The sequence below is a fragment of the Micromonospora sp. HM5-17 genome (assembly GCF_003762835.1).
Taxonomy (GTDB): Bacteria; Actinomycetota; Actinomycetes; order Mycobacteriales; family Micromonosporaceae; genus Plantactinospora.
Map to the genome: position 1 here is coordinate 1 of NZ_RJWA01000007.1, position 114,894 is coordinate 114,894.

The following is a 114,894-nucleotide window of genomic DNA, read 5'->3' on the forward strand; positions in this document are numbered from 1 at the left end:
CGCTCTCGTTCCGGCAGGTCACGCAGGTGCGGGATCGGCGAGGGCAGCAACCAGAGGACCCCGGCCAGGGCGCCGACGGTGGCGATCCACAGTGTCGGGCGTACGCCGAGCGCGCTGCCGAGCGTGCCGCCGAGGAGCGCACCCACCGGTCGGATGCCGTAGTTGATGGTGCGTTTGACCCCGGTCACCCGGGCCAGCAGCGGCTCCGGGATCACCGCGGTCTGCACCGCCCCGCTGGTGATGTCGAGCAGCATGACTCCGAGACCGGCGAGGAACTCCGCGGCCACGAGTGCGGCCAGCACCGCCCAGGTCGGGCCACCCGCGAGCGGCACCAGGAGCAGGGGCGCCGGGAAGAGGACGAAGCCCAGCACGACTGCCCGCCCGACGCCGAGGCGTCGGGCCAGTCGGCCGGTGACCGTTGCGCCGAGGAGCGCGCCGAGCGCGCCGGCTCCGATCGCGAGGCCGAGCAGGCTGGGCGACAGGTTCAGTTCGGTGCTGGCGTAGAGCACGAACAGCGCGTGGAACATGTAGTTGAACAGGTTCAGCGTCGTGGTGCCGAGCAGCGTCGCGCGGAGGATCCGGGACCGTACGACGAAGCCGAGTCCCGCGCGGAGGCCGCGGCTCCCGCCTCCGGGATCGGCCGGTGCTGGCTCCGTGGGCCGGATCCGGGCCAGGAACAGGGCGGAGAGCAGGTACGACAGGACGTCCACCAGCAGCGCGATCGGCGCGGTCAGGACCTGGACGAGCAGGCCGCCGAGGCTGGGGCCGGCGACGAACGACAGCGCGCGGCTGCTGCCGATCAGCGAGTTGGCATCGACGTAGTGCCTCCGGGCGACGAGCGACACGAAGAGCGTGCTGTGCGCCACCTCGAAGAGCACGGCGAGGGTGCCGGTCAGGAAGGCCACGACGTAGAGCTGCTCCAGGGCGAGGACGTCGCACAGGTACGCCACGGGCACCACCGCCAGCAGCACGGCCCGGCCGAGGTCGGCGAGGACCATGATCCGGCGCTTGCGTGGGTACCGGTCCAGCCAGGCCCCGACGACCAGGGGGAAGAGCAGGTTGGGCAGCATTGTCGCGGCGGTGAGGTAGCCCATCTCGGCGGGGCCGGCCCTGGTACCGAGGACGGCGACCAGCGGCAGGGCGAGCGTCAAGACCTGGTCGCCGAAGAGCGACACGGTCTGGGCCAACCAGTACCGCCGGAACTGCGGCTGTCGCAGCAGCGCGGGGGCCAGCGGCGGGGCCGGGAGGCCGAGAGGTCTGTCGCGGCCGGGGCGGGGGTGTCCGTGGTGTCGACCTCGACCGCCCCTGGTCCGCTGTTCATCGCGTCGATCCCCGGTCCGCCGACGCGGCGGGATCCGCCGAGGCGGCCGGCGTCGCGGCGGGCGCGCCGGGATCCGCGGGCTTCGGTGATGACGTCGCGGTTGCGGGCTCGGGCGACACCGCCGTACCCGGCGACGCGGCCGGGTCTGCCGGCACGGGCGACGGCGAGCCTGACGGCGGCGCCGGGTCTGCCGGTAGCACGAGCCGGATGAGGCTGATCGGTCGCGCTCCGTCGGGCCGCGCCGAGGGGTCGATCAGCCGGTCGTCGTACGCGGCCAGCAGCGCCTCGATCCGGCGGGTCAGCTCGGCCAGCTCCTCCGCCGTCAGGTACAGGAGGGCGTCGCTGAAGCCGGTCACCGCCCGCCACTCGGCCGGCTCGGCGGTCCGTCGGGCCAGGTGCTGGCGGGCCCGCTCCAGGTAGCGGTCGAGGATCACGCCGTTGAGCTGGTCGGTCGCCGCCCGGCCGGCCGGGTCGTCGGAGCCGTCGTCCCAGGAGGTGACCAGCGCCGTCGCCCGCCAGGGCCGTTCCCGCGCGTCGCCGCCGGGGACGCGCTCCGCGAGGCCGTACTTCGCGAGCTGCCGGAGATGGTACGAGCAGCTGGGCACGCTCTCCCCGAGCCGGTCGGCGGCCTGGGTGGCGGTCATCGGGCCCTCGCGGCGGAGCAGACCGACCAGGGCCATCCGCAGCGGGTGCGCGTACCCCCGTAGGGCGCGGGGATCGGTCAGCCGGATGCTGGGTAGCGCCATACCCTAAAGCTATCTTTAGAAAGAAAGCTTTAGCAAATGACATACCCGGCCGCCGAGGCACGTCGGCTGCCCAAAACCCGGCGGGCGGGTAGATTACGTCTCCAGCCACAGCGGGAGGGTGGAGCGTGCACGAAACGCGGGTGGCGGCCGACGGGCCGCCGGCGGGTGAGCCGGCGGTGCCCGAAGCGCCCCGAACCGAACCACCCCAGCGCGGACCGGTCGGCACCGGAACGGCGGACCCGGACCGGATCCCGGTCGAGTCCTCGGGACCGGCCCCCTTGTCCGAGGACGGGCCGGCACGGTCGGACACCACGCTGGTCGTGGTGACCGGGGTCTCCGGCGGTGGTCGCAGCACCGTCGCCCGGGCGCTCGAGAACGTCGGCTTCTACGTCGTGGACAACCTGCCGCAGGCGCTCATGCTCGACATGGCCGAGCTGGCGTTCCGCGCCGGCGGCGCCGCCCGGCGTACGGCGATGGTGCTGGACGTGCGCAGTCGGGCCTTCTCCACCGACCTTGCCGGGGCGATCCGCGCCCTGAAGGACCGAGGCTTCCAACCCCGGGTCGTCTTCGTGGACGCCGACGACGAGGTGCTGATCCGCCGGTTCGAGAACGTCCGCCGCTCGCATCCGCTGCAGGGCGATGGCCGGCTCGCCGACGGGATCGCGATCGAACGCGGCCTGCTCGAGGAGGCCCGCGACCAGGCCGACGTGATCATCGACACCAGTCACCTGAACGTGAACCAGCTCCGCCGCCGGGTGGAGGAGCTCTTCGGCGCCGAGGACGCCCGGCGGCTACGGGTCACCGTGCTCTCCTTCGGCTTCAAGTACGGCCTGCCGCCGGACGCCGACTTCGTGCTCGACACCCGCTTCCTGCCCAACCCCTACTGGGTGCCGGAGCTGCGTGAGCACACCGGCCGGGAGGAGGCGGTCAGCCGGTACGTTCTCGGCCAGGAGGGCGCCACCACCTTCGTCGAGACGTACACCCGGTTGATCAACGCGACCGCGCCCGGGTTCGAGCGCGAGGGGAAGCGCTACCTGACCGTGGCGGTCGGCTGCACCGGCGGCAAGCACCGTAGCGTGGCGATCGCCGAGGAGCTCGCCACCCGGCTGCGCCAGACCCGGCTCGCGGCCAGCGCCCAGCACCGTGATCTGGGGCGCGAGTGAAACTCAAGGTCGTCGCATTCGGTGGCGGACACGGGCTGGCCGCGTCGTTGCGGGCGCTGCGACACTGCGCGCCCGAGCTGGAGCTGGAGATCACCGCAGTGGTGACGGTCGGTGACGACGGCGGCTCCAGCGGCCGGCTTCGGGCCGAGCGTGGCGCGCTGCCCCCGGGTGACCTGCGACAGGCGCTCGCCGCGCTGGCCGCGGACGAGGCGGACAGCCGGACCAGCGCCGCCCTGTTCCAGCACCGGTTCGCCACCGGCGGACCGGGGCGGGACCCGCTCGCCGGGCACACCGTCGGCAATCTGGTCCTCGTCGGGCTGATGGAACTGCTCGGTGACCCGGTGGCCGCGCTCGACCACGCGGGCCGGATGGTGGGCGCCGTCGGTCGGGTGCTGCCGATGTCCTGCGAACCGGTGGGGATCGAGGCCCGGGTCCGGGGCGCCGACCCGCGTCGACCCCACGCCGTGCAGACCGTACGTGGACAGCACGCGGTCGCGGTGACCGACGGCCGCGTCGAGCTGGTACGGCTCACCCCGGCCGGGCCCCGGGCCTGTCCGGAGGCGTTGGCGGCGGTTCGTGACGCCGACTGGCTGCTCTTCGGCCCGGGCAGCTGGTACACCAGCGTGATCCCGCACCTGTTGGTTCCGGAGCTGGCCGCCGCGATCGTCGCCAGCCCCGCCCGCCGGCTGGTCACACTCAACCTGGCCACCGAGGCGGAGACGCTCGGGCTCTCGCTCGCCGACCATCTGGCGGCGCTCACCTGGTATCTGCCGGAGCTCACCATCGACGTGGTAATCGCGGACGGGAAGGCGGTGGGTGACCCTGAACCTGTGCACCGTGCGGCAGAATCTCTGGGTGCGCGGCTCGTCCTCGCCCCGGTCGCCGTACCGGACGGTGGCCCTCGGCACGATCCCGCGGCGTTGGGCGCCGCGCTGGTGCCTCTCCTGGGCGCCGATCGTTAAGCACGTACGAATCACCGGCATCCGCCGGAACCGGCCCACGAGGTGACGAGAAGATGGCGATGACCGCTGCGGTCAAGGACGAACTGAGCCGGGTCGACGTGCCCAAGCCCTGTTGCCGCCGGGCGGAGATGGCGGCGCTGCTGCGCTTCGCCGGCGGCCTACACATCGTAGCCGGGCGGGTGGTGGTCGAGGCGGAACTCGACACCGGCGCGGTGGCCCGCCGGCTTCGTCGCGAGATTGCCGAGGTGTACGGCTACCCGAGCGAGATTCACGTTCTCGCCTCCGGCGGACTGCGCAAGGGCAGCCACTACATCGTTCGGGTGGTCAAGGACGGCGAGGCCCTGGCCCGGCAGACCGGGCTGCTGGACGTCCGTGGGCGTCCGGTGCGCGGGCTGCCCCCGCACGTCGTGGCGTCCGGTGTCTGCTGTGCGGTCTCGGCCTGGCGCGGGGCGTTCATGGCCCACGGCTCGTTGACCGAGCCGGGCCGCTCCTGCGCGCTGGAGATCACCTGCCCGGGGCCGGAGTCGGCGCTCGCCCTGGTCGGCGCCGCCCGGCGGATCGGCATCACCGCCAAGGCCCGTGAGGTGCGGGGCGTCGACCGCGTGGTGGTCAAGGACGGTGACGCGATCGCCGCGCTGCTCACCCGGCTCGGCGCGCACGCCAGCGTGCTCACCTGGGAGGAGCGGCGGGTACGCCGCGAGGTACGGGCGACCGCCAACCGCCTGGCGAACTTCGACGACGCGAACCTCCGTCGCTCGGCCCGGGCCGCGGTGGCCGCCGCCGCCCGGGTGACCCGGGCGTTGGAGATCCTCGCCGACGACGCCCCCGACCACCTCACCTCCGCCGGGCGGCTGCGTCTGGAGCACCGGCAGGCGTCGCTGGAGGAACTCGGGGCGCTGGCCGACCCGCCGCTGACCAAGGACGCCATCGCCGGCCGGATCCGCCGGCTCCTGGCGCTGGCGGACAAGCGTGCCCGTGACCTCGGCATCCCGGACACCGAGGCGGCGGTCACTCCCGACATGCTCGCGGTGTGAGACCAGCGGCGGTGTGATCCGACCGGTTCGGATTATCCCCCGACGCCGCGCGACGTTCCGCACTCGGATAGGGTCGCAGCGTACGGCGACGGGGCCGGAACCGGCTGACCGCCGTGCGCTTCCGCCGCGGCGGGCCGGGATGACCTAGCAGTGCCCGACTGCAGCGGTCGGCGCACCCATCTTCGCCGCCGGCTGGCTGACGGCGGCGAACCGAAACACGAGGAGATGGAGTCAGTGACCATCCGGGTTGGCATCAACGGCTTCGGCCGGATCGGCCGAAACTTCTTCCGCGCGGTGCTCGCGTCCGGCGCTGACGTCGAGGTGGTCGGCGCCAACGACCTCACCGACAACGCCACGCTGGCGCACCTGGTCAAGTACGACAGCATCCTCGGCCGGCTGCCGCAGGAGGTCAAGGCGACGGCGGACGAGATCACCGTCGGCGGCCACACCGTGAAGGTCTTCTCCGAGAAGGACCCGAGCAAGCTGCCCTGGGGCGACCTCGGCGTCGACGTCGTGGTCGAGTCGACCGGCTTCTTCACCGACGCCACCAAGGCCCGGGCGCACATCGACGGCGGGGCCAAGAAGGTCATCATCTCGGCGCCGGCCAAGAACGAGGACGTCACGGTCGTGATGGGGGTCAACCACGACAGCTACGACCCGGCCAAGCACACCATCATCTCCAACGCCTCCTGCACCACCAACTGCCTGGCCCCGATGGCCAAGGTGCTGCAGGACACGGTCGGCATCGAGCGCGGTCTGATGACCACCATCCACGCGTACACCCAGGACCAGAACCTCCAGGACGGTCCGCACAAGGACCTCCGGCGGGCCCGGGCCGCCGCGCTGAACATCGTCCCGACCTCGACCGGCGCCGCCAAGGCGATCGGCCTGGTGCTGCCCGAGCTGAAGGGCAAGCTCGACGGGTACGCGCTGCGGGTGCCGATCCCGACCGGCTCGACGACCGACCTCACCGTCACCGCGAGCCGGGAGACCTCGGTGGAGGAGGTCAACGCCGCGATGAAGGCCGCAGCCGAGGGCGCGCTCAAGGGCATCCTCACCTACACCGAGGACCAGATCGTCTCCTCCGACATCGTCACCGACCCGGCCTCCTGCATCTTCGACGCCGGCCTCACGAAGGTGATCGGCAACCAGGTCAAGGTCGTCGGCTGGTACGACAACGAGTGGGGCTACTCCAACCGGCTCGTGGACCTGGTCAAGCTGGTGGGTGCCTCGCTGTGATCGCGCGGAGGAGGCTCGCGAACGGAGGACCGGTCCGGTGAGCATCCGAAACCTCGACGACCTGCTTGCCGAGGGAGTGTCAGGTCGGCGCGTCCTGGTGCGCGCCGACCTGAACGTGCCCCTCGACAAGGAGACCGGCGCGATCACCGACGACGGCCGGATCCGCGCGGTGCTGCCGACGCTGACCGCGCTGCGGGACGCCGGGGCCGCGGTCATCGTCTGTTCCCACCTCGGCCGCCCCAAGGGCGCGCCCGACCCGAAGTACAGCCTGGCCCCGGTCGCCACCCGGCTCGGTGAGCTGCTCGGCACGCCGGTCGCGTTCGCCACGGACACCGTCGGGGAGTCCGCCCGGGCGACCGTCGAGGGGCTGTCCGGCGGCCAGGTCGCCCTGCTGGAGAACCTGCGGTTCAACCCGGGCGAGACCAGCAAGGACGAGGCCGAGCGGGGCGCCTTCGCCGACCAGCTCGCAGGGTTCGCCGAGTCGTACGTCGACGACGCGTTCGGCGCCGTGCACCGCAAGCACGCCAGTGTGTACGACGTACCGGCCCGGCTGCCGCACGTGGCGGGCCGGCTGGTGCTGCGCGAGGTCGAGGTGCTGGCGAAGCTGCGCCACGAGCCCGACCGGCCGTACGTCGTGGTGCTCGGCGGCTCGAAGGTCTCGGACAAGCTGGGCGTGATCGAGGCGCTGCTGCCCACCGTCGACAAGCTGCTGATCGGTGGCGGCATGTGCTTCACGTTCCTGCGCGCGCAGGGGCACGAGATCGGCAAGTCGCTCCTCGAGGAGGAGATGGTCGACACCTGCCGGCGGCTGCTGGAGCAGAACGCCGGCAAGATCCTGCTCCCGGTCGACGTCGTGGCGGCGACGGAGTTCAGCGCGGACGCCGAGCACGCGGCGGTGCCGGTCACCGAGATCCCGGCCGACCGGCTGGGGCTGGACATCGGCCCGCGGACCGTCGCCGCGTTCGCCGACGCGATCGGGACCGCCCGGATGGTCTTCTGGAACGGGCCGATGGGCGTCTTCGAGCTGGCGCCGTTCGCCGCCGGCACGCGTGGGGTCGCCGAGTCGATCACCTCGGTGAAGGGCTTCACCGTCGTCGGTGGCGGGGACTCCGCCGCGGCGGTCCGGGCGCTCGGCCTCGACGAGTCGGCGTTCGGGCACATCTCCACCGGCGGGGGCGCCTCGCTGGAGTACCTGGAGGGCAAGGCCCTCCCCGGCATCGTCGCTCTGGAGAAGTAGTGGCCAGCACCCCCGCGCCCGCCCGCCGGCCGCTGATGGCGGGCAACTGGAAGATGAACCTCAACCACCGGGAAGCCAACCTGCTGATCCAGAAGCTGGCGGCCAGCCTCACGGAGCAGCAGTTGACCGACGTCGAGACGGTGGTGTTGCCTCCCTTCACCGACCTGCGCACCGTGCAGAGCGTGGTCGAGGGCGACAAACTGCTGATCGGCTACGGAGCGCAGGACCTGTCGCCGCACCAGTCCGGGGCGTACACCGGAGAGGTCTCCGGCGCGATGCTGGCCGCGCTCGGCTGCCAGTACGTCGTGGTCGGGCACTCCGAGCGGCGGACGTACCACCACGAGGACGACGCGCTGGTGAACGCCAAGGTCAAGGCGGCACTCGCGAACGAGCTGACCCCGATCCTCTGCGTCGGGGAGGGCCTGGACATCCGCGAGCGGGGCGAGCACGTGGCGTACGTGCGCGACCAGCTCGACGCCGCGCTGGCCGGGCTGGACGCCGCGCAGGTCCGGAAGGTGGTCGTCGCGTACGAGCCGGTCTGGGCGATTGGCACCGGCAAGACCGCCACCCCGGAGAACGCCCAGGAGGTCTGTGGCGCGATCCGGGCCCGCCTCGCCGAGCGGTACGACCGGGAGACCGCCGACCAGGTTCGGATCCTCTACGGCGGGTCGGTGAAGGCGGCCAATATCGCCGGTATCATGGCGCAGCCCGACGTGGACGGCGCGCTGGTCGGCGGGGCGAGCCTGGACGCCGAGGAATTCGCGCAGATCTGCCGGTTCCCGGAGCACATCGCCCGCTGACGGTCGCTATCCTTGACGGGCCCCGCGTAGCTGAGAGGACTGACCCCTGCCATGCCAACCTGGTTCGCATACACGTTGATCGTGTTGCTGGTCATCACGAGCGTGCTGCTCACCTTGCTGATCCTGCTGCACCGGGGCAAGGGCGGCGGAATGTCGAGCATGTTCGGCGGGGGGGTCAGCTCCAGCCTGGCCGGCTCGTCGGTTGCCGAGAAGAACCTCGACCGGTACACCGTTCTGGTGGGTCTCGTCTGGTTCGCCTGCATCGTCGGGCTGGGCCTCTGGCTGCGGCTGGCCCAGACCACCTGACCCACCCAGGGCACACGAGCTGCGCGCGGTCCGCTACTGTGGGCCGCGCGCAGTCGTCTGCGCTTGCACCGCGTCATGCCGTTGCCCCACCGACGGACCCCTCTGACGAACGGAGCGAGCAGTCGTGCCCAGTGGCAGCGCCATTCGTGGCAGCCGAGTCGGCGCCGGGCCAGCCCGGCCGCCAGAACGATGTGAACCCGCCCCCCGCCGATCGGTCACCTACTGGTGTGCCAACGGGCACACCGTGACGATCCGGCTGGCGCTCGAGGCGGAAACCCCGGAACTCTGGGACTGCCCGCACTGCGGGCTGCCGGCCGGACAGGATCCGCACAACCCGCCAGGACGGCGGCGGACGGAGCCGTACAAGACGCACCTGGCGTACGTGAAGGAGCGGCGCAGCGAGGCGGACGCCGAGGCGCTGCTCGCCGAGGCACTGGCCGCGTTGCGCCAGCGCCGCGGCGAGCAGTCGTCGAACACGCCCGGCGGATAGGCCGGGAGGCCGGCGACTCGGCCGCCGGCCCGGGCGGTCGCACCCGGCCTGGCTGATCGCCGCCGGCCCGGGGGCGCCGTCGTCCCGGGCGGTCAGGAAACCGGCCGGACCTCGGCCGCCGCGGCCCGGTCCAGCAGCCACCGGGTGGCGCGGACGCCGTGCACCCCGGCGGCCGGTACCGAAGCCGCTCCGCCGGCGCCGAGCGCCGTCCGTACCGCCGCCGCCTTGTCGGCGCCGGCGGCGACCAGCCACACCTCCTGCGCGGTGTTGATCGTCGCCAGGGTCAGGGTGAGCCGGGTCGGCGGCGGTTTCGGGCTGTTCCGGACCGCCGCCACCGAACCGGCCGCCCCGCCGACCGGATGTCCCGGAAAGACCGAGGCGACGTGGCCGTCCTCGCCGACGCCCAACATCAGCACGTCGAAGCGTGGCAGCTCGGCCGCCCCGGCGGCCGCCGCCAGCTCGGCCGCGTACCGAGCAGCGGCGGCCTCCGGGTCGGCGCCGTCCGGACCGTCCGACGCCGGCATCGGGTGGACCCGCTCCGGCGCCAACGGCAGGACGTCGAGCAGCGCCGCCCGGGCCTGGGTCTCGTTGCGGTCCGGGTGACCGGTGGGGAGGAACCGCTCGTCCCCCCACCAGACGTCGACCCGGGACCAGTCAACCGCGTCCCGGGCCGGCAGGTCACGGACGGCCCGATAGACCGCGGCGGCGATCCGCCCCCCGGTCAGCACGATGCTTGCCGTGCCCCGCTCCGCCTGCGCGTCGACCATGGCCACCAGCAGCCGGGCGGCGACCGTCTGGGCCAGGAGGTCGGGGCCGGCGTGCACCACCAGACTGGTCTCGCTCACGCCGCTCCCTGCTGCGCCGGATCCTTCCAGACGTGCACCCGCTGGTGCGGCCGGGAGTCGAGCCCGGAGACCCCGGCGATCGCGGCCAGCGCGTCGGCGTAGATCTGGTCCGGGTCGAGCCGGCGCAGCTCCTCGGCGAGTTCGTCACCGAGCGGACGACGGACCAGCGGCAGCCGCCGGTCGGGCTGCCCGGACCGGCGGAAGATCGCGGTGCTGTCCTCCCGGGTCAGCACCATCTCGTCGCCGTTGGCACAGCGCAACGCGACCTCCCGCATCCGGGGGAACTCCGTGGTGTGCTGCCACTCGGGCTCCAGCCCCAGCCGGGACTTCAGCCAGCCGACCATCAGGGCCGCCGTCGGGTCGCCGGACGGTGCGACGACCCGGGCCGCCGTGACCTGGTTGCCCTCGGTGGTGTCGAAGGCGCCGGCGACGAGGGTGCGCCACGGGGTGATCCGAGCCCAGGCCAGGTCGGTGTCGCCGGGGGCGTAGTCCCGGGCCCGCTGCCGCAGCGCCGCGATCGGGTCGGCCGCCTGGGCGGAGTCGGTGATCCGGCGGTCGGCGACCACACCGAGGAAGTCGGTGGCGATCTCCTCCGGCGGCTCGCCGTGCCACCACGTCACCACCGGTACGTCCGGCACCAGCAGCGGCATCACCACCGACTCGGCGTGCAGGGCGAGCCGCCCGTACATCCGGGCCACCACCGCCTCGCCCGGCCCGAGTCGGCCACCGACGACGATCTCCGCGTCGAGCCGGCTCCGGTCTCGTTCGACGTCGGAGCGGACCACCACGATCATCCGGCACGGGTGGGCGGCCGAGGCGATGGTCACCGCCGCCTCCGCCTCCCGGACCCGGGGCTCGTCGACGACCACGATCAGGGTGAGCGCCATCCCGCTGGCGACCCCGCCCGCGCTGCGTCGTTCCGCGGCCAGCGCCTTGACCACCTCGTTACCGGTGGTGTCCCACAGGCCGATCAACGCTGCCTCCTGGGTGCGTGTTGTGGTTGCGATCCTCGGCGTGTCACGCCCGCCGCCATGACCGACCGTCCCGGGCGAGCAGCTCGTCCGCCGCCCGGGGACCCCACTCGCCGGCCCGGTACGGCTCCGGCCGGGTCCCCGCCCAGGCGGCCTCCAGCGGGTCGATCACCTGCCAGCTCTGCTCGACCTCGGCCGCGTCCGGGAAGAGGGTACGGTCGCCGAGCAGCACGTCGAGCACGAGCCGCTCGTACGCCTCCGGGCTGGACTCGGTGAACGCCTCGCCGTACTGGAAGTCCATGGCGATGTCCCGGACCTCCATGGTGGTGCCGGGCACCTTGGAGCCGAACTTCAGCACCACGCCCTCGTCCGGCTGAACCCGGATGACGAGCTGGTTGTTGCCGAGCATCTCCATGTCGGCGGGGTTGAACGGCAGGTGCGGCGCCTTCTTGAAGATGATGGCGACCTCGGTCACCCGGCGCGGCAGCCGCTTGCCGGCGCGGATGTAGAACGGCACCCCGGCCCAGCGCCGGTTCTGGATGCCGAGGCGGACCGCGACGTACGTCTCGGTGGTGGAGTCCGGCGGCACCCCCTCCTCCTCGAGGTAGCCGACCGCCCGCTTCCCGGCCACCCAGCCCGGCAGGTACTGGCCCCGGACCGTGCCGGTGGCGATGTCCTCCGGCAGGGTGATCGCCCGCAGCACCTTCAGCTTCTCGGTCCGGATCTCGTCGGCGTCGAAGCTGGTCGGCTCCTCCATCGCCACCAGGGCCAGGAGTTGCAGCAGGTGGTTCTGCAGCACGTCACGGGCGGTGCCGGTGGCGTCGTAGAAGGCGGCCCGGGAGCCGATCCCGACGTCCTCGGCCATGGTGATCTGCACCGAGTCGACGTACTGGGCGTTCCACAGTGGTTCGAAGAGGCTGTTGGCGAACCGGAGGGCGAGGATGTTCTGGACGGTCTCCTTGCCCAGGTAGTGGTCGATCCGGAAGACGTCCTCCCGGGTGAAGACGTCGTCGACCAGCTCGTTGAGCGCCCGCGCCGACGCCAGGTCGTGCCCGAACGGCTTCTCCACCACGACCCGGCGCCAGCCGCCGCACTTCTCGTTGTCGGCCATGCCGGTTCGGGCGAGCTGCTTGAGCACGGTGGGGAACGTGGCCGGGGGGATGGAGAAGTAGAACGCGGCGTTGCCACCGATGCCGTGGCTCTCCCGTAGCTCGTTGAGGGTGACGGCGAGCTGGTCGAAGGCAGCGTCGTCGTCGAACGAGCCGCCGACGAACTTGATGTTGCCGGCGAGCCGCGCCCACACCTCGTCGCGCCACGGGGTACGGGCGTGTTCCCGGGCCGCCTCCCGGGCCAACGACTCGAAATCGCCGTCGCCCCAGTCCCGGCGGGCGAAGCCGAGCACCACGAAGTTCGGTGGCAGCAATCCTCGGTTGGCCAGGTCGTAGATTGCGGGCAGCAGCTTCTTGCGTGCCAGGTCCCCGGTCGCCCCGAAGATCACCAGCGCACACGGCTCCGGGATGCGCGGCAGCCGCCGGTCCTGCGGGTCGCGCAGCGGATTCATCACCCCTCCTTCATGTCACGCAGGACCCGCGCCGCCTCCAGCAGCCGGGACACTCCGGCGGCTCGGTCGGTCAGGTGCAGCCGCAGCACCGAGCGGCCCCGCTCGGCGAGCGCCTGCCGGTCGCCGGCGGCCTGCGCGGCCTGCAGCTGGCCAAAGGTGTACGGCTTGCCGGGTACCGGCAGGTCGTCGGTGACCGCGCCGGTGATCTGGAGGAACGAGCCGAGCTGCGGACCGCCCTTGTGGTACTGCCCGGTCGAGTGCAGGAACCGGGGACCCCAGCCGAAGGTGACCGGCCGACCGGAGGCGGCGGCCAGCTCGGGGCGGACCTGCCCGGCCTTGGCGTCGGCGAACCGGTCCAGGTACGCCATCACGGCGAGGTAGCCGGTGTCGCCGAGCCCGTCGAGCAGCAGCCGCAGCGCGCCGGCCAGGTCGCCGGGCACGGGGGCGTCCCGCTGCGCCTCGCCGGGCGACCAGTAGCCCTCGATCCCACCGTCGACGAAGGTCGGCGACTCGACGGGCAGGCCGGTGTCGAGCAGCCGCTTGGTGTTCTCCTTCGACTCGGTCACGTTCGGCTGGTTGAACGGGTCGATGCCGAGCACCACCCCGGCGATCGCGGTGGCGTACTCCCAGGTGAGGAACTGTGCGCCCAGCGGGCCGTTGACGGCGAGCTGGGGCCGGATCCCGCCCCCGGGGACCGCACCGGCGGGCAGCCCGCCGCCGTAGGTGACGGTGAGGACGTCCGGGCCGGTCGCGCCGGGACTGCTCGGATCCTCGACCACCACCGGCAGGATTCCGACGCCGCTCTTGCCGGTCGATTCGGCGAGGAGCTGTTCGATCCAGTCGCCGAGGCCGTCGATACCGGTGCCGTCCGACACCAGGGCGACCTTGTCCCGCCCGGTGGTGGCCGCCGCCCCGAGCGCGGCGCCGAGCGCGAGCCCGGGGTTGTCCCGGTCACCGGCGAGCGAGGCGGCCAGCGCCTCGGCCTGGTCGAGGAGTTCGGCCACCTCGACCCCGGCCAGCGCCGACGGGACCAGCCCGAACGCGGTCAGCGCCGAGTAGCGCCCGCCGACGTCGGGGTCGGCGACGACGAGGAAGGCGCCCATCTCCTCGGCCGTCTTCGCCAGCGGCGAGCCGGGATCGGTCACGATCACGAAGCGCCGACCGGCCTCCGCCTCGGTCAGCCCGGCGTCCAGGAACGCCTGCCAGTACGCCCGGCGGTGGCTGTCGGTCTCCACCGTCGAGCCGGACTTGCTGGCCACCACGACCACGGTCCGGTCGAGCCGGTCACGTAGCGCCGCCCGGACCTGCCCGGGATCGGTGGTGTCCAGCACCGTGAGCGGCTTGCCGAGCGTACGGGTGATCACCTCGGGGGCCAGCGACGAGCCGCCCATCCCGGCGAGGACCACGTGGTCGAGGTCGGCCAGCTCCGCCTTCAGCTCGGCGAGCTGGGGGAGGAGGTCCCGGCTGCGCCGGAAGGTGTCCACCCAGCCGAGCCGGATCGCCGCCTCGGCCTGCGCGTCCGGCCCCCACAGCGTCGGGTCCTTCCGGGCCAGCCGCGCCGGAACGTCGTTGGCCAGCAGCGCGTCCCGCGCCGACGCCGGCGCCGCCGCGACAACGCTCTCGGCGCCGTAGACGGCGAGGCCGGCCGCGCCCTCGCAGCCGCCGTCCAGCAGATCCTGCTCGGTGCTCACACCGCCCCCTCGCTGCGCTCGGTGCCGGCGTTCGCCGGGCTGCTGAGTCGCCTGGTTCGCTCGCTACGCTCGCTCACGCCGCCCCCTCGCTGCGCTCGGTGCCGGCGTTCGCCGGGCTGCTGGGTTGCCTGGTTCGGGCTCGTTCGCTCACGCGTTTCCTCCCGCCTGGGCGGCCGCCTCCGCGCTCTCCCGGGCGGCCTGGTTCGGCTGCCCCGAGCCCTGGGCCGCGGCCTCCAACGACTTGCGGACGCCGTCGAGCAGCTCCAGCCAGCTCGCCTCGAACTTCGCCACGCCCTCGCGCTCCAGGGTGTCGACCACGTCGTCGAAGTCGATGCCGACCGAGGCCAGCCCGTCGAAGACCTGCCGCGCGTCGGCGTACGCGTCGGTGACGGTGTCCCCGCGGACCTCGCCGTGGTCGGCGAAGGCCGTGATCACCGGCTCCGGCATGGTGTTGACGGTGCCCGGGGCGATCAGCTCCTCGACGTACACCACGTCACGGTAGTCCGGATTCTTGGTGGAGGTGGAGGCCCAGAGCGGCCGCTGCGGGTGGGCGCCGGCGTCGGCCAGCGCCTGCCAGCGCGCCGAGGAGAAGACCTCGCAGTAGCGCTCGTACGCCAGCCGGGCGTTGGCGATCGCCGCCTTGCCCTTCAGCGCGGCGATCTCCGGTGCGGCGCCGAGCTTGTCCAGCCGCTTGTCCACCTCCGTGTCGACCCGGGAGACGAAGAACGACGCCACCGAGGCGATCGTCGACAGGTCGTGCCCGTTCGCCTTCGCCTGCTCCAGGCCGGCGAGGAACGCCTCCATCACCTGCGAGTACCGCTCCAGCCCGAAGATCAGCGTGACGTTGACGCTGATCCCCTCGGCCAGGGCCGCGGTGATCGCCGGCAGGCCCGCCTCGGTCGCCGGGATCTTGATGAACAGGTTCGGCCGGTCAACCAGCCACCACAGCGCCTTCGCCTCGGCGACGGTCTGCTCCGTCTGGTACGCCAGCCGCGGATCCACCTCGATCGAGACCCGGCCGTCGATGCCGCCGCTGGCGTCGTACGCGGGGCGCATCACGTCGCAGGCCCACCGCACGTCGTACGTGGTGAGCATGCGGACCGCCTCGTCGACGGTCACCCCGCGGGTGGCGAGGTCGCGCAGCTGCCAGTTGTACTCACCGGCGTCGCTGAGTGCCTTGGCGAAGATGGTCGGGTTGGTGGTCACCCCGACCAGGTGCTTCTCCCGGCGCAGCTGGTCCAGGTTGCCCGAGGACAGCCGCACCCTCGAAAGATCGTCGAGCCAGACCGCCACACCCGCGGCGGTGAGCTCGCCCAACCGGTCCGTCATCTCGCCCTCTCCCTCAGTTGCCCGTGGTGGACCCGGTGATCTGCCCGACCCGGCTGAGCGAGGCGTGGGCGGCCGCCACGATCCGGTCGGGCGTGAATCCGAACTGCTCGAACAGCACCTTGTGCGGCGCGCTCGCGCCGTAGTGTTCCAGGCTGACCGCCTCGCCGTGGTCCCCGATCAGGTCGCGCCAGGACATCGCGACGCCGGCCTCGACGCTGACCCGGGCCCGGACGTCGCGGGGCAGCACCGACTCCCGGTACGCCGCGTCCTGGGCCCGGAACCACTCCTGGCACGGCATGGAGACGACCCGGGTCGGGGTCCCCTCCGCCTCCAGCCGCTCCCGGGCGGTGAGGCAGAGCTGCACCTCGGAACCGCTGCCGATGAGGATCACCTTCGGCTGCCCGTTGGAGGCCTCGGCGAGAACGTAGCCGCCCTTGAGCACACCCTCTGCGCTGGCCAGATTGGTGCGGTCGAGGATCGGCAGCGGCTGCCGGCTCAGCGCCAGCGCGGCGGGCCGGTCGGTGTGCTCCAGCGCCCCCCGCCAGGCCCAGGCGGTCTCGTTGGCGTCCGCCGGCCGGATCACGTCCAGGCCGGGAATGGCGCGCAGCGCGCTCAGGTGCTCGACCGGCTGGTGGGTCGGCCCGTCCTCGCCGAGCCCGATCGAGTCGTGGGTCCAGACGTAGATCACCGGCAGCTTCATCAGTGCGGCGAGCCGCACCGAGGGCCGCATGTAGTCGCTGAAGACCAGGAAGGTGCCGCCGTAGGGGCGGGTGCCGCCGTGTAGCGCGATCCCGTTGAGGATCGCGCCCATGGCGTGCTCACGGATCCCGAAGTGCAGGTTGCGGCCGTACTCGTGACCGGGGAACGCCTTGGTGGCGAACTCGGCGGGGATGAAGGACGGCTCGCCCTCCATGGTGGTGTTGTTGCTCTCGGCCAGGTCGGCGGAGCCGCCCCAGAGCTCGGGGAGGACCGGGGCGAGCGCCTGGAGCACCTTGCCGGAGGCGGCCCGGGTCGCGATTCCCTTGTCGTCCGCCGGCCACTGCGGCAGCACATCGGTCCAGCCGTTCGGCAGCGTACGGCTGGCGAGCCGGTCGTGCAGCGCCTTGCGCTCCGGGTTGGCCTGCGCCCAGGCCTGGTACGCGGTCTCCCACTCGGTGCGCGCCGCCCGGCCCCGCTCCATCACCTGGCGGGCGTGGGCCAGGACCTCGTCGTCGACCGCGAAGTGCTGCGCCGGGTCGAAGCCGAGCAGCTTCTTGGTCGCGGCGACCTCGTCGGCACCGAGCGCCGAGCCGTGGATCTTGCCGGTGTTCTGCTTGGTGGGGGCGGGCCAGCCGATGATGGTGCGCAGCGCGATGAAGGAGGGCCGGCCGGTCTCGGCCTTGGCGGCCAGCAGCGCGGCGTAGAGCGCCTCGATGTCCTCGTGGTACTCGTGGCCGGCGTCCGGGTCGCCGGTCCGCCAGTCGACGGTCTGGGTGTGCCAGCCGTACGCCGCGTACCGCGCGACGACGTCCTCACTCTTGGCGATCCGGGTGTCGTCCTCGATCGAGATCTCGTTGTCGTCGTAGATCACGATCAGGTTGCCGAGCTTCTGGTGCCCGGCGAGGGCGCTCGCCTCGTGGCTGATCCCCTCCTCGATGTCGCCGTCCGAGACGAGGCACCAGATGTGGTGGTCGAACGGGGAGGTGCCGGGCGCGGCGTCCGGGTCGAGCAGGCCCCGCTCCCGGCGGGCCGCCATCGCCATCCCGACGGCGTTGCCCAGGCCCTGGCCGAGCGGGCCGGTGGTGGTCTCGACGCCCCGGGTGTGGCCGTGCTCGGGGTGCCCGGGGGTCAGCGAGCCCCACTGACGCAGCGCCTTCAGGTCGCTCAGCCCCAGCCCGTAGCCGCTGAGGTAGAGCTGGATGTAGAGCGTGAGGCTGGTGTGGCCGGCGGACAGGACGAAACGGTCGCGTCCGGTCCAGTCCGGGTCGCTCGGGTCGTGCCGCAGGACGCGTTGGAACAGCAGGTAGGCAACGGGCGCGAGACTCATCGCCGTACCTGGATGGCCGTTGCCGGCCTTCTCCACCGCGTCCATGGCCAGCACGCGGGCGGTGTCGACGGCGCGCTGGTCGAGCTCGGACCAGGTGAGTGCGGACTGCGCGGGTCGGTTGTCAGCCACGATCGTGTGTGCTCCCTCGGCAGATGGGTGTAACCCTCACCTGTTGACCCTAGCGACCGGTTCCGAAACTGAAGCCCCGGATCAGGGCACGAGTGAGCGGCTTCGCCATCGATGTGATCGTCCGCACCGACCAAGGGTCGCCCGGGCAGCGGAAACGACGGCGCGTAGGCTGTCGGTCGGTGTGCCGACCCGAGCCGGTCGGCCCCTGGTTCGTGTCCGATACTGCTTTCTTCGCGCCGACGCCGGAAGGTGGCAATCCGTGAGCATGATCACCGAGCGCCCCGCGACCGGTGCTGTCGAGGGGGTAGCCGAGCCGAAGGCGTCGTGGCGCGGTGCCGTCGCCGCCCGGGTCCGGGCGTACGTCGCGCTGACCAAGCCGCGCATCGTGGAGCTGCTGCTCATCACCACGGTGCCGACGATGATGCTCGCGGCCGACGGGCTACCGCCGCTGTGGCTGGTCGCGGTCGTGCTGGTCGGCGGTTCGCTGGCGGCGGGGGCGGCGAACGCGCTCAACTGCTACATCGACCGCGACATCGACCAGGTGATGAAGCGGACCCGGCGGCGACCGCTGCCGACGCACACGGTGACGCCGCGTAGCGCGCTGATCTTCGGTCTCGTCCTGGCCGTGGTCTCGGTGGGTCTGATGGCCGCGTTCACCAACTGGCTCGCCACCGGGCTCACCCTCGGCGCCATCGCCTACTACGACCTCGTCTACACGCTGTGGCTGAAGCGGACCACCGCGCAGAACACGTTCTGGGGCGGCATCTGCGGGTCCGCACCGGTGCTGATCGGCTGGGCCGCGGTCACCGGGTCGCTGTCGGCGCTGGCCTGGGCGCTGTTCGCGGTGGTCTTCTTCTGGCAGCTGCCGCACTTCTACACCCTGGCGATCAAATTCAGGGACGACTACGCCCGGGCCGGCATCCCGATGCTGCCGGTGGTGGCGTCGCTGCGCCGGGTCAACCGGGAGATCGTTCTCTACACCTGGCTGACGGTCTTGGCCTCGGTGCTGGTCTGGCCGCTCTGGATGGGGCCGATCTACGGTGTGGTGGCGGTGGTCTCCGGCGCGTTCTTCCTGGTCGAGGCGCACCGGCTGTACCGGCGGACCGAGCGGGGCGAGGCGCCGAAGCCCATGCGACTGTTCCACTGGTCGGTCACGTACCTCACGATCCTCTTCGCCGCGGTCGCGGTTGACGCGCTCCTTTAGCTCCTTCCGCCCGATCTGTCCCTGTTTGTCCTTTTTTGCATGATTCAAACGTGAATTCACCGATTAATTTGCCTGGCTATAGTCCGAAAAATGGGTCCAACAGACCACGGCAAGGGGTGAAACCTCGCCGTAATTGGCATCACAAAAAATTGCCAGCCGCGCCGCGCGTCGGGCCGGTTCTGCTTAGGCTGCGCGTTATGGCAGATGGTTCCGATACGACGCGGACCGGTGATGTCGCGGGTCAGACCCCCAGCGGTCTGGTCGCCAGCATCAAGGCGTTCGCGGCCGGTCACGGCGGCGCGAAGGCGGTCATCGAGTACGTCGGGAAGCGCGGCGCCCGGATCGTCCTGGTCGGGGAGGACGGGGCGTGGGCCGATCAGTTCGCGCCCGGTACCGACGTCGCGCGCCAGGCCTGCGCCAAAGCGGGGGTGGCCGTGGAGAACGAATGGGAGCGGGAGCTGATGGACCAGATGCGGCCGAGCAACGATCTGTGGCGGTCCATGGCACGACGTAGTTTGGCCCGGTGACAACCTCGTTTGATATCCGCGCGACCCGGGGCTTTTCCCGGGTCGCTCTCGTTACCTGCGCCGACCTGCCCAACCTCGACCCGGACGACCGGCTGCTGCGGACGGCGCTCGCCGACCGCGGCGTCCCGGTCGACGCCGTGGTCTGGGACGACCCGACGGTGGACTGGGCGGGCTACCGGCTCGCGGTGCTCCGCTCGCCGTGGGACTACCCGCTGCGGCGGGCCGAGTTCGTCGCCTGGGCGGCCACGGTGCCCGGGCTGGCCAACCCGGCGGACCTCGTCCGGTGGAACACCGACAAGCGGTACCTGCGGGAACTCGCCGCCGCCGGGGTACCGACCGTGCCGACGGAGTGGCTCGACCCCGCGACCTCCTGGGAGCCACCCGCCACCGGCCAGTACGTCATCAAGCCCGTCGTCGGCGCCGGGAGCCGCGACGCCGGCCGGTACGACCTGGCCGACCCCGAACACCGGCGCCTCGCCGTCGCGCACGTCGCGCGACTCCAGGCGGCCGGCCGGGACGTCATGGTGCAGCCGTACCTGAGCGCGGTGGAGACGGCTGGGGAGACCGGCCTGGTCTTCTTCGCCGGGCCGGACGGTCCCGCGTTCAGCCACGCGATCCGCAAGGGTGCGATGCTCGACGGCCCGGACCACGGCACCGATGCCGGGCTCTTCCGGCCCGAGCGGATTTCGCCGCGCACCCCGTCCGAGTCGGAGCTGGCCGTCGCCGAGCGGGTGCTCGCCGCGCTGCCCGCCGGCCCGGAGTGTCCGCTCTACGCCCGGGTCGACCTGATTCCCGGTCCGGACGGGTCCCCGGTGCTCGTCGAGGTGGAGCTGACCGAGCCGTCGCTCTTCCTGGCTCAGGATCCCGGCGCCGCCGAGCGTCTCGCCACCGCGATCCTCGCCCGTCTCGCCTGACCCGTGGCCCGCCCGGCGTGCCTCGGAGGCCGATCCGGTCTCCGGGCACCCGACCGGGCCGCCGGCGGGGCCGTCCGGACCGCGGAGATCCGTGTACGGCCAAGGACTGCCGGGATCCGCGAACGGCAAACCCCGTGCGGCCGGTGGCGTCACCGTCGACCCGCGGGCCGGGGATGTGCGGGTCGCGAGGGCTCAGGGGGCCGCGGGGACCGGCCCGAGGGCGTCGGCCGGGTGCGGCGTGGCGGACGAGGTCGGGGCGGCGGCCGGCTGCCGCTCCCGGGTCGACCAGAACACCGCGAGGGCGGCCAGCCAGACCAGACAGGAGCCGACCATGTGGGCGCCGACCAGCGCCACCGGCAGTCCGGTGAAGTACTGGGCGAAACCGATCACGCCCTGGCCCAGCTCGGCCAGGACCAGCAGCCCGGCAGCGCGGATCGCGGGGGGCGGCGCGGCGACGGCGCGCAGCGCGAACCAGAGCGCGACGGAGAGGCCGAGCAGCAGGAAGACGGTGTCGGCGTGGACCTGCGAGATGGACTCCGGGTCCAGGCCGTTGCGGGCCGCGCCGGAGTCGCCGGAGTGGGGTCCGCTGCCGGTCACCCAGGTGCCGACCAGCAGCACCAGCCCGGTGACGCCGACGGTGAGGCCGGCCAGCGCCCGGAGGGGTCCGGGGACGGTCGGCCGGGTCGGTCCGTCCGGTTCCCGGGCCGCCCGCCAGAACGCGTACGCCGCCGCGATCACCGCCATCGAGGCGAGGAAGTGCAGCCCGACCACCCACGGGTTGAGGTTGGTGAGGACGGTGATGCCACCGATCACCGCCTGTGCCGGGATGCCGAACGCCGCGGCGACGGCGAGTGCCACCAGCGACCGGCGGCGGGGGCGCTGCTGCCAGGCGGCGATCACCCCGGCGATCACGATGGCGGCGAGGACGAAGGTGAGGAGCCGGTTGCCGAATTCGATCACCCCGTGGATCCCCATTTCCGGGGTGGTCGTGTACGACTCGTCGGTGCAGCGGGGCCAGGTGGGGCAGCCGAGGCCGGACTTGGTCAGCCGGACCGCCCCGCCGGTGCCGACGATAAGGACGTTCGCCACCACGGAGGCGAGCGCCAGTCGCGATAGGGCGGGTTTGCCGGGAAATTCGCCAAATCGGCTCACGTCAGACATCGTACGTGCAAATGTGATCATGGCGGACGTCGCGTCCGCCCTCCGGTGGCCGGGATCACCGGGACACCGGTTTGCGGACCATGGACGAAATACGTAACGTTGGCGTAGTGAAAAACCTGGCGGCGTACTCCGAGCGCAGGCGGGTGACCGGACGGGTCACCCGTTCAGCCGGTGTGTCCGCCAGGTCCGCCGGCCAGGACGCCCGCCCCACCCGGGACCGGGTGACCCAACTCCTGCTGGAGCGCGGCGCCGCCACCGCCGCCCAACTCGGCGCGGAGCTGGGGCTCAGCCCGGCGGCGATCCGGCGACACCTCGACGCGATGCTCGCCGACGGCGACGTGGTCGCCCGCGACCAGGTCGTCCGCGGGCACCGCGGCCGGGGACGACCCGCCCGGGTATTCCGGCTCACCGAGTCCGGTCGGCGGCGCTGCGGCACCCACACCTACGACGGGATGGCCACCGCCGCGCTGCGCTGGATCGCCCGGCACTGCGGCGAGGACGCGGTCGGGGCGTTCGCCGCCGAGCAGGTCGCCGCGCTCGAGGCCCGGTGCCGGGCCGCCATGGAGGGCGCCGGCGACGATCCGCTGGCCAGGGCCGAGGCACTCGCCGGGGCGCTGACCGCGGAAGGTTACGCTGCCAACGCGTCCACGATCGCCTCCGGCGGCCAGCTGTGCCAGCACCACTGTCCGGTGGCCGAGGTGGCCGCGGAGTTTCCCCAGCTGTGCGAGGCCGAGACGGCGGTCATCTCCCGCCTGGTCGGCACCCACGTGCAACGCCTGGCCACCATCGCCCACGGCGACGGGGTGTGCACCACGCACATCCCTGCCCAGCCGAACCCTTCCGTCAGCAGTGTGAGGACTGATACATGACCGAGCAGATCGTCCAGCCCATGACGCAGGAGGAGCAGCTCGCCGCCCTGGGCCGCTACGAGTACGGCTGGGCCGACCCGGACGCGGCCGGCGCGACCGCGCCACGCGGCCTCAGCGAGGCGGTGGTGCGGGACATCTCCGCCAAGAAGAACGAGCCCTCCTGGATGCTCGACCTGCGGCTCAAGGGGCTGCGGCTCTTCGAGCGCAAGCCGCTGCCGGCCTGGGGGGCCGACCTCAGCGGGATCGACTTCGACAACATCAAGTACTTCGTCCGCTCGACCGAGAAGCAGGCCACGAGCTGGGACGACCTGCCCCAGGACATCAGGAACACCTACGACCGGCTGGGCATCCCGGAGGCGGAGAAGCAGCGCCTGGTCGCCGGGGTCGCCGCCCAGTACGAGTCCGAGGTGGTCTACCACAAGATCCGCGAGGACCTGGAGGAGCAGGGCGTCATCTTCCTCGACACCGACACCGCGCTCAAGGAACACGAGGAGCTCTTCAAGGAGTACTTCGGCACGGTGATCCCGGTCGGCGACAACAAGTTCGCCGCGCTCAACACCTCCGTCTGGTCCGGCGGCTCGTTCATCTACGTGCCGAAGGGCGTGCACGTGGAGATCCCGCTGCAGGCGTACTTCCGGATCAACACGGAGAACATGGGCCAGTTCGAGCGGACGCTGATCATCGTCGACGAGGGCGCGTACGTGCACTACGTCGAGGGCTGCACCGCGCCGATCTACTCCTCCGACTCGCTGCACAGCGCGGTTGTCGAGATCATCGTCAAGAAGAACGCGCGCTGCCGCTACACGACCATCCAGAACTGGTCGAACAACGTCTACAACCTGGTCACCAAGCGGGCCGTCTGCCACGAGGGCGCGACCATGGAGTGGATCGACGGCAACATCGGCTCCAAGGTCACCATGAAGTACCCGGCGGTCTACATGACCGGCGAGCACGCCAAGGGCGAGGTGCTCTCGGTCGCGATGGCCGGCGAGGGCCAGCACCAGGACGCCGGCGCCAAGATGGTGCACGCCGCGCCGCACACCTCCTCCACGATCGTCTCCAAGTCGATCGCCCGCGGCGGTGGCCGGACGTCGTACCGGGGGCTGGTGCAGGTGCTGGAGGGCGCGCACCACAGCAAGTCCACCGTCAAGTGCGACGCGCTGCTGGTCGACACCATCTCCCGCTCCGACACCTACCCGTACGTCGACATCCGCGAGGACGACGTGGCGATGGGGCACGAGGCGACCGTCTCCAAGGTCAGCGAGGACCAGCTCTTCTACCTGATGAGCCGGGGGCTGAGCGAGGACGAGGCGATGGCGATGATCGTGCGCGGCTTCATCGAGCCGATCGCCAAGGAACTGCCGATGGAGTACGCGCTCGAGCTCAACCGGCTGATCGAGCTGCAGATGGAGGGCGCGGTCGGCTGATCCGCCCCCCGGCGAATCCGCCCGACCCCGAACCCGTCCCGGACCTCGCGAGACAAGACCAAGGAAGAGATGACTACCGAAGCATTCGCGCCCGCGACGCCGGCCGCGCCGCTGACCAAGGCGCAGGCGCTCCGCTCGTACGACGTCGCCGACTTCCCGGCCCTCACCGGGCAGGAGGAGGAGTGGCGGTTCACGCCCCTCAAGCGGCTGCGTCCGCTGCTCGACGCCGCCCCGACGCCGGTCGGGCAGGTCGTCACGCAGGTCTCGGCGCCCGACGGGGTCACCGCCGAGTGGGTGAAGAGGGACGATCCCCGGCTCGGTCAGGTCCTCGTGCCGTTCGACCGGCTCAGCGCCCAGGCGTGGGGCGGGTTCGACACGGCGCTGGTGGTCACCGTGCCCCGGGGGGCGACCCTGACCGACCTGGTCACGATCGAGGTACGCGGGCAGGGCGACGGCGTCGCGTACCAGCACGTCCTGCTGGACGTCCAGCCGCTCGCCGAGGCGACGGTGGTCCTCGACCAGGCCGGCAGTGCCACGCTCGCCGACAACGTGGAGGTTGCCGTCGCCGAGGGGGCACGGCTCACCCTGGTCACCGTCGCCGACTGGGCGCGGGACGCCATCCAGGCGCAGCACCTCAAGCTGCGGCTGGGCCGGGACGCCACGGTGACGCACGTGCAGGTCACCCTCGGCGGGGACCTGGTTCGGCAGTACACCAGCGTCGCGTACACCGACCGGGGCGGCGAGGCGGAGCTGTATGGCCTCTACTTCGCCGACGCGGGCCAGCACCTGGAGCACCGCCAGCTGGTCGACCACAGCGTGCCGGACTGCCGCAGCTACGTCGGATACCGGGGGGCGTTGCAGGGCACCGGCGCGCACACCGTCTGGGTGGGCGACGTGCTGATCCGGGCCGCGGCCACCGGCACCGACACGTACGAGATCAACCGCAACCTGGTCCTCACCGACGGCGCCCGGGCCGACTCCGTACCGAACCTGGAGATCGAGACCGGCGAGGTGGCCGGGGCCGGGCACGCCAGCGCGACCGGCCGCTTCGACGACGAGCAGCTCTTCTACCTGATGGCCCGGGGCATCCCGGAGGACGAGGCGCGCCGGCTGGTGGTCCGCGGATTCTTCGCCGAGCTGCTGAACAAGATCCCGGTCGAGGAGCTGCGCGACCGGCTCGGCGCGCAGATCGAGACCCGGTTGGCGAACACCGCGCTGGCGACCCCCGCCGGCGAGGACGTGGCAGCCAGGGCGGGCGCGCGATGATCCGGATCTGCTCCACCGAGGACGTCCCGAAGGGCACCGCGATCTCCGCCGAGGTCGAGGGGACCGAGATCGCGGTCGTGCACGCCGAGGACGGCAACTTCTACGCGATCCGCGACGAGTGTTCGCACGCCGCGGTCGCGCTCTCCGAGGGCGAGGTCGACGGCTGCACCCTGGAGTGCTGGCTGCACGGATCCCGCTTCGACCTGCGGACCGGCCAGCCGACCGGGCTGCCCGCCACCGAACCCGTACCCGTCTACCCCGTCGAGATCCGCGACGGCGACATCTACCTGAGTCTCACGCCGAGTAATGGAGTTACCGCACCATGAGCGTTCTGGAGATCCGTGACCTGCAGGTGTCGGTCAGGCTGCCCGAGGGCGAGCTGAAGCCGATCCTGGCCGGGGTCGACCTCACCGTGCGGGCGGGTGAGACCCACGCGATCATGGGACCCAACGGCTCGGGGAAGTCGACCCTGGCCTACTCGATCGCCGGCCACCCGAAGTACGAGATCACCGGCGGCTCGGTGACTCTGGACGGCGCCGACGTGCTCTCGATGTCGGTCGACGAGCGGGCCCGGGCCGGGCTCTTCCTCGCCATGCAGTACCCGGTCGAGGTCCCCGGGGTCTCGGTGGCGAACTTCCTGCGTACCGCCAAGACCGCCATCGACGGCGAGGCCCCGAAGCTGCGGACCTGGGCCGGTGAGCTGCGCGCCGCCATGGAGCGGCTGCAGATGGACCCGTCGTTCGCCCAGCGCAACGTCAACGAGGGCTTCTCGGGTGGTGAGAAGAAGCGGCACGAGATCGTCCAGCTCGAACTGCTCAGGCCGAAGGTGGCGATCCTCGACGAGACCGACTCCGGGCTCGACATCGACGCGCTGCGGGTGGTGAGCGAGGGCGTCAACCGGGTCCGGGAGACCGGGCGGACCGGCCTGCTGCTGATCACCCACTACACCCGGATCCTGCGCTACATCAAGCCCGACTTCGTGCACGTCTTCGTCGGCGGGCGGATCGTCGAGCAGGGCGGCCCGGAGCTGGCGGAGAAGCTCGAGGACGAGGGCTACGAGCGGTACGTCGCCGGCGCCGGCTCGGCCCGGGCCTGACCGGAACGGCCGAGAGAAGGGCAGCGCCGAGATGACCACGATCGCGATCCCGTCCGGGATGCCACAGTACGAGGATGTGCCGCGGTACGACGTGCAGGCGGTGCGCGCGGACTTCCCGATGCTGGAACGCGAGGTCAACGGCCACCCGATGGTCTACCTCGACAGCGCGAACACGTCGCAGAAGCCGCGGCAGGTGCTCGACGTGCTGCGGGAGCACTACGAGCGGCACAACGGCAACGTCGCGCGCTCCGTGCACACCGTCGGAACCGAGGCGACCGAGGCGTACGAGGGGGCCCGGGCGAAGGTGGCGACGTTCATCAACGCCCCGAGCCCGGACGAGGTGGTCTTCACCAAGAACTCGACCGAGGCGATCAACCTGGTCGCGTACGCCTTCCTGAGCGCCTCGGTCGGCGGCGCGGCCTCCGCCGGCCGCGGCGCACCGGACGAGCGGTTCCGGATCGGTCCCGGCGACGAGATCGTGATCTCCGAGATGGAGCACCACTCGAACATCGTGCCGTGGCAGCTGCTCTGCGAGCGGACCGGTGCCACGCTGCGGTGGTTCGGGATCACCGACGGCGGCCGGCTCGACGAGTCGAACCTCGAGGAGCTGGTCAACGAGCGGACCAAGCTGGTCTCGCTCGTGCACATGTCCAACATCCTCGGCACGGTCAACGCCACCGCACGCATCACCGAACGGGTCCGGCAGGTCGGCGCCCTGCTGCTGCTCGACTGCTCGCAGTCGGTGCCCCACCTGCCCGTCGACGTGGTCGACCTGGACGCGGACTTCATCGCGTTCACCGGGCACAAGATGTGCGGCCCGACCGGCATCGGAGTGCTCTGGGGCCGCAGCGAGCTGCTCGCCGCGATGCCCCCGTTCCTCGGCGGGGGCTCGATGATCGAGACGGTGGCGATGACGGGGAGCACCTTCGCGCCGCCACCGGCCCGGTTCGAGGCCGGTACCCCGCCGATCGCGGAGGCGGTGGCGCTCGGCGCGGCGGTGGACTACCTCTCCGGGATCGGCATGCGGGCGATCCAGTGGCACGAGAAGGAGCTGACCGCGTACGCCCTGGACGCCCTGGAGACCGTCCCCGGGCTGCGGATCTTCGGCCCCCGGGTGCCGGTCGGTCGGGGCGGCACGATCTCGTTCGCGATGGAGGGCGTCCACCCGCACGACGTCGGGCAGATCCTCGACGCCCAGGGCGTCGAGGTGCGGGTCGGCCACCACTGCGCGCGGCCGGTCTGCGTCCGGTTCGGCGTACCGGCGACCACGCGCGCGTCGTTCTACCTGTACACCACGACCAGCGAGGTCGACGCCCTGGTGCGCGGGCTGGAACAGGTACGGAAGGTGTTCGGGTGATGCAGGTCGACCAGCTCTACCAGGAGATCATCCTGGACCACTACAAGCACCCGCACGGGCGGGGACTGCGGGAGCCATACACGGCCGAGGCGCACCACGTCAACCCGACCTGCGGCGACGAGGTGACGATCCGGGTCGACCTGGAGGCCGGCGTGCTGAGGGACGTCTCGTACGACGGGATGGGCTGCTCGATCAGCCAGGCGTCGGCAAGCGTCCTGCACGAGCTGCTCACCGGCCGGGACACCGACGAGATCTCGGTGGTGCACGCCGCCTTCGTCGAGCTGATGTCGGGCCGGGGCCAGGTGACCCCGGACGAGGAACTGCTGGGTGACGCGGTGGCCTTCGCCGGCGTCGCCCGCTACCCGGCCCGGGTGAAGTGCGCGCTGCTGCCCTGGATGGCGTTCAAGGACGCCGCCGCCCGCGCCGGGGTGGTGGTCGAGGCCAACAGCGGGACCGAACGGAGCGAGGTGAAGACGGCGTGACGGACCAGCAGGAGTCGGCGGCCGCGCCGACCGGGTCGACCAGCAAGGCGGCGATCGCCGACATCGAGGAGGCGATGAAGGACGTCGTCGACCCGGAGCTGGGGATCAACGTGGTGGACCTGGGGCTGGTCTACGGCATCCACGTCGACGACAACAACGTGGCGACCCTGGACATGACGTTGACGTCGGCGGCCTGCCCGCTGACCGACGTCATCGAGGAGCAGGCACGGGCGGCGCTGACCGGCGGTCCGGGGGGCGGGATCGTCTCCGACTTCCGGATCAACTGGGTGTGGCTGCCGCCGTGGGGCCCGGACAAGATCACCGACGAGGGTCGTGAACAGCTCCGCGCCCTCGGCTTCAACGTCTGAGTGGTGCCGCGGGTCCGGCTCGGCCCGGCGATCGGGTGGCGCCGCGGGTCCGGCTCAGCCGGCGACCGGGGTGATCCGGGCCCGCAGCCCGTCCGGCACCAGCAGCGCGTACGGGGTCAGCGGTGCCGCGTCAAGGTTGACGACCTCGACCGTGTAGTCGCGGACCAGTGCGGAGACCGCCAGGACGAGCTGGAGCATGCCCAGGTGGTTGCCGAGGCAGATGCGCGGCCCGGCGCCGAAGGGCAGGTAGGCGTACCGGGCGTGCGGCAACTCCTTCGTCAGCCAGCGGTCCGGCCAGATCCGCTCCGGATCGGTCCACCACCGCCGGTCCCGGTGAATCAGGTAGACCGGCACCATCACCTGGTCACCCGGGCGCAGGTGCCAGTCGCCGAGCACGGTGTCGGTACGGACCTCCCGGCCGAGTAGCCAGGTCGGCGGGTACGCCCGGAGCAGTTCCTTGACGAACGCCTCCGTGTAGGGCAGGTCCGCGACGCTTCGGGCGGTGTCCAGCCCGGCCGCCTCGGCGCGGAGCCGTTCGGCGATCTCGGGGTGCCGGGCGAGTACGGCGATCGCCCAGGTGAGGGTGGCGCCCGGTACGCCGTGCGAGGCCCGCAGCAGCACGGTGAGCGCATCCACCACCACCGTGTCGCTGATCTCCGTCCCGGTCGGGTCCAGCAGGGTGTCGAGCAGGTCCTCCGGCGGGTCGGCCGCGCCGCGCCGTCGCCGTGCGCGGGTGTGGTGTAGCAGTATCTCCCGCAGGTCGCGCTCGGTGCGGAGCGCCCGGCGGACCCGGGGCACCGGCAGCCAACGCGGCAGCGACACCGTGCTGTTCATCAGGACCGCCGTCGCGGCGGCGGCGCGTTCCACGGCCCGGGCCGCGTCCTCGGCCGCCGGCCCGAGGCAGTAGTCGGTGACCGCCCGCACCGAGAACGCCTTCATCAGGGCCAGCACGTCGACCGGCGTGCCGGCGACCGGACGGAGCGCCTCGTGGAAGCGGCTCAGCAGCCGCTCGGCGTGGGCGCTCACCGCCGTACGGTTGATGCCCCGCCAGCCCTTGCGGCGGCCCGCCATCGCCACCGGTGTCACCGCGGCGCCGGCCTCCGGCGGTACGCCCCGGAAGATCGGCACCTCGGCTCCGAAGTCGGTGTTGGTGCGGGCGAACAGTTCGTGGACGAGCTCGGGGTCGAGCAGGACCATGGTGGTGCGGTTGAAGCTGAAGACGTCGCCGTAGCGCCGCTGGCAGTCGCGGAGGAACCCGATCCGGTCCCGCTCGTAGTCCCAGGTGTTGCCGAGCAGGAAGCGTCCGGGTGGGCCGGGCGGTCGGCGGTGTTCGCGGGACGCGTCGACGTGGTGTGGCACGGTGGCCTGCTTGTCTGACACCCGACCCCCTCACGCTCGGTTGACGCCGGTTGGTTCGGCGGGCGTACGGCTGGGCTGGCCGGCTGGTGCGCCGGTGCCGGCGGTGACGGTCGGGTGGCCCGTCCCGGTCACCGCCGGCGTACGGAGCTCGGGTCAGTGGCGCCACGGGTACCGGCCGGCCATGCGGTCGAGCCGGAGGAGCCGGGCGATGCCGATCTTGACGAGGGTCATTGCCACCACCTCCTGGTCAATCGAACGTGATCCACAGTGTCGTCTGAACAGCCCACATGACCTCAAGGGCTGCTCTGGACATTCGCGTCGATCGCTACTTCGGACGTTCCGGGAATGCTTACTGGTCGCCGGAATCACCGGCCGGTGGGTGAGATGGTTCTGCCGGGCGTCATCGTCCGTCGCGGCGTCGGGAGCAGGGGCGGAACGGGCGCGGGTAATTCGATGGCCCGGCCGGTGCGTCTGCGCCAGACTGTCGCTCGTGAATGCCTCGGAGCCGTGGACCCGCCCCGCCGCCGTCGCCACCCCGGCGCGGCGACAGCGCCGGTTTACCACGTCGGGTCCGGCCGCTGTGCCATTCCGGTGACCGAGGCGCTGGTCGCCGGCCTGCTCGCCGGTTACGGCGTGGCCGTGCCGGTCGGTGCCATCGCGATTCTCGTCCTCGGGCTGACCGCCCGAACCTCGATCCGGGTCGGTGCCGCCGCCGCGCTCGGGGTCGCCACCGCCGACGGGCTCTACGCGGCCGTCGCGGTCCTCGGTGGTGCCGCGCTCTCCGGCCTGATCGAGTCGGTCGCCGGACCGCTGCGCGTGATCGCCGTGGCCGTCCTGCTGCTCATCGCCGTCACCGGCGCGGTCGGCGCCATCCGGCACCGGCACGATCCCGGTCGCGCCGCCCGCACCGATCGCGGTCTCGACACCCCGGCCCGCGCCTACGCCGGCCTGCTGGCGCTGACCCTGCTCAACCCGATGACGATCCTCTACTTCGCCGCGCTGGTGCTTGGCCGGCGCACGGGCGCCGCGTGGCCGGCGACCGCGGAGGTGCTCTTCGTCCTCGCCGTCTTCGCCGCCTCGGCGAGCTGGCAGTTGCTGGTCGCGACCGGTGGTTCGCTGCTCGGTCGGATGCTGAGCGGGCCGCGGGGCAGACTCGTCACCGCGCTCGCGTCCAGCGCGCTGATCACGGCGCTCGCCGTCGGCATGCTGTTGAGCTGAGTCGGCGGTGCCGCGCCGGCACGGCGTACGCCGTGGTCCCGGGTGGGTTCGGGTGGCCGGCCACCGTGGCGACGGGAGGCACGGGGGCGGGGTGCCGCGCCCCACCGACCCGACCGTCATCGCCCGTGCCGCCGTCGCCGCTGTGCGGAAAATGTGCGGCGGCCGGGCCAAGCTGTCGTCGTCCCGCCGCCGTGGGGTGGCATGCCGTCGACCGCGCAGGAGCGCTCGTTGCCCTCACCCGCCCTGCCCACCCGCCCGTGGTGGCCGGGCCTGGCCACCCTCACCGCGCTGGGCCTGGTCCTGTCCTCCGCCACCCCGGCACACGCCGATGCCACCGCGGCACCCGCACCGCCCGGCTCCGCCGCTGTCTCCGCCGAGGTGACGGTCCCGGTCGAGGCCGACACCTACGTCGTGCGCGAGGCACCGCAGACGGCGTACGGCTCGGCGACGAAGCTCGCCGCCTCGAACTGGTCCACCCCGTGGCACTCGGAGATCTACCTCCGCTTTCCGACGCCGACGCCCCCGCCGGGCCAGCGGATCGCGGCGGCGCGGCTGGAGCTGACGTTCCAGAAGCTGACCCAGCAGCCGGCGGCGTTGGAACTGCGCGCGGTGGCCGGGTCGGGCTGGTCCGAGGCGATGACGTACGCGACCCGGCCCGGAACCGGCGCCGTGCTGGCCACCGCCGCGGTTCCCGCGCAGGGCACCCCCGCGGTCGCCTTCGATGTCACGTCGGCGCTCCCGGCCGGCGGCTCCGTGTCGTTCGCGGTGACCAACCCGACCGCGCAGTCCGCCGGCGTCTTCCACTCCCGCGAGTACGGCGTTGACGCGCCGCGGCTCGTGGTGTCGTACGCCCCAACCGGCGGCACCCGCTGCGGTGCCTCCTTCGCCCGGGAGAACGGCGAGACCTGGGCCGCCGCGCTCGCCCGCGAGGACAGCCTGTTCAACGGGCTGGACGCGGTGCGGTTCTTCCACGGCGGCCTGCCGCCGGCCTGGCCCGGCCCGCTCGACGTCGGGAACCGGCCGCTGGTGGTCTCCTTCAAGGGCAACGCCCGCGATTACGCGGCCGGCACGCACGACGCGCAGCTGCGGCAGTGGTTCGCCTCCGCACCGCGCGACCGGGACATCTACTGGGTCTACTACCACGAGCCGGAGGACAACATCCGCGACGGCGAGTTCACCGCCGCGGAGTACCGCGCGGCCTGGCGGCGGCTCGCGGGGCTGGCCGACGAGGCCGGGAACCCGCGGCTGCACGCCACGATGGTGCTGATGCAGTGGACCCTGGTCCCGGCCTCCGGCCGCAACTGGCGGGACTACTACCCGGGCGACGGTGTGCTCGACGTCCTCGCCTGGGATGTCTACAACTACGACAGCACCGCGGCCAAGGGGGAGTACCTGACCCCGGCGAGCCTGCTCGATCCGGTGGTTGCGGCCAACACGTCGGTCGGGCTGCCGTTCGGCGTGGCCGAGCTCGGCAGCCACATCGCCGCCGGCGACGACGGGACCCGCCGGGCCGCCTGGATCCGGGCGATGAACGACTACCTGGTGACCCACGGCTCACTGTGGAACCTCTGGTTCGACCACGCCTGGTCGACCGGTGACTACCGGCTCCGCGACCCCGCCGGGCTGGCCGCCTGGCGCGAGTTCTGCTCCTGAGACCTGCCCGTCGACGCCGTCCCCCCGGGCGTCGCCGCGCCCCTGACCGCCGCTGCTCGCCCCCTGTGCGCGGCGGTCAGGGGCGATCGGGCGGGCCTGTGACGGGGCTGAGCCGGCGGTGCCGTACCGTCACGGCGTGCGTAGTCGTCCCGCCGCCGGCGGCGGCCGGTGGGTGGAGGTGCCGCCGGCCCGCCTGGCCCGGTGGCTCGACACCTTCGCGACCCGGCACGGGGCGCCGGAGGTGCGCCCCGGAGCGGACGGGCTGCGGCTGACGGCGCCGGATGGTGCCGTCGCCCTCCTGTACCCGCCGCCGGGGGCGCCGGCCGCTCGCGACCTGCCCGGCTTCCTGGCCGCGGCCGAGCAGCCGCGCCGGCTCGGCCTGCTGCTGGCCCGCCGCGGCGCCGTCGCGGTCGGGATCGCCGACGGTGAGCGGCTCGTCGCCTCCAAGGTGGAGACGCGGTACGTGCAGAGCCGAACCGCCGCTGGCGGCTGGTCCCAGCAGCGGTTCGCCCGCCGCCGGGAGAACCAGGCGAAGGCCGCCGCGGGTGACGCGGCGGATCTGGTCGTCCGGCTGCTGCTGCCCGAGGCCGGTACGCTCGCCGCGCTGGTGACCGGTGGTGACCGGCGCACCCTGGAGGCGATCCTGGCCGATCGGCGGCTGGCACCGCTGGCGACGTTGCGGGCCGAGCGGGTGCTCGACGTCCCCGAGCCCCGGTACGCGGTCCTGGTCGACGCCGTCGCCGCCGCCCGGGCGGTCCCGGTCCTGGTCCGCGACCCGGCGCCACCCGGCCCCGAGTCCTGAGCCCGGCGCCGCCCCGCGTACCGGGCTGCTCCCCGAGCGGGCCGAGAGCGGAGTCGGCCCCGCCTCGCCACCGGCGCGCAGCAGCAGGTCCGGGCCGCCGCCGGGCCGACCTCGTCCTGGACGACGTGACGGTGTCGCGCCGGCGTGCGCTCCCCGTACACCCACCCGGGTGCGACCGGGAACGCTCAGCGATCTTGACCCGTATTCCGCGGGCGAGGGCATCACCCGACCCGGTACACTCGGCTTCGTGCTGCTCTGCGAAGGCTGACACGCCCCGAGCCGACGGAGCCTCCGGCCCGCCGGCTTGTTCGTGTGCCCTGAGTCAGCCTTCAATCCCGAGAGCGAGTTCGTCGAAATGATCACTGCCACCGGTCTGGAGCTTCGTGCCGGCGCCCGGATCCTGCTCTCCGACACCACGCTGCGGGTCCAGCCCGGCGACCGGATCGGCCTGGTCGGCCGCAACGGGGCCGGCAAGACCACCACCCTGAAGGTACTGGCCGGCGAGGCTCAGCCGTACGCCGGGCAGATCGACCGGCGTGGCCCGGTCGGCTACCTGCCGCAGGATCCCCGGACCGGCGACCTCGAGGTCACGGCCCGGGACCGGGTCCTCTCCGCCCGCGGCCTCGACGTGCTGATGGCGCAGATGAAGGAGCTCGAGCAGCGGCTCGCCGACGGCGCGACGGACGAGAAGCTGGTCCGCCGGTACGGCGCTCTCGAAGACCAGTTCGCCTCGCTCGGCGGGTACGCCGCCGAGGCCGAGGCGGCCCGGATCTGCGCCAACCTCGGCCTGCCGGACCGGGTCCTCGGGCAGCCCATCGGGACCCTCTCCGGCGGGCAGCGCCGCCGGGTCGAACTGGCCCGGATCCTGTTTCGGGACGCGGCGGCGAACGGCGGCGGAATCCTGCTGCTGGACGAGCCGACCAACCACCTCGACGCCGACTCGATCACCTGGCTGCGTGGCTTCCTCGCCGGGCACAAGGGCGGTCTGGTCGTGATCAGCCACGACGCCGGCCTGCTGGAGGCGGTGGTCAACAAGGTCTGGTTCCTGGACGCCACCCGATCGGTGGTGGACGTCTACAACGTCGGCTGGAAGACGTATCTGGAACAGCGGGAGACCGACGAGCGGCGCCGCCGCCGGGAGCGGGCCAATGCCGAGAGGAAGGCGGGGGCGCTGCTGGCCCAGGCGGACAAGATGCGGGCGAAGGCGACCAAGGCCGTCGCCGCGCAGAACATGGTCCGGCGGGCCGAGCGGCTCCTCGCCGGGCTGGAGGAGGAACGCGTCGCCGACAAGGTGGCCAAGGTCCGGTTCCCGAACCCGGCGCCGTGTGGCAAGACCCCACTGACCGCCACCGGGCTGTCGAAGTCGTACGGCTCGCTGGAGATCTTCACCGACGTCAACGTGGCGGTCGACCGCGGCTCCCGGGTGGCGATCCTCGGGCTGAACGGCGCCGGCAAGACGACGCTGCTGCGGATCCTCGCCGGCCTGCTCGAACCGGACACCGGGGAGGTCCGGCCGGGGCACGGACTGCGGCTGGGCTACTACGCCCAGGAGCACGAGACGCTGGACGTGGAGCGGAGCGTCCTCGACCACATGCGCAGCGCCGCTCCCGAGCAGTCCGACACCGACCTGCGCAAGATCCTCGGCGCGTTCCTCTTCTTCGGCGACGACGTGGACAAGCCGGCCGGGGTGCTCTCCGGCGGGGAGAAGACCCGGCTGGCGCTCGCCATGCTGGTCTGCTCCGGGGCGAACGTGCTGCTGCTGGACGAGCCGACCAACAACCTCGACCCGATGAGCCGGGAGCAGGTGCTCGACGCCATCGCTCGCTACCCCGGGGCGATCGTGCTGGTCACGCACGATCCGGGGGCGGTGACGGCGCTCAAGCCGGACCGGGCGATCCTGCTGCCCGACGGTGACGAGGACGCCTGGAGCGACGACCTGCTCGAACTCGTCGAGCTGGCCTGACCCCACCGCCATCGGGCCACCCCCGTCACGGCCGACCGGCCGGGCGGCCATGACGCTGGCGGCGACCGGCACGCCGATTCCGAGGCACCGACCGACGACGATCTGCCAGCCATGTGGACGCCCGACGCCGCGCGAGGAGACGAAGAGCACCGTCAGTACGTCAATGTCGTCGACGGGGGTGGCCGCGACGGTTGCCGGGGCGGCCGGCACGGTGGCGAGTTGATCCGCCACAGGCGTCGGCGTACGCGGTGCCACCATTCCGTGGTATCCACAGGTCTGAATCCGAGTGGCGGTGGGAAGGTGGCCGGCTAGGGCAAAAAGTTGCCAGTCGGCGGACGGAACTCGACAGTTGGTTACGCCGGCGCTCCGAACGGCGGAAGGATTCATGGCCGAGCGCGAGCCGAAAGGCGACTGACGGGCGGAAACACCGGACCGGTGGACGGCACGAACCCGGCCCGGACCGCGTCGTGGACCCGGCCGCGGGCGCAATCACTCAATCGGGAAACTGACACTGCTGTGCGTGTCGGTTGGCGAAGAGTTGATATCTAGCGCATGATCGTTCGAGGCGGTCTAATAGGTGGGACCGTATCGAACCGCACAGTCTGGGACGTGAGGAATCAACATGGCAGCCACTGGCACAGCCACCAGCACTGAGAAGGGTCGCCGGATCGTCGGGGCCGAGCGCCAGACGCTCGCCAAGGACCTGGTCAAGCGGTATACCTCCGGCGAAAGCATCCGCGCCCTGGCGGCCTCGACCGGCCGTTCCTACGGGTTCATCCACCGGGTGCTCACCGAGTCCGGTGTACAGCTCCGTCAGCGCGGCGGCGCGCGCCGTCGGAAGAAGGCGTGACCCGCGCAGCAGCCTGGTCCGGACCCATCCGGCGGTGGATTCATTCGTGACCGCTGGCGTACGACTGAATTGCGACGGGCCGGTCGCGACACTGACGTTGTGCCGGCCCGACGTACTCAACGCGCAGACGCCCGAGATGTGGCGGGCGATGCGAGAGTTCTCCCGTCAGCTGCCGGGAGACGTGCGGGTTGTCGTGGTGCGAGGCGAGGGCCGGGCCTTTTCCGCGGGGCTCGACCTCTCGGCGGTCACCGGCCCGGGCCGGGCGGGCGGAACCCAGCCCCCCGGCCTGCTGGCCGAGTTGGCCGCGCTCACCCCGGAGGAGTGCGCCGCACGCCTCGCGGAGTTCCAGGAAGGATTCACCTGGCTGCACCGGCCCGACCTGATCTCGATCGCGGCGGTGCAGGGTCACGCCGTCGGCGCCGGTTTCCAACTCGCGCTCGCCTGTGATCTGCGGGTGTTGGCCGACGACACGACGTTTTCCATGTCCGAGGTGACGCTCGGCCTGGTCCCCGACCTCGCTGGGACGCACCGGCTGGTGGAGCTCGTCGGGTACGCCCGCGCGCTGGAACTCTGCGTCACCGGCCGGCGGATCGACGCGGCCGAGGCAGAGCGGCTCGGCCTGGCAACCCTGGTCGTGCCCCGTACCGACCTCGACGCGGCCGTCCGGGACCTGACCGCGGCGATCCTCGCCAGCGACCGAAACGCGGTGGTGGAGATCAAGGCGCTGCTGGCCGGGGCGGCCGGACGTACCCCGGCCGCGCAGCAGCGGGCCGAGCGGGAGGCGCAGACCCGACGCATCCGTGATCTTGTCGGACTGGGTGAATAGGGTGGAGGCGGACGCCAGACGGCGTCCGTGCGACTCCGGTCTCGGCGGGCGGGGGCGGCTTCCGCCACGCGGGCGAACGTACGTTCGGGGAAGATCCCGACCGCCACTCCCGTTGTCGTAGTCGTCGGAGAGTGGGAGGTCGTGCGTGGTCAACCCGATGGGATCCGCCGGCAGCATGGGCGGGTGGAGCATGCTGCGCGCGTTGCGCCACCGCGACGAGGTCACCGCGCACCGGGTCAGCCGGCGCAGCGTGCGACGGGTCGTCGAGTTCGCCCGCCCGTACCGGCGGGACATCGTGGTGTTCCTGGTCACCGTCGTGCTGGGCGCGGTCATCGGCGTCGCCACGCCGGTGCTGGCCGGCGACGTCGTCAACGCCATCTCCCGGGGCGGCCCGGACGCGGGCCGGCTGGTCGTCCTGCTGGCCCTGGCGATCGCCGCCCTGGCCGTGCTGGACGCCCTGCTCTCACTCGCCCAGCGCTGGTACTCGGCCCGGATCGGCGAGGGGATCATCCTCGACCTCCGCACCCGGGTCTACGACCACGTCCAGCGGATGCCGCTGCAGTTCTTCAGCCGAACCCAGACCGGTGCCCTGGTGAGCCGGCTCAACAACGACGTGATCGGCGCGCAGCGCGCCTTCACCAGCACCCTCTCCGGAGTGGTCAGCAACATCATCCAGCTGATCCTGACCGCCGCGGTGATGTTCACGCTCTCCTGGCAGATCACCGTCCTGTCGCTGGTCCTGCTGCCGATCTTCGTCATCCCGGCCCGTCGGGTCGGGCGCCGGCTGGCGGAGATCACCCGGGAGTCGTACGACCTCGACGCGAAGATGAACGCCACCATGACGGAGCGGTTCGGGGTCGCCGGGGCGCTGCTGGTGAAGCTGTTCGGGCGGCCCGACGCCGAGGCGCGACGCTTCGCCGAACGGGCCGAGCGGGTGCGGGACATCGGCATCCAGTCGGCGATGTACTCGCGGACGTTCTTCGTCGCGATGCTGCTGGTCGCCTCGCTGGCCCAGGCCCTCACCTACGGGCTCGGCGGCTGGCTCGCGGTACGCGGCGCCGTCAGTGCCGGCACGGTCGTCACGCTGGCCCTGCTGCTCACCCGTCTCTACGGCCCGCTGACCGCGCTCTCCAACGTCCGGGTCGACGTGATGAGCGCGCTGGTCTCGTTCGACCGGGTCTTCGAGGTGCTCGACCTCACCCCGGCCATCGCTGAGAAGCCCGGTGCGGTGCCGGTGCCGCGCGGCGCCGGGCGGCTCGAGTTCCGGGACGTCTGGTTCCGGTACCCGACCGCCGCCGAGGTGTCGCTCGCCTCCCTGGAGGACGTCGCGGCCCTGGACCGGACGGTCTCGGAGCCGGTACTGCGGGGTGTCTCGTTCACGGTGGAACCGGGGCAGATGGTGGCCCTGGTCGGCCCCTCCGGGGCCGGCAAGTCCACGATCTCGATGCTGGTCTCCCGGATCTACGACGTGACGGCCGGTGAGGTCCGGGTCGGTGGGGTCGACGTCCGGGACGCCACGCTCGACTCGCTGCGCGACGCCATCGGGGTCGTCACCCAGGACTCGCACCTGTTCCACGAGACCATCGCGGAGAACCTCCGGTACGCCAAGCCGGACGCCACCGACGACGAGCTCTGGGCGGCGCTGCGCGGAGCCCAGATCGAGGAGCTGGTCCGCGGGCTGCCCGACGGGCTGGAGACGGTCGTCGGCGAGCGCGGGTACCGCTTCTCCGGTGGCGAGAAGCAGCGGATCGCCATCGCCCGGCTGCTGCTCAAGGCCCCGCCGATCGTCATCCTCGACGAGGCGACGGCGCACCTGGACTCCGAGTCCGAGGCGGCGGTGCAACGCGCCCTGGCGGTGGCGCTGCGGGGACGTACCGCGCTGGTCATCGCGCACCGGCTCTCCACCATCCGGGAGGCCGACCAGATCCTGGTGCTCGACGGCGGACGGATCGTCGAGCGGGGCCGGCACGACGAGCTGGTGGCGGTCGGCGGGCTCTACGCCGAGCTGTACCGGACCCAGTTCGCGGTCGCCGACTCGCCAACCCCCTACGCCGAGGCGATCGGCGCCGAACGGTGAGCACCCTGCCCCGCCCCGACGACGCTCCGGCGTGAGCCGGCGGCGGATCCGGTCCGACCTGCCCCGACGCCCGCCGCGGGCCGCGCACCACCCGGTTCCCCGCGCGCTACGACCCGGACTGGGTGGGCAGCGACGGGTCGGGTGACCCGGCCCGCTCGGCCGCCACGGCCGCCCGTAGCGCCGCGAACTCGGCGGCCAGCCCGGCGACCGTGACGTGGGCGTTGAGCCCGCTCGGGTTCGGCAGCACCCACAGCCCGGCCCCACCCAGCGACTCCGTCTGCCGGCCGAGCCTGGCGGTACGCCGCTCGAAGGCGATCCGGTACGCGGTGACGCCCAGCACCGCCACCCACCGCGGCCGGTACCGTTCCACCTTGCGGACCAGCTCCCGCCCGCCCCGCACAAGTTCGTCCCGGGTCAGCTCGTCGGCCCGGGCGCTGGCCCGGGGTGCCAGGTTGGTGACGCCCAGGCCGTACCGGAGCAGCTCCGCCTGCTCCGAGGGGTGGAGCTGGCGCGGGGTGAAGCCACTTCGGTGCAGCGCCGGCCAGAACCGGTTGCCGGGGCGGGCGAAGTGCCAGCCGGTCGCCGCCGAGTAGAGCCCGGGGTTGATGCCGCAGAACAGCACGTCCAGGCCGGGCCCGATCAGATCGGGCAGCAACCGGTCGACCGCCGCCGCCACCTGGGCCGGCGTCGGCCGGAACCCGGCCGGGCGCGGTGCCGACCCGCTCACGTCTGCCGGCTGCGCCGGACCGCCCAGACCACCAGGAGGACCACCCCGGTCACCACCGCCAGGCAGCAGACACCACCCGCGACGATGGTCGCCAGTGCGGCGAAGTTCATCGACATGCGTACACCTCTCCGGGGTCAGAACATGCGCAGCGCACCGCCGTCGACCGGGATGGCGATCCCGGTCAGGTATCCGGCGGCGGGGGAGAGGACGAACGCCGCCACCCGGCCGAACTCGGCCGGCTCGCCGATCCGGCGCAGCGGGATCGCCGCCTCGGCGGCGGCCCGGGCCCGCTCCGGGTCGCCGGTGGCGGCGAAGAGCTCCCGGTTGCGGTCGGTGAGAATCCGCCCCGGGAGCAGGCTCACCACCCGGACGCCGCGGGGGCCGTACTCGTCGGCCAGCTCCTTCGCCACTCCCGCCAGGCCCGGCCGTAGGCCGTTGGAGACACCGAGTCCGGGGATCGGGGTTCGGACCGAGGTCGAGAGGACCAACCCGATCGCCCCGCCCTCGGTGAGCCCGGCGGCGACGGTTCGGACGACCCGGACCGTACCGAGGAACACCGTCTCGAAGGAGTCGCGCCACTGCGCGTCGGTGGCCTGGGCGGCACTGCCCGGTGGCGGTCCGCCGACCGAGACGAGCGCCCCGTCGAGCCGGCCGAACCGCTCCCGCGCGGTCTCGACCAGCCGGGTTGCCGTCTCCGGATCGGCGAGGTCGGCGGCGATCCCGACCGCCCGGTCGGCACCGAGTCGAGCCGCGGCCGCGGCCGCCCGATCGCCGTCCCGGCTCGAGAGCACCACCCGGGCGCCCTCGGCGACGAGGCACTCGGCGGTGGCGAGGCCCAGGCCTCGCGACGCGCCCGTCAGGACGTATACCCGGTCCGCGAGTCCGAGGTCCATGAACGCGATCCTATGCCCCGCCGCCGCGGAACGGATCATCGCCCTACCGGCGGTGCAGCGGCAGCGTCCAGACCCGACCGGCGACCTGGAGCACCCACGTGCGGCCGGCGTGCCGCAGCGCCGGCCACCTCCGGCGCCGGGGCGCGGTCGTGCCGTCGTACCGCCAGCCGGCCTCGCGGACGGCCAGTTCCTCGGCCGCCGCCGTCGGCAGGTCGCCCGCGGCGGCGAGCTGCCGGGCCAGGTCCCAGCCGTCCCGCAGCCCGCCCCGGGTGGGTCGGACGGCAGCCCAGTCGGCGAAGACCGGGAGCCAGCGGTCCTGGAGAGTGGCGGCGAGCATCGGCCAGTGCCGGGCCACCTCCCCGGCACGCTTGCGGAGCAGCGCCGAGCGGGCCACCCCGACCAGCCGGTCATCGAAACCGGGCGGCAGTGGTGCCCCGGCCACCAGCGTCGCCACCAGCGCCGCCTGCCGGTCGGCCAGCGACCCCATCCGGCTCTCCTCCCTGCTCGTCGTGGACGGACCGCCCCGGGCCGCGCCCGGTCACGGTGCCGGGTCAGGTGATCGTCGGGTAGCCGGACGCCTCGGCGATCGCGTCGAGTTCGCCGCGCAGCGCCGCCGCCGGGGGGTAGTCCCCGTCCCGCTCCAGCAGCAGCGCGGGTGGACGGTGCCGGGCGCAGAGCTCGGTGACCAGGTCGAGGACCGCGTCCGGTACGGGATCGGTGTGGGTGTCGTGGTAGATCCCGTCGTGCGCGCGACCGCCGGCGACGTGCACGTAGCCGATCCGCTCCAGCGGCAGCCGGTCGAGCAGCGCCACCGGATCGGTGCCGCGGTTGCGGGCGTTGGCGTACACGTTGGCGACGTCGAGCAGCAGCAGGGCCCCGGTGCGGTCGAGGATCTCGGTGATGAACCCCGCCTCGTCCAGTTCGTCGTCCGGCCAGTCGAAGATCGCCGCGATCGGCTCCAGCGCCAGCGGAACGGCCAGCTCGGCCTGGACACGGCGGACGTTGGCCACCATCGCGTCGACCGCCTCGCGGGTCCGCGGCAACGGCAGCAGGTGCCCGGCCTCCAGACCGCCGGCCCGGACGAAGGCGATGTGCTCACTGGCCAGTGGCGCCCCCAGCAGCTCGGCGACCTCGGCGAAGTGCCGGACCCGGGCCGGATCGACCGGCTCCGCGCCGCCGAGGGAGAGCCGTACCCCGTGGGGTACCACCGCCACCCCCCGCGCGCGCAGCGCGGCCAGCGCCGGTGGCAGGGGACCGCCGCCGGGAAGGGACTCCGCGATCACCTCCGTGAAGCGCAGGCCGGGCAGGTCGGCGACGAAGCCGGCGATCTCCGGCCGCCAGCCGATGCCGACCCCGTACGTGGGTCCGGGGTTCCCGGTCATCCGCCGCACCCCCCGCCGCCGCCACAACCTCCGCCGCCGCCGCAGCCGCCGCCACCACCGCCATCGATGAATCCACCACCGGAGCAGCCGTGGGTGTTCCAGGCAGGGGCGGCGGCCCGCTGTAGCCCCATCCCCGCGGCGAACGCGGGATCGAGCGCGAAGAGCGCCGTCGTGCCGAACAGCGCGACCCCCAGTGCCGCGCCGCCGATCCCGTACGTGGCGTAGGCCGGCGAGTGGTCCGGAGCGAGGTGCTGGTGCCGGCGCCGCAGGTCGCGCAGCACCGCCCGGGCTGCCCGGGTCCGCCGGGGCACCCGGGCGAGCAGCACGATGCTGACCAGCAGCAGCCCCACGAGGGAGAGCATCAGGAACCCGACGGGCTTGTGGTTGGCGATGCCGGCGACGACCCGGACCACGCCGACGGCGAACAGGCCCAGCATCAGCAGCGGGCCGATGCGCGCGGCGGAGCGGGCGGACGCGGGCGGGGCGAGACCCGCCTGCTCCAGCCCGGTGCGCAGCTCGGCGAGGGCGGATCGCACCATCGGGTCGCGGGCCAGCTTCCACATTTGGAGACGTCGTCCGGCCGCCTCGTGGACGGCCCACTCGAGCCGGCCGGTCCCGGCCGGCAGGGGCCCGGTTCGGACGAGGCGGCGGCCCCGCTCCGTGGCGACCGCTCCGGCGGCCCGGAGCACCCCGAGCGCGGTGTAGACCGCCAGCTGGTCGCCACCGTTCAGCCAGGCGACCTGGAGCGGGTGCAGGTGGCCGGGGTCGGCCGGACGCCGTCCGGCGAACCGGACCGACCGGTAGATCAGGGTGCCGGCCAGGAGCAGCGCGGCGGCCGACAGGAAGAGCATCAGGAAGGTCGGTCCGGGAATTCCCCAGGTGTCGGATTGCCCGAGTACGTCCATCGCGGAGGCTCCAGTCGTGCTGCGGCTTGGCGCCCATTGTGGATCAGGCGTGCCAGGTGTCCCAACGGGGCGGGCAGCACACCGCCGCGAGAAGCCGTGCCCGGGGACGGCGAGCCGGGTCATGCCGCGGTGCCGCCGGGGGACGCCGACCGCCGAGCCGGGTCGTGCCGCGGTGCCGTGGGCGGACCGGATCAGTCGGCCTGCTTCGGCGCCGGTCGGCGTACCGCCTCCTCGATCAGGTCGAGCACCGGGCCGAGGTCGCCGGCGGGGCGGGCCATCGCCAGGTGGAGGACCAGGCCGTCGTACGCCAGCTCCAGAAAGCGCGCGAGCGTCTCGATCGGTACGTCGTCGCGCAGCACGCCGGCCTCCCGCTGCCGGGCCAGCCGCTCCCGAGTCGCCTCGGCGAGACTCGCCGAGCGCTCGGCCCAGCGCCGGGCGAACGCCGGATCGGTGCGCAACCGGCGGGAGACCTCCAGTTGGCTGCCGAGCCAGCCGGCGGTCTCCGGCGAGGCGGCGTCCTCGAGCAGGTCGCGCATCACCTGCACCAGGCCGTTGCGGGCGACGGTCTCGACCATCGCCGCCGCGTCGTCCTCGGCGACGGCGAGGAAGAGCGAGTCCTTGTCGCGGAAGTGGTGGAAGATGGCACCCCGGGAGAGACCGGTCGCCTCCTCCAGCCGGCGCACCGTCGCGCCCTCGTAGCCGTGCCGCGCGAAGCAGGCCCGCGCCGCGGAGAGGATCTCCTGACGGCGGGCGTCGAGCTGGTCCTGACTTACCCTGGGCACCAGTAGATCGTGCCAGGTACGGGCACGCTATGCAATCCGTACGTACGTCTTGGGTTACGGCCCGGGCGGACTATGATCGCGGCCGTGCCGTACCCCGCTCCCGCCGCGCCACTGGGTGTCGCCGCCGTGCAGGCCGAGCCGGTGCCGGGTGACGTCGCCGGCAACGCCCGGACGGCGGGTCGGCTGGTCGGGCGGGCCGCCGAGGCCGGTGCCCGGGTCGCCGTCCTGCCGGAGCTGTTCCTCCCGGCGTACCATCCGCCGACCCTCGCCGCCGACCCCGCCGGCACCGACGTCGTCGCCGACCATGCGGGCCTGGTCGCGGATCCCCGGCTCGACCCCCTGCGCGCGGCTGCCCGGGACCACCGGGTCGTCGTGGTCATCGGCGCGGCGGTACGGCATCCGGACGGGCGCCGTACCTGCTCGGCGCTGGTGGTGGACCGGACGGGTCGGGTGGCCGCCGGCTACGCCAAGCAGCAGCTCTGGGGGCCGGAGGAGAACGCGCTCTTCACCTCCGGCGACCGGGGAGCGACGCTGGTGGTCGACGGCTGGCGGCTCGGCCTCGGGGTCTGCTACGACGGGTGCTTCCCGGAACACGGTCGGGCGGCGGCGGTCGACGGGGCACACGGATACCTCTGCCCGAGCGGCTACCTGGTCGGCTCCGAGCATCGTCGCGACCTCTACTACCGGGCCCGCGCCCTGGACAACACCATGTACGTCGCCTTCGCCAACTCGGTCGGCGGCGTCGCGCCGTGGCGGTTCAACGGCGGGGCGGCGCTCTACGACCCGGAGGGACGGCCGCTGGACCAGGCCGCCGACCGGGGCGAGGCGGTCGTTGTCGGCCTGTTCGATCCGGCCGAGCTGCGCCGGGTCCGCGACGCGCACCGGATGCTCGCCGACCGTCGGCCTGACCAGGGAGTTTCCCGCCTCGAGCTGGTCGCCTGATCAGGTCCTGTCTATTCGGGCAAGCAGGTTGTTTACCGATTGGGACTGTTGCCCGACGGGTGGCTTCCCGTAATGTGCGCGCGTGCCGCTGTTGCTCCTCGATGTGGACAACACCCTGCTAGACCGGGCAGGCCCGTTCCGACGCTGGGCGGAGACTTTCCTGGCCGAGATCGGGGCACCGGCGAGCGACATCGACTGGCTGCTCTCGGTGGACGCGGACGGCCTGACCAACCGCTGGGACGTCGCCGACGCGATCCGGGAGCGCTATGGGCTTCGGATCCCCGCAATCGACCTGGTCGAGGCCTTGCACGACGGGGTGGTGGAGAACACCCGGCTCGACCCGCTGGTCGCCTGCGCGCTGCGGATCGTGGACGAGGCCGGCTGGGTTCCGGTGGCGATCAGCAACGGGGCGGTCCGGCAGCAGGAACGCAAGATTCGACGTACCGGCCTGGACCGCTATCTCGCGGACTGGGTGATCTCGGAGGAGGCCGGGGTCAGCAAGCCGAATCCCCGGATCTTCGCCCTCGCCGCCGAGCGGGTTCGGATGCGACTGCGGGGCGCCTGGATGGTCGGGGACAGCCCCGAGGCGGACATCGGTGGTGCCGCCGCGATGGGGCTGCCCAGCGTCTGGCTGCACCGCGGCCGGCGTTGGACGGAGCGCCGGTACGCCCCCACCCGGACCGCCGACGGGCTGATCCCGGCCGTCGCCGCCGTCCTCGCCGGCTGAGCGCCTCGGCGTTCCGGCCGCACCGTGCCGTCCGGCGCTACTGGAGGTACTTCTCGACCTCGGTGACGCTGCGCACCCCGGCGCTGTCCGGATCTCCGCCGGACTGCCGGGCGGCGCGGCGGCGGCGCAGCAGGTCCCAGCACTGGTCGAGCGACTCCTCCAACTCCCGGAGCCGGGCCCGGTCCTCGTCGGTGAACCCCTCGCCCTGCTGCGCGTTCGTGCGCAGCCGGTGCTCCTCGTCGACCAGTTCGCTGATCCGGCGCAGAATCGTCCTGTCGTCCATGCCCAAGATCCTGGCACAGCGTCGGGCCCGTCGCGTCGCATCGGCCCAGCCGGACGCCCGGTTTCCGCACCGCGGGCCGGCCTCGCGAACGCTCGTCGCCTATCGGACCGTTGCCATGTGGGCTTTTCCCGCCAATCGGGTTCTTCGTTTGGTATGAACTACCAGTCCTGGTGCCGGAAAGCCCAACAGATCGGGCATCTTCGATACCAGGGGAGAAACCCGACCCACAGGGACCGAACCTTCAGACGAAAAGAGCCACCATCATGGACGAAGCGACGCTGCCGCCAGCGCTGCGGGAGGCCGTCACGGTCACCACCGCCGGAGCCACCGGGGTGGCCCGCCTGGTGATCGAGGGTCTGCTCGAACTGGTCCACGACCCGAGGGCGGCCGGCGAGGCGACGGAGTTCCTGATCGCCCGGTTGCCGGGGTACGCGCCGATGTGGCACATCGCCAACGCCGTGCGCTCGCCCGAGCCGGCCGAGGCGCTGCGGCGGATCCGGGCGGAGCTCGACCACGCGGTGGAGAACACCGTCAAGGTGGCCGCCGATTGGGTCGCCGAACGGGGCGGGCCGGTCACCTTCGCCCCCAGCAGCTCGATCGTCGCCCAGGTCCTGGCCCAGCTCCCCCCGGAGGCCCAGACCGGCGAGCCGGTCCTGGCCCTGGCCGGCGCCGACGCGATCGGGCCGAACACCGTCCTCAACATCCGGGGCACCCGGGAGCTGGCCGAGCGGCTGCCCACACTGGTGGTCACCACCGCGCTGAAGCTGGTTCCGGAGTCGGTCTTCGCCCGGCTGGGTGCTCCGGTCTTCGAGCACATCCCGCTGGAGGCGTTCGCCGCCGTGGTGCTCGACGGCGAGGTCCTGACCCCGGCCGAGGTGGGGAGGAGGGCGGCGGCACTGACCGAGTGACGCGGGCGGTCAGAGCACCCGGGTCACCCGCTCCGCCTGGACGCGGGCCTCGACCCGAGTCGGGTCGAGATTGGCGCAGAGCACCACCGAGGCCCCGGCGGCGAGCGGGGCCAGCAGCCACTTCACCGGGTGCTCGTGCTCGGCCGCGTCGACCAGGACCCGGTCGCCCGGACGGAGGTCGAGGATCTCGGCCAGCTCCCGGGCGAGCAGGCCCCACCGCGCGTAGCTGGTGCCGTCGACGCTGGCCGGGTCCGTGGCAGACAGTGGCACGACCGGCCGCAGGTCGCCGTACCGGGACACCTCGGCGACGTAGTCGCGGTAGCCCTCGGGAACGTCCGCCAGCGGCGCGGCCCCCGGGGCGAAACCGAGCACGAAGCGGTGCCGGGCCTCGGGTACGTCGACCAGCCAGTTGTCGACCCGGTCCCGGGCAACGTAGACGGCGTCGAACGGTCCCTCCGTGCCCGGCCCGATCCGGGGCAGCCCGGCGGTGGCGAAGCTCTCGAAGTTCACCGACACCCCGACCGACCAGGTGCCGAGGAGGACGGCGGCGGTCTGCCAGTGCGGCGGCAGCAGCACCGCCGCCCGGCTGCCCGGCCCCAGGCCGCACCCCTGGACGAGCAGGTTGGCGGTCCGGGCGGCCCACTGGCCGAGAGCCGTGGCGGAGAGGCTGATCCGCTCACCGGTCGCGTCGTCGTAGTAGGTGAGCAGCGGCAGGTCGGGATCGGTCGCCAGGGCGGAGGCGAGCGGGGCGGGAACGGTGACGTCGAGCCGGGCGGGGGATGCCGTCGTCATACGCCGACCATACCCGCCGGCCCTTTCCGCCGGTCGGACTCTGGCGGCTCCCGCCGGAGTCTGACCGGTCGGCCGTCCGCCCGGGGCGCCGCGGCGGGGGGCGAGCGTGTCCGCACGGGCTCTCCGGCGCCGATCGTCGAGGTGGGCGCCGCCCGCGCGGGGGCGACCGGAGTGCTGCCCCGGGGTTCCGCCCCCCGCGTCGCCGATCACCGAGACCCGCCGCTAGGGCAGGAGGACGATCTTGCCTTGGCCGTGCCGGGTTTCCAGCTCGCGGTGGGCTTCGGCGGCCTGCGCCAGGGGAAGGGCCCGACGGATGTGGATCCTCAGCTCGCCCGCGGCGTAGCGGTTGGCGAGTCCGGCCAGGCGGGCGGCGGAGCGGGCCCCCGAGGTGACCCGGATCCCGAGTTCCTCGGCGCGGTCGTGCTCGACGAGGGTGAGGATCCGCTTCCGGTCCGCCACCAGTTCCAGCGAGGCCGCGAGCGCGTCGCCGCCCGCGCCGTCGAGCGCGGCGTCCACTCCCTGGGGCGCGAGCCGGCGTACCCGGTCGACCAGTCCGGGGCCGTAGGCCACCGGCGTCGCACCGAGCGCACGGAGGTAGTCGTGGTTCTCCGGGCGGGCGGTGCCGAGCACGGTCGCACCGCGGGCCCGAGCGAGCTGCACGGCGACGGTACCGACCCCGCCGGCGGCGGCGTGGATCAGCAGGGTGTCGCCCGGTCCGATCGCGAGGTCCCCGAGCGCGATGTCGGCGGTCTGCGCCCCGGCGCTGAACGCCCCGGCGACCTCCCACGGCATGGCAGCGGGCTTCGGGACGACCTGGTCGGCCGGGACGACCAGGTATTCGGCGTAGGCACCGAGCCGGCCGAACCCGAGGACCTCGGCGCCGACGGCGATCGAGGTGACCCCCGGCCCGACCTGGTCCACGGTGCCGGCGAACTCGTTGCCGGGCACCGTGGGCCGCTGGTCGGGCGCGACGCCTGGTGGCGTCCAGCCGCGCCGGACGATGGCGTCGTACGGCTGCACGCCCGCCGCCCGGACCCGAATCCGGACCTCACCCGGTCCCGCCTCCGGCGTGGGCAGCTCCAGCAACCGGAGCACCTCCGGCCCACCGGGCTCGGTGAAACCCGCCGCTCGCATGTCATCTCCCTCCGTGGTGGACGGAGACGAGTCTGCGTCCTCAACCGCGGTTGAGGTCAACACGCGTCGGGCCGGCCGCGACGGCGCGGCCGGCCCGACGTCGGGACGAACGGGGACTCAGCTGGCCAGCATCTTGCGCAGCACGTACTGGAGGATGCCGCCGTGCCGGTAGTAGTCCGCCTCGCCGGGAGTGTCGATCCGGACGATCGCGTCGAACTCGACCCCGGTGTCGGTGCTGACCCGGACGGTGCGCGGGATCTGACCGTCGTTGAGCGCGGTCACCCCGGTGATCGAGAACGTCTCGGTGCCGGTCAGCCCCAGCGAGTCCGCGTCGGTGTCGGCCGGGAACTGCAGCGGCAGCACGCCCATCCCGATCAGGTTCGACCGGTGGATCCGCTCGTACGACTGGGCGATGACCGCCCGGACGCCGAGCAGCATGGTGCCCTTGGCCGCCCAGTCCCGGGACGAGCCGGAGCCGTACTCGGTGCCGGCCAGGATCACCAGCGGCACGCCGGCGGCCTGGTAGGCGACCGCGGCGTCGTAGATGGTGGTCTGCTCACCGGTGAGGTGGTTGATCGTGAAGCCGCCCTCGACCCCCGGCACGAGCTGGTTGCGGAGCCGGATGTTGGCGAAGGTGCCCCGGATCATCACCTCGTGGTTGCCCCGACGGGAGCCGTACGAGTTGAACTCGTGCCGTGGCACCCCGTGCTCGGCCAGATAACGGCCGGCGGGGGAGTCGGGCTTGATCGAGCCGGCCGGGGAGATGTGGTCGGTGGTGACCGAGTGGCCGAGCTTGGCCAGGACCCGGGCGCCGATGATGTCCTGGACCGGCGCCGGCTCCCGCTCCATCCCCTCGAAGTACGGCGGCTTGCGCACGTACGTCGACTCGGGATCCCAGGCGAAGGTGTCGCCGGTCGGGGTCGGCAGCGACTGCCAGCGCTCGTCGCCGGCGAAGACGTCGGCGTAGGCCTGGCCGAAGCCGGCGGCACCGATCGCCGAGGTGATGACCTCCTGGATCTCGGCGCTGCTCGGCCAGATGTCCCGCAGGTAGACCGGCTGGCCCTGCGAGTCCTCGCCGAGCGGCTCGTTGGCCAGGTCGATGTCCATCGTGCCGGCCAGCGCGTACGCCACCACCAGCGGCGGCGACGCCAGATAGTTCATCTTGACGTCCGGGTTGATCCGGCCCTCGAAGTTGCGGTTGCCGCTCAGCACCGAGACCACCGACAGGTCGTGCTCGTTGATGGCGGCGGAGATCGCCTCGGGGAGCGGCCCGGAGTTGCCGATGCAGGTGGTGCAGCCGTACCCGACGAGGTGGAAGCCGAGCTTCTCCAGGTACGGCGTCAGACCGGCCCGCTCGTAGTAGTCCATGACGACCTTCGAGCCGGGCGCCAGGGTGGTCTTGACCCACGGCTTGCGGGACAGGCCCCGCTCGACGGCGTTGCGGGCCAGCAGGGCGGCGCCGATCATCACCTGCGGGTTGGAGGTGTTGGTGCAGGAGGTGATCGCCGCGATCACCACCGCGCCGTGATCGAGTTCGCACTCGACGCCGTCGTCGAGGGTGACCCGGACCGGGTTGCTGGCCCGGCCCTTCGCCCCGGTCGCCGCCGAGATCAGCTCGCGCGGCGCGTCCGCCGGGTCGTTGACGTCGTTGGCCGGCGGGTCGCTGGCCGGGAAGGACTCCTCGCTCGCCTCGTCGGCCGGGCCGTGCGCGGTGCCCCCGTCGCCGACGTAGTCGACCAGCGCGGACCGGAACAGCGTCTTGGCGTTGCCCAGCGGCACCCGGTCCTGTGGGCGCTTCGGGCCGGCCAGCGACGGCTCGATGGTGCTCAGGTCAAGTTCCAGCCGCTCGCTGTAGTCGGGCTCGGCGGCCGGGTCGTGCCAGAGGCCCTGCTCCTTGGCGTACGCCTCGACCAGCGCGACCTGCTGCTCGCTGCGACCGGTGAGGCGCAGGTACCGGACCGTCTCCTCATCGATCGGGAAGATCGCGACGGTGGAGCCGTACTCCGGGGACATGTTGCCGATGGTGGCCCGGTTGGCCAGCGGTACGGCGCTGACCCCGGGACCGTAGAACTCGACGAACTTGCCGACCACCCCGTGCTTGCGCAGCATCTCGGTGATGGTGAGCACCAGGTCGGTGGCGGTGGTGCCGGGCGGCATCTCGCCGCTGAGCTTGAAGCCGACGACCCGGGGGATGAGCATGCTGACCGGCTGGCCGAGCATGGCCGCCTCGGCCTCGATGCCGCCGACGCCCCAGCCGAGCACACCGAGCCCGTTGACCATGGTGGTGTGCGAGTCGGTGCCGACCACGGTGTCCGGGTACGCCTGCCCGTTGCGCTCCATGACCGTCCGCGCCAGGTACTCGATGTTGACCTGGTGCACGATGCCGGTGCCGGGCGGTACGACCTTGAACTCGTTGAACGCGGTCTGGCCCCAGCGCAGGAACTGGTATCGCTCCCGGTTGCGCGCGTACTCCAGCTCGACGTTGCGGGCGAAGGCGTCCTCGCGGCCGAACAGGTCGGCGATGACGGAGTGGTCGATCACCAGCTCGGCCGGGGCGAGCGGGTTGACCTTGGTGGGGTCGCCGCCGAGGTCGCGGACCGCCTCTCGCATGGTGGCGAGGTCGACCACGCAGGGTACGCCGGTGAAGTCCTGCATCAGCACCCGGGCCGGGGTGAACTGGATCTCCACGCTCGGGTCCGCCGTCGGGTCCCAGCCGCCGAGCTGCCGGATGTGGTCGGCCGTGATGTTCGCGCCGTCCTCGGTCCGGAGCAGGTTCTCCAGCAGGATCTTGAGGCTGTACGGCAGACGTTCGTGCCCGGCCACCGTGCTGATCCTGAAAATCTCGTAGCTCGCGTCTGCGACGCGTAGCTGGCTCTTCGCACCGAAGGTGTCGAGGCTCGCCACGTCGTACTCCTTCACGCTGTCGTCGTACCGGCGCACACCGATCCAGCCCGGGCGCCCGTCCGGCCGGCCCTGCGACAGACGGGCGAGGCGGACGTCCGGAGCAAGTCTGTCGTACCCACTCCGGGGTGTCCCGGCTCAGGTAACCCTTACCAGGGTTCCAATAAACCGTACGTCCGTCTTGCTAATGGCGCAAGTCCGCCGCCCGGGTGGCGCGGGGACCCCGGGTGGGTGGGGCCGCCCGGCCCGGAACGCCGGAACCGTGGGACGCGGGGGCGGGCAAGGCGACCGCGTGTCGCGCCAGCGACGGCACGGGTACGCCCGACCGTGGCGTCCCCGGTGGGACGTCGGCCTGTCGATGGCGCGCCGGCGCGCCATCCGGGCCGGGGGGACTAGTCCGAGGTGGAGGACGCGGTGATCTCCGCGTACCGCTGTCGCAGTCGGTCGCGGACCTGCTCCGGCGTGTACGCCCGACGGCGCCGTTCGGCGCGGGCCACCACGACCCCGGTGGCGGCGACCCCGACGAAGGCCGCGACGCCGATTACCTTCCACCAGCGCATCCACCTAGGGTAGTCGCCGAGCCGACACGAGCGTGCAGACCGAGGTGGGACAGTGGGCGAGGAGAGCGGCGACCGCGGCGCGCACCGGAGCGTACTCAGTCTCGACGAGGCGGTCGACCTGACGCGGACCGGCGACATCTGGATCTTCCGCGGCCACAGCGTGCCGGATCGGGCGATCCAGCTCACCACGAACAGCCCGGTCAACCATGTCGGAATGTCCGTGGTCATCGAGGATCTGCCGCCGCTAATGTGGCACGCCGAACTCGGCCGGTCCCTGCCCGACCTGTGGTCGGGCACCCACCATCGCGGCGTGCAACTGCACGACCTCCGGGACGCGGTGCGGGTCTGGGGTGTCCGGTACGGCCAGCGGGCCTGGCTACGCCAACTCGAGCCACCGGCCGATCAGGAGATGGAGAACGGGGTGCTGCGGACCATCGCCCGCCTGGACGGCACGCCCTTCCCGTCCACCGCCCAGTTGGCCTGGCGGTGGCTGCGCGGGCGTACCCCGAACCTGCGTCGCCGCCGCGTCCGCGACGCGGGTGACGTCCGACTCGAGACGGCGTACTGCGCCGAGGTGGTCGCGATCACCTACCAGGCCATGGGACTGCTGCCGGCCGAGCGGTGGCCGAGCTGGTACGACCCCGGACGCTTCTGGAGCGGCGACGCACTGGAACTGGCGGGCGGGGCGCGGCTCGGCGACGAGATCGCGGTGCAGGTTCCGGCCCGGTGAGCGACCGTCCCCCGTCCCGTCGGCGGCTCGTCGCCGTGGCACCCTGGATCGTCGTCATGGCAGGCGTCCTGGTGATGATCGTGCTGTTCGTCACCGCCACCGGTTACCTCACCCGCGACCGTCGTCCGGCCAGCGCTCCCGACCCGGTCTGGCCGTTCGGCCCGGGTACCACGGACTCGCCCTCGGCCCGGCCCGACGCGTCGGCAGCCCCGAGCGTGGCCGCCACGCCGTCGCGCCGCCCGCCGGCCAGCTCTCGGCCGACCAGCTCCACCACCACACCGTCCCGCGCCACGCCGTCCCGTTCCGTCACACCGACGAGTCGGCCGCCCGCCTCCCGGTCGGCCCCGTCCAGCGACGGGCTGACCGGTCGGTACCGCGTGACGAACGACTGGAATGGCGGGTTCATCGCCGAGGTGCTGCTCCGCAACGACGGTACGGCGGCTCGGCAGTGGACGGTGGAGCTGCGGTTCCCGCCGGACGTGAAACGGCTGGTGTGGTACTGGACGGACGGCGCCTCCAGGCCGGTGGCGCGCCGCGCCGGCGAGAGCTACCTCTTCACCGGGGTCGACCCACTGCCGGCCGGTGCGACGCTGCGCCTCGGCATGCAGTTCGACGCCGACGACCGGGAGAATCGCCCCACCGCCTGTACGGTCAACGGCGTGGCCTGCGCCCTCGGCTGACTCGTCCGCGCCGGTGCCGCGAGCGGCGGGTCAGCGGAAGGCGGCCGCGTGACGGTCGCGGGCCCGGAGCAGGTGCTCGCGCATCGCGGCCTCGGCGGCGTCGGGCTCGCCGGCCGCGATCGCCGCCGCCACCCGCCGGTGCTCTCCGACGGTCGTGTCGGCGTGCGCGTACGGGAAGTATCGGCGGTGCAGGTGCAGGTGGACGTGGAGCCGGTTCAGCCCGTCCCGGAGCAGCGCGTTGCCGGACGCCTGGGCGACCAGGTCGTGGAAGCGGGCGTCGAGCGCGGTGAACGCCGCGTGCCAGCGCTGGGGGCCGTCCGTCTCGGGCGGCACCGGCGTGGCGGCCTCGGCGGTGATGGCGGCACGTTGCGCGGCGCTGGCCCGTTCGGCCGCGAACCGACTTCCCGCGCACTCCAGCAGCAGCCGCAGCTCGAACATCTGGAAGAACTCGTCGCGGGTCAACAGCGGACTGACCGTGTAGCCCGCGAGGGGGCGTTTGCGGACCAGTCCGTCGGACTCCAACCGGGCCAGCGCCTCACGGACCGGGGTGGGTGAGACGTCCAGCTCGCGGGCGAGGGCGTCGATGTTGACCCGTTCGCCGGGGGCGAGGGTGTGCTCCAGGACCAGACTCTTCAGCGTCTCGTAGATGTCGTCGCCGAGTGTGGAACGTCGGAGCGGGATCCGGTCACGACTGGCCACCCACCCTCCTCTCGGGCGCGTCGCGGCGTTGGGCTCCGTCTTGACGGACGGGTTTCCGGCGGGTACACATCGACCAAGATCATATATGATCGACGATCTGTCGGGCGGTGTCCCGGTGCTCCCGCACGGGACTCGGCCAGGGCGGGCGGGACGCACCCGGGAGGTCTACCGCGGCGGAGGAGGGACCCCGGTGATCGTCGACGCGCATCAGCACCTCTGGACCGCCGACTACGCCTGGCTCGCCGACCCGTCGCTGGCCCGGATCCGGCGCGACTACGGCGTCGCGGAGCTGCGCCGCAACCTGCGGGCCGCCGGCGTGGACCGCACCGTACTGGTGGAGGCCGGCAGGTGCGAGGCGGCCGAGACCACCGAGTTCCTCGCGACCGCGGCGGTGACCCCGGAGATCGCCGGGGTGGTCGGCTGGGCCTCGCTCACCGACCCCGGGCTGGCCGACGTGATCGCCGGCCACCGGAACGGCACCGGCGGGCACCTGCTGGTCGGCATCCGCGACCAGGTGCAGAGCCACCCGGACGACCACCTCGACCGGCCGGAGGTCCGGGCCGGCCTGGCCACCGTCGCGGCGGCCGACCTCGTCAACGAACTCGTGGTCCGGGTGGACCAGCTGCCGTCGGTGGCGCGGGCCGCCGCGGCGCTGCCCGATAGCCGGTTCGCGCTGGACCACCTCGGCAAGCCGCAGATCAGGGCGGGCGTCGACGGGCTGGTCCGCTGGCGGGAGCTCATCGCCCCGGTGGCTGCCTGCCCCAACGTCGCGGCGAAGCTCTCCGGTCTGGTCACGGAGGCCGACTGGGACGGCTGGACCGTCGAGGACCTGCGGCCGTTCGTGGAGACCGCGGTGGAACTCTTCGGTCCGGCCCGGCTGATGTTCGGCTCGGACTGGCCGGTCTGCGAGGTGGCCGCCTCCTACCGCGAGGTCCGGGCCGCGCTCGAGGCGATCCTCGGCGGTACGCCCGACGACATCTTCCACGACACGGCGACCCGTACCTACCGGTCGGCGATCGCGTGAGGCGGGCGGCGGAGCCCGGCACCATTCGTTCCGCCGCCGTGAGCCGCCGCCACCGCCGGCACCCGTCGCGCGCGGGCGCCCCGCGGACCCGCCGCCGGATCCGCGGGGCGCCCCGTGCGGGTCGCTAGTCCGTCGTCTCGATCGCCAACAGGTCCACCCGGCCGAACAGGTCCAGTTCGACGTCGCGAACCCGCTCCGAGTGCCCGTAGTTGTTCTGTCCGAAGCGGAGTGGGATCACCGGCATGTCCCGGGCGAGGATCTCCTCCGCCTGCTGGTACTTCTTGATCGCCTCGGTCTGGTTCGGCGCGGCCACGCCCTCGGCGACCAGCCGGTCGAACCCGGGGTTGCTGTAGCCGTAGTAGTTCGACGAACCGCCCGGTGCTGTACAGCGGACCGAGGTAGTTCTGCATCGACGGATAGTCCATCGACCACGCCAACCGGAACATCCCGACCGGGGTCTTCGACTCCAGCTTGGTCAGCAGGTCGGCGAACTTCGGCTCGGGAGTACCCCGGCACTCCACCCCGAGATTGACACGAAGCTGGTTGCAGGTCGCGTCGACCCACTCCTTGTGGCCGCCGTCGGCGTTGTAGGAGATCTGCAACTTCGCCGGTCCGCCCGCGGCGTGGTACTCGGCCCTCGCCCGTACCGGGTCGAACCGGCACGCGTCTCCGCAGGTGTCGGGCCGGGCACCGGCCACCACCGGCGAGACGAAGGAGCGGGCCGAGGTCTGGGTGTCCTTGAAGATGGTCCGGACGATCTCGTCCCGGTCGATCGCCATCGAGATCGCCTTGCGTACCTCGGGGCGGGAAAACTCGGGCTGGAAGGTCGGGAAGGCCAGGAACTGGAACGACGACAGCGGGCTCTTCTTGAACCGGTCGCCGAGGTCGGCGGGGGCGTTGCCGATGTTCTCGCTGGAGATACTGGGCACCACGTCCAGGTTGCCGGCCATCAGGTCGGCGTACTCGGCGGTCGGCTGCTGGTAGATCTGGAAGACGACTCCGCTGATCGTGGGCTTGGGTCCGGGGTACGCGTCGTACCGTTCGACCTCGATCCGGGAGTCGTGCTGCCAGGTGCCCTTCATCTTGAACGGGCCGTTGCCGATCGGCGCCTCCTCGAAGCCCTCCTTCAGGACCCCGTCCGAGGCCCAGGCGGCATTCGGCAGCGGGGAGAAGACGTGGTAACCCAGCACCGACTTGAACTCGGCGAACGGGCCCGACAGGGTGACGGTGAAGGTCAGGTCGTCGATCTTGCGCAGGCCGCTCAGCTTTCGGGCCCGCGGCTCGGGTGCCCGCTGCGGGCCGTCGCCGTCCGGATCGGTCGACTGAAGCGCGTCGTACCCCTCGATCTGTTCGAAGAAGTACGACCCACCGTTGCCGTTCGGTCCGTACGCCGCGTGGTTCCAGGCGTTGATGTAGTTGTCGGCGGTGACCGGCTCACCGTTGTGGAAGGTGAAGCCCTTCTTCAGCCGTACCGTCCAGACCCGGTTGTCCGCCGACTCGATCGACTCCGCCGCCGCCTCGACCGGCCGCTTCTCCGCGTCGAACTCCACCAGCGGCGTGAAGAGTGCGGCCAGCACCTGTGCGCCGGCGGTCTCGGTGGTGTTGGCGGGAAGCAGGTGCTGCGGCTCCACGAGTGCGATCCGGACGATGCCACTGCCGGCCGAGTCGGTCGGGGACTCGCTCGGACCGACACACGCCGTGGTGGCAACCGCAACCATGGCCGCGGTGAGCGCCACCGCGCTCGAGGTCAGGCGTCTGGGCACCGGCATGGGCAACTCTCCTTCACCGCACACCACCGGCCCGGACGGAGGCCGGCGGGCGACCGCCACCTGCGGCCGCTCCCTCAGTTACGAGCCGATCCGTCCGCTTCGGCAATGCTTTTGGTTGGGGCCAAACCATCCACCGAGCCGACAACGGGGTGCCGGGGCGACGGCGTCTCGTGATCAGACAGCGGCCGGTACCGGTTCGGGCCGGACGGCCGAGGCGCCCGGCGACGGCTGGAAGGGGTGGTGATGATCCGGATATGGCTGGGGGCCGAGGACATCGCCCGTACCCGGATCGCCCCCGCACCGCTGCCGCTGCACGAGGTCGTCGTCAGCCTCGCCGCAGCGCCCACCGTGGACGAACCCGAGCTGGCCCGCTGGCTGCGCGAGGTGCGGGACCAGCCACCGTCCGAACCGGACGCCCCGTCCCCGGCGGCACACCTGCTCGCCGCACTGCCGGAGGAACACCGCCTCGAGAGTGCGCTGGAATGGCTGGTCACCAACCAGACCTGCCGAGCCCGCAGCCTGGCCGCCGCGATCCGGGCCCACTACGACCGCCACGTCCGGGCCGGGCTGGTCGCCTGGGAGTCCGTCGTCCGGCTCGACGTCGACGAGCGGAGTCGCGCCCTGGCCAGTGGCGGGGTCGAGGCGCTGCTGGGACTGCTCGACCCGTTGGCGACCTGGCGCAACCCGGTACTCGCCGTCGCCTCCCCGACGGAACTGGACCTGCGGCCCGGTGGCGCCGGACTGCTGCTGGTGCCGTCCGTCTTCGCCCGGCAGCTGTGGGTCGGGAACCACACCGGTCCGGCCGTCGTGGTCTACCCGGTACGCCGTCCGGGCAACGGCCGTCGTGCGGGCGGGCGCGGGGCCACGCATCTGCGGACGGCGTGCGCCTCCGGCCCGGCCGTCGACCCGCTCACCGCGCTGCTCGGGCGTTCCCGGGCCGCCGTGCTCCGTGCCGCCCTGGTCGGGGCGAACACCACCGACCTCGCCCGCCGGGCCGGCATCAGCACCCCGTCCGCGTCACAGCACGCGAGCGTGCTCCGGGACGCGGGCCTGCTCCGGACCACCCGGCACGGCAAGGCCGCGCACCACACCCTCACCCCGCTGGCCCGGGCGCTGCTGACCGGCCACACCGGTCCGGCCCGCCGCTGACCGCCCGGTCGGCCGGCCGTCTCCCACCGGAGCCGTGACGCGGTGCGTTCAGTCGTGGCGGGGAGTCCGGGCGCCGCGTCGGGCGCCGTCCGGCCACAGTACCGTGACCGGGATGTCCCGCTCGCGGGCGGCGCGCACCACGTCCGCGGTGTCACCGACGTCCGCCGACGGGAGCCCGTCCCAGACCGCGATCAGCCGTTCGCACCGGTTCAGCAGTTCCATACTGGCGGCGAGGTACGCCCGGCGGCCCGAACGCGCGAACGGCATGATGGACACCGTGGTCGCCCGGTCGAGCAACTCGTCGAAGTCGGCCAGGTTGTCCCGGTGCACCGCCCGCTCCCGGTAGTCGGTGGCGGGGATGATCACCTCGTACGTGCCGTCCAGCGCGAGTACGGCCCGGGCGAACAACTGGTCGGCGCCGTCCGCGAGACACGTGATCCCGTGCAGCCCGGAACCGGCGTACGGCCGCAACTCCTCGGCCAGGCGGGCGTAGATGAGTTCGGCCGTCCCGTCGGCGAGCAGGACGTGGCCGGTGACCCCGATCCGCGGCATGGCGCACCGTCCGTTCCTCGTCATGCGCGACCGACCCGGACGATCCGGAACCCGGCGTCGGCGAGGATGACCGGCAGCTCGCGGACGGCCTCATGGTTGCGCTCACGCATATCGTCGCGCAGGGCATCCCAGTCCTGCATCGCCGGGTGCAGCCGGCGGGCGTCGTCCCGGTTGGGGGCGTAGCGCCAGCCGGTCGCCGCCCGCTCCGCCACCCACCGCTGGTGCTCCATGATCGCCAGCCGCTCGATCTCCGGCTCCTCCAGCGCGTGCTCGTCCCCCGGGCCGACCCGGGGGGAGAGCGCGCAGCCGAGTTCCCGCAGCTTGCGGCCGATGTCCTTGGCCTGCTCCCGGTTGGCCCGGCGCAGCGACTCCGGAAGCTCCTCCCAGGGAACCAGGGACGGGCTGCTGCCCGGGGCCTCCCCGTGCCGCCGGCGGGCGACCACGTAGCACTCGTGGATCACCCGGGCCAGCCGCTCGACCAGGTCGTCGCCGATCAGGGCGGGGTCACAGGCGGCGTGCACCACCCCGTACAGCCGAAGCGTCCCGGAGAGGTCGTCGAGGATGCCGCTGTCGTACCCGCTGCCGAACGCCTCCCGCAGGTTGGCCAACCGGTCGAGCCGGACCACCATCGAGCCGGGACCGCCGTGCCAGAGCTGCTCGGCGGTGAGCGCCGTCTTGAGCGCCCGCTCCTCGTCGTCGTAGCAGATGAAGACCCGGTCCGGTGGCAGCGGGAAGCCGAGCCGGGGCAGCTGCCGGAGCGCCTCGGTGAGCCCGCCGTCCAGCGGTTCGATCCGGCAGACCCGGGACAGGAACGGGTACCGGTGGCTCAGCTCGGCCGCCACCTCGGTCGCCGCCTCGTCGACCAGGGCCAGCGGGATCAGCCGGGCGCCGTGCGGGTCGCGGACCCGCCACCGGCGGGCCAGCTCCACCAGCACCGCGCGGCCGAACGCGGTGCCGCCGAGGATGACGACCCGGGGCGGCCGGCCGTCCACCACCGCCAGCGGCTCCTCGGCGAGCAGCTTCCGGGCGGCCAGGTCGTCGATGTTGAAGAAGTCGAGGCGCGCGCCGGGCTGCCGGGCCAGGCCGAGGTAGCGGGCCTGTAACGCCAGGCAGAGTTCGGGGTCGGCGACCTGGGCGTAGACGGCGAGCGGGGAGCGGCCGTGCCGGGCCGCGGCGAGCCCGATCGCCGTGTTGGTGGCGCTGTCGTCGGTGCAGGCGTAGACCGCCCGGGCGCGGGCGATGCCGGCTCCGCGCAGCACGTTGGGGTCGCGGGCCGCCCGGGCGACGCCGCCCGAGCCGGCCGGGGCCGTGACGTCGTCGGAGCGGACCGTCACCACGCGGTGACCGGCGGCCTGCAGGCGCCGGGTCAGGGTGTCGGCCACCAGCCCGTCACCGCAGACGATGACGTGCCCGCGGGCGTTGCGGTCCCGCAGCCGACGAAGCTCGGTGGCGAAGAGGAGCCGGCACGCCTCGGCCACGGCGTACCCGGTGACCGCCGGGGCGAGGAAGCGGGCCAGGTCCAGCATCGGCGGGAACGGCCCGCCGTCGTCGAGCGGCGGCGCGCCGAGCACGAAGAGCTGGAGGTCGTAGTAGACGAGGTCGAGCGGGCTCGCGTCCGGCCCCAGGTGCGCCGCGAGTCCGAGGTAGCCGCTGACGAACGCGACCACCCCGGACACCACGAAGAGGAGCCGGAGCAGGCTCTTGGTGGGGGCGCGCGGCGGCTCGCCGAGGCTGTTTCCGGACACACCGCCTCCCCAGGCCGCAGGCTGATTACGCAGCGCCATCGTACCGTCGCGGTTTGCTGGTAGCTAACGTCGCGACCGCGCGCCGTCCCGACCCAGTCCGGCCGCTGCACGCGGCTGCGTCGGCTCAGCCCCGCCCGGCCGCCGCGCGCCGCTGGTCCGGCTCAGCCCGGCAGCCGCGGCCCGGCGGCGCGCTGGGCCTCCAGCCACGCCTCCACCTCGTCGGCCCGCCGCGGCAACCCCGCGGACAGATTCACCGCGCCCTCCGCCGTGACCAGCACGTCGTCCTCGATCCGGATCCCGATACCCCGCAACTCGGCCGGGACCAGGTCGTCCTCGGGCTGGAAGTAGAGCCCGGGCTCAACCGTCAGCACGTAGCCCTCGCCCAGGGTGCCGTCGCGGTAGCGCTCCTTGCGGGCGTTCGCGCAGTCGTGTACGTCGATGCCGAGCATGTGCCCGAAGCCGTGCAGGGTCCACCGGCGGTAGACCATCGACTGCTCGTCCATCGCCTCGTCGACGCTGACCGGCAGCAGTCCCAGGTCGGCCAGGCCCTCGGCGAGCACCCGCATGCAGGTGCGGTGGACGTCCTTGAACGCCACCCCGGGGCGGATGGCGTCGATGCCGGCCTGCTGCGAAGCGTAGACGATCTCGTAGATCTGCCGTTGCAGGGCGGTGAAGGTGCCGGAGACCGGGAGCACCCGGGTCACGTCCGCCGTGTAGAGGTTCCGCCCCTCCACACCCATGTCCATCAGCAGGAGTTCGCCCGGTCGGGTGTGGCCGTTGTTGTGGTGCCAGTGCAGGATCGTGGCGTGCGCGCCGGCGCCGACAATCGAGCTGTAGCCGACGTCGTTGCCGTCGTGCCGGGCGCGCAGTCCGAAGACGCCCTCCAGCAGCCGTTCGGAGACCGGCCGGTCGGCGGGAAGGACCCGCGCGACATCCTCGAAACCGCGGACCGTGGCGTCGATCGCCTCCTGGAGCTGGGCGATCTCCCACTCGTCCTTGACCAGCTTCTGCTCGGACAGCACTGCGGCGAGTTCGCGGTCCCGGCCGAGCGCGGGCGCCGCGTCGGCGGTGCCGCCGGAGGGCCGGGGCTCGTACGGCAGGATCGCGGCGTCGACCGACGGATCCAGGCCCCGAAGCACCCGGGTCCGCCCCGGGGCGCACCCGGCCAGGGCGTCGGCCAGCTCGGTCAGCGGAGCCGTCTCGATGCCGAGCTCCGTCGACTTCTCGGCCAGGGTGTGCCGGCGACCCACCCAGAGCTCGCCGTCCCGGCTCCGGAAGAACTCGTCACTCTCGCGGGACGACCGGGGCCGCATGTACAGCACCGCGTCGTGGCCGGAGCCGTTCGGGCGCATGACCAGGACGCTGTCGGGGTCGTGGTCGCCGGTCAGGTAGACGAAGTCGCTGCCGGGCCGGAACCGGTACGACGTGTCGTTGGCCCGTACCCGCTCCCGACCGGTCGGGATCACCAGGGTCTCGCCGGGGAACGCCGCGGAGAGCGCGGCCCGGCGCTTGGCGTGGTTGGGCACCTCGGGGCGCGGGGTGACCGGCAGTTCGGTGTCCCGCCACCCCTGTCGCATGAAGGCGAGGAACTTCTCCGGGAAGTCCGGGTCGTGTGACTCGGTCCTGGCCGTCCCGACCCGCGCCGACCCGGTCTGCGCCGGCTCCGCCGTGATGTCGGTCCGCTCCTCTGACACTGCCGCTCCTCCCTCGCGTCGTCCCGGTGATCCCGGTCGCTTACGTTCCCGGCCTCGGTGAGCCGGTCCCGTCCGCGCCGCCGGTGTGGATCAACCCGTCGGGCCTGTAGCGACCGTACCGCGTCGACGCCGTGGCGGCAGCCCGGCGTCACCCATGTTTCCGGCTGCCGCTGGTGCCGGCACGCCGCCGGGATCGGCGTGGAAAGATGACCGCCATGTGCGGACTCCTGGCCTTCTTCAGCGCGCACGGCAACGCCGGCGCACACCGTGACGCCCTAGCCGGCGCATTGGAATGCCTGCACCACCGGGGACCGGACGAGACCGGGGTGGAGGTGATCTCGACCCCGGACGGCTACACCGACGCCGTGTTCGCGCACAAGCGCCTGTCGATCATCGACGTGGCGCTCAGCCACGAACCGCTGCCGTACGCCAACGGCCGGTATCTGCTGACCTTCAACGGCGAGATCTACAACTACCTGGAGCTGCGTGAGGAACTGGCCCGGGACTACGGCGCCCAGTTCGCCACCCAGGGCGACGGCGAGGTGATCGTCGCCGGCTTCCACTACTGGGGTGAGCAGGTCCTCACCCGGCTGCGCGGCATGTTCGCGTTCGTGATCTGGGACCGACACCTGCGCCGGGCCTTCGGCGCACGGGACTACTTCGGGATCAAGCCGCTGTACTACCTGCAGACCCGGGACGGCGTCTACCTGGCGTCGGAGAAGAAGGCCCTGCTGCCGTTCGCGCCCTCGGCGCACCAGGGCGACGCGGGCGTGGACAGCGCCAACCTGTCGCACTACCTGACCCTCCAGTACGTCCCCGAGCCGGGGACCCTGCACCGCGGGATCAGCCGGATCGGCTCGGGCGAGTACCTGACCTGGTCGCCCGGACAGCAGATCGAGATCCGCCGCTGGTACCGGCCGGTCTTCCGGCCCGCGCCCGTACCCGAGCCGGAGCGGCTCTACCACCAGATCCGCGAGACGCTGCGGGAGAGCGTCCGGATCCACATGCGGGCCGACGTGCCGGTCGGGGCCTTCCTCTCCAGCGGTATCGACTCCACCGCCGTGGTGGCGCTGGCCCGGGAGTTCAACCCGAACATCCTGACCTTCACCGTCGGCTACGACGTGCCGGGCTACTCGGAGATCGAGGTGGCGCAGGACTCCGCCCGGCACCTGGGGGTCACCACCATCCCGACCAAGATCGGGCCGTACGACATGATGAACGCGCTGCCGAAGATCGTCTGGCACCTGGACGACCCGGTGGCGGACCCGGCCCTGGTGCCGCTCTACTTCGTGGCCAAGAAGGCCGCCGAGCACGTCACGGTGGTCCTCTCCGGCGAGGGGGCGGACGAGTTCTTCGGCGGGTACACCATCTACCGGGAGCCGCTGTCGCTCGGCGCGGTCACCAACCTGCCCGACCCGGTGCAGAAGGGGCTGCGGGCGGTCTCCAAGGCGATCCCGCAGGGGGTCAAGGGCAAGAGCTTCCTGGAGCGCGGCACCACCCCGATCGAGCAGCGCTACTACGGCAACGCGCGGATGTTCACCGAGGAGGAGAAGCAGAAGCTGCTGCGCCGCTACGACCCCTCGGTGCGGTACACCGACGTCACCGCGCCGATCTACGCGGAGTGCAGGGAGCTGGACGACGTCACCAAGATGCAGTACGTCGACCTCTACACCTGGCTGCGCGGCGACATCCTGGTGAAGGCGGACCGGATCTCGATGGCGCACTCGCTGGAGGTGCGGGTGCCCTTCCTGGACCGCGAGGTCTTCGAGGTCGCGGCCGGTATTCCGGTGGAGCTGAAGCTGCCGCCACGCTCCGACACCACCAAGTACGCCATGCGGCAGGCGCTGAACGGCGTGGTCCCGCCGGCCATCGTGAACCGGCGCAAGCTCGGCTTCCCCACCCCGACCCGGGTCTGGCTGGCCGGGGAGATGTACGAGTGGGCCCGGCACATCTTCTCGGTCTCCGGCGCGGGGGAACTGCTCGACCTGTCGTACGCGATGCGCCTGCTCGACGAGCACAAGCGGGGCGAGGCAGACCACTCGCGTAAGGTCTGGACCGTGCTGATCTTCTGCATCTGGCACGCGATCTTCGTGGCTCGCACCCTCGACCCCGGGATCGAGCGCAACCAGTCGGCGCTGCTCACCAAGCCGGTCGTGGGCTCGATGGTCCGCTGAGGGCGCCGAGGCATAGCTCCCGCCCGAGATCAGCTGACCGCAGGCCAGCGCGGCGCGGGCGGCGGCGACGCGGACCGGCCAGGACGGGCCCGACGCCGATGGCGCCGGGCCCGTCGCGGTGGTGCGGTGGTGGTTACGGGCTGGTGCAGGTCGGTGTCGGCGCCGTGCCACTGGTGCCGCTGCCGACGAAACCGAACGTGGCGCTCGCCCCGGGAGCGAGGCTGCCGTTGTGCGCGACGTTGCGGACGGTGACCGTGTTGCCGCTCTGGCTGTGCTCACCGTTCCAGAGGCTGCCGATGGTCTCGCCGTTGGCGAAGGTCCAGCGGGTGGTCCAGCCGTTGATCGCGGTCGTGCCGGAGTTGCGGACCGTCACCTCCGCCTGGAAACCGCCGGACCAGCTGCCGGTGAGCCGGTAGGTGGCGGTGCAGGCCGCCGATCCGCCCGGCGTCGTCGGCGGCGTGGTGGGCGGGGTGGTCGGCGGGTTGCTCGGGCCGCCGCCCGGCCCGATCCCGGTCACCTCACCGTTGCCGCCGTCGAAGACCACGTCGGAGCAGCCGAAGAAGTTCTCCTGGCTGTCCGAACGGACCCAGCGGGAGTAGATGATGTGCCGCCCGCTCTTGTTGCTCGGCAGCCGGCCGGTGAAGTAGTAGTGGCCGTCGTTGGAGCCGACCGAGCCGCGCTGCGGCGGGTTGGTCACGGTCAGGAACGGCTCCGACTCCAGGTCACTCCAGGCCAGCGGCCGGGTCGGGCTCCAGCTGTCCCGGGTCACGTAGAAGTAGAAGGTGCCCGGGTGGTGCGCCCAGTTGCTGTACCGGAACTCCATGGTGGCGCCGGCGGTCAGGTGGGTCAGCGGCCAGTCGGTACGGGCCAGGTCGTACCCGCTGAAGCTGGTGTTCCCACCGCTGCACAGCTGCCCGTCCGGGATGTAGCCAACGGTCCGGCCGCCCGCGTCCGAGCGCAGCACGCTGAACCAGTTGTAGAGCGAGTTGGCGCCGCTCTGTGCCACCGCGGCCGCGCAGGCCGGGTTGTTGGGGATGATCTGCCCGGTCGGGCTGAGCCCGTCCCGCCAGCAGAGGTAGGTCCGGCTGCCGGGCACCATGGCGGCGCCGTGGGCGGCGGCCGGAGTGGGATTCACCGCAGCGAGCACGCCGGCGGTGAGCGCAGCCACGGCACCGAAGACCGCGACTCTGCGAAGACGTTTCACCGAGTTCTCCTTTATGGGCAGTGCCGCAGCCACGCGAGGCGACGCTGCGGACAACCTGGGATGACCCGCGATGGGCGCGGGCGCCCGCTACCGACACTGGGTGCGATCTCGCCGCTCTGCCCCGCAGAGGTGGTGGGCTGGGGTCTGCCGACGGGCAGGTGGCGGGCACGACGCACGGTCCGATGACGGATGTGTGCCCTTTCGCGTGGCCCCTGTCGGCACCCGGCGCGCAGCGCGTCAGCCCCCGCACTGGCTCGGTACGACCAATCGCATCATGGATCAGCGACGGATGCAATAGGCATGTTTCAATGCTGGATCATCTCTCCGCTCGGCGGCGCCGGCGCCTGCCGGCCAGCCCCGGACCCGGGCGGTATGGTCCGGGCCGGGCGCGGGAGCGGGCGCGTCCGCCCGGAACGGCCGGTGTGTCATGGTCGGGAGGCCGGGCGGCGCCCGACGGATCACGAGACTGGTGGCCGGGCCGGTAGGGAGGTCAGATGCGGTACGCGGTGGTGCTCGGCGAGGCGCTCGTCGACCTGCTGGACGGAGAGTGTGCCGGTGTGCCGGTGTACCGGCAGGCGGTCGGTGGGGCGCCGCTCAACGTCGCCGTCGGGGTGGCCCGGCTGGGCGGCGCGGTGGAGTTCGTCGGGACGCTCGGCGACGACGTCCTCGCCGGACGGATCCGGGACCTGCTCACCGCGGCCGGGGTCGGCCAGCGCGGCGTCCGGGAGAAGGCCGTCGCCACCACGCTCGGGGTGGCCACGTTCTCCGGTGCCGAGCCCGACTTCCGGTTCTACGGCACCCCGCCGTCGTACGGGCTGCTCGAGCCGGAGGACCTCGACGTACCCCTGGTGGCGGGCGCGGCGGTGGTCTACGCCGGCTCGATCGCGCTGCTCTGCCCGCCGGTGCTCGCCGCCGCCCGGCGGGCCTGGACGCTCGCGACCGGCTGGCGGGTCTTCGACCCCAACGTCCGGCCCCGACTGCTGCCGGACGCGGCGGCGGTGGCCGAGGCGCGGGCGGTGGTGGAGGAGTTCGCCTCCTCGGCCGACCTCGTGAAGCTGAGCGTCGCCGACGCCGAGACGCTCTACGGCCCGGACGCGCCGGCCGTGCCCGGCAGCGGGTCCGCGTGGCCGGGAACGGCCGGGAGCGACCGGTTCGCCGAGGCGGTGGCGGAGCGGCTGCGGTCGCTCGGCGCCGGCACGGTCGTGGTCACCAGCGGTCCCAGGGGCGCGCTGGTGTCGGCGGGCCGGGACGGGGCCGCCCAGTGGCTTCCCGCGCCGGTGGTCGAGGCGGTCGACGCGACCGGCGCGGGCGACTCCGTCATGGCGGCGCTGATCGCGGAGCTGCTCGCCGCCGGTCTGCCGACCGACCCGAGCGGCTGGCGGGAGCGGGTACGCTTCGCCCTCCGGGTCGCCGGGCTGGTCTGCGAGTCGCCCGGCGGGGCGGTCGCGATGCCCACCCGGGCCGACGTCGCCCGCCGCTTCCCGGACGCCCCCGACCACCGCTGACCGTCGGGCCCGCCCGATTCCGCCCGGCCACGGTCCCGGCTGGCAGGCTCCGGTCCGGCGCCGCCGGGCCGCGGTCACGGCTGTCGGCGTCATCGGGACGCGATCGGCGCGACCGTCACGATCGAACGGGCTCAGAGACCGCCGTGCAACTCGGCGTAGCCGCGCCGGACGGCGGTCAGCGCCACCTCGGGATCGAACGGCGCGTGCCGGGCGATCTTCTCGGCCGGGGAGTGGTCGGCGTCGCCGTCGCGGATCAGCCACGCCAACGCGGCCAGGTCCTCGTGCTGGCGCTGGACGAAGTCCTGACCGACGACCGCGCCGTGCCCGGGAACCACGACCGAGTCCGGTGTGGTGAGCCGGAGCAGCGCGGCGACCGTCTCCACCCAGTCCAGCGGGTACGCGTCCTCGAACGCCGGCGGGCCGCTCTCCTCGATCAGGTCACCCGCGACCAGGACGTCGGCGTCCGGCACCTGCACCACCAGGTCCCCCTCGGTGTGGCCCCGGCCCAGATGACGCAACACCACCGGCCGGCCGCCGACGTCGACCGTGGTCTCAGACTGCACCGGGTGGGTGGGGGCGAGGATTCGCGTCCGGGCCACCTCGGTGGCGAGCGCCGGCTCGGCGGGGAGCACCTCGTCGTACGCCTGCCGGCGGACCAGCTCCGGGTGGTCCCGCAGCAGCGCGCAGGTGAGCTGATGGGCGTAGATCGGGCTGGGCGGGTCGCCGACCAGGGTCGCGTTGCCGAAGCAGTGGTCGAAGTGGTGGTGGGTGTTGACCAGGATGAACGGGTCCGGCGTGAGGCTGCGGGCGGCGGCGGCCAGCTCGGCGGCCTGGGCGGCGGTGGAGAGGGTGTCCACCACCAGCGCCGCCCCGTCCCCGACGACCAGGGTCACGTTGACGTCGAGCATCGGCTGGCGCAGGACGTACACCCGGTCGGCGATCTCGGTGAACGCGACGGTCACGGCGCCTCCGTCCCGGGTTCGGCGGCGCGATTCGGCGCGGAGTCGCGGATGACGGCCACGCGTCGCGCGGTCATGCCGACCCGAGCGCCCGGGCCACGAACCGCTGCCGGTCGACCAGGACCCGCTCCACCCGCCCCTCGGCCACCGTCGTCGACCCCTCGGTCACGGCCACCTCGAAGAGCAGGCGCCGTCCGTCGACCTTGGCCAGCCGCGCCTCCGCCACGGCGGTCCGGCCGACCGGCGTCGGCACCCGGTGGTCGAGTTCCACCCGCATCCCGACCGTGGTCATTCCGGCCGGGAGCCGGCTCGCGGTCGCGGCCACCGTCGCCGCCTCGGCCAGCGCCAGCACCCGCGGGGTGCCCAGCACCGGGACGTCGCCCGAGCCGACCGCCTGCGCGGTGTCGGCGTCGGCCACGGTCAGTTCGACCCGGGCGGTGAGGCCCGGTGGGAAGACCTGCTCCGGCTGGTGCGGCTCGGACTGCGCCGCGGACGGTTCCTGCTCCATGAGGCAGAGCCTAGGGCCTGAGCCCTCGTGATCATGGACGACCGGAGAGGTCGCGGCCGAGGGATCGCCCACCTCCCGCACCGCCGGACGGCCGGGCGGGGCCGGCGCTCCGCTTCCCGCCGGACGGCGTCCCCCGGCTGTCCCTCCCGCGGCCCCCGGCGCCGGCGCCGTTAACCTGGACGGCGATGCGCGCCACCGTCACGGACACTCCACCCGCCATCCCATCCGGTCCCACCGGCCGCTCCGGCGTGGACCAGGGCCGCCGGCGGTTCGTCGCCATGTCGATCTGGGCGGTGGCCTTCGTCACCTGCTGGCTGCTGATCGGGCTCCCCACCGACCCGCTCTACGCCTTCGCCTGGCTCTGGACCGCCACCATCGCGTGGCGCAGCGACCGGCCGTGGCGGACCCACCTCGGCTTCGCCCGGGACTGGCTCCCGGTGGTGCTGCTGCTCGCGGGGTACAACCTCTCCCGGGGGTTCGCCGACAACGGGGCGACCCCGCACGCCATGGAGCTGATCGCCGCCGACCGCTGGATGTTCGGGTGGGTCCTCGACGGCCAGGTGCCGACGATCTGGCTTCAGCGGCACCTCTACGACCCGGACGGCATCCACTGGTGGGACGTCCTGGTGAGCTGGGTGTACTTCTCCCACTTCGTGGTCACCCTGACCGCCGCGGTGGTGCTCTGGCTGCGCAACCGCGCCCGCTGGGCGGCGTTCATGCGCCGCTGGGGCTTCCTCTGCGCCGCCGGCCTGGCCACCTACTTCCTCTACCCGGCGGCGCCGCCGTGGTGGGCCGCCCAGTACGGGATGCTGCCGGAGGTGGCCCGGATCTCCACCCGTGGCTGGCGGGAGTTCGGCATGCACGGCGCCGGCAACCTGCTCAACGCCGGCCAGATCGCCGCCAACCCCGTCGCCGCGATGCCGTCGCTGCACACCGCCTGGGCGCTCTTCGTGGTCGTCTTCTTCCTCGGCGCGACCCGGCGTCGCTGGTGGCCACTCCTGCTCAGCTACCCGCTGGCGATGACCTTCACCCTGGTCTACGCGGGTGAGCACTACGTGATCGACGTACTGGTGGGTTGGGCGTACGTCGGGCTGACCTTCCTGGTCGTCGGGCTGGCCGAGCGGTGGTGGGCGGCGCGGACGGCGCGCCGTCTCGGCGGTCCCGCGCCGACGCCGGAGGACGGTGGAACCCGACCCGGGCCCGCCGGCGACAGCCCCGGGCCGGAGGCGTCCGGGTCAGAGCCGGAAGCGGCGCCGGCGGGAGCGTCGGCGGGTGGCGTGTCGGGAGCATCGGAACCGGGGGCTGGGTCGTCGTCGGCCGGCGGGGCCGGCCGGACGGCGACCGCCGAGGAGCCGGGGCCGGAGCAGACGGTCAGCCTCGGCCGCTGAGCCGGGCGGCCCGGGCCCGCGCCGTCAACTCCGCCGCCAGCGCCCACGCCTCGTGCACGTCCCGGTCCTGCGCCGCCGCGCTCAGCCCGCCCGCCGTGTCCACGTACACGGTCGCCAGCCGGAGCCACCGCTGCACCGGCCCCTGCACCACCCGGACACTCTGGATCCGGGCGTACGGCACGATGACGAGCTCCCGGGTCAGCAGTCCGGACCGGACCGCGAAGACCCGGGCGGAGATCCCGGCGCCGAGGGCGGTACGCGCCAGCGGGTGGACCCAGCGGGCCCGGGCCGGCGGCGGGGTCAGGGCGCGGGAGATCGCCACCCCGGGCAACACCTCGGCGACGATCCGCTGCGCGGTGGCCAGGTCGCCGACCGGAAGAAGCCGGTCCGGATGGTTCGCGCCCTCCAGGTCGCCGATTGCGTACCCGGCCACCGAGATACGCATCCGCAGCCAGCCCTTCAGCCGCCAGAGCAGCGGCCAGGTGACGTTCACCGCCTGCAACCGGTTCAGGGGTACGGCCTGCGCCCGGGTCTCCAGCAGCCCGTGCCGGACCCGGAGCGCGGCGTCGTCCCGGGCCAACTGGAACCCCCAGTCGTCCAGGACCCGCCGGATCGGCTGGAGGATCACCCCGGCCATCGCGGTGAGGGTGCTGGCGACGGCGATGAACGACCAGGAACCCTCGGTGAAGAACTGCACCAGCACGAACGCGACCCCGAACGGCAGGAAGAACGCCTGCGGGGTGAGCAGCTGGCTGACCAGCAGATCCCGGTTCGCGACGGTGTGCAGGTGCCGGCCGGGGAGCGTACCGGCGCCGATGACGACCCCCGGCAGCCCCGGCACCGGTACGGCGGGCGGTGCCGGAGGCCCGCCCGGCGCCGGCTGGCCGGGCGCCGTCGCGTGGTCGGGGGCGGTTGCGTGGTCGGGCGCCGCCGGCGTCGGGGCGACGGCCTCGGCCGCCGGGGTACGCCCGGCCAGCGTCAACAGGCGTTCCCGCAGGGTGACCGCGTCGGCCACCGTGAGGTACGCCAGCGGCGCCTCCGTCTTGCCGCCGCCAACCACCTCCAGCCGGAGTTCGGCCAGGCCGGTGAGCTGGGCGAGCAGCGGTCGGACCACCTCGACCGCCTGGAGGCGTTCCAGCGGGATCGCCCGGGTGCGCCGCCACAGCAGCCCCTCGTGGATCCGTAGCTCCCGCCCGACCACGTGGTAGCCCGTGTAGTACCAGCTGATCACCGACAGCACCAGTGCGCCGAGCACCAGCACCGCCACCAGTACGGCGAACCAGCCGAGCCCGACCCGGGACAGGGTGGACCAGGAGAGCGCGGCGACGATCACCACGAGCGACTTGGCGCCGTGTAGCAGCGGGCTCAGCGGATGGAGCCGTTGTCGGGGCTCGGCGGCCTGGTCGACGCTCACAGACCCTCCGCCCGGTCCTCGCCGAGGGCGGTCAGCCGGTCCCGAAGCCGGGAGGCCTCGGCCGGACGCAGACCGGGCACCCGGGCGTCGCTCGCCGCGGCGGCGGTGTGCAGCTGCACGGTGGCCAGGTTGAAGGCCCGTTCCAGCGGTCCGGCGGTGACGTCGACGAACTGCATGCGGGCGTACGGCACGATCGACAGCCGCCGGATCAGCAGGCCGTGCCGGACCAGCAGGTCGTGGTCGCGTTCGGCGTACCCCCAGGCGTGGACCGCGCGCACGATGACGGTGAGCCGCCACAGCGTGAGCAGGACGGTCAGCACGAGACCGAGGACGAAGAGCCAGTGCCCGGTCAGGACGAGGCCGATCCCCAGACCGACGAGTACGACGAAGACACCGGCACCGAGCCGCAGCGCCTCGACCCAGATCAGGTCTCGGGAGACCGGCTGCCAGCGGACCGTCTCCGGCCACGGCTCCAGCGGGTCCGTCGGCTCGGCCGCCCCGGCCGTGACCGGTGCGGCGCCGGCGTGCGGTGGCCCGGCGGGTGTGGCGGCGGGCGGCGGCATCGGGGCTACGGTGCCGGCCGATGGTGCCGGGGGCGTGGCGTTGCTCGGTGGCGGTCCGGGGGGTGTCTCGTCCGCCGGCGACGGCACGCTGCCGTGCCAACCGCCACCGGTCCCGGGCCCGGGCGGGGCATCCGAACCCGGTCCTGGCCGGTCGACGGCCCCCGGCTGGTCACCACCGCGCGGTCCGTCGAGGTGGCCAAAGTCGCGTGCCTCGCCCCGTCCGCTCACGTCGCTGTGCTCGTTCACGTCGCGCGCCTCGCTCGCCTCACACGTCGAGCGTAGGCGATCGTTCGGCCGGGACGACCTCACGGAGAAAGCCGCGCGCGCCGAGAAAGTCGCTGAGCGACTGCCGGTGCTCGGCGCAGGCGAGCCAGGTCTTCCGCCGCTCCGGCGGGTGTAGCCGCGGATTGTTCCAGCGTAGAGCCCACTGCGCCGACGCGCGGCAGCCCCGGGCGGAACAGATCAGCGGTTCCTCGACGGGGGACCGGTCGCTCACGGCGGCGAGTGTACGCCGCACCCGGCGGTGCGTCGGGTTCGAGAATCCTGGTTCTCCCTTCGCAGTCGCTCGAGCGGACGTGCGAGAGTTGGAGCCGGCGCATTTGCCGACGCATCTGATCCCGTGACCCTGCTGTGGAGGACCGGTGGCCCAGCCGACCACGCCCGACGCTCCGACCCCGCCCGACGTCTCCCGTGGTGCCCCCGGCCCGGGCGCGACGACGCCGGCCGAGGACGCCACCCTGCTCGAACGCGCGTTGTTCGAGGTCAAGCGGGTGATCGTCGGGCAGGACCGCATGGTGGAGCGGATGTTCGTCGCCCTGCTCGCCCGGGGGCACTGTCTCCTCGAAGGGGTCCCCGGCGTGGCGAAGACCCTCGCGGTGGAGACGCTCGCCAAGGTGGTCGGCGGCACCTTCGCCCGGGTCCAGTTCACTCCGGACCTGGTGCCGGCGGACCTCGTCGGCACCCGGATCTACCGACAGTCGAGCGAGAAGTTCGATGTCGAGCTGGGACCCGTCTTCGTCAACTTCCTCCTCGCCGACGAGATCAACCGGGCGCCGGCCAAGGTGCAGTCGGCGCTGCTCGAGGTGATGTCCGAGCGGCAGGTCTCGATCGGCGGCCAGACCCACCCGGTGCCCAACCCGTTCCTGGTGATGGCGACCCAGAACCCGATCGAGCAGGAGGGCGTCTATCCGCTGCCCGAGGCGCAGCGGGACCGGTTCCTGCTGAAGATCATCGTCGGGTATCCGACCGACGCCGAGGAACGGGAGATCGTCTACCGGATGGGCGTCAGCCCTCCGGAACCGGCCTCGGTCCTCACCCCGGTCGACCTCATCGCGCTCCAGCAGAAGGCCGACCAGGTCTTCGTCCACAACGCGCTGGTCGACTACGCCGTACGGCTGGTCGTCGCCACCCGTACCCCGGCCGAGCACGGCATGCCGGACGTGGCCCAGCTGATCCAGTACGGCGCCAGCCCGCGCGCCTCGCTCGGCATCGTCCGGGCCACCCGCGCGCTCGCCCTGATGCGCGGCCGCGACTACGCCCTGCCGCAGGACGTCCAGGACATCGCCCCCGACATCCTGCGGCACCGGCTGGTGCTCAGCTACGACGCGCTCGCCGACAACATCCCGGCCGACCACGTCGTGGATCGGGTGATGTCGACCATCCCGCTCCCGTCGGTCGCGCCCCGGCAGCACGCCAACCCGCCGGCCGGCCCCGTACCCGGGGTCCCGCTCGGTCCCACGCCCGGTCACACGTCCCCACCGGTCTCCGGCCCGGCCTGGCCGGGGCGCCCGCCGGCATGAGGGGGCGTACGGCGACCGGCGCCGACCCGGGCCACCTGGTCGGCACGGCCACGGACGCCAACCCGGGGCGGGCCGAGGCGGTCCTCTCCCGACTGCAGCTGCTGGTCACCCGGAAGCTGGACGGGCTCCTCCAGGGCGACTACCTCGGGCTGCTGCCCGGCCCCGGCACCGAGGCGGGGGAGTCCCGGGAGTACCGCCCCGGCGACGACGTCCGGCGGATGGACTGGCCGGTCACCGCGCGGACGACGGTGCCGCACGTCCGGCAGACCGTCGCCGACCGGGAGCTGGAGACCTGGCTGGCGGTGGACCTCTCGGCCAGCCTCGACTTCGGCACCGGCCGCTGCCTGAAGCGGGATCTGGCGGTCGCCGCCACGGCGGCGATCGTCCACCTGACCGCCCGGGGCGGCAACCGGGTCGGCGCGGTGATCGGCAGCGGTGGCTCCGGCGCCGCGTTCGGGGGTCCCGGCACCCCGGGCGTGCTGCGGCTGCCCGCCCGGACCGGCCGCAAGGAGGCGCAGGGCCTGCTCCGCACCATCGCCGGGGCCGCGATCCGACCCGGCCGGGCCGACCTCGGCGCCCTCATCGACGCGCTCAACCGGCCGCCCCGGCGGCGCGGGCTGGCGGTGGTCATCTCGGACTTCCTGGCCCCGCCCGAGCAGTGGGGACGACCGATCCGCAAGCTCGGCGTCCGGCACGACGTGCTCGCCATCGAGATCGTCGACCCGCGTGAGCTGGAGCTGCCGGATGTCGGGGTGCTGCCCGTCGTCGATCCCGAAACCGGCGAGCTGCACGAGGTGCAGACCGCCGACCCACGGCTGCGGCAGCGGTACGCCGCCGCGGCCGCCGCCCAACGCACCGCGATCGCCCACGCGCTGCGCGCCGCCGGCGCGGCGCACCTGCGATTGCGGACCGACTCCGACTGGCTGCTGGACATGGTGCGTTTCGTCGCCGCACAGCGACACGCGCGTACCCGGGGGACGACACGATGATCCGTTTTCTCGAACCGTGGTGGCTGCTGGCCGTGCTGCCGGTGCTCGCCCTCGCCGCGGCGTACGTCTGGCGGCAGCTGCACCGCCGGACGTACGCGATGCGGTTCACCAACGTGGAACTGCTCCGTACGCTCGCCCCGAAGGGCCTGGGCTGGCGCCGGCACGCCGCCGCCGGCGTCTTCCTCCTCGCGCTGCTGGTCCTCGCCACCGGCATGGCGCGCCCGTCCGTGGACCGGAAGGAGCCGCTGGAACGGGCGACGATCATGCTCGCCATCGACGTCTCGCTGTCGATGGAGGCCGACGACGTCGCACCGAACCGGCTGCAGGCGGCCCAGGAGGCGGCCAAGCAGTTCGTCGCCGAGCTGCCGCCGACGTACAACCTCGGGCTGGTGGCGTTCGCCAAGTCGGCGAACGTGCTCGTCCCGCCGACCAAGGACCGGGCTGCGGTGACCCAGGCGATCGACGGCCTGGTACTGGCCGAGGCGACCGCGACCGGGGAGGCGGTCTTCACCTGCCTGGAGGCGATCCGCTCGGTGCCGGCCGACGGCGCCCAGGGGATTCCGCCGGCCCGGATCGTGCTGCTCTCGGACGGTTACCGGACCGCGGGGCGCTCGATCGAGGAGGCGGCAGCGGCCGCGCAGGCGGCGAACGTGCCGGTGTCGACGATCGCATTCGGCACGGACTCGGGCCAGGTGGACATCGGGGGCCAGGTGCAGCGGGTGCCGGTGGACCGGCTGGCGCTGGCGGAACTCGCCGAGACCACCCAGGGGTTCTTCTACGAGGCGGCCTCGGTGGGCGAGCTGAAGCGGGTGTACCAGGACATGGGGAGCTCGATCGGGTACCGGACCGAGCCCCGCGAGATCACCCACTGGTACGCGGGAATCGCGCTGCTGCTGGCGCTCTGCGCGGCGGGGCTGAGTCTGCTCTGGACCTCCCGGCTGGTCTGAGGCCGGTATCGCGCCTCGTATCCGGCCGGTCTGCCGTCAACCGGTCGGATACGAGGCGCGATGCCCGGAATCGGAGCTGGCCGGCTGGTCGATCGGGCCGGTCACGGGGTCGCGCGGACGAGCATGAAGAGCACCACGACCCAGGCCGCGGCGAGGGTGAAGCCCAGCGGGGCAACGTAACGGTTCATGATTCACTCTCCGGGTGGCGACTGAGATCCCCCGTGCCGGCGCGCAGCACCGGGCGACGGGTGAATCTGGGGGTCAGTGGACGCGCACACGAAGTCGTGGCCGGGCACTCCACACCGAAACCCCGGACGTCCGGGGTGCGCGCAGCACACGAGCACTCCCCGATGACGGCCAGGGATCAACGCTGTGGCGTGGAGCGAGGCAGAGTCAGTCGGCCAGGCGAGTCATGGCTCAGGCAGACTGACGAACGGCCCGGCCACGACTGGGAGGATCGCTATCTCGCACAGCGATCACCTCCACCATGTCGACGGGCCGGGAACGCGAGTCATCGTACACCCGGGCGGTCACCCCCCCGAAATCGGCGGGGCCGGTCCGGACTGTCGGCGATCCGACCCGCGGGCTGCTCCGGTGACCGGGGCGCCGGACCGTCGGCGGGCCGGCCCACGAGCGCGCCCAGGACCAGGGCGAACAGCGGCAGCCAGGCCAGCCGGGCGACGATCCATCCGGGGCCGTCCGGAGCGGTGTGCAGTCCGGGTACGCCGGCCGATCCGACCAGCCCGGCACCGAGCGCGGCGAGTGCGGTGACCCCGAGCAGCACCCCCTGGTGCCAGAGGTAGATCCGCGGCGCGGCGGCGGTGAGCCGGGCCACCGGACGCCACCGTCGTGGCGAGGCCAGCCGGCGGCCCAGCGCGGGGCGGAGCAGCAGTGCCGCGCCGACCTGGGCGAGCGCCAGGCAGACGGTGAAGAGCGACGGCGGATCGAGGTTGGACCTGCCGGCGCCGGGGATCCCGACCGCGCTGACCGGATAGCCACCGACCAGCACCAGGCCGGCCATCCCGGCGGCGCCGCCGAGGAGCAGGAACCATCCGGTACGCCGGGTCGGACCGTCGCCCGACCCCGTCCCGGTCGTACCGAGCCGGTCGGTCGCCAGCGCCATGCCCAGCAGGTACGGCACCAGCCAGGCGGCGAGCAGCGCCATCGGCACCCGCCACCCGCCGGACCCCGGCCCGTCGCCCAGCCGACCGGCCAGATCGGTGATGGCGACCAGGACCACCGCCGGTGCCGTCAGCCGCAGCGGACCGTGCCGGCGCAGGGCGCGGGCCAGCGGGCCGGTCAGCGCGACGAGCACGGTCAACGGCAGCAGGAACCAGAGCGGGCTGACCAGGAGCGTGCCGGCGGTACGCAGGGTCGTGCCCGGCACACCGAGCACCGCCGCCCCGGCCAACACCGCCGTCCCGACGCCGAGCAGCGCCCCGACCGGCCGGACCAGCCGACCGAGTCGACGCCGCAGCCACCACCCGACGTCGTGCCCACGCCCGTGGGCGGAGTCGAGGGAGCGGGCCGAGGCGTACCCGCTGAGGAAGAAGAAGAGTCCGAGCGTCTGGAACAGCCAGGTCACCGGCGCCAGTTCGGGCATGGCGCGCAGCGGGCTGGCGGTACGCAGCGACCCGTCCGGGGCCAGCACCAGGCCGGTGACCAGCCAGTGACCGAGTACCACCCCGACGATCGCGTAGGCCCGCACCGCGTCCACGCCACGGTCCCGTGCTCCCGTGCCGGTCGGGTGCGTCAAACTGGCCGGGTGTGTCGGACCGGCCCAGCTCGTCGGACTGGTTGTGCGCGTCGGACCGGTACGGCTCCTCGGTGCGGCGGGGCTCATCGCGTCGCCACCGACAAGGTCGGTGCCGGCGCGGCGGTCCCGCCCCCGCCGAGGCTGACCAGGGCGGTCGCGTGCAGCGTGGCGCTGCCCGGCACCAGGTAGCCGTCGTGCCCGGTGACCCCGCCGACCGGCAGGTGCCGCGCGCCGAAGGCCGGATCCGCCGGCCGTACCCCGTGCCCGAGGTCGCCGATCCGCAGCGGAGGGATCCGGCGGATCCAGTCGTCCGGCGCCTCCGCCGCCCAGACCTCGGCCCGGGTACCCAGGCGGTCGACCCGGTCCGTGCCCATTCCGACCCCGCCCAGGCTGACCAGGGCGGTCACCTGGGACGGCAGGGCGGACGCGGCCAGCCCGACCACCAGCGCCCCGTAACTGTGCCCCACCAGGGTCACGGTCGCCCCGGGACGGTGCCGGACCAGGGTGGTCACCAGCGCGACCAGGGCCCGCGCACCGTCCCGGGCCCGGTCGGGGCGGGCGGCCGCCAGCCCGAGCCCGTCCGGCGGGTCGTAGCCCAACCAGGCCAGTACGGCGACCCGGGCCGCGGGCGCGGTGGCCCGGAGTTCGGCGTACAGGGCGCGGGCCTGGGCGGCCGGGGCTCGGCGAGTTACCCCGCCCAGACCCTGGTCGAAGGTCCGCACCGTGGTGCCCACCCCGGGAACCAACACCACGATCCGGTCGGCGTTGCCGAGGTCGCCGAGGACCTCCACGATCCGACCGTCGCCGTGCGGGTCGAAGACCAGGAACGACCGGCCGGCGGCGGCCCAGTCGGCGTACGGCGACCCGGCGGCCCGCATCCGCGCCGCCACCTGCGGGTAGCGCTCCACGAACCCGACCGGCACCGTCACCGGGTTCGCCCGCACGGGTGGCGGCACCAGCACTCCCAGGGCGAGCAGGCCCGCCACCGCACCGCGTACCCCTCGTCGCCGCAGCATCCGTCGCCTCCCTCCGCCGGACCCGTCGCGCCGCCACGCCGGGCGACCCGGATCGGTCTCCCGCGCAGGATGCGGGTCCGGCCGGGGGTGGGTCGTCACCCCAGGGACGGGATACCGGAGGGTGAGGCGGAGCCCGAGGTACTACTCACCGACCGCGTGCTACCCGTCGGCCGGGCACTACTCACCGGCCGGGTGCTACTCGCCGGCCGCGACGAGGCCGGACTCGTACGCGACGACGACGGCCTGGGCCCGGTCCCGCAGGTTGAGCTTGGCCAGGATCCGGCCGACGTGGGTCTTCACCGTCTGCTCCGCGACCACCAGTTCGGCGGCGATCTCGGCGTTGGAGCGCCCTCGGGCGATCAGCCGGAGGACCTCGGTCTCCCGGGGGGTGAGCGCGGCCAGCGAGGTGGGCCGGGGGCGGTCCCGGCCGGGCCGGGCGGCGAACTCGGCGATCAGCCGACGTGTCACCGCCGGGGCGAGCAGCGCGTCCCCGGCGGCGACGACCCGGACCGCGTGTACCAGTTCGGCGGCGGGGGCGTCCTTGAGCAGGAAGCCGCTCGCCCCGGCCCGCAGCGCCTCGTAGACGTAGTCGTCGAGGTCGAAGGTGGTGAGGATGAGCACCCGGGGCCGCTCCCGGTCCGGCCGGTTCCCGACCAGTTGCCGGGTGGCGGCCAGCCCGTCCAGCACCGGCATCCGGACGTCCATCAGAACGACGTCCGGGTCCAGCCGCCGGGCGGCGGCGACCGCCTCGGCCCCGTTGGCCGCGTCGCCGACCACCAGCAGGTCGGGCTGGGCGGCGAGCAACGCGCCGAAGCCCTCCCGCACCATCGCCTGGTCGTCGGCGATCAGCACCCGAATCATCAGACCCCGTTCTCCGTTCGGTAGGGCAGGTGCGCGGTCACCGCGTACCCCTGGTCGGTCGGCCCGGCGGTGAGTGTGCCACCCAGCAGTCGCGCCCGCTCGCGCATGCCGGTCAGGCCGTGCCCCGGACCGGCGCCGCCCTCGCCCCGGCCGGCCGACGGGTCCGGTGCCGCCCCGCCGACCTGGGTCGGCTCCGCCGGCCGATCCGGTGGAGCCGGGACCGGACCGTTGCGGACCTCGATGGCCAGCGCCGTCGCCCCGGCCGCCAGCGACACCGCCACCGCCGCCCCCGGCGCGTGCCGGGCCGCGTTCGCCAGCGCCTCCTGGATGATCCGGTACGCGGCCAGCGCCACCGCCTCGGGCGGCTCGGCCCCGGCGGGCGGTCCCACCGCGGTGAACGTCACGGCCATCCCCGCCCGCCGGGCCGACTCCACGAGTTCGGGCAGTTCGGCCAGACCGGGCTGGGGCGCGGTCTCCGGGGTGGCCGACTCGCTGCGCAGCACCCCGAGCAGCCGGCGCATGTCGGCCAGCGCCTCCCGGGCCGAGCCGGCGATCGCGGCGAACTCGTTCCGGGCCGGCTCGGCCAAGCCGGTGAGCCGGTACGGGGCGGTCTCCGCCTGCACCGCGATCATCGACATGTGGTGCGCCACCACGTCGTGCAGCTCCCGGGCGATCCGGGTGCGCTCCTCCAGCACCGCCCGGCGGGCCTGCTCCAGCTCGCTCCGCTCGGCCTCCTCGATCAGGGCGCGCTGGCTCTGCCGCCGCCGCCGCACCTGGTCGCCGATGATCAGGATCACCAGGACGAGCACGGTCACCCCGTGCGCGTTCGCCTCGTCCTGCACGAAGAGGTACGCCGGCAGCACGCTGAGCATCCCGGCCCAGGCGGCGACCCCGAGGCTGGCCCGGGTGGCCAGCAGGATCAGCACGAACAGGAAGCCGCAGATCTGCACCGGATTCCACGGCCACGCCTCGTACCGCTGCGCGTCGATGGTCCCCAGGTAGAGCAGGGGATAGGCGATCCGCCAGGCGGCCAGCGGCCGGAACGGGGCCAGCGCGGCCGGTAGCGTGCTGCCGGCACCGAGCAGGAACACCGCCGCTGCGGGCAGCTCCGTCCGATGGTCCCTCAGGTACTGGATGCCCGCGGCGGTCAGGCCGAGCAGGGCGAGCAGCAGCAGCGGGGCGAGGTACGCCTGCGCGCGCCGCCACCACCGGGCCGGGGCCGGCGGGTAGTCCGGTCCGACCAGGAGCCGGCGCAGGTCGCCGAGGGCGACCCGCAGTACGCCACCGGTGCCGCTCTTCACCACTGGGAGCGTACGGGTGACACCCCGGCGTGTCGTACCCCCGTGGTGCGATTCCCCACGTCATACCGGGGTGGCACCCGCCCCGGTTACTGCTTACCTGCCGGTAGCACCTAGTCTCCATCGCGCACCATCGTGCGCAGCAGCCCCATCAGGAGGAGGAGACACCGTGGCCCGAACTGTGCTGGTGACCGGGGGTAACCGGGGCATCGGCCTGGCCATCGCCCAGGCTTTCGCCAAGCAGGGAGACCGGGTGGCGGTGACCCACCGGAGCGGCAACCCACCGGCCGACCTGTTCGGCGTGCGGTGTGACGTCACCGACACCGCTCAGGTCGACGCCGCCTTCTCGGCCGTCGAGGCGGAGTTCGGCCCGGTCGAGGTGCTGGTCGCCAACGCCGGGATCACCCAGGACACGCTGCTGATGCGGATGTCCGAGGAGCAGTTCACCGACGTCCTCAACACCAACCTGACCGGGGCGTGGCGCTGCGCCCGGCGGGCGGCGACCCGGATGGTCCGGGGGCGCTGGGGACGGATGATCTTCATCTCCTCGGTGGTGGGGCTGTCCGGTGGCGCCGGTCAGGTCAACTACGCGGCGAGCAAGGCCGGCCTGGTCGGCGTGGCCCGGTCGATCACCCGGGAGTTGGGGAGCCGGAACGTCACCGCGAACGTCGTGGCGCCGGGCTTCATCGACACCGACATGACGGCGGTCCTCTCCGACGAGCGCAAGGCGGAGATCCTCAAGTCCATCCCGGCCGGCCGGATGGCCTCCGCCGACGAGGTGGCCGGAGTCGTCACCTGGCTCGCCTCCGACGCCGCCGGCTACATCTCCGGGGCGGTCATCCCGGTCGATGGCGGCCTCGGCATGGGCCACTGACGGCCCGACCCGTCACCCCTGGAATCCATCGAGCCCGAGCGCAGGGAGGATCTGTACGTGTCTGGACTGCTGGCCGGCAAGCGGCTGCTGGTCACCGGGGTCATCACCGACCAGTCGATCGCGTTCTCGGTGGCGAAGCTCGCCCAGGAGAACGGCGCCACGGTCGTGCTCACCGGGTTCGGCCGGATGTCGCTGGTCGAGCGGATCGCCAAGCGACTGCCCGAGCCCGCCCCGGTGATCGAACTCGACGTCACCAACCGCGAGCACCTCGACACGCTGGCCGACCGGGTCCGCGCGCACGTCGACGGGCTGGACGGGGTGGTCCACTCGATCGCCTTCGCACCACAGAGCTGCCTGGGCGGCGGTTTCCTCGACGCACCGTGGGAGGACGTGGCGACCGCCGTGCAGGTCTCGACGTACTCGTACAAGGCGCTGGCGGTGGCGGCGCTGCCGCTGATGGGGCCGGGCGGCGCCGTGGTCGGGCTCACCTTCGACGCCAGCCGGGCGTGGCCGGTGTACGACTGGATGGGTGTGGCCAAGGCCGGCCTGGAGTCGGCGTCCCGGTACCTGGCCCTGCACCTGGGCAAGAAGGGGATCCGGAGCAACCTCGTCTCCGCCGGGCCGCTGCGCACCATGGCGGCCAAGTCGATCCCCGGTTTCGAGCGGTTCGAGAACGCCTGGGCGGAGCGTGCCCCGCTGGGCTGGAACCTCACCGACCAGGAGCCGGCCGCCCGGGCCTGCCTGGCCCTGCTCTCCGACTGGTTCCCCGCCACCACGGGCGAGATCGTCCACGTCGACGGCGGCTACCACGCCCTCGGCGCCTCCTGAGGTGTAAGGAAGGGCCCCTTCTTATCGCTTTTGGTAGATGAAGGGGCCCTTCCTAACCTGTCGCCCGGCGGGGGGACAATGGTGTCATGGCGTACGACGCGGTGGTGCTGATCTCGTTCGGCGGCCCTGAGCGGCCCGAAGACGTCCTGCCGTTCCTGGCCAACGTCACCCGCGGCCGGAACGTGCCACCGGAGCGGCTGGCCGAGGTCGCCGAGCACTACCAGCACTTCGGCGGGGTCTCGCCGATCAACCAGCAGTGCCGGGACCTGCTCGCCGCGATCCGGGCCGACTTCGCCGCACACGGCCTCGACCTGCCGGTCTACTGGGGCAACCGGAACTGGCACCCGATGCTCGCCGACACGGTGGCCCAGATGCGTGCGGACGGGGTCCGCTCCGCGCTCGGCTTCGTGACCAGCGCGTACTCCGGCTACTCCTCCTGCCGTCAGTACCTGGAGGACATCGCGTCGGCCCGCGCGGCGGTCGGTCCGGACGCCCCACGGATCGACAAGCTGCGGCAGTACTGGGACCACCCCGGATTCGTCGAGCCGCACGTGGACGCGGTCACCGCCGCCCTGGGCACCCTCGACCCGGATCGGCGGGCCACCACCCGGCTCGTCTTCACCGCCCACTCGATCCCGGTCTCCATGGCGGCCACCGCAGGGCCGGAGGGTGGGCGGTACGAGGCGCAGCTGCGCGAGACGGCCGCCCTGGTCGCTGCCGCGGCCGCTCCCGACCTGCGGTACGACCTGGTCTGGCAGAGCCGTTCCGGTCCGCCGCACGTTCCGTGGCTGGAACCGGACATCAACGACCACCTGCGGACCCTGCCCGAGCAGGGGGTCACCTCGGTCGTGGTGAGCCCGATCGGGTTCGTCTCCGACCACCTTGAGGTGATCTGGGATCTCGACACCGAGGCGGCGGCCACCGCCAAGCAGCTCGGCCTGGACTACGTCCGGGCCGCCACCCCCGGCACCGACCCCCGGTTCGTGGCGATGGTCCGGGAACTGGTGACCGAGCGGCTTAACCCGGGCGACACGGTCCCGCGACGTCGGCTCGGTACGCTGCCCGCCTGGGACACCTGCGCGGTCGGTTGTTGCCAGCCGCCCCGGCGGTCCTGACCCGGCCCCCGGCGTGCGACGAAGCCGAGCACCCGGTATCCGGCGTACCGCCGACCGCGTTCCGGCCCGTCCGGCGCCGGGCGGGTCACCACGCCGAAACCCCTCGGCCATGATCAGGAGAGCGATGAACCAGTCAAGCCAGCGAGTCATCCGGCCCGGAGGCGGATCATGATGGAGCGCAAGCCGGTGGAGAGCTGGCTCACCGACATGGACGGCGTGCTGGTGCACGAAGGGCAGCCGGTGCCGGGTGCGCCCGAGTTCATCCGGCGGCTGCGCGCCTCCGGCAAGCGGTTCCTGATTCTCACCAACAACTCGATCTACACCGCCCGGGACCTCCAGGCCCGGCTGAACCGGATGGGGTTCGACGTACCCGAGGAGGCGATCTGGACCGCCGCCCTCGCCACCGCGCAGTTCCTGGCCGACCAGCGGCCCGGCGGCACGGCGTACGTCATCGGTGAGGCGGGGCTCACCACCGCGCTGCACGCGATCGGGTACGTCCTCACCGACTACGCCCCGGACTACGTGGTGTTGGGGGAGACCCGCACCTACAGCTTCGAGGCGATCACCAAGGCGGTCCGGCTGATCGACGGCGGGGCCCGGTTCATCTGCACCAACCCCGACCCGACCGGGCCGTCGATCGAGGGTGCGCTGCCCGCGGCCGGTTCGGTCGCCGCGATGATCTCCAAGGCGACCGGGGTGGAGCCGTACTTCGTCGGCAAGCCCAACCCGATGATGATGCGCTCCGCGCTCAACACCATCGACGCGCACTCGGAGACGACCGCGATGATCGGCGACCGGATGGATACCGACATCCTCTGCGGTCTGGAGGCCGGGCTGGAGACGATCCTGGTGCTGACCGGGATCAGCACCCGGGCGGAGGCGGAACGGTACCCCTACCGTCCCTCGCGGATCGTCAACTCGGTCGCCGACCTGATCGACGAGATCTGACCCGGGCCGGCGGGGCACCACGGCGCCCACCCGGGTCCCGGCGGCGTCGGGCGGGATTGCCCGCCGCGGGGCGGGGAAGTCGGCGGCGGGGAGGTGGTGCCGATGCGGCGCGGCACGAGGAGCAACGGAATCCCGGAGCGGCTGAGGTCAGGACGGAACCGGACGAAACGCCGACGGCTCGCGTTCGCCCGTCGGGCCGAGGAGTTCGCGGCGCAGGTCGGCGTACTCCTGGGCCGGAAGGCCACCAAGGCGGGGCGCAAGCGCCCGCTCCGTACCGAGCGGGGCGGCCGGCACACGACGCGCAGCGTGAGCGCGGTGACCCGGGGCATCAGGGGAGTCCGGATCCGCAGCCGACACGGCCGGCGGGTCGGCCTCGGCCGCAAGCGGGTCCGACCCGGCTGAGGTCGGGTACGCGATCGGAAAGGAGCCTGTGATGGGCGGCCATACCGGGAGGAACCCGAACCGGAGCGAGTCGGCCCGGATCCGCGGCCACGCGGGCAGCGGCGCCCGGGGCCGGCAGGGGGTCTCGATCGAGAAGTCCGAGAAGCAACGGCGCCAGCGGGCCGCCACCGGTACGGCCTCGACCGAGCGCGACCACGGCCGCGCCACGGTGAGCCGGGGTGGACGACGGCACACCCAGGGCACCGGGTGACGTCACCGGGGAAGCACGCGGGCAGGCACACCCGGGTGGAAACCGGGCCGGCACGGCGGCCGGTTGCCCCGCGCCGCCAGGGCGAGCGTGGCGCGTTGGACAGGCCCGGGGTGAGAGCGGCGCATGCCCAGGCCGGGCGAGCGGCGCGTTGTGTAGGCCCGGGGGGGGCGAGCGCGGCGGGCGCGTTGCAGGGCTAGGACGAGAGCGGCGCGTTGCAGGCCGCGACGATTGCCCGCCGGCAGGCGGCGGTGAGCGGACGCAGCGCCGCGTCGCGCTGCTGCGCCTCGTAGGCGTTCACCGCGCCGCCCGGGGCGACGTGCTCGGCCAGGGCGAGGACCTGGTCCAGTACGCTCGCCCGGGCGAACAGCCGCCGGGCCCGCGGATCGAAGCCGGGCGGCAGGTCGATGGCGCTGTCCGGCCGGCGTAGCGCGGCGAGGGCGCCGGCCAGTTCCGGACGCCACTGGGCGACGTCGAGCCGGGTCAGTGCGGCGGTCGCCGTGGCGAGGGTGGTCGCGAGCTCCGCCTCCGCCTCGGCGGCGCCGGGACCGCCCAGCGAGGCGGCCGGGGCATCCTCCGGCAGCGGGTAGACCCGCCAGAGGACCGTCTCGAAGGTCATCCCGGAGCCGGAGGTGTGCGTGCGGACCTCCGGGATCACTCCCAGGCCGCGGGCCACCACCGCCTCGCCGGCGAGGAGCGCCGCGGCCGTGAACGGGCCGGGGCCGGGCAGCCCGCGCGGGTCGCCGGGAGCGGGCAGCACCAGCCGGATCTCGTCGGGCGAGAGCTTGGAGAAGGCGGCGAGCGCCTCGCGCAGTGGCACGTCGGTCCAGGTGCCGGGAGCGTCGGCGACGAGGTGCTCCTCGCCGTGCTCGATCTCGTCGGCGACCTCGTCGTACGGCACCAGGCCGGCACGCCAGGCGCGTACCCAGGCCACGAAGCGGCTCGAGCGGCGAGCCGCCAGGGTCGCCGCGCCCGTTGCGGGGGACATGCGGCTAGGGTACGTGCTCGATCCGGCTCTGTCTCGGGTGCCGGTGTGGCGGCGTGCTGGCGTCACCAATCGCCAACGGTGCACTACCGTCGCCCTTCATGGCACGGATGTACGGCGACGACGTGCTCGCCGGGAACTGGCGACGGCGCACGGTCGTACCCGAGGTGGAGGCCGAGCTCGATCTGGTGGTGGAGGACGCCGACTCGGGCTTCTGCGGCGCGGTGGTGGGTTTCGAGGCCGGTGCGGTGGTGCTGGAGGACCGGCACGGCCGGCGGCGGCACTTTCCGCTGCTGCCGGCCGCGTTCCTGCTCGACGGCAAGCCGGTGACCCTGCGTCGGCCGGCGCCCAGACCCGCGCCGGCGGCCCGGCGACGCCGCACCGCCTCCGGCTCCGTCGCGGTGGACGGGGTACGGGCGCGGGTCGCCCGGGCCAGCCGGATCTGGGTCGAGGGGGTGCACGACGCCGCCCTGGTGGAGCGGATCTGGGGCGACGACCTGCGGATCGAGGGCGTGGTGGTGGAGCCGCTGGACGGCGTCGACACGCTCGCCGAACGGATTCGGGAGTTCGGACCCGGCCCCGGGCGACGGCTGGGCGTCCTGGTCGACCACCTGGTCGACGGGTCGAAGGAGAGTCGGATCGTAACCGCGGTCACCTCGCCGTACGTCCTGGTCACCGGCCACCCGTACGTCGACGTGTGGCAGGCGGTGAAGCCCGCCGCGGTCGGGATCCCGGCGTGGCCCGTGGTGCCGCCGGGACGGCCGTGGAAGGAGGGGGTCTGCGCCGCGCTCGGGGTGGCCGAGCCGGCCGAGCTGTGGCGGCGGATCCTGTCCCGGGTGGACAGTTTCCACGACGTGGAAACCCCGCTGATCAACGCGATGGAGCGGCTGATCGACTTCGTGACCGAGCCGTCCTGAGCCGCCCCGCCCGGCGCGGGGCGATTGCGCGCGGAGGTGGCGAAGGTCGAGGTCGCGAGGTGTCAGTCGATCGGCCCGTCGGTCAGCGCGCGCTGCATCAGCACGGTGTCGACCCAGCGTCCGTGCTTGTGGCCGACGGCGACGAGGCGGCCGACCTCGACGAAGCCGAAGCGCCGGTGCAGGGCTGGCGAGGCGTCGCTGCCGCTGTCGGCGATGACCGCCACCATCTGCCGGGCCCCGGCCGCCGCGCAGGCCGGTAGCAGGGCGCCGAGCAGAGCCCGCCCCAGCCCGAGTCCGGTGCGGTCGGGCGCGAGGTAGATCGAGTCCTCGACCGTGTGCCGGTACGCCGGCTTGGGCCGGTACGGCCCGGCGTAGGCGTAGCCGGCGACGTCGCCGTGGACCGTCGCCACCAGGAACGGCAACCCGCGCCCGGTCAGGTCGTCGAGCCGCTGTCGCCAGTGGTCGACGGTCGGGGCGACCTCGTCGAAGGTGACCACGCTGGTGGTGACGTAGTGGGCGTAGATCTGGGCGACGGCGTCCAGGTCGGCGGGGACCGCCGGCCGGACGAGGTGGTCGCGCGTGGACAGCCCCACTCAGTCCCCGTCGGGATCCCGGGTGAAGACGAAGGTGGCGATGTCCAGTGCGGTGACCGCACCCGTCGCGTCCCGGCGGGCCGTGAGCACCTCGCCGTCGTTCATCCCCGATCGGCCGCGCCACCGGCCGGTGGCGTCCCGGCCGAACCGCCAGGGTACGGCGCCGGGAGGGATCAACGGTGTCCAGACCAGCTCGTCGGTCTCCGGGTCCCAGCTCACCTCCAGCTCCCGGCCCATCCACCACCACCGGCCGGTGAGTTCGGCGATCTCCGGTGGCGGCGGTGCGGCGGCCGGACGCCACGGCCGAACGGCGGGAGCGGGCTCCAGGTCGAGCACCGTGGTGAGCACCTGCCGGCCCAGCGGGGAGAGCGCCCCGGTACGGAAGCCGTACGCGTTGGCGAAGCCGACGACGCCGGTTCCGGAGGGCCGGTGTACCGAGAGGGTCGCCACGTAACCGGGCATCGAGCCGCCGTGACCGACGTACACGCGGTCGCCGACGCGGTGCAGCTCCAGGCCGAGGCCGTAGCCGGCGGTCCAGGAGTCCAGGTCGGCGATGGCCGCCGGGGTGCACATCTCGGCGAGGGTCGCGGGGGCCAGCACCCGCGGGTCCGGGTCGGCGAGGAACGCGGCCCAGCGGGCCAGGTCACGGGTGCTGGCCCAGAGCTGGCCGGCCGGGGCCATCGCTCCCGTGTCGGTCCGCGGCTCCTCCCGGAGGGTCCCGTGCCAGGGGTGGACGACGTAGCCCCGGGCGAACGGCTCGGTCGCCTGGTAGGAGGTGCGGGTCATTCCCAGTGGCTCGAGCAGCCGCTCCCGGACGAGCTCCCACCACGGCTGCCCGGTGACCCGTTCCAGTACCGCCCCGAGCAGCCCGTACGCGAGGTTCGAGTAGTGGAAGGTGTGGTGCGGCGGATGGGCCAGCTTGTCCGGGGTGAGCCCGGCCAGCAGGGTGTCCAGATCGGACCCGGCGGACCGCTCCCACCAGTCTCCGTCGGGCTCACGCTGGAGGCCGCCGACGTGGCTGAGCAGCTGGCGCAGCCGGAGCGTACCGAGCGGGGTGCCGGGCAGGTGCCGCTCGAGCGGATCGTCGAGGTCGAGCCGGCCCTCGTCCCGCTGCCGCAGCAGGAGCACGGCGGTCATCGTCTTGCTGATGGAGCCGATCCGGTACTGGAGGTCGGGGTCCGGTACGGGGGTCTCGCCGGCGGTGGCGACGTGGATCAGCCGGCCGCCGCGCAGTACGCCGATGATCAGCGACGGGGCCCGGCCGTCGGCCTGGGCCTGCGCGACGAGCGTGTCGATCCGCCGGACGGTCTCCGGCAGCAGGGGGTGGGGTTCCGTCGACGACGGGGCCACGTCGTGCCTCCTCGGGGCGAGTATGGGCGCCTTACCCGATTCCGGGGGGCGAGCCCGGTCGGTCGGCCGGTCAGGCCCGCGGCCGGGCCGTGGGCGGCCGGTCGCCGGAGCCATCCGTCGGAGGGAGCGCCGGGACGGTCACGCCGTCGCGATCGTACCCGTGGCGATCTTCACGAGTGGTGGCGACGTGCGCGACCGTGCGACGATCGACGCGTGGAGCCGCTCCTGTGGATCGTGTTGGGCGTCGTCCTCGCCGTGGCGGAGATCTTCACGACGACGCTCTTTCTCATCATGCTCGGGATCGGGGCGTTCGCGGCGGCCGGGGCGGCGGCGCTGGGGGCCCCGGTGCCGGTACAGGCGGTGGTCTTCGCGGTGGTCTCCGCGCTCACCCTGCTCTTCGCCCGGCCGGCCATCCAGCGTCACCGGCGGCCGGCGCTGACCGCGGAGGAGCAGGCCTTCGGGGTACAGGCGATCGTCGGCAGTACGGCGGTGGTGCTGGAGCGGGTCGACGCCGAGCGCGGGGTTGTCAAGATCGACGGGGAGATCTGGACGGCGCGCTCCTACGATGCCAGCCAGGTGCTGGCGCCCGGGGAGCGGGTCCGCGTGGTCGAGGTCAGGGGCGTGACCGCCCTGGTCTGGCGGGACGAGTTCGCGACGAGTGAGAGACGGGATACCGAGAGGTGAGCGGTGTGACTAACGTGATCGGTCTGCTGGTGGGCGCCGTGGCCCTGATCGCGGTGATCACCCTGATCCGGGCGGTGCGGATCGTGCCCCAGCAGCGCGAGGACGTGGTCGAACGGCTGGGGCGGTACCACCGCACCCTCACGCCCGGGCTCAACCTGCTGGTGCCGTTCATCGACTCGGTCCGCGAGAAGGTGGACATGCGGGAGCGGGTGGTCAACTTCCCGCCCCAGCCGGTGATCACCTCCGACAACCTCGTCGTGTCGATCGACACCGTGCTCTACTTCAAGGTCGTCAACGCCGTGCAGGCGACGTACGAGATCTCCGACTTCCTCCAGGCGATCGAGCAGCTGACCGTGACCACCCTGCGGAACGTGATCGGTTCGCTCGACCTGGAGCGGGCGCTGACCAGCCGGGAGGAGATCAACCGTCACCTCTCCGGGGTCCTCGACGAGACGACCGGACGCTGGGGCATCAAGGTGACCCGGGTTGAGATCAAGGCGATCGAGCCGCCGCCCAGCATCCGGGACTCGATGGAGAAGCAGATGCGGGCCGAGCGGGATCGGCGGGCCGCGATCCTGAACGCCGAGGGGCACAAGCAGGCGCAGATCCTGACCGCCGAGGGTGAGAAGCAGGCCGCGGTGCTGCGCGCCGACGGTGAGCGGCAGGCCCGGATCCTCCAGGCGGAGGGGCAGGCCAAGGCGATCCGGACCGTCTTCGACGCCATCCACCAGGCCAACCCGAGTCAGAAGGTGCTCGCCTACCAGTACCTGCAGGCGCTTCCGCAGATCGCGAACGGGCAGGCGAACAAGGTCTGGATCGTGCCGGCCGAGCTGACCAAGGCGCTCGAGGGGCTCGGCGGCGCACTCGGCGGGCTGGGCCAGATGGTCGGCGACGAGCCGCACCCCTCGGTCGACTCCGGTGCCGTCGCGCGGGAGGCGGCGGAGGCGGCCGAGGCCGCGGCCGCGGCGGCCCAGGAGGTCACCGACGAGGTACGCACCGCCGAGGCGCAGGCGAGCTCCGGATCGGGACCGCAGCAACTGCCGGCGCCCGAGCCGATCTCGCCGGCCAGCCTCGTCGGCGACTCCACTGTGGAGAGCCGTACCCCGGACCACGCCTGATCCGACCGGAAACCGGACCGGCGACGCACGGCGGGGCGTATCGCCGAAGGGCGTCCGGCGCGCCCCGGCACCTGACACCATCGGTCCTAGGCGACGGGTGGTGACCAGAGCCGGGGCGTCGTACGGTCGGCGTCCGCGCCCACCCGCGAGAGCAGCCAGGCGAGGTGACGGCGCGTGTTGCACCCCTCGAACCGTCCGAGCGATCCGGAGGAGTTCGCCACGCGACGCCCACCCGGGGCGGCCCGGGCGCGGCGAGCGGCGTCGGCCCCGGACGGCACCGGAAGGGCGATCGGCTACAAGGTCGACCCGGTCTCGGGGCGGTGGCCGTACGGGGGGTTCGCCGTGCTCCGCTTCACACACGAGCGGACGCCGGGCCGGCCGGCCAGCGACGCGACCTGGGCCTGGTCCGTACGGCGCATCGCCCGGCGGGCCGTCTGGATCCTCCCGGCGTACGCCGTCGTGTACGGATCGGTGACGCTGGTCGGCGCGGGGGACGCCCCCTTCCGGACCCAGGCCCGGCTGCCGCACCTGCTCGGCTGGGTCACCGCGATCTGGCTGGGCGTCGTCGCCGCCTCCGCGGTCGCCGGGCTGCTGGTCGCCGCCCGGACCCGGGTCGTTGCCGTCGCCGGGCTGGTGATCGGCGTCGCGGGCGCGATGCTGCTGCTCCCGTTCGGCGGCCTGCCGGAGCAGTCCGCGCCCTACGGGACCGCCGGCCGGGTCGTCGCCGTCGTCGGCGCCACGCTCTACACCCTCGGCTGGGGGCTGACCGGGCTGGCCCTGTTCCGGTCGGGGATCTTCACCCAGGCCGACGGCGTCCTCGTGATGGTCGCGGCCCCGATGCTCGGCCTGGGCGGGATGGTCGCGGCGGCCCTGCACAGCCTCGGCGCGTTCCTCGTGCTCGCCGCCGGGATCGGGGTGGCGTGGCGGGCCGGGCGTCTGGTGCCGAGGGTGGGCCGCGCGGCGCTGACCCGGGCGAGCAACCCGGACGCCGTGGCCGCCCATGTCCCCGCCGGCGACGGACTGCCGGTCGTCGCCCCCCAGCCCGCCACCTCCTGACCGGCGTTCGCCCCCGAGCCCGACGTCCCGGAGCACCGTCCGGCGCGCCGACAGACGCGACGGGCGTGGCCCGTGGTGCTCCGCCCGCGGCGGCCGGCGCGGCTCGCGGTGATGCCCGCCGCGGCCGGCACAGCCTGCGGTGCTCCGCCCGGACCGGTGCTCCGCCCGTCCCCGCCCGCGAGCGCCGACCGGGGGCGGGAGAGAATCAGCGGCGTGCCCGACCTACCGGCCTCCCCGTCCGACGATCGGGGCGCCTCGCCCGACGATCCGGGCGCTCCGTCCGCCCTCCGCACCGCCACGGTCTCCGCCGACGTGGACGCGGGTGGCGTCGAGGAAATCACCGACCCGGACGACCCACGGATCGGCGACTACCGGGCGCTGACCGACGTCGAGCTGCGTACCCGGTGGGAACCCCCGCACGGGCTCTTCATCGCCGAGGGCGAACTGGTGCTGCGTCGGGCGCTCCGGGCCGGCTACCGGCCGCGCTCCTTCCTGGTCGACCGCAAGCGGGTCGACCAGCTCGCCGGCGTGGCGACCGGGGGTGCCCCGGTCTACGCCGCCAGTCCCGCCGTCCTCGAGCGGGCGACCGGTTTCCACGTGCACCGGGGCGTTCTCGCGTCGTTCCACCGGCGGGAGCTGCCGACCCCGACCGAGGTGCTGGCCGGGGCCCGCCGGGTGGCGGTGCTGGAGGACGTCAACAACCACACCAACCTCGGCGCGATATTTCGGGGCGCGGCCGCGCTCGGGGTCGACGGCGTGCTTCTCTCGCCCTCGTGCGCCGACCCGCTCTACCGGCGCAGCGTACGGGTCAGCATGGGCGAGGTCTTCGCGGTGCCGTACGCCCGGCTGGAGCCCTGGCCGGGCGGCCTGGAGCTGGTCCGGGCGGCCGGGTTCACGGTGCTGGCGTTGACCCCGGCCGCGGATGCGCTGCCGATCCAGCGACTCCCCCCGGCCCAGCGGGCCCGGGCCGCGCTGCTGCTCGGCGCGGAGGGGCCGGGGCTGTCCCGGTCCGCGCTCACCGCGGCCGACGCCCGGGTGGCGATCCCGATGCGTCGCGGGGTGGACTCGCTGAACGTGGCGGCGGCCGCCGCCGTCGCCTTCTGGGAGCTGGGCCGGGACGACCCGGTGTAGGTGCGGGGCACGGACGGCGGACGTGCCGGGGCGGCTCACCGGGGCGGTACCGTCGTGCGCGTGTTTCCGACCGTGCGTGAGGTGCTCGCGCTCGATCCGGTCCGGCACGGCGGGCCTCGGGTGGTCGCCGGGGAGGCCGGGCTCGACCGGCTGGTCCGGTGGGTGCACGCCGCCGAGGTGCCGGACATCGCCGCGCTGCTCAGCGGTGGCGAGTTGGTTCTCACCACCGGGATCGGGCTCCCCGCCGACGACGCCGGCCTGCGCGCGTTCATCGACGAGCTGGCCGACGCCGGCGTCTCCGGGCTCCTGGTCGAGCTGGGCCGGCGGTACCGGGGTGCGGTGCCGCGGAGCATGGTGGTGGCGGCGGAGCGGTGCGGCCTGCCGCTGGTGGAACTGCACCGGGTCACCCCGTTCGTCCCGATCACCGAGGCGGTGCACGCGCTGATCGTCGACGCTCAGCTCACCGAACTGCGGGCCACCGAGGAGATCCACCAGCGCTTCACCGAGCTGTCGGTGGAGGGCGCCGAGCCGGCGGAGGTGGTCCGGCAGGCGGCCGAGCTGGCCGGCTGCCCGGTGGTGCTGGAGAACCTGTCTCGGCAGGTGCTCGGGTACGCCACCGCCGGGCAGAACGCGGAACTGCTGCTACGGGGCTGGGAGCAGCACTCCCGGCGGATCCGGCAGACCGGGCGGACGGCGTACGACCCGGACGCGGGCTGGCTGGTGACCATGGTCGGCGCCCGGGGGCAGGACTGGGGGCGGTTGCTGCTGCGCTGGCCGGGTGACCTCTCGACGGGCGCCGGGACCCCGCCGACCCGGCTCACCATCCTGCTGGAGCGGGCCGCCTCCACCCTGGCGCTGGGTCGGCTCATCCGGCGCGACGCGGAGGGGCTGGAGCGGCAGATCCACCGCAATCTCCTCACCGCGCTGCTCGACCACGCGAGGCCGGTGGACGAGGTGGCGCTGCGGGCGCGTGCCCTTGGCGTACCGCTGGACCGGCGGCACCTGGTCGGCGTCGTCGTCCGCTATCGGGCCGACGATCCGGGGGCGTCCGCGGTCGGCCAGGCCCGGCTCCGCGACCTGGCCGAGGCGGTCAGCCAGGCGCTGCGGGACGCCGGGCTGACCGGATTGTCGAGCACGCTGGACGACCAGGCGGTGGGGGTGCTGCTGGCGCTGCGCGGCGCCGCCGAGGAGGAGCCGGCGTTAACCGCCTTCGCGACCGCGTTGGACCGGGTCCGCGAGGGCGGGGACGCGGTGGCCGGAGGACGTGACGGCCCGGGCACCGCGTCGGGCGGCCGCGACGACCCGGCGACCGGGGTACGCACCCCCGCGCCCCGCCCCGGTGGGGTGATCGTGGCGGCCGGCTCGGGGGTCGGCACCCTCCGGGAGGCGCGTCGCTCCCTGATCGAGGCCCGTCAGGTCGCCGACGCGGCCCGCCGCGGCCGGCGTGACCTGAAGGTCTTCCGGCTGCCGCAGGTGGGGCTCGCCGGCCTGCTGCACCTGCTCCGGGACGAGCCGAGGCTGCAGACCTTCGTCGAGCGGGAACTCGGCCCGCTGCTGGCGTACGACGCCGAACACCCCCGGGAACAGCTCCTCGGCACGCTCCGCGCCTACCTGGAGAACGGGCGGAACAAGTCGGCGGCGGCCGCCGCGGCCCACCTGTCCCGCCCGGCGTTCTACGAACGGCTGGCCCGGATCGGGCGGATTCTCGGGGTCGACCTGGACTCGGTCGACGACTGCCTCTCGCTGCACGTCGCCCTGCTCGCCCTGGACGCCGTGCGGGACGGCTGAGCGGCCCCACCGCGGCGACGCTCCCCGCGCGGTCCGCCGACGCCGGCGGCGAGGGTGGTCAGGAGATCGCGGTGACCGCCTTGGCGTAGGCCGGCGGGACGAAGTGCGGACCGGACGGGGTGAAGACGTCGGAGGAGCGTGCCGCCTGCCACGCCTCGGTCGGGATGGCCGCGCGGAGGGTCTGCACGACCGCCGCGTCCCGCCAGTCGGGGTGCTCGGCGACCAGTCCGAGCGCGACCACCGACTCCTCCACCTCGCCGACGCACTCGAACGGCTTGTGTGCCTCCAGGCCGAGCAGTTCGAGGTAGCCCGGGGTCTGGGCCGGGTCGGCGAGCAGGTCGGTGCCGAAGATCCGTACCAGCCGCTCGCGGGGCATGAACGGCGCCAGGGCCAGGAAGATGAACCGGCACTTCGGGCAGTCGCCGCACCAGCGGGCGCTCGGATCGCGCAGCTTGAACGCGGCGTTGCAGCTGGTCACCACGGCGTCGTACCGGGTGAACCGGGCGAACAGTCGGGCGATGTGCAGCTCGGAGAGGGGGCGCAGCAGCGAGAAGTACGGCTCGGTCAGCCCGGCGTGCCCGGCCAGCGCCGCCCGCAGCAGCCCCTCGGCCTCGACACCCTTCGACCACTGGTGGTTCACCTCGTGACCGTTCCAGACCAGGTTCGGGTCGGAGGCGGACCGCTCGTTCGACATCACGACCGGGCCGAGCCCGTGCAGGACGGCGGTGGCGACCGCGATCAGCGAGTTGATCGCGGTGACCGGTACGTGCCCGTTACGGGCCCCGGCCGCGTTCAGCTCGAGCAGCGCCGGGTCGATGCGGCGCCGGGCGGCCAGCGGGGTGAGCCCCGACGCGTCGAAGACCGAGGTGATGATGTGGTTGGGGTTGACCGAGAACGGCACCGGGTCGAACCCGGCCCGGCGCAGCGCCTCCAGGCTGACGATCGAGTCCTTGCCGCCGCCGACGGCCGAGAGCGGCCGCCGGTCGGAGGTGTCCACGGCCGCGGGCTCGGCCGGCCGGCCCGGTGGCACGGTGGGGACCAGCTCCAGGACGTGCGGCAGGTCGTTGCGGTAGGCGTACTCGGCGAGTCCCTTGGTGTAGAGGGCGGTGACCAGCGCGGTGGCGGCCTCGCCCAGTGGCGCCGGCAGCAGCAGCCGCGGCGGTGCCGCGGCCTTGTAGTAGCTGACCCCGGCGGCGAGGTGCAGCAGCTCCAGCACCCGGTCGAGGGTTTCGCGGGCCTGCGGCGTGGGCGGGGCGCTGGGGACCGGAAGGGTGACTGTCTCGGTGAACCGCAGCTCGCCGTCCGGGCCGGTCAGCGCGTAGTCGAGGGTGACCTCGCCGGTGGCCGGATCGATCGAGCGGGAGGGGAAGGAAAAGGACTCCATCCGCCGGAGCTGTCCGTTGCGCACAGGCAATAGTAGTCCACCGGTCCGGCGGCGCGGGTCGGGGCTGGGGGAGTTTGTCTGGTTCGGCCGCCCGCTCAGCCCGGCGGCGCGGCCGGTACCGCGCGGAGCAGTCGGAGCAGGGCGGCGCCGGCGACGTACGCGGCGAGGGCGCCGGTCGGCAGGCCGAGCGGGTAGCCGGCGCCCTCCTTCGGGGCCACGCTGTTGCCGAAGAGTCCGGCCGCGGTCGCGCCGAAGCCGAGCACGATCAGCAGCAGCCGGGGCCCCGGCCGGGCGAGGGTGTGGGCGACGGCGGCCGGGAGCCATCCGGGGCGGCGTTCGGCACGGCGGGCGGCGCGCAGCTCGATCCGGCCGAAGGCCGCGACCAGCGCCGCGAGGACGACGGTGAGCATGGCCAGCCAGGCGATCCGCCAGAGCCACCAGGCCGTACTCCCCACGGGTGGGGTGGGGAGGGCACCGAGCGCGTCCAAGGCCCCGGCCAGCAGGATCACCGCGGTGAGGTGCCAGAGGAAGATGGTCAGCACCACGGTGTTCAGCCCGACCACCACGGTCCACGGGCGGGGCCGGTGCAGCCACCGTTCGACGGGGCCGTGGAGCAGCACGATCAGGCCGAGCTGGGCGGTGGCCAGGGCGAGCAGGGCGAGGCTGGGCGGCGACATGTTCTGGATGCGCTGGTCCGGCTGGTTGATCATGCTGGTCGGGTAGGGACCGACCAGGGTCAGCAGCGGCAGGGCGACCAGGCCGACCACCAGCAGCGGCATCCCGACCCGGGGGCGCATCGGCAGCGCCCCGGTCCGCCAGGCGAACCCCACCTGGTGCATGGCGAGCCAGCCGAAGAGGTAGTTGCCGTACGACAGCCAGCCCTGCGCGAGCAGTCGACCCAGGTCACCGAGGGTGACCAGCCCGAGCAGCACCACCGGCACCGCCAGGCCGAACCGCCGGTGCAGGGCGTACGTCACCGGGGCGAGCAGCACCACGCAGAGGTACGCGGAGAGGAACCAGAGCGGGATCGTGGCGTACCAGACGACGGTGCGGACCTGGGTCGGCTCGGCGCCGAGCAGCCGGGCCAGCAGGGCGACACCGGCGAGCAGGACCAGCAGCGCGGTGGTGGGGCGGATCAGTCGGCCGCTGCGGTCGCGTAGCCACTCGCCCGCCCCGGCGCCGCGGGCGCGGTACGAGTCGAGCGAGGCGGCGTTGGCGTAGCCCCCGACCAGGAAGAACAGCGGCAGGACCTGGAACAGCCACGTGCCGGGGCGCGCCCAGACCAACTCCTCCAGGGCGTTGTGGCCGCGCAGCCGTCCGGCCGGGTCGTGGTCGAGGACGGCGATCAGCCAGTGGCCGAGGACCACCATCGTGATCGCCACCGCGCGGAGCAGATCGACGTAGCGTTCCCGTCGGGCGGGCGTGCGGCCGGCGAGCTCCCGCAGGCGGCGCATGGCGTCAGGCTATCGACCCGGCCGGGGTCGTCGGTGTGCAATTCGGTAACCGGCCTCGTCGGCGAACCCGCGCCCGCCACGTAGCGACCGGTGGATTGCCGGTCCGTAACGGTTCGGCCGCCGGGTCTTGCTGCGGGCACCCACTTCCGTAAGAATCCTTCAGTAACTTTCGGTTAAGTGAAGACAAGCAACCTCGACACGAGCACACCGTTACTAGCCCGATGACCCCTGCCTCGATGGCGGGCGCCGACCCCACCGGTCACGGCGTCCACCCGGGCCGGAACCGAGGAGAAGCGATGAATAGGCGTGACATTCTGCGTCGTACGGCGGCGGCCGGCCTCCTGGCGACCCCCGCCGCCGGTCTGCTGACCGGCTGTGCCCTCGGCGGCGGCGACGAGGAGGATAGCGGCGGCGAGACCTACGTGGGGACCAAGACCGCGGAGAACCCGCTCGGGGTGAAGGAGGATGCCCCGCTCGAGGTCGTCATCTTCAACGGTGGCTTCGGCGAAGAGTATGCCAAGGCCCACGAGGCGATGTACAAGGAGCGGTACCCGAAGGCCGAGATCAAGCACTCGGCGACGCAGGAGATCAACAAGACCCTGCAGCCGCGCTTCGTGGACGGCACCCCGCCGGATGTGGTGAACAACTCCGGGGCCGGGCAGATCGACTTCAACGGCCTGGTCTCGCAGAACGCCCTCGCCGACCTCGGCGAGCTGCTGGACGCGCCGAGCCTCGACGTGCCCGGCAAGACCGTGCGGGAGACCCTGCTCCCCGGCGCGGTCGACGTCGGCTCCTACGACGGCAAGTTCCTGGTCCTCAACTACACCTACACCGTCTACGGCATCTGGTACTCCACGAAGCTCTTCGCCGACCGTGGGTGGGAGTACCCGAAGACCTGGGACGAGCACATCGCGCTCTGCCGGGAGATCAAGAAGGCCGGGATCGCGCCCTGGACGTACGCCGGCAAGCACCCCCGCTACATGAGCTGGCCGGTTCTCTCCACGGCGGTGAAGCTCGGCGGCCTGGACGTCGCCAAGGCCATCGACAACCTGGAGCCGAACGCCTGGAAGTCCGAGGCGATGAAGGCGGCGGCGGACGCGTGGTACCAGATCGTCAAGGACGGCTTCATCCTCGAGGGGTCGCCCGGCCTCGACCACATCCAGTCCCAGACCGCGTGGTGCCAGGGCAAGGCCGCCTTCATCTCCTGCGGCTCCTGGCTGGAGAGCGAGCAGAAGAACGTCACGCCCCCCGGCTTCAACATGTCGGTGGCGCCGACGCCCAGCCTGAGCAGCGGCGACAAGCTGCCGTTCGAGGCGATCCGCGGCACCGCCGGCGAGCCGTTCATGGTCCCGGCCAAGGCCAAGAACCGCGCCGGTGGGCTGGAGTACTTCCGCACCATGCTCTCCATGAAGGGTGCGCAGGACTTCACCCGGAAGGTCTCCAGCCTGACCGTGGTCGCCAACTCCACCCAGGGCATCGAGCTGCCGTTCGGGCTCTCCAGCGTGGTCAAGGCGCTGGAGGCCTCCGGCGCCAACGGGTTCAACTGGGTCTACAACAACTACTACCGGAAGCTGGAGCGCGAACTGGTCGACGCCGCCTGCGGCGAGTTCTTCAGCGGCCGGAGCACCCCGGCGGAGTTCCTGGACGCGTGCCAGAAGGGCGCCGACCAGATCGCCGCCGACAGCAGCATCAAGAAGTACCGGCGCGCGTAGTCGGGTCACGTCGTCGGGGGTCGGCCGGCCGGGCCGGCCCCCAACGACCGGTTGTCGCGGGACACGGCTTCCCGCGTGGAGTGGGCAGGATGTCGTTCTCGTGAAACATGGCAAGTACCCGCTGATCATCACCTTCCTGGTGCCGCCGCTGCTGCTGTACGGCATCTTCGTGATCTCGCCGTACCTGCAGGCCTTCCAGATCTCCACCACCGACTGGCTCGGATACTCGTCGAGCGCCAACTTCGTGGGGCTGGAGAACTTCGCCACCCTGCTCCGCGACGAGTACCTCTGGAACGCGGTCAAGAACAACCTGATCCTGCTGATCCTGCTGCCGATCCTCACGATCGCGCTCGGCCTCTTCTTCGCCACCATGCTCAACATGGGCGGCCGGCGCGGCACCGCCGGGGTGGTCGGCGTTCGGGGCAGCTCCGTCTACCGCCTGGTCTACTTCTTCCCCCAGGTCCTCTCGGTGGTGATCATCGCCTACGTCTGGAAGGAGGTCTACAACCCGAACAACGGCCTGCTCAACGGTGCGCTGCGCGCGCTGGGCCTGCCCACGCCGACCTGGCTCGGCGATCCCCGGACCGCCTTCTGGGCCGTACTGGCGGTGATGGTGTGGAGCAACGTCGGCTTCTACGTGGTCCTCTTCGGCGCGGCGATGCAGTCCATCCCCCGGGACATCTACGAGGCGGCGCTGCTCGACGGCTCCTCGCGGTGGACGACCCTGACCCGGGTCACCATCCCGCTGCTCTGGGACACCGTCCAGGTGGCCTGGATCTACCTCGCCATCGCCGCGCTGGACGGCTTCATCCTGGTCCAGCAGATGACCGACGGCGGTCCGAACCACTCGTCCGACGTGATCGGCCTGCGGATGTACAACACCGCGTTCGGCAGCGAGACCAAGTTCGGGTACGCCTCCGCGATCGGCGTGGTGATGTTCTTCCTGACCCTGTCGGTGGCGGTGCTGGCCCTGCGCGCCGCCCGGCGTGAGCGAATCGAGTACTGATGACCACCGTCGACACCTCCTCGCCGGTCGGGTCGGCCGCGCCGGCCGCGTCGGCCACCGACCCCCGCCGGAAGGGCGACCGGGCACCGCGCCGGGAACTCGGCCTGCTCAACGCCTTCTCGCACGCCTTCCTGGTGCTCTGGGCGCTGCTGACCACGCTGCCGCTGCTCTGGGTCGTCATAGGCTCGTTCAAGAGCGACGCGGAGATCCTCTCCGACCCGTGGGGCCTGCCCGGCGCGCTGCGCTTCGAGAACTGGGCCCGGGCCTGGACGGAGGCGCGGATCGGCCAGTACTTCTTCAACAGCGCCGTGGTGGTCGCCGGCTCGTTGACGCTGACGATGCTGCTCGGCGCGGCCGCCGCGTACGTCTTCGCGCGGTTCGAGTTCCGGGGCCGGCAGTTCCTCTACTACCTCTTCGTCGGCGGCATGATGTTCCCGGTCTTCCTGGCCCTGGTGCCGCTGTTCTTCGTGGTCCGCGACGTCGGGCTCTTCAACACCTGGACCGGCCTGATCCTCGTCTACGCCGCGTACTCGCTGCCCTTCACGGTCTTCTTCCTCACCGCGTTCTTCCGGACCCTGCCGACCTCGGTCGCCGAGGCGGGACTGATCGACGGGTGCGGGCCCTTCCGGCTCTTCTTCCAGGTGATGCTGCCGATGGCCCGACCGGGGCTGATCAGCGTCGGCATCTTCAACTTCCTGAGCCAGTGGAACCAGTTCATCCTCCCCCAGGTGCTGATGCAGGGGGACGAGTCGAAGTGGGTGCTCGCCCAGGGGTTGGCGGCGCTGGCGATCAGCCAGGGCTACCAGGGCGACTTCAGTGGGCTGTTCGCCGGACTCACCCTGGCGATGCTGCCGGTGCTGGCCGTCTACGTCGTCTTCCAACGCCAGATCCAGGCTGGACTGACCGCCGGACACCTGAAGTAGCAGGTCCGGAACCGGTCCGCCCCCGGTGACGCCCGCGCCGCCCCGCCGCCGGGTGGTCAGGGCTGGGCACCCGCGACCGCGTTCGACGCCAGCAGGCGCCGGTGCAGCCCCGCCGGGTCCCCGACCTCGGGAAGGCTTCGGGCGGCGAGCCAGGCGGCGGCGAGCGCGCCGTCGCCGGCCTGGCGCAGCGGCGCCGCCGGCCAGCGGGCGGCCAGCGCCGGGCGGATCGCCTCGGCGAGCGGGGTGGCACCGGTGAGCAGTCCGCCGCCGAGCACGATCGGGCTGGCGTCACCCGCGGGGCGGATCTGGCCCACGCTCGCGGTGAGCAGCCGGGCGGCCTCCGCGACGATCGCCGTCGCCGACGGGTCGCCGGCCCCGGCGGCGTCCAGCACCAGCGGGGCGAGCCGGGCCAGCTCGACCGCGGGACGCCGGGTCACCGCCTGGACGAGCGTGTCGACCGTGTCCCGGGGGCGGGGCGCCACCTCGGTGGAGCCGAGCAGTTCGGTGAGGACGCGGGTGCCGATCCGGTCCGGCGGCTGTCCGGCGTCGAGTCCGACGAGGGTGTGCCGGACCGCCTCCCGGCCGAGCCAGAAGCCGCTGCCGGCGTCGCCGAGCAGCCAGCCGTACCCGTCGGCGGTCCGGCCCAGGGTCAGGTCGCGGACCTCGGCGGCGATGGCCCCGGTGCCGGCGATCAGGATCGTCCCGTCCGGCGCGGCGGTGCCGGAGGCGTACCCGACCAGGGCGTCCCCGACCATGTCGTACGGGCAGCCGAGCCCGGCGTCGCGCCACGCCCGGTCGAACGCGGCCCGGCTGGCGGGATCGGCGAGTACCCGACCCATCCCGGCCAGCCCGATGACGCCTGCCCGGGCCCGCCGCGGGTCGAGGCCGGCGAGTGCGGCCTCGAGAGCGATCCGGATCTGCTCGGCGGCGCGTTCGGCGCCGTGGCTGGTGGGGTTGCCGCCCCCGCCCCGTCCGCTGCCCAGCCGTTCACCGGAGAGCGAGACGACGGCGGCCCGGGTCGACGTACCGCCGACGTCGAGCCCGACTACCACGGCCTCCGACATCCGGTCCCTCCCGTCCGCCTCGATGTGGCGTCCATGCTGGTCGGCCCGACCGCCGGAGGCAAGATCCGTCGAGGCCGTGCCGGGGCCGAGCCAGGTAACAGTTTGAAAACTTCACTCATTGTCTTGACAAGCGGGGGGCTTCAGTAAGAACTTTTACCACTAACAGTTAACTTCCTTTTCCGAAAGGCGTGGCTCATGGTCGAGCCGGAGGTAGACACCACCGCGGGAACCGCGGTGGTCGATGCCGGGCGCGACCTACGGGCCGCCGCCGGCCTCTCGCCGGCGGACAGCGTGCTGGTCCGGGTCCGGGCCCGGCTGACCGAGTTCACCGGCGCCCTCCGACGCGTCGCCGAGCAGGTGCTGAGCGATCCGGCCGGCGCGGCCCGGGCGACCATCGTCGAACTCGCCGAGCGGAGCGGGACCTCCCCGGCGACCGTCACCCGGTTCTGCCGGGCGATGGGCTTCGAGGGGTACGCCGACCTCCGGCTCGGCATCGCCGCCGAGACCGGGCGGGCGCACACCGCCGGCTGGACCGTCGACATCGGTCGGGAGATCCAGCCCACCGACCCGCTGGAACGCGTGCTCGGCCAAATCATCGCGGCCGACACCCGGGCCATGCACGACACCGCCACCCTGCTCGACCTGCGCGAGGTCGAACGGGCCGCCGACGCCATCGCCGGCGCGAGCCGGGTGAACATCTTCGGCGCCAGCGGCAGCGCCCTTGTGGGCGAGGAGATGCAGCTCAGCCTGCACCGCATCGGAGTCGCCGCGTGGGCCTGGAAGGACGTACACGAGGGACTCTCCGGCGCCGCGCTGCTCCGCCCGGGCGACGTCGCGCTGGGCATCTCCCACACCGGCCAGACCCGCGAGACCATCGAGACCCTGGCCGAGGCGGGCAGCCACGGGGCCACCACCGTGGCCCTCACCGGCTTCCCCCGCTCGCCCCTGGCCGAGCTGGCCGACATCGTCCTGCTCACCGCGAGCCAGTCCACGACCTTCCGGCCGGACGCGCTCTCCGCCCGGCACCCGCAGCTTGTCGTCCTCGACGTGCTCTACATCGCCGTCGCCCAGCGGACCCACGACCGTGCCCACGCCGCGTTCCAGCGGACGGCCCGGGCCGTGGGCGGGCACAAGGCGGCGAGGGAGGGGCGGCCATGACGCCGCCACCGCGCACCGACCGTCGCGCCGGGCCGGCGTCCCGCCGGCGGAGCCGACCGTCACCGTCGGACCGGAGGTTCCCCCCATCCGTCTCCGGTCCGATGTCCCCGACGCCGGACCGGGAGCCGGTCCCGGCGCCGCTGGGACACGCACTTCGCACCGCTGGCCGGTCCGGGCCGGCCGGGGACTCGGGCCGGCCCGACCCGACTCTCGATTGAGGAGATGAAGATGTCCGCAACCCCCGACACCTCGCCGGCGTACCCGTCGACCGGCACCGCGGCCCCGTCGGCCGCGCCGGGCACCACCCGCCGTACCGTGCTGCGGCGGGCCGCCGCGGCCGGCCTGCTCGTCACCCCGGCAGCCGGGCTCCTCGGCGCCTGCGCGACCGGCGGCGACGGCGGCAACACCGAGCAGGCCACCGGCGAGAAGACCGCGCAGAACCCGCTCGGGGTCAAGGAGGACGCCGAGCTGGAGGTGGTCATCTTCAACGGCGGGTACGGCGACAAGTACGCCACCGACGTGCACGAGAAGCTGTACCAGCAGGCCTTCCCGAAGGCGAAGATCACCCACCAGTCGACCCAGGCGGTCTCCACGGTGCTGCAGCCGCGGTTCGCCTCGGGCAACCCGCCGGAGTTCGTCAACAACTCCGGCGAGAAGTTCCTCGACTTCGGTGCCCTGGTCAACGACGGCCAGCTTCAGGACCTGACCGAGATGTGGGACGCGCCGTCGGTCGACGACCCGAACAAGAAGGTCCGGGACACGGTCATCCCGGGCGTGGTCGAGCAGGGCATGTTCAACACCCCGGACGGGCAGCGCAAGCCGTACGTCCTGTACTACGTCTCGACCGTCTACGGCATCTGGTACTCCGGCAAGCTCTTCAAGGAGAACGGGTGGACCGCCCCCACCACCTGGGAGCAGTTCACCGCGCTCTGCGAGCAGATCAAGTCCAAGGGGATCACGCCGTTCGGCTACGCCGGGGCGAACGCGGCGTACTACATGTGGAACGTGATCCTCTCCCAGGCGGCCAAGGTCGGTGGGCCGGAGATCCTGCGCAACATCGACAACCTGGAGCCCGACGCCTGGAAGGCCGACGCGGTCATCCAGGCCGCCCGGGCCTGGGCCGAGATCGGCAAGAACTTCTCGGACAAGAGCTTCGAGGGGCTCAAGCACACCGACGTACAGCTGCGGCAGAACCAGTACAAGCTCGCCTTCTACCCCAGCGGCGACTGGCTGGAGAACGAGCAGAAAAAGGACACGCCGCCGGGCTTCGAGTACCAGATCATGCCGATGCCGAGCCTCACCGCGGCCGACAAGATGCCGCACGGGGCGATCCGGGCGGCGGCCGGCGAGGGCTACTTCGTCTCGGCGAAGAGCAAGAACCCGCGCGGCGGCATGGAGTACATGCGGCAGATGCTCTCCAAGGCGGGTGCCCGGGGCTTCACCGAGACCGTCGGCGCCGCCACCGTGGTGCCGGCGGGGAGCGAGGGCTACCAGTTCCCGCCCGGGGTGGCCAGCTCGCAGGCCGCGCTGAAGGCGGCCGGACAGAACGTCTTCAACATGATGTTCGACAACTGGTACAAGGAGCTGGACACTGAGGCCCGGACCGCGACCAACGAGCTGATGTTCGGCCGCGCCTCGGCCGAGCAGTGGGCGGAGCGGATCCAGAAGCGGGCCGACGCCATCAAGAACGACAGCAGCATCGCGAAGTTCACGCGCTGATCGACCGGAGCGGAGTGATCATGCGGCAGGGCAAGTACCCGTTCGTGATCGGCTTCCTCGCGGTGCCGGTGACGCTCTACTCGGTCTTCGTGGTCTCGCCGTACCTCCAGGCGTTCTGGCTCTCGATGACGGAGTGGCGAGGGATCGGGGCACCACGGTGGATCGGCTTCGCCAACTTCGAACGGCTGTTCTCGGACGAGGTGTTCTGGAAGGCGGTACGGCACCACGGCGTACTCCTGCTTGCCCTGCCGCTGATCACCATCGCCATCGCGCTGTTCTTCGCCTTCATGCTCAACGTCGGCGGCGGCAGCCGGGGCGGGCAGCGCGTGGGGGTCCGCGGCTCCGGGTTCTACCGGGTCGTCTTCTTCTTCCCGCAGGTGCTCGCGGTCGCGATCATCGCGGTGCTGTTCCAGATGGTCTACCGTCCGGACGAGTCCGGTCTGATCAACGGCGTGCTGATGAAGCTCGGACTCGATCCGATCTTCTTCCTGATCAACCCGAACCTCGCCCTCTGGTCGATCATCGCGGTGCTGGTCTGGCAGGCGGTCGGCTTCTACGTGGTGCTCTTCTCGGCGGGCATGGCGTCGATCCCGGCGGAGATCTACGAGGCGGCCGAACTGGACGGCGCCAGCCGGATCACCATGTTCTTCCGGGTGACGATCCCGCTGCTCTGGGACACCCTCCAGGTGGCCTGGGTCTATCTCGGGATCGCGGCCTTCGACGCCTTCGCCATCGTCGCGGTCCTCTCGGTGGACAGCGGCGGGCCGGACGGGGCCACCACCGTGCTGGCGATGGAGATCTACCGCAACGCCTTCGTCTACAGCAAGTACGGCTACGCCTCCGCGATGGGCGTCGCGCTCTTCTTCCTGACCATCACGTTCGCGGCGCTGACGCTGCGGGTGTCCAAGCGGGAAAGCGTCGAATACTGACATGGGGCCGCAGATGACAACGACGACGACGGACCGGCCGGCGGCGGGCCGGGGGAGCGCGGCAGGCCCGGCCAGCACGTCGGGCCGGGCCCGCTTTCGGCGGATCAGGTCCGAGGTACGGGTCCTCACCGGCCTGGGTCACGTGGCGCTGGCGGTCTGGGCGGTGCTGGTGATCGTCCCGATCCTTTGGACGTTCCTGGCCTCCTTCAAGAACACCACCGAGATCTTCAGCAGCCCCTGGACCATGCCGGCGGAGCTGCGCTGGGAGAACTGGGGTCGGGCCTGGAACGAGGCCCGGGTGGGGCGCTACTTCGTCAACAGCGTCATCGTGGTGGGGCTCGGCGTGGCCGGCACCATGCTCTTCGGTGCGATGGCCGCGTACGTGCTGGCCCGCTACACGTTCATCGGCAACCGGTTCATCTACTTCCTGTTCGTCTCCGGCCTGGCGTTCCCGGTCTTCCTGGCCCTGGTGCCGCTCTTCAAGGTCGTCGAGAACCTGGGACTGCTCAACACCCACACCGGGGTGGTACTGGTCTACATCGCCTACTCGCTGCCGTTCACGGTCTTCTTCCTGGCGGCCTTCTTCAAAACCCTGCCAACCTCGGTCGCCGAGGCCGGCATGATCGACGGATGCTCGCACACCCGGCTGTTCTTCCAGGTCATGCTCCCGATGGCCCGGCCGGGGCTGATCAGCGTCGCGATCTTCAACGTGATCGGGCAGTGGTCGCAGTACCAGCTCCCGCTGGTCCTGCTCGCGGGTGACGAGGACAAGTGGGTCCTCACCCAGGGCATCGCCGACATCTCGGTCAGCGCGGGCTACGAGGCGGACTGGGCCGGGCTCTTCGCCGCGCTCAGCATGGCGATCCTGCCGATGATCGTCGTGTACGCGATCTTCCAGCGGCAGATCCAGTCCGGGCTCACCGCCGGGGCGCTGAAGTAGCCCGGCCGGGGCCGGCACGCTGGCGTCGCCGGTCGGTTCCCGGCCGGCGACGCGGCCGACCTGCGGATTCGGCGACCGGAGACCACCACGCCGTGGTACGACTCCTGTGACGTCGGGCGTGGGGGCGCCGCCTCGGCCCCCCGGGTGGGACCGGCGGGCCGATGAAGGGTCGGGAACGGGCGGATGACGAGGGGCAGACACTCCGCGCTGATCCGTGACCAGGGCACGGCGCAGCGGGCCACCCCGGTGGAGCTCTTCTACGATCTGGTCTTCGTCTTCATCCTGGCCCGGCTGGCCGAGTCGTTGATCGAGAACCTGCACCCGCTCGGCGCCTACCGGACCCTGCTGCTGCTCCTGGCGGTCTGGTGGGTCTGGTCGTACACCAACCTGACCACGGAGACGCTGGACTCGCGGCGGCCCGCCGTGCAGATGCTGATCATCACGATCATGTTCGGCAGTCTCCTCATGGCGACCGCGATGCCCGAGGCATTCGGCTCACGGGGCATCATCTTCGCCGCCGCCTACGCCGGGATCCACCTGCTCCGCAGCATCGTGCTGGCGGTGATCCTGCGGCACCACCGCCTACGCAACCGCCCGCGGTGTGGGATCTTCTGGTTCGGCCTCTCCGGCCTCGTCTGGATGGCGGGCGCCCTGGTCGACGGTACGGCGCGGATCCTGCTCTGGCCGGCCGCCCTCGGCCTGGACTACCTCGGGCCCTCGATACGGTGGCCCACCCCGTGGATCGGTCGCTCGCCCGCCTGTGAGTGGCACACCGCCGGTGAGCACCTGGCCGAGCGGTACCGGCAGTTCATGATCATCGCCCTCGGCGAGACCGTGCTCACCACCGCCCGGACGCTTCGCGCCAACGAGTACGACCTGGAGCGGCTCGCCGCGGGCGGGGTCGCGTTCAGCATCACCGTGCTGCTCTGGTGGGTCTACTTCTACCGGGCCCGGGAGAAGCTCGGGACCGCGATCACCAGCTCCGCCGACCCGGCCCGAGAGACCACGTGGGCCGGGTACGGCCATCTGATCATGGTGGTCGGCGTCGTCGTCACCAGCGCCGGCGACGAACTGCTCATCACACATCCGTTCGGCGACACCCACGCAGGTTCGGTGGCCACGTTCGTGGGCGGTCCCGCGATCTTTCTCGTCGGGCGTACCCTGCTCGGGCACGAGATCTTCGTCCATGTCGCCCGGCCCTGGCTGGTCGGGCTCGGCGTGCTGATCGTCATGGCACCGGGCATGGTCTTCCTCCCTCCGCTGGCCGTCGCCGGGTGCGTGGCGCTCGTCCTGCTCGGCGTCATCATCGCCGACGCCGTCGGCTCGGCAGCGCGGCGTCCGGCGGGGCGGCCGCACCGGTGAGGCGGGCCTGTCGGCCGGTGCGGGCAGAATCGCCGACGTGTTGGTGGCGGTGGTCGCGGAGGAGGACGGGGGCGGCGGCTCGCTCCAGCCGGTGCACCCGGACGGCCGCCCGGCCGGTGCGGCGGAGCGGGTCCCGGACCTGGTGGCGGCGATCGCGGCCCGGGAACGCCGGGAACACCCCCGCTGGGTGTGGGCCTCGACCGCGGCCATCTATCCGAGGCTGCTCCGGGCCGGGGTTCGGGTCGACCGCTGCCACGACGTCGAACTGACCGAGGCGCTGCTGCTCGGCTACGCCGGCCGCTGGGGTGAGCCGCGCACGCTGCCCGCCGCGTGGGCCCGGCTGACCGGTGCCCCGGTGCCGGCGGACCCGCCGCCCCGGGCCGCGGCGCCCCCGGGCGATCACCAGGGCGCCCTCTTCGAGGTGGCCGCGGGTCCGCCGTCACCCGGACTCGACGCGCTGGTCCGGGTCTACGCCGACCAGCAGATCCGGATCAACGCGACCGCGCACCCGGGACGTTTCCGGCTGCTGGTCGCCGCCGAGTCGGCCGGCGCGCTGATCGCGGTCGAGATGGGGGCGACCGGGCTGCCGTGGCGGGCGGACGTCCACGACGCGCTTCTGGTCGAGCTGCTCGGCGAACCGTCGCCGGTCGGCGGGCCACCGCGGCGGCTGGCCGAGCTGGCCAGCCGGATCGCCGGGGCGTTCGGCGTACGGCAGCTGCATCCGGAGTCCCCGGCAGAACTGCTCCGGGCCTTCGCCCGGGCCGGGTACGACCTGCCCAACACCCGGTCCTGGGTGCTGCGCGGGGTGGACCACCCGGCGGTGCCGCTGGTCCTGGAGTACAAGGAGCTCTACCGGATCTGGACCGCCCACGGCTGGGCCTGGCGGCAGGCGTGGGTTTCCGACGGGCGCTTCCGCCCGGAGTACGTTCCGGCCGGGGTGGTCTCCGGCCGGTGGGCGACCCGGGGCGGCGGGGCGTTGCAGATCCCGAAGGTCATCCGGCGGGCGGTCCGGGCCGACCCGGGGTGGCGGTTGGTGGTCGCCGATGCCGGGCAGCTGGACCCCCGGGTGCTGGCGGCGGTCTCCGGCGACACCCGGCTCGCCGCCGCCGCTGGCTCCGGCGACCTCTACGCGGCGCTGGCCCGGGAGAGCTTCGGGGGTGACCGGGCCCGGGCCAAGCTGGCCCTGCTCGGCGCCATGTACGGCCAGACCGGCGGCGAGGCGATCCCGGCGTTGGCGGTGCTGCGCCGCAACTACCCGACCGCCTTCGAGTACGTCGAGGCGGCGGCCCGGACGGGTGAGGCCGGCGGGCTGGTCCGCTCCTGGCTGGGGCGTACCTGTCCGCCGTCGTCCGTCACGGTGCGCGAGTCGGAGGACGGGACGGGGTCGGTCCTGGAGGCGGCCGAGGTCGACCCGTTCGGCCCCCGGGCCCGGGCCGCGGCCCGGGCCCGGGGGCGTTTCACCCGCAACTTCGTGATCCAGGCGACGGCGGCGGAGTGGGCGTTGACCCTGCTGGCGGTGCTCCGTAACCGGCTGGCCGAGCTGGGGACGGATCCGGTCGGCGCGGCGCCGCCCGTCACCGATGTCGGGCTGGTCGCGGGGGCGACGGGGCTGGTCGCGGACGAGGCGGGGACGGCTGGGCTGGGTCGGGACGGTGCGGCGGCGGCCGGGCTGGTCGCGGATGGTGCGGCGGAGGCCGGGCCGGGTCGGGGCGGCGCCGGCGCGGGCGGGACCGGGTCACCCCGCGGCCCGGAACTCGTCTTCTTCCAGCACGACGAGGTCCTGGTGCACTGCCCGGCCGAGCAGGCCGACCAGGTCGCCGCGGCGGTACGCCAGGCCGCGGCCCAGGCCGGGCGGCTGCTCTTCGGCGACACCCCGGTCCGGTTCCCGGTGGACGTCTCCGTGGTCGAGTGCTACGCGGATGCTGTCTAGTTCAAAGGCTGATGCGGCATAGCTCCAAAATAGTCCGTTTAGTGCCGATACTTGGCTCGCGCCTGCTCGTTGGGTCCGGTGTGCGCGCGGCGGGAGCCGCGCGGGCGACGTCGTGCGGCCCGGGGCTCGCACGAACGGCGTCGCGCGGCCCGGGGCTCGCGCGACCGACGGAAGGTGACGCAACTGAGCCGGACTGCAGGAATGATCATTGCCGCGGGCGGAGGGCGCCGGATCGGCGGCCCGGAGGCGTTGTTGCACCGGGGCGGACGACCGCTGGTGAACCACGTGCTCGAGACCATGCGCGAGGCGGGGTGCGGCCCCGTCGTCGTGGTCCTCGGGGCCGCGGCCGAGCAGGTACGGGCCACCGCCGACCTCTCCGAGGCGATCGTGGCGGTCAACCGCTCCTGGGGCACCGGGATCGGGTCGTCCATCCGGCTGGGCCTGGACCAGCTGTCCGATCCGCGGACCGAGGCGGTGGTCGTGGTCCCGGTCGACATGCCGGGGCTGACCGTCGCGGCGGTACGCCGGGTCGCGGCGCTGCCGTACCCGGAAGCCCTGGTCTGCGCCACCTACGGCGGACTGCGGGGGTACCCGATGCTCTTCGGCCGTCGGCACTGGGCCGGGATCGCCGCCCTCGCCAACGCCGACGTCGGGGCGCGGCCGTACCTGATGGCGCACAAGGACGAGATCGTCGACATCGCCTGCGACACCGTGGCGGACGGCAGCCGGGCGAACACCCCGGAACTGCTCGCCGCCTGGGGGCTGACCGTGCCGGTACCGACGCAGCGGGTGGCGGTGTGAACCGGCCCAGCCGGCGGCGTCCCGACCGGTTGGCGCGGCTAGCCTGGGACCGGTGTCCGAACCCCTCCCCGTATCCGTCGCCGCACCGGCCGATTCCGGTGGGCCCGGCCGCCCACCGGCGGATCTGGTCGGCACCGACGCGTCCGCCGAGGCCCTGACCCACAACGCCCTCAACGCCGCGACCGGTGGCATCTGGCGGGTGACCCGGAACGGGCGCTCGGCGGTGCTGAAGATCGCGACGCCGGGTCGGGACCGAGGCCTGCCGCAGTGGGCCAGCAGCGACGACCCCGGGCACTGGAACTACTGGCGCCGCGAGCTGCTCGCCTACCGGAGCGGACTGGCCGCGACCGCGTTCGCCGAGGGCGGCGTCCGGGCGCCGGAGCTGCTCGACACCGTGGCGCGGCCGGACGGCTCGGTCGGGCTCTGGCTCGCCGACGTGCCCGGCCGGACCGGCGGGGCCTGCCGGCCGGACGACCTGGGTGACCTCGCCGCCCGGCTCGGCACCGCGCAGGCCGCCCGGATGGCGGACCTTCCCGACCACCCGTGGCTGGCCCGGGACTGGCTCCGCGACTACGTCCTCTCCCGGGACGTCACCGAGCCGGTGGACTGGGATCATCCGGTGGCGGTCCGGTGGTGGCCGGCGCGGCTACGCGACCGGCTGCGTCGACTCTGGGAGCGGCGCCGCGATGTCCTCGCCGCCACCGACCGTCTGCCCCGGACGCTCTGCCACCACGACGTCTGGCCGATGAACCTGGTCGTCGACGCCGACGGGCCGGTGCTGCTCGACTGGGCCTGTGTCGGACCCGGTCCGGTCGGCGAGGACGCCGCCAACCTGATCCTGGACACCTTCTTCGACGGCCTCGTCGACGTCGCGCTGCTCGACGAGGTTGCCACGGCGGTGATCGACGGCTACACGGCCGGGATGCGCGGAGTGATCGCCGCGGACGAGGTACGCCGGGCCATCCGGCTGACCGCGGCGGCGAAGTACTGCTGGTTGGCGCCCCGGATGCTGAACCTCGCGGCCGGTGCCGGTGGCCGCGTCGCCGCGACGTACGACCGGCGCGGCCAAGCGGAGGTCTTCGCCGCCCGGGCACCGCTGCTCGCCCTGCTCACCGACTGGCTGGCCGCCGACTGAGCCCATCGGGTCGTACCGATCCGGGCGATGGTGCCGGCCGGACGGCCGAGCCCGCCGGACGGGTCGGACCCGGCCGGCAGACGCCGGCGGTCGGGGAGCGTTGCCGCCGGAGACCCGGCCGGATCGCGGCGCCGGCGCCCCGACCGGACCCCGGGTCAGGCCTCGCCGTTGAACCGCCGCAGCAGCGTGGGGATGAGCAGACCGGCCGCGGAGACCAGCGCGATGACGGTGAAGACCGTCCGCAGCACCGTCTTCTCCACCTTCCCACCGGCGGTGATGGCGATCTTGTTCGGCAGACCGATCATCATCCACATCCGACGCTTGATCGGGATCGGCCACAGGATCGGTACGCCGTTGCGGGTGATCATGTCACCGAGGATGTGGACGAAGCAGCCGACACCCATCGCCAGGCCGAGCATCGGGTAGCCCCGGTCGCCGGGCAGGTGCAGGTAGGTGAAGTACGCCGCCGCCGCCGACAGCAGCGTGATGACGACCCAGCCGGCGCGCTTCGCCCACTCGTCGAAGAGCCCCCGCAGCGCCAGCCCGATCATGAAGAAGAGGATGCTGATGACGGCCCACTTCCCGTACGCGTTGCAGAGCGCGGTGGTACCCCAGCCGACCAGCACGGTGAACGGCAGGGTGTGGGTCAGGGTGCGGTGGCCGTTGTCGCGGTCGGGATCCCGCTTCTGCCGGGTGGCGTGGTACACGCCGAGCGAGATCTTCTCCACCACCTCGGCGATGAAGAGCGAGACCACGCCGAAGGTGCGGGCGACGGTGGCACCACCCTTGTTGGCGGTCACCTTGCCGGACATGTCGAGGTCGGGGAAGAGCGCTCCGCCCGCGCAGACCGCGGTGCCGACCGCGATCGCCAGCGGCGACTGCTCGTAGCCCGCGAACTGGTCCAGCGCCCACGAGCCGGCCAGCCAGACCGCCGCCCCGGACAGGGCATGGGATGGCCCCATCATCGTTTCGTATCCTCCCCCGGCACCCACCAGATGGCCGCAGACACTGTGCCAAACGGGGACGCGGCGTTCAATCACCTCTTGATCCACACAAGACCGCTCGGCGTGTCGTGCCCCCGCGGCACCCGGGCCGGGCCGCGCGTCCACCCGCGGCGCCGCATGTCGACGGTACGGGCGGTGCCGTCCGGTCAACCGGCCGGGCGGAAGCTGGACCGCACCATCCGCAGGTGGTCCTGGTTGACCCCCCAGTCGAACTCGCGGGTCAGCCAGGAGACCGTGTACGCCCGGCGTCCCGAGGCGTTGATCAGCATCCGTACCGCGTGCACGCGTTCGCCCTGCGGATTGATCCACCGGCACTCCCACACCGCACCGCCGCCCTGGATGTCGAGCGGCCCGATCTCCACCTGCTCGTAGCCGGCGAGGGCGCCCTGGGCCAGCAGTTGGCGCTCCTTCTCCCGCCAGTACGCCTCGGCGTCGGAGGTCGGCGGGGTGGCGGGGTCGACGCTCAGCACCCGGGCCGTGCCGTCGACGGGCTCCCGGAAGCAGGCGACCGTACCGTCCGTGTAGTGAAGCCAGCCGATCGGGACGGCGATCCGGAACCCCGACGGGTCGGTGTACCAGGTCCAGTTCTCGATCAGGCCGGACCGCTCGTCCGGCGGGCGCGGGGCGGCGGTGACCGGGACGCCTCGGACGTCCCCGAGCGCGCACGGGAACCCGCCCGGACCGGTGGCGGCCGGGGTCCCGGACCGGTTCGCGACCGGCTCGGCCCCGGCGCCGAGGTGGGCCCGGACCGCGAGGGCGGTGCCGAGCGCGGCCACCACGGCGCAGGTCAGCCCGGCCGCCAGCAGGCGCGCGGCGTGCCGGCGCGCCCAGCCCGGCAGGCGAGATCCGGCGCGTCCGGCCCGTACCGGTGCGTCCGCCGGCGACGGCCACGTGGCCTGCTCCGCCGGTCGGCCCGGTCCGGTCCCCTCCGGCGGGTCGGCGCCGTGGCGTCGATTCCGTTCGGCGTCCGGTGCTGGCGGAACCGCCCGGCGCCGCCGGAACGGCCGGATCCACGGCCTCGACCCGGGCCGGCCGTCCGACCCGGGAGGCGCGTCCGACCCGGGAGGCGCGTCCGACCCGGGAGGCGCGTCCGACCCGGGCCGCGTTCCCGGTCGGGCTCCCGGCTCGGGCGGCGTCGCCGGTCGGACGCCCGGCCCAGGCCGCGCTGCCGGCCCGGATCGCGCTGTCGCCTCGGGCCGCGCTGTCGCCTCGGGTCGCGCTCCCGGCTCGTGCCGCGGGCGCGGTTCGGGCTGTAGGCGCGGTTCGGGCTGTAGGCGCTGGTTCGGGGTACGGCGGCGTCGGCTCGGTCGGCGGGTGGCCGGTGTGGCCCGGTCGGTGCCGAGCCCTGGCGAGTCGGTCGCCGGAGTCTCCAGGGGAGGGTGGGCGAGGGAGCGGGCGAGAGCCAGCGGGTGCCGGGCGGCGCGGGCCGGTGGCGGGTCGACGATTCGGCGCAGCAGCCGCTCGACCTCGTCGGCGGTGAGCCGCTGCCGGGGGTCACGGCGCAGCAGCCCGGCCAGGACCGGCCGGAGCGGGCCGGCCCGGGTGGTGGGGTCCGGCGGAGCCACCGCCAACGCGGTGAGGGTCGCCATCGCCGTCGGCCGGCTGTACGGGGAACGTCCCTCCACCGCCGCGTACAACGTGGCGCCGAGCGACCACAGGTCGGACTCGACGGTCGACGAGCCGTCGGCGGCTCGCTCGGGGGAGACGTA

General features: G+C 72.9%; 105 protein-coding genes and 1 pseudogene (1 of these 106 only partly in view). 62 read left to right on the plus strand and 44 right to left on the minus strand.

Annotation, left to right across the window (positions count from 1 at the left end; all coding sequences use genetic code 11):
* Both EF879_RS19715 and EF879_RS19720 read right to left on the minus strand, forming a co-directional pair.
* A partial coding sequence (locus EF879_RS19715) for an MFS transporter (RefSeq protein ID WP_233604598.1) occupies positions 1–1,187 on the minus strand: 1,187 nt, incomplete at its 3' end.
* 130 nt (positions 1,188–1,317) lie between these two features.
* Positions 1,318–2,067 carry a helix-turn-helix domain-containing protein gene (locus EF879_RS19720; protein ID WP_123560823.1) on the minus strand — a complete coding sequence of 250 codons (750 nt, stop codon included), beginning with the start codon at positions 2,065–2,067 and terminating at the stop codon, positions 1,318–1,320.
* A 278-nt stretch (positions 2,068–2,345) separates the two neighbouring features.
* Between EF879_RS19720 and rapZ the strand changes: the two genes are divergently transcribed.
* The 8 genes from rapZ (at position 2,346) to EF879_RS19760 (ending at position 9,298) form a co-directional block, all read left to right on the plus strand.
* Entirely contained in the window at positions 2,346–3,230 is an 885-nt protein-coding gene (gene rapZ, locus EF879_RS19725; RefSeq protein WP_123561238.1) for an RNase adapter RapZ, read from the plus strand.
* Positions 3,227–4,192, plus strand: a complete 966-nt coding sequence (yvcK, locus tag EF879_RS19730; protein WP_123560825.1) for a uridine diphosphate-N-acetylglucosamine-binding protein YvcK — start codon at positions 3,227–3,229, stop codon at positions 4,190–4,192. Before rapZ ends, yvcK begins: the two co-directional genes overlap by 4 nt.
* A gap of 53 nt (positions 4,193–4,245) precedes the next feature.
* Positions 4,246–5,226, plus strand: a complete 981-nt coding sequence (whiA, locus tag EF879_RS19735; RefSeq protein WP_123560827.1) for a DNA-binding protein WhiA — start codon at positions 4,246–4,248, stop codon at positions 5,224–5,226.
* Between the two features lie 234 nt (positions 5,227–5,460).
* A complete protein-coding gene (gene gap, locus EF879_RS19740; RefSeq protein WP_123560829.1) occupies positions 5,461–6,465 on the plus strand; it encodes a type I glyceraldehyde-3-phosphate dehydrogenase in 1,005 nt (334 codons plus the stop codon).
* Between the two features lie 37 nt (positions 6,466–6,502).
* A complete protein-coding gene (pgk, locus tag EF879_RS19745) occupies positions 6,503–7,702 on the plus strand; it encodes a phosphoglycerate kinase (protein WP_123560831.1) in 1,200 nt (399 codons plus the stop codon).
* A gap of 35 nt (positions 7,703–7,737) precedes the next feature.
* Positions 7,738–8,502, plus strand: coding sequence for a triose-phosphate isomerase (gene tpiA / locus EF879_RS19750; protein ID WP_123561240.1), 765 nt, complete (start codon positions 7,738–7,740; stop codon positions 8,500–8,502).
* Positions 8,503–8,553: 51 nt separating this feature from the next.
* Positions 8,554–8,808, plus strand: coding sequence for a preprotein translocase subunit SecG (secG, locus tag EF879_RS19755; protein WP_123560833.1), 255 nt, complete (start codon positions 8,554–8,556; stop codon positions 8,806–8,808).
* Between the two features lie 124 nt (positions 8,809–8,932).
* Positions 8,933–9,298, plus strand: a complete 366-nt coding sequence (locus EF879_RS19760) for an RNA polymerase-binding protein RbpA (protein ID WP_123560835.1) — start codon at positions 8,933–8,935, stop codon at positions 9,296–9,298.
* Positions 9,299–9,390: 92 nt separating this feature from the next.
* Here the strand turns inward: EF879_RS19760 and pgl are convergent, their stop codons facing one another.
* From pgl to tkt, 6 genes are all read right to left on the minus strand, one after another.
* Positions 9,391–10,143 carry a 6-phosphogluconolactonase gene (gene pgl, locus EF879_RS19765; RefSeq protein WP_123560837.1) on the minus strand — a complete coding sequence of 251 codons (753 nt, stop codon included), beginning with the start codon at positions 10,141–10,143 and terminating at the stop codon, positions 9,391–9,393.
* Entirely contained in the window at positions 10,140–11,117 is a 978-nt protein-coding gene (locus tag EF879_RS19770; RefSeq protein ID WP_123560839.1) for a glucose-6-phosphate dehydrogenase assembly protein OpcA, read from the minus strand. Before EF879_RS19770 ends, pgl begins: the two co-directional genes overlap by 4 nt.
* A 43-nt stretch (positions 11,118–11,160) precedes the next feature.
* Entirely contained in the window at positions 11,161–12,678 is a 1,518-nt protein-coding gene (gene zwf, locus EF879_RS19775; RefSeq protein ID WP_199736530.1) for a glucose-6-phosphate dehydrogenase, read from the minus strand.
* On the minus strand, positions 12,675–14,348 hold the full coding sequence (locus EF879_RS19780) for a glucose-6-phosphate isomerase (protein WP_123561244.1): 1,674 nt from the start codon (positions 14,346–14,348) through the stop codon (positions 12,675–12,677). Before EF879_RS19780 ends, zwf begins: the two co-directional genes overlap by 4 nt.
* A gap of 165 nt (positions 14,349–14,513) precedes the next feature.
* Positions 14,514–15,695, minus strand: coding sequence for a transaldolase (gene tal, locus EF879_RS19785; RefSeq protein ID WP_123560841.1), 1,182 nt, complete (start codon positions 15,693–15,695; stop codon positions 14,514–14,516).
* Positions 15,696–15,708: 13 nt separating this feature from the next.
* The gene (tkt, locus tag EF879_RS19790; protein ID WP_123560843.1) at positions 15,709–17,850 is read right to left on the minus strand and encodes a transketolase; all 2,142 of its coding nucleotides are present in this window, start codon (positions 17,848–17,850) and stop codon (positions 15,709–15,711) included.
* 259 nt (positions 17,851–18,109) lie between these two features.
* On the opposite strand from tkt, the gene EF879_RS19795 reads away from it, so the two are divergent.
* The 3 genes from EF879_RS19795 (at position 18,110) to EF879_RS19805 (ending at position 20,495) form a co-directional block, all read left to right on the plus strand.
* Positions 18,110–19,054, plus strand: coding sequence for a heme o synthase (locus EF879_RS19795; RefSeq protein ID WP_233604600.1), 945 nt, complete (start codon positions 18,110–18,112; stop codon positions 19,052–19,054).
* Between the two features lie 197 nt (positions 19,055–19,251).
* Entirely contained in the window at positions 19,252–19,581 is a 330-nt protein-coding gene (locus EF879_RS19800; protein ID WP_123560846.1) for a hypothetical protein, read from the plus strand.
* The gene (locus tag EF879_RS19805; RefSeq protein WP_233604601.1) at positions 19,578–20,495 is read left to right on the plus strand and encodes a RimK family alpha-L-glutamate ligase; all 918 of its coding nucleotides are present in this window, start codon (positions 19,578–19,580) and stop codon (positions 20,493–20,495) included. The genes EF879_RS19800 and EF879_RS19805 overlap by 4 nt, the downstream gene beginning before the upstream one ends.
* A 192-nt stretch (positions 20,496–20,687) precedes the next feature.
* Here EF879_RS19805 and EF879_RS19810 read toward each other — a convergent pair whose 3' ends face one another.
* The gene (locus tag EF879_RS19810) at positions 20,688–21,656 is read right to left on the minus strand and encodes a heme A synthase (RefSeq protein ID WP_123560848.1); all 969 of its coding nucleotides are present in this window, start codon (positions 21,654–21,656) and stop codon (positions 20,688–20,690) included.
* A 107-nt stretch (positions 21,657–21,763) separates the two neighbouring features.
* Here EF879_RS19810 and EF879_RS19815 point away from each other — a divergent pair, with 107 nt between their 5' ends.
* The 8 genes from EF879_RS19815 to EF879_RS27735 all read left to right on the plus strand — a co-directional run bounded on the left by EF879_RS19815 (position 21,764) and on the right by EF879_RS27735 (position 28,521).
* Positions 21,764–22,525 (plus strand): helix-turn-helix transcriptional regulator, encoded by a 762-nt coding sequence (locus tag EF879_RS19815; protein WP_370375532.1) that lies wholly within the window; start codon positions 21,764–21,766, stop codon positions 22,523–22,525.
* Positions 22,522–23,952: a Fe-S cluster assembly protein SufB gene (gene sufB / locus EF879_RS19820; protein WP_123560852.1), complete on the plus strand. Its 1,431-nt coding sequence runs from the start codon at positions 22,522–22,524 to the stop codon at positions 23,950–23,952. The genes EF879_RS19815 and sufB overlap by 4 nt, the downstream gene beginning before the upstream one ends.
* A gap of 69 nt (positions 23,953–24,021) precedes the next feature.
* Entirely contained in the window at positions 24,022–25,218 is a 1,197-nt protein-coding gene (gene sufD, locus EF879_RS19825) for a Fe-S cluster assembly protein SufD (RefSeq protein ID WP_123560854.1), read from the plus strand.
* Positions 25,215–25,544, plus strand: a complete 330-nt coding sequence (locus EF879_RS19830) for a non-heme iron oxygenase ferredoxin subunit (RefSeq protein WP_123560856.1) — start codon at positions 25,215–25,217, stop codon at positions 25,542–25,544. Before sufD ends, EF879_RS19830 begins: the two co-directional genes overlap by 4 nt.
* On the plus strand, positions 25,541–26,314 hold the full coding sequence (sufC, locus tag EF879_RS19835; RefSeq protein ID WP_123560858.1) for a Fe-S cluster assembly ATPase SufC: 774 nt from the start codon (positions 25,541–25,543) through the stop codon (positions 26,312–26,314). Before EF879_RS19830 ends, sufC begins: the two co-directional genes overlap by 4 nt.
* A gap of 31 nt (positions 26,315–26,345) precedes the next feature.
* On the plus strand, positions 26,346–27,671 hold the full coding sequence (locus EF879_RS19840) for a cysteine desulfurase (protein WP_123560860.1): 1,326 nt from the start codon (positions 26,346–26,348) through the stop codon (positions 27,669–27,671).
* The gene (gene sufU, locus EF879_RS19845; protein WP_123560862.1) at positions 27,671–28,153 is read left to right on the plus strand and encodes a Fe-S cluster assembly sulfur transfer protein SufU; all 483 of its coding nucleotides are present in this window, start codon (positions 27,671–27,673) and stop codon (positions 28,151–28,153) included. The genes EF879_RS19840 and sufU overlap by 1 nt, the downstream gene beginning before the upstream one ends.
* Positions 28,150–28,521, plus strand: a complete 372-nt coding sequence (locus EF879_RS27735; protein ID WP_233604604.1) for a metal-sulfur cluster assembly factor — start codon at positions 28,150–28,152, stop codon at positions 28,519–28,521. The genes sufU and EF879_RS27735 overlap by 4 nt, the downstream gene beginning before the upstream one ends.
* Before the next feature lie 54 nt (positions 28,522–28,575).
* Here EF879_RS27735 and EF879_RS19855 read toward each other — a convergent pair whose 3' ends face one another.
* Complete coding sequence (locus EF879_RS19855; RefSeq protein ID WP_123560864.1) at positions 28,576–29,901, minus strand: cytochrome P450; 1,326 nt, start codon at positions 29,899–29,901, stop codon at positions 28,576–28,578.
* A gap of 570 nt (positions 29,902–30,471) precedes the next feature.
* On the opposite strand from EF879_RS19855, the gene EF879_RS19860 reads away from it, so the two are divergent.
* From EF879_RS19860 to EF879_RS19890, 7 genes are all read left to right on the plus strand, one after another.
* Positions 30,472–31,098, plus strand: a complete 627-nt coding sequence (locus EF879_RS19860; protein ID WP_233604605.1) for a LysE family transporter — start codon at positions 30,472–30,474, stop codon at positions 31,096–31,098.
* A 201-nt stretch (positions 31,099–31,299) separates the two neighbouring features.
* A complete protein-coding gene (locus EF879_RS19865; protein WP_123560868.1) occupies positions 31,300–32,751 on the plus strand; it encodes a DNRLRE domain-containing protein in 1,452 nt (483 codons plus the stop codon).
* A 136-nt stretch (positions 32,752–32,887) separates the two neighbouring features.
* Positions 32,888–33,553, plus strand: a complete 666-nt coding sequence (locus EF879_RS19870; protein ID WP_123561250.1) for an acVLRF1 family peptidyl-tRNA hydrolase — start codon at positions 32,888–32,890, stop codon at positions 33,551–33,553.
* Positions 33,554–33,908: 355 nt separating this feature from the next.
* Positions 33,909–35,516 carry an ABC-F family ATP-binding cassette domain-containing protein gene (locus tag EF879_RS19875; RefSeq protein ID WP_123560870.1) on the plus strand — a complete coding sequence of 536 codons (1,608 nt, stop codon included), beginning with the start codon at positions 33,909–33,911 and terminating at the stop codon, positions 35,514–35,516.
* A gap of 622 nt (positions 35,517–36,138) precedes the next feature.
* The gene (locus tag EF879_RS19880; RefSeq protein WP_007462679.1) at positions 36,139–36,366 is read left to right on the plus strand and encodes a helix-turn-helix domain-containing protein; all 228 of its coding nucleotides are present in this window, start codon (positions 36,139–36,141) and stop codon (positions 36,364–36,366) included.
* Positions 36,367–36,412: 46 nt separating this feature from the next.
* Positions 36,413–37,192, plus strand: a complete 780-nt coding sequence (locus EF879_RS19885) for an enoyl-CoA hydratase/isomerase family protein (protein ID WP_123560872.1) — start codon at positions 36,413–36,415, stop codon at positions 37,190–37,192.
* A 157-nt stretch (positions 37,193–37,349) separates the two neighbouring features.
* Entirely contained in the window at positions 37,350–39,269 is a 1,920-nt protein-coding gene (locus EF879_RS19890) for an ABC transporter ATP-binding protein (protein WP_233604635.1), read from the plus strand.
* Between the two features lie 106 nt (positions 39,270–39,375).
* On the opposite strand, the gene mug is transcribed toward EF879_RS19890, so the two are convergent.
* From mug to EF879_RS19920, 6 genes are all read right to left on the minus strand, one after another.
* Positions 39,376–39,996 carry a G/U mismatch-specific DNA glycosylase gene (gene mug, locus EF879_RS19895; protein WP_233604606.1) on the minus strand — a complete coding sequence of 207 codons (621 nt, stop codon included), beginning with the start codon at positions 39,994–39,996 and terminating at the stop codon, positions 39,376–39,378.
* Positions 39,997–40,130: 134 nt separating this feature from the next.
* Positions 40,131–40,889 carry an SDR family oxidoreductase gene (locus EF879_RS19900; protein ID WP_123560874.1) on the minus strand — a complete coding sequence of 253 codons (759 nt, stop codon included), beginning with the start codon at positions 40,887–40,889 and terminating at the stop codon, positions 40,131–40,133.
* A gap of 43 nt (positions 40,890–40,932) precedes the next feature.
* Positions 40,933–41,376, minus strand: a complete 444-nt coding sequence (locus EF879_RS19905; protein ID WP_123560876.1) for a hypothetical protein — start codon at positions 41,374–41,376, stop codon at positions 40,933–40,935.
* Between the two features lie 64 nt (positions 41,377–41,440).
* Positions 41,441–42,271, minus strand: a complete 831-nt coding sequence (locus tag EF879_RS19910) for a DUF692 domain-containing protein (protein ID WP_123561256.1) — start codon at positions 42,269–42,271, stop codon at positions 41,441–41,443.
* The gene (locus tag EF879_RS19915; protein ID WP_123560878.1) at positions 42,268–43,176 is read right to left on the minus strand and encodes a TIGR04222 domain-containing membrane protein; all 909 of its coding nucleotides are present in this window, start codon (positions 43,174–43,176) and stop codon (positions 42,268–42,270) included. Before EF879_RS19915 ends, EF879_RS19910 begins: the two co-directional genes overlap by 4 nt.
* Positions 43,177–43,367: 191 nt before the next feature.
* A complete protein-coding gene (locus tag EF879_RS19920; protein WP_123560880.1) occupies positions 43,368–43,958 on the minus strand; it encodes a TetR/AcrR family transcriptional regulator in 591 nt (196 codons plus the stop codon).
* A gap of 84 nt (positions 43,959–44,042) precedes the next feature.
* Between EF879_RS19920 and EF879_RS19925 the strand changes: the two genes are divergently transcribed.
* Both EF879_RS19925 and EF879_RS19930 read left to right on the plus strand, forming a co-directional pair.
* The gene (locus tag EF879_RS19925; protein ID WP_233604607.1) at positions 44,043–44,900 is read left to right on the plus strand and encodes a carbon-nitrogen hydrolase family protein; all 858 of its coding nucleotides are present in this window, start codon (positions 44,043–44,045) and stop codon (positions 44,898–44,900) included.
* Positions 44,901–44,982: 82 nt separating this feature from the next.
* Positions 44,983–45,627 carry an HAD family hydrolase gene (locus EF879_RS19930; RefSeq protein WP_123560885.1) on the plus strand — a complete coding sequence of 215 codons (645 nt, stop codon included), beginning with the start codon at positions 44,983–44,985 and terminating at the stop codon, positions 45,625–45,627.
* A 37-nt stretch (positions 45,628–45,664) separates the two neighbouring features.
* Here the strand turns inward: EF879_RS19930 and EF879_RS19935 are convergent, their stop codons facing one another.
* Positions 45,665–45,910: a DUF2630 family protein gene (locus EF879_RS19935; protein ID WP_123560886.1), complete on the minus strand. Its 246-nt coding sequence runs from the start codon at positions 45,908–45,910 to the stop codon at positions 45,665–45,667.
* 263 nt (positions 45,911–46,173) lie between these two features.
* Here EF879_RS19935 and EF879_RS19940 point away from each other — a divergent pair, with 263 nt between their 5' ends.
* Positions 46,174–46,818 carry a hypothetical protein gene (locus EF879_RS19940; RefSeq protein ID WP_123560888.1) on the plus strand — a complete coding sequence of 215 codons (645 nt, stop codon included), beginning with the start codon at positions 46,174–46,176 and terminating at the stop codon, positions 46,816–46,818.
* A gap of 9 nt (positions 46,819–46,827) precedes the next feature.
* On the opposite strand, the gene EF879_RS19945 is transcribed toward EF879_RS19940, so the two are convergent.
* The 4 genes from EF879_RS19945 to EF879_RS27740 all read right to left on the minus strand — a co-directional run bounded on the left by EF879_RS19945 (position 46,828) and on the right by EF879_RS27740 (position 52,205).
* Complete coding sequence (locus EF879_RS19945) at positions 46,828–47,610, minus strand: TIGR03089 family protein (protein ID WP_123560890.1); 783 nt, start codon at positions 47,608–47,610, stop codon at positions 46,828–46,830.
* Between the two features lie 222 nt (positions 47,611–47,832).
* Complete coding sequence (locus EF879_RS19950) at positions 47,833–48,744, minus strand: NADP-dependent oxidoreductase (RefSeq protein WP_123560892.1); 912 nt, start codon at positions 48,742–48,744, stop codon at positions 47,833–47,835.
* 117 nt (positions 48,745–48,861) lie between these two features.
* On the minus strand, positions 48,862–51,663 hold the full coding sequence (locus EF879_RS19955; RefSeq protein WP_123561258.1) for an aconitate hydratase: 2,802 nt from the start codon (positions 51,661–51,663) through the stop codon (positions 48,862–48,864).
* 374 nt (positions 51,664–52,037) lie between these two features.
* On the minus strand, positions 52,038–52,205 hold the full coding sequence (locus EF879_RS27740; RefSeq protein WP_199736531.1) for a hypothetical protein: 168 nt from the start codon (positions 52,203–52,205) through the stop codon (positions 52,038–52,040).
* Positions 52,206–52,257: 52 nt separating this feature from the next.
* On the opposite strand from EF879_RS27740, the gene EF879_RS19960 reads away from it, so the two are divergent.
* Both EF879_RS19960 and EF879_RS19965 read left to right on the plus strand, forming a co-directional pair.
* The gene (locus EF879_RS19960; protein ID WP_123560894.1) at positions 52,258–52,935 is read left to right on the plus strand and encodes a hypothetical protein; all 678 of its coding nucleotides are present in this window, start codon (positions 52,258–52,260) and stop codon (positions 52,933–52,935) included.
* Positions 52,932–53,615: a cellulose binding domain-containing protein gene (locus EF879_RS19965; protein ID WP_123560896.1), complete on the plus strand. Its 684-nt coding sequence runs from the start codon at positions 52,932–52,934 to the stop codon at positions 53,613–53,615. Before EF879_RS19960 ends, EF879_RS19965 begins: the two co-directional genes overlap by 4 nt.
* 30 nt (positions 53,616–53,645) lie before the next feature.
* On the opposite strand, the gene EF879_RS19970 is transcribed toward EF879_RS19965, so the two are convergent.
* Positions 53,646–54,314 carry a GntR family transcriptional regulator gene (locus tag EF879_RS19970; RefSeq protein ID WP_123560898.1) on the minus strand — a complete coding sequence of 223 codons (669 nt, stop codon included), beginning with the start codon at positions 54,312–54,314 and terminating at the stop codon, positions 53,646–53,648.
* A 190-nt stretch (positions 54,315–54,504) separates the two neighbouring features.
* On the opposite strand from EF879_RS19970, the gene EF879_RS19975 reads away from it, so the two are divergent.
* Positions 54,505–55,338 carry an amidohydrolase gene (locus tag EF879_RS19975; protein ID WP_233604608.1) on the plus strand — a complete coding sequence of 278 codons (834 nt, stop codon included), beginning with the start codon at positions 54,505–54,507 and terminating at the stop codon, positions 55,336–55,338.
* Between the two features lie 124 nt (positions 55,339–55,462).
* Here EF879_RS19975 and EF879_RS19980 read toward each other — a convergent pair.
* Positions 55,463–57,107: pseudogene (locus EF879_RS19980) on the minus strand (ABC transporter substrate-binding protein).
* A 243-nt stretch (positions 57,108–57,350) separates the two neighbouring features.
* Between EF879_RS19980 and EF879_RS19985 the strand changes: the two are divergent.
* Positions 57,351–58,256 (plus strand): helix-turn-helix transcriptional regulator, encoded by a 906-nt coding sequence (locus tag EF879_RS19985; RefSeq protein ID WP_148086488.1) that lies wholly within the window; start codon positions 57,351–57,353, stop codon positions 58,254–58,256.
* 48 nt (positions 58,257–58,304) lie between these two features.
* Here EF879_RS19985 and EF879_RS19990 read toward each other — a convergent pair whose 3' ends face one another.
* From EF879_RS19990 to EF879_RS20000, 3 genes are all read right to left on the minus strand, one after another.
* Entirely contained in the window at positions 58,305–58,808 is a 504-nt protein-coding gene (locus EF879_RS19990; RefSeq protein ID WP_123560904.1) for a hypothetical protein, read from the minus strand.
* 20 nt (positions 58,809–58,828) lie between these two features.
* On the minus strand, positions 58,829–60,553 hold the full coding sequence (locus tag EF879_RS19995) for a RyR domain-containing protein (protein ID WP_158624212.1): 1,725 nt from the start codon (positions 60,551–60,553) through the stop codon (positions 58,829–58,831).
* A 161-nt stretch (positions 60,554–60,714) separates the two neighbouring features.
* On the minus strand, positions 60,715–62,130 hold the full coding sequence (locus tag EF879_RS20000; RefSeq protein WP_123561260.1) for an aminopeptidase P family protein: 1,416 nt from the start codon (positions 62,128–62,130) through the stop codon (positions 60,715–60,717).
* Positions 62,131–62,462: 332 nt separating this feature from the next.
* On the opposite strand from EF879_RS20000, the gene asnB reads away from it, so the two are divergent.
* A complete protein-coding gene (gene asnB / locus EF879_RS20005; protein ID WP_123560908.1) occupies positions 62,463–64,421 on the plus strand; it encodes an asparagine synthase (glutamine-hydrolyzing) in 1,959 nt (652 codons plus the stop codon).
* Positions 64,422–64,554: 133 nt separating this feature from the next.
* On the opposite strand, the gene EF879_RS20010 is transcribed toward asnB, so the two are convergent.
* Positions 64,555–65,625 carry a lytic polysaccharide monooxygenase gene (locus EF879_RS20010; protein WP_370375533.1) on the minus strand — a complete coding sequence of 357 codons (1,071 nt, stop codon included), beginning with the start codon at positions 65,623–65,625 and terminating at the stop codon, positions 64,555–64,557.
* A 494-nt stretch (positions 65,626–66,119) separates the two neighbouring features.
* Between EF879_RS20010 and EF879_RS20015 the strand changes: the two genes are divergently transcribed.
* Positions 66,120–67,130, plus strand: coding sequence for a PfkB family carbohydrate kinase (locus tag EF879_RS20015; RefSeq protein ID WP_123560910.1), 1,011 nt, complete (start codon positions 66,120–66,122; stop codon positions 67,128–67,130).
* A gap of 131 nt (positions 67,131–67,261) precedes the next feature.
* Here the strand turns inward: EF879_RS20015 and EF879_RS20020 are convergent, their stop codons facing one another.
* Together EF879_RS20020 and EF879_RS20025 are read right to left on the minus strand one after the other, a co-directional pair.
* On the minus strand, positions 67,262–68,092 hold the full coding sequence (locus EF879_RS20020; RefSeq protein WP_123560912.1) for an MBL fold metallo-hydrolase: 831 nt from the start codon (positions 68,090–68,092) through the stop codon (positions 67,262–67,264).
* Positions 68,093–68,162: 70 nt separating this feature from the next.
* Positions 68,163–68,597 carry a thioesterase family protein gene (locus tag EF879_RS20025; RefSeq protein ID WP_123560914.1) on the minus strand — a complete coding sequence of 145 codons (435 nt, stop codon included), beginning with the start codon at positions 68,595–68,597 and terminating at the stop codon, positions 68,163–68,165.
* 278 nt (positions 68,598–68,875) lie between these two features.
* Here EF879_RS20025 and EF879_RS20030 point away from each other — a divergent pair, with 278 nt between their 5' ends.
* Entirely contained in the window at positions 68,876–69,985 is a 1,110-nt protein-coding gene (locus EF879_RS20030; RefSeq protein WP_305036053.1) for a phosphatase PAP2 family protein, read from the plus strand.
* Here EF879_RS20030 and EF879_RS20035 read toward each other — a convergent pair.
* The 3 genes from EF879_RS20035 to EF879_RS20045 form a co-directional block, all read right to left on the minus strand.
* Positions 69,969–71,399, minus strand: coding sequence for a PH domain-containing protein (locus EF879_RS20035; protein WP_123560917.1), 1,431 nt, complete (start codon positions 71,397–71,399; stop codon positions 69,969–69,971). The two genes, EF879_RS20030 and EF879_RS20035, sit on opposite strands and share 17 nt — an antisense overlap.
* The gene (locus EF879_RS20040; protein ID WP_123560918.1) at positions 71,396–71,962 is read right to left on the minus strand and encodes a PH domain-containing protein; all 567 of its coding nucleotides are present in this window, start codon (positions 71,960–71,962) and stop codon (positions 71,396–71,398) included. The genes EF879_RS20035 and EF879_RS20040 overlap by 4 nt, the downstream gene beginning before the upstream one ends.
* 265 nt (positions 71,963–72,227) lie before the next feature.
* Positions 72,228–72,458, minus strand: coding sequence for a hypothetical protein (locus EF879_RS20045; protein WP_123561264.1), 231 nt, complete (start codon positions 72,456–72,458; stop codon positions 72,228–72,230).
* 145 nt (positions 72,459–72,603) lie between these two features.
* On the opposite strand from EF879_RS20045, the gene EF879_RS20050 reads away from it, so the two are divergent.
* From EF879_RS20050 to EF879_RS20060, 3 genes are read left to right on the plus strand one after another with little or no spacing between them, the layout of a single operon-like run.
* Entirely contained in the window at positions 72,604–73,761 is a 1,158-nt protein-coding gene (locus EF879_RS20050) for a MoxR family ATPase (protein WP_123560919.1), read from the plus strand.
* A complete protein-coding gene (locus EF879_RS20055; RefSeq protein WP_123560920.1) occupies positions 73,758–74,750 on the plus strand; it encodes a DUF58 domain-containing protein in 993 nt (330 codons plus the stop codon). Before EF879_RS20050 ends, EF879_RS20055 begins: the two co-directional genes overlap by 4 nt.
* The gene (locus EF879_RS20060; RefSeq protein ID WP_123560921.1) at positions 74,747–75,697 is read left to right on the plus strand and encodes a VWA domain-containing protein; all 951 of its coding nucleotides are present in this window, start codon (positions 74,747–74,749) and stop codon (positions 75,695–75,697) included. Before EF879_RS20055 ends, EF879_RS20060 begins: the two co-directional genes overlap by 4 nt.
* A gap of 511 nt (positions 75,698–76,208) precedes the next feature.
* Here the strand turns inward: EF879_RS20060 and EF879_RS20065 are convergent.
* The 4 genes from EF879_RS20065 to EF879_RS20080 all read right to left on the minus strand — a co-directional run bounded on the left by EF879_RS20065 (position 76,209) and on the right by EF879_RS20080 (position 80,631).
* A complete protein-coding gene (locus tag EF879_RS20065) occupies positions 76,209–77,414 on the minus strand; it encodes an acyltransferase (protein ID WP_233604609.1) in 1,206 nt (401 codons plus the stop codon).
* 122 nt (positions 77,415–77,536) lie between these two features.
* The gene (locus EF879_RS20070; protein ID WP_233604610.1) at positions 77,537–78,469 is read right to left on the minus strand and encodes an alpha/beta hydrolase; all 933 of its coding nucleotides are present in this window, start codon (positions 78,467–78,469) and stop codon (positions 77,537–77,539) included.
* 195 nt (positions 78,470–78,664) lie between these two features.
* The gene (locus tag EF879_RS20075; protein ID WP_123560923.1) at positions 78,665–79,330 is read right to left on the minus strand and encodes a response regulator transcription factor; all 666 of its coding nucleotides are present in this window, start codon (positions 79,328–79,330) and stop codon (positions 78,665–78,667) included.
* Positions 79,330–80,631, minus strand: coding sequence for a sensor histidine kinase (locus EF879_RS20080; RefSeq protein ID WP_233604611.1), 1,302 nt, complete (start codon positions 80,629–80,631; stop codon positions 79,330–79,332). Before EF879_RS20080 ends, EF879_RS20075 begins: the two co-directional genes overlap by 1 nt.
* A 166-nt stretch (positions 80,632–80,797) precedes the next feature.
* Between EF879_RS20080 and fabG the strand changes: the two genes are divergently transcribed.
* The 6 genes from fabG to EF879_RS20110 all read left to right on the plus strand — a co-directional run bounded on the left by fabG (position 80,798) and on the right by EF879_RS20110 (position 85,045).
* Positions 80,798–81,502 (plus strand): 3-oxoacyl-ACP reductase FabG, encoded by a 705-nt coding sequence (gene fabG, locus EF879_RS20085; protein WP_123560924.1) that lies wholly within the window; start codon positions 80,798–80,800, stop codon positions 81,500–81,502.
* A gap of 57 nt (positions 81,503–81,559) precedes the next feature.
* Positions 81,560–82,330 carry an enoyl-ACP reductase FabI gene (gene fabI / locus EF879_RS20090; RefSeq protein ID WP_123560925.1) on the plus strand — a complete coding sequence of 257 codons (771 nt, stop codon included), beginning with the start codon at positions 81,560–81,562 and terminating at the stop codon, positions 82,328–82,330.
* Positions 82,331–82,416: 86 nt separating this feature from the next.
* On the plus strand, positions 82,417–83,445 hold the full coding sequence (locus tag EF879_RS20095) for a ferrochelatase (protein ID WP_123560926.1): 1,029 nt from the start codon (positions 82,417–82,419) through the stop codon (positions 83,443–83,445).
* Positions 83,446–83,613: 168 nt separating this feature from the next.
* Complete coding sequence (locus EF879_RS20100; protein WP_123560927.1) at positions 83,614–84,393, plus strand: HAD-IIA family hydrolase; 780 nt, start codon at positions 83,614–83,616, stop codon at positions 84,391–84,393.
* 102 nt (positions 84,394–84,495) lie between these two features.
* Positions 84,496–84,795, plus strand: coding sequence for a hypothetical protein (locus EF879_RS20105; protein ID WP_148086489.1), 300 nt, complete (start codon positions 84,496–84,498; stop codon positions 84,793–84,795).
* 31 nt (positions 84,796–84,826) lie between these two features.
* Entirely contained in the window at positions 84,827–85,045 is a 219-nt protein-coding gene (locus tag EF879_RS20110; RefSeq protein ID WP_123560929.1) for a hypothetical protein, read from the plus strand.
* Positions 85,046–85,238: 193 nt separating this feature from the next.
* Here EF879_RS20110 and EF879_RS20115 read toward each other — a convergent pair whose 3' ends face one another.
* Positions 85,239–86,030, minus strand: a complete 792-nt coding sequence (locus tag EF879_RS20115; RefSeq protein WP_123560930.1) for a hypothetical protein — start codon at positions 86,028–86,030, stop codon at positions 85,239–85,241.
* Positions 86,031–86,128: 98 nt separating this feature from the next.
* Here EF879_RS20115 and EF879_RS20120 point away from each other — a divergent pair, with 98 nt between their 5' ends.
* The gene (locus EF879_RS20120; protein ID WP_123560931.1) at positions 86,129–86,944 is read left to right on the plus strand and encodes a DUF3097 domain-containing protein; all 816 of its coding nucleotides are present in this window, start codon (positions 86,129–86,131) and stop codon (positions 86,942–86,944) included.
* 62 nt (positions 86,945–87,006) lie between these two features.
* Here the strand turns inward: EF879_RS20120 and EF879_RS20125 are convergent, their stop codons facing one another.
* The gene (locus tag EF879_RS20125) at positions 87,007–87,537 is read right to left on the minus strand and encodes a GNAT family N-acetyltransferase (protein WP_199736532.1); all 531 of its coding nucleotides are present in this window, start codon (positions 87,535–87,537) and stop codon (positions 87,007–87,009) included.
* Entirely contained in the window at positions 87,538–88,887 is a 1,350-nt protein-coding gene (locus EF879_RS20130; RefSeq protein ID WP_233604612.1) for a serine hydrolase, read from the minus strand.
* A gap of 213 nt (positions 88,888–89,100) precedes the next feature.
* Here EF879_RS20130 and EF879_RS20135 point away from each other — a divergent pair, with 213 nt between their 5' ends.
* From EF879_RS20135 to EF879_RS20155, 5 genes are all read left to right on the plus strand, one after another.
* Positions 89,101–89,571, plus strand: a complete 471-nt coding sequence (locus tag EF879_RS20135) for an NfeD family protein (RefSeq protein WP_123560933.1) — start codon at positions 89,101–89,103, stop codon at positions 89,569–89,571.
* 5 nt (positions 89,572–89,576) lie between these two features.
* On the plus strand, positions 89,577–90,689 hold the full coding sequence (locus tag EF879_RS20140) for an SPFH domain-containing protein (protein WP_123561272.1): 1,113 nt from the start codon (positions 89,577–89,579) through the stop codon (positions 90,687–90,689).
* 174 nt (positions 90,690–90,863) lie between these two features.
* Complete coding sequence (locus tag EF879_RS20145) at positions 90,864–91,745, plus strand: hypothetical protein (RefSeq protein WP_233604613.1); 882 nt, start codon at positions 90,864–90,866, stop codon at positions 91,743–91,745.
* A 312-nt stretch (positions 91,746–92,057) separates the two neighbouring features.
* On the plus strand, positions 92,058–92,876 hold the full coding sequence (locus tag EF879_RS20150) for an RNA methyltransferase (protein WP_123561276.1): 819 nt from the start codon (positions 92,058–92,060) through the stop codon (positions 92,874–92,876).
* A gap of 60 nt (positions 92,877–92,936) precedes the next feature.
* The gene (locus EF879_RS20155; RefSeq protein WP_123561278.1) at positions 92,937–94,664 is read left to right on the plus strand and encodes a PucR family transcriptional regulator ligand-binding domain-containing protein; all 1,728 of its coding nucleotides are present in this window, start codon (positions 92,937–92,939) and stop codon (positions 94,662–94,664) included.
* A 58-nt stretch (positions 94,665–94,722) separates the two neighbouring features.
* Here the strand turns inward: EF879_RS20155 and EF879_RS20160 are convergent, their stop codons facing one another.
* Positions 94,723–96,072 carry a hypothetical protein gene (locus tag EF879_RS20160; RefSeq protein WP_123560934.1) on the minus strand — a complete coding sequence of 450 codons (1,350 nt, stop codon included), beginning with the start codon at positions 96,070–96,072 and terminating at the stop codon, positions 94,723–94,725.
* Between the two features lie 71 nt (positions 96,073–96,143).
* Complete coding sequence (locus tag EF879_RS20165; protein ID WP_123560935.1) at positions 96,144–97,502, minus strand: acyltransferase; 1,359 nt, start codon at positions 97,500–97,502, stop codon at positions 96,144–96,146.
* Positions 97,503–97,798: 296 nt separating this feature from the next.
* On the opposite strand from EF879_RS20165, the gene ngcE (EF879_RS20170) reads away from it, so the two are divergent.
* From ngcE (EF879_RS20170) to EF879_RS20180, 3 genes are all read left to right on the plus strand, one after another.
* Positions 97,799–99,214, plus strand: coding sequence for an N-acetylglucosamine/diacetylchitobiose ABC transporter substrate-binding protein (ngcE, locus tag EF879_RS20170; protein ID WP_123560937.1), 1,416 nt, complete (start codon positions 97,799–97,801; stop codon positions 99,212–99,214).
* A gap of 100 nt (positions 99,215–99,314) precedes the next feature.
* The gene (locus tag EF879_RS20175) at positions 99,315–100,220 is read left to right on the plus strand and encodes a carbohydrate ABC transporter permease (RefSeq protein WP_123560939.1); all 906 of its coding nucleotides are present in this window, start codon (positions 99,315–99,317) and stop codon (positions 100,218–100,220) included.
* Complete coding sequence (locus EF879_RS20180) at positions 100,217–101,143, plus strand: carbohydrate ABC transporter permease (protein WP_370375536.1); 927 nt, start codon at positions 100,217–100,219, stop codon at positions 101,141–101,143. Before EF879_RS20175 ends, EF879_RS20180 begins: the two co-directional genes overlap by 4 nt.
* A gap of 56 nt (positions 101,144–101,199) precedes the next feature.
* Here the strand turns inward: EF879_RS20180 and EF879_RS20185 are convergent, their stop codons facing one another.
* Entirely contained in the window at positions 101,200–102,207 is a 1,008-nt protein-coding gene (locus EF879_RS20185) for an N-acetylglucosamine kinase (RefSeq protein WP_123560943.1), read from the minus strand.
* A gap of 195 nt (positions 102,208–102,402) precedes the next feature.
* Between EF879_RS20185 and EF879_RS20190 the strand changes: the two genes are divergently transcribed.
* From EF879_RS20190 to EF879_RS20225, 8 genes are all read left to right on the plus strand, one after another.
* Complete coding sequence (locus tag EF879_RS20190; RefSeq protein ID WP_123560946.1) at positions 102,403–103,365, plus strand: MurR/RpiR family transcriptional regulator; 963 nt, start codon at positions 102,403–102,405, stop codon at positions 103,363–103,365.
* 228 nt (positions 103,366–103,593) lie between these two features.
* On the plus strand, positions 103,594–105,084 hold the full coding sequence (ngcE, locus tag EF879_RS20195) for an N-acetylglucosamine/diacetylchitobiose ABC transporter substrate-binding protein (RefSeq protein ID WP_123561280.1): 1,491 nt from the start codon (positions 103,594–103,596) through the stop codon (positions 105,082–105,084).
* Positions 105,085–105,104: 20 nt separating this feature from the next.
* Positions 105,105–106,013, plus strand: a complete 909-nt coding sequence (locus EF879_RS20200) for a carbohydrate ABC transporter permease (RefSeq protein WP_123561282.1) — start codon at positions 105,105–105,107, stop codon at positions 106,011–106,013.
* A gap of 13 nt (positions 106,014–106,026) precedes the next feature.
* Positions 106,027–106,953: a carbohydrate ABC transporter permease gene (locus EF879_RS20205; RefSeq protein ID WP_123561284.1), complete on the plus strand. Its 927-nt coding sequence runs from the start codon at positions 106,027–106,029 to the stop codon at positions 106,951–106,953.
* 183 nt (positions 106,954–107,136) lie between these two features.
* Positions 107,137–108,315 carry a low temperature requirement protein A gene (locus EF879_RS20210; protein ID WP_123560948.1) on the plus strand — a complete coding sequence of 393 codons (1,179 nt, stop codon included), beginning with the start codon at positions 107,137–107,139 and terminating at the stop codon, positions 108,313–108,315.
* 7 nt (positions 108,316–108,322) lie between these two features.
* Positions 108,323–110,245 carry a bifunctional 3'-5' exonuclease/DNA polymerase gene (locus EF879_RS20215; RefSeq protein WP_123560950.1) on the plus strand — a complete coding sequence of 641 codons (1,923 nt, stop codon included), beginning with the start codon at positions 108,323–108,325 and terminating at the stop codon, positions 110,243–110,245.
* Positions 110,246–110,446: 201 nt separating this feature from the next.
* Positions 110,447–111,046 (plus strand): NTP transferase domain-containing protein, encoded by a 600-nt coding sequence (locus EF879_RS20220; protein ID WP_123560952.1) that lies wholly within the window; start codon positions 110,447–110,449, stop codon positions 111,044–111,046.
* Between the two features lie 52 nt (positions 111,047–111,098).
* A complete protein-coding gene (locus EF879_RS20225) occupies positions 111,099–112,181 on the plus strand; it encodes a phosphotransferase (protein WP_233604614.1) in 1,083 nt (360 codons plus the stop codon).
* 155 nt (positions 112,182–112,336) lie between these two features.
* On the opposite strand, the gene EF879_RS20230 is transcribed toward EF879_RS20225, so the two are convergent.
* Together EF879_RS20230 and EF879_RS27745 are read right to left on the minus strand one after the other, a co-directional pair.
* Positions 112,337–113,146 (minus strand): metal-dependent hydrolase, encoded by an 810-nt coding sequence (locus tag EF879_RS20230; RefSeq protein WP_123560954.1) that lies wholly within the window; start codon positions 113,144–113,146, stop codon positions 112,337–112,339.
* 185 nt (positions 113,147–113,331) lie between these two features.
* On the minus strand, positions 113,332–114,894 hold the 3' portion of the coding sequence (locus tag EF879_RS27745; protein ID WP_233604615.1) for a serine/threonine-protein kinase. 537 nt of this gene lie beyond the right edge of the window; 1,563 of the gene's 2,100 nt are visible here — the last part of the coding sequence; its start codon lies beyond the right edge, outside the window — the gene reads right to left on this strand; its stop codon occupies positions 113,332–113,334.

What these genes read in the sequence shown, in the direction of transcription:
- EF879_RS19945 (WP_123560890.1), bottom strand. Translation starts at nt 47,610, where the DNA reads ATGACGACGGCATCCCCCGCCCGGCTCGACGTCACCGTTCCCGCCCCG.
- sufU (WP_123560862.1), top strand. Translation starts at nt 27,671, where the DNA reads ATGCAGGTCGACCAGCTCTACCAGGAGATCATCCTGGACCACTACAAG.
- EF879_RS19720 (WP_123560823.1), bottom strand. Translation starts at nt 2,067, where the DNA reads ATGGCGCTACCCAGCATCCGGCTGACCGATCCCCGCGCCCTACGGGGG.
- EF879_RS19875 (WP_123560870.1), top strand. Translation starts at nt 33,909, where the DNA reads ATGATCACTGCCACCGGTCTGGAGCTTCGTGCCGGCGCCCGGATCCTG.
- EF879_RS20095 (WP_123560926.1), top strand. Translation starts at nt 82,417, where the DNA reads ATGGCGTACGACGCGGTGGTGCTGATCTCGTTCGGCGGCCCTGAGCGG.
- EF879_RS19990 (WP_123560904.1), bottom strand. Translation starts at nt 58,808, where the DNA reads ATGCCGCGGATCGGGGTCACCGGCCACGTCCTGCTCGCCGACGGGACG.
- EF879_RS20055 (WP_123560920.1), top strand. Translation starts at nt 73,758, where the DNA reads ATGAGGGGGCGTACGGCGACCGGCGCCGACCCGGGCCACCTGGTCGGC.
- EF879_RS19900 (WP_123560874.1), bottom strand. Translation starts at nt 40,889, where the DNA reads ATGGACCTCGGACTCGCGGACCGGGTATACGTCCTGACGGGCGCGTCG.
- EF879_RS19800 (WP_123560846.1), top strand. Translation starts at nt 19,252, where the DNA reads ATGGCAGATGGTTCCGATACGACGCGGACCGGTGATGTCGCGGGTCAG.
- tpiA (WP_123561240.1), top strand. Translation starts at nt 7,738, where the DNA reads ATGGCGGGCAACTGGAAGATGAACCTCAACCACCGGGAAGCCAACCTG.
- EF879_RS20185 (WP_123560943.1), bottom strand. Translation starts at nt 102,207, where the DNA reads ATGTCGGAGGCCGTGGTAGTCGGGCTCGACGTCGGCGGTACGTCGACC.
- ngcE (WP_123561280.1), top strand. Translation starts at nt 103,594, where the DNA reads ATGTCCGCAACCCCCGACACCTCGCCGGCGTACCCGTCGACCGGCACC.
- asnB (WP_123560908.1), top strand. Translation starts at nt 62,463, where the DNA reads ATGTGCGGACTCCTGGCCTTCTTCAGCGCGCACGGCAACGCCGGCGCA.
- EF879_RS20000 (WP_123561260.1), bottom strand. Translation starts at nt 62,130, where the DNA reads ATGCGACAGGGGTGGCGGGACACCGAACTGCCGGTCACCCCGCGCCCC.
- EF879_RS19935 (WP_123560886.1), bottom strand. Translation starts at nt 45,910, where the DNA reads ATGGACGACAGGACGATTCTGCGCCGGATCAGCGAACTGGTCGACGAG.
- EF879_RS20110 (WP_123560929.1), top strand. Translation starts at nt 84,827, where the DNA reads ATGGGCGGCCATACCGGGAGGAACCCGAACCGGAGCGAGTCGGCCCGG.
- EF879_RS19830 (WP_123560856.1), top strand. Translation starts at nt 25,215, where the DNA reads ATGATCCGGATCTGCTCCACCGAGGACGTCCCGAAGGGCACCGCGATC.
- EF879_RS20205 (WP_123561284.1), top strand. Translation starts at nt 106,027, where the DNA reads ATGACAACGACGACGACGGACCGGCCGGCGGCGGGCCGGGGGAGCGCG.
- EF879_RS20015 (WP_123560910.1), top strand. Translation starts at nt 66,120, where the DNA reads ATGCGGTACGCGGTGGTGCTCGGCGAGGCGCTCGTCGACCTGCTGGAC.
- EF879_RS20210 (WP_123560948.1), top strand. Translation starts at nt 107,137, where the DNA reads ATGACGAGGGGCAGACACTCCGCGCTGATCCGTGACCAGGGCACGGCG.
- EF879_RS19810 (WP_123560848.1), bottom strand. Translation starts at nt 21,656, where the DNA reads ATGTCTGACGTGAGCCGATTTGGCGAATTTCCCGGCAAACCCGCCCTA.
- EF879_RS20075 (WP_123560923.1), bottom strand. Translation starts at nt 79,330, where the DNA reads ATGATTCGGGTGCTGATCGCCGACGACCAGGCGATGGTGCGGGAGGGC.
- EF879_RS20230 (WP_123560954.1), bottom strand. Translation starts at nt 113,146, where the DNA reads ATGATGGGGCCATCCCATGCCCTGTCCGGGGCGGCGGTCTGGCTGGCC.
- EF879_RS19890 (WP_233604635.1), top strand. Translation starts at nt 37,350, where the DNA reads ATGGGATCCGCCGGCAGCATGGGCGGGTGGAGCATGCTGCGCGCGTTG.
- EF879_RS20060 (WP_123560921.1), top strand. Translation starts at nt 74,747, where the DNA reads ATGATCCGTTTTCTCGAACCGTGGTGGCTGCTGGCCGTGCTGCCGGTG.
- EF879_RS20115 (WP_123560930.1), bottom strand. Translation starts at nt 86,030, where the DNA reads ATGTCCCCCGCAACGGGCGCGGCGACCCTGGCGGCTCGCCGCTCGAGC.
- tal (WP_123560841.1), bottom strand. Translation starts at nt 15,695, where the DNA reads ATGACGGACCGGTTGGGCGAGCTCACCGCCGCGGGTGTGGCGGTCTGG.
- EF879_RS20040 (WP_123560918.1), bottom strand. Translation starts at nt 71,962, where the DNA reads ATGCCGCCGCCCGCCGCCACACCCGCCGGGCCACCGCACGCCGGCGCC.
- EF879_RS20120 (WP_123560931.1), top strand. Translation starts at nt 86,129, where the DNA reads ATGGCACGGATGTACGGCGACGACGTGCTCGCCGGGAACTGGCGACGG.
- EF879_RS20165 (WP_123560935.1), bottom strand. Translation starts at nt 97,502, where the DNA reads ATGCGCCGCCTGCGGGAGCTCGCCGGCCGCACGCCCGCCCGACGGGAA.
- secG (WP_123560833.1), top strand. Translation starts at nt 8,554, where the DNA reads ATGCCAACCTGGTTCGCATACACGTTGATCGTGTTGCTGGTCATCACG.
- ngcE (WP_123560937.1), top strand. Translation starts at nt 97,799, where the DNA reads ATGAATAGGCGTGACATTCTGCGTCGTACGGCGGCGGCCGGCCTCCTG.
- EF879_RS19950 (WP_123560892.1), bottom strand. Translation starts at nt 48,744, where the DNA reads ATGCGAGCGGCGGGTTTCACCGAGCCCGGTGGGCCGGAGGTGCTCCGG.
- EF879_RS19905 (WP_123560876.1), bottom strand. Translation starts at nt 41,376, where the DNA reads ATGGGGTCGCTGGCCGACCGGCAGGCGGCGCTGGTGGCGACGCTGGTG.
- EF879_RS19840 (WP_123560860.1), top strand. Translation starts at nt 26,346, where the DNA reads ATGACCACGATCGCGATCCCGTCCGGGATGCCACAGTACGAGGATGTG.
- EF879_RS19880 (WP_007462679.1), top strand. Translation starts at nt 36,139, where the DNA reads ATGGCAGCCACTGGCACAGCCACCAGCACTGAGAAGGGTCGCCGGATC.
- sufB (WP_123560852.1), top strand. Translation starts at nt 22,522, where the DNA reads ATGACCGAGCAGATCGTCCAGCCCATGACGCAGGAGGAGCAGCTCGCC.
- EF879_RS19915 (WP_123560878.1), bottom strand. Translation starts at nt 43,176, where the DNA reads ATGGACGTACTCGGGCAATCCGACACCTGGGGAATTCCCGGACCGACC.
- EF879_RS20070 (WP_233604610.1), bottom strand. Translation starts at nt 78,469, where the DNA reads ATGCTGCGGCGACGAGGGGTACGCGGTGCGGTGGCGGGCCTGCTCGCC.
- EF879_RS20200 (WP_123561282.1), top strand. Translation starts at nt 105,105, where the DNA reads ATGCGGCAGGGCAAGTACCCGTTCGTGATCGGCTTCCTCGCGGTGCCG.
- whiA (WP_123560827.1), top strand. Translation starts at nt 4,246, where the DNA reads ATGGCGATGACCGCTGCGGTCAAGGACGAACTGAGCCGGGTCGACGTG.
- EF879_RS27740 (WP_199736531.1), bottom strand. Translation starts at nt 52,205, where the DNA reads ATGCGCTGGTGGAAGGTAATCGGCGTCGCGGCCTTCGTCGGGGTCGCC.
- EF879_RS19865 (WP_123560868.1), top strand. Translation starts at nt 31,300, where the DNA reads ATGCCGTCGACCGCGCAGGAGCGCTCGTTGCCCTCACCCGCCCTGCCC.
- EF879_RS20220 (WP_123560952.1), top strand. Translation starts at nt 110,447, where the DNA reads ATGATCATTGCCGCGGGCGGAGGGCGCCGGATCGGCGGCCCGGAGGCG.
- EF879_RS20190 (WP_123560946.1), top strand. Translation starts at nt 102,403, where the DNA reads ATGGTCGAGCCGGAGGTAGACACCACCGCGGGAACCGCGGTGGTCGAT.
- EF879_RS20100 (WP_123560927.1), top strand. Translation starts at nt 83,614, where the DNA reads ATGATGGAGCGCAAGCCGGTGGAGAGCTGGCTCACCGACATGGACGGC.
- EF879_RS20030 (WP_305036053.1), top strand. Translation starts at nt 68,876, where the DNA reads ATGTCGATCTGGGCGGTGGCCTTCGTCACCTGCTGGCTGCTGATCGGG.
- sufC (WP_123560858.1), top strand. Translation starts at nt 25,541, where the DNA reads ATGAGCGTTCTGGAGATCCGTGACCTGCAGGTGTCGGTCAGGCTGCCC.
- EF879_RS20105 (WP_148086489.1), top strand. Translation starts at nt 84,496, where the DNA reads ATGCGGCGCGGCACGAGGAGCAACGGAATCCCGGAGCGGCTGAGGTCA.
- EF879_RS19985 (WP_148086488.1), top strand. Translation starts at nt 57,351, where the DNA reads ATGATCCGGATATGGCTGGGGGCCGAGGACATCGCCCGTACCCGGATC.
- EF879_RS19910 (WP_123561256.1), bottom strand. Translation starts at nt 42,271, where the DNA reads ATGACCGGGAACCCCGGACCCACGTACGGGGTCGGCATCGGCTGGCGG.
- sufD (WP_123560854.1), top strand. Translation starts at nt 24,022, where the DNA reads ATGACTACCGAAGCATTCGCGCCCGCGACGCCGGCCGCGCCGCTGACC.
- EF879_RS19940 (WP_123560888.1), top strand. Translation starts at nt 46,174, where the DNA reads ATGGACGAAGCGACGCTGCCGCCAGCGCTGCGGGAGGCCGTCACGGTC.
- EF879_RS20025 (WP_123560914.1), bottom strand. Translation starts at nt 68,597, where the DNA reads ATGGAGCAGGAACCGTCCGCGGCGCAGTCCGAGCCGCACCAGCCGGAG.